The following is a 115,343-nucleotide window of genomic DNA, read 5'->3' as shown; positions in this document are numbered from 1 at the left end:
TAGCCAACAAAAATTACATCACAGCTGTACCAACAACATATTACATACTGACCATCAAAATAGACGATCACCATTATGTAGTTAGGATTGTCAGCAGTGGTGAGATTGTAGGTTCTTATGATGTCAGAGGAAAGCTAGCGGATGCTAAAAAAGAAGGCGTACTGAAATTCTTCGATCAATTTCCAGCCGCGGCGAACAGTGATGTTACTATGATGCATTATAAATGGGACAGGCGCAGCGGTAATCCGTGGGCAAAAGAATCGGACTATAAAGATCTTACTTTACTGCTCCCCTCTTCATACACTCAATATTCACTCCATCAAGGAGACCAAGCTATCATGAACACGAACACTCAGAATCTGATCTTATACGGTCCGCCAGGAACCGGTAAAACCTATCATTCCATTAATCATGCTTTATCCATTCTGGACCCGGATATTGATCCTGATCTGCTAGCCAACCCATCCCGGCGTTCAGAAGCCGTCACCTTATTCAATCGTTATGTCGAGAGTAACCATGTGATGTTCTGTACGTTTCATCAATCCTATGGATATGAAGAGTTCGTAGAGGGCATTCGTTTCAGCGAGACAGACCAGAAGTATGAAGTGCGTGATGGCGTATTCAAAAAGCTTTGCGACGCCGCGAGAGTATCCGTAAAACAGCGAAAAACAACCTATCAGTTTGATCCGCAGCAAACTCAGTTTTTCAAAATGTCTCTGGGAAATACGCGGGACAATGACGATGAAATTTACGATTATTGTATATCGAACAATGTGATTGCCTTGGGTTGGGGCGGAAGTGCGGATTACTCCTCTTGTGTGGAGAAACAGCAAATTCGAGATCTTTATTACCACCAGAACCCGGACGGTACCCCTTTTGGCGTTGAAGCTTTGGAGCGATTTAAGCATTGGATGAGAATCGGGGATGTAGTTGTTATTTCCAGTGGTAATCATAAAGCGCGGGCTATTGGTAAGATTACGGGAGAGTACACCTACAAGTCAGAAAGAGAGATAGAGTATCAACATTTCCGTTCGGTGGAATGGCTGTATGTCAGTGATTCCAATATGCTGCCGGTGCAGAGTATTCTGCGGGATAAAGTATTCTCTCAGCAGACGATATACATGTTCTATAGCAAAGACTTGAACATGGAGAGCCTTCAAGAGCTGCTTTCCGGACAACCTCAGCAAAGCAGCAGGGAGTCTCAGTATGTACTGATCATCGATGAGATCAATCGCGGTAACATATCCAAGATCTTCGGTGAGCTTATTACGTTAATGGAGCCTGACAAACGGGAAGGCCGGATGAATGAAATGTCCGTTACGCTTCCATACTCAGGGAAACGATTCAGTGTTCCGGCCAATGTTCATCTCCTGGGTACTATGAATACGGCGGACCGCTCAATTGCGCTGCTGGATACGGCATTGCGTAGACGCTTTGATTTTGTGGAGATGATGCCCGATTATGTTGTGCTGCCTACAGACGTAGGGGGAGTTAACATTCAATTGCTGCTGAAGACACTGAACGATCGAATCGAGTATCTCTATGACCGGGACCATGTGATCGGGCATGCTTATTTTATAACAGACAAGCCAGAGATCGACCGATACATCCGCGTGATGACAGACAAGGTTATTCCGCTTCTGCAGGAGTACTTCTACGATAGTTGGGAGTCGATCGAGTTAATCCTTGGCGGAACAAGCAGTTCCAGCAGCGATAGGTCTTACTTATTGCACAAGAAAACGATCAAAGCAGAGGGGCTCTTCGGTAAAGCGATGAGAGTGTCTGAGACGCAAAAAGTACGATACTTCGTTCAAGAGAGGCCGACGGCCGAAGCACTAATTCGTATTTACAAAAATATTGACATGACCGGCCAACAGGATGAACAAACATGAGACATTTCGTTGTGACGGAATGTTTGGATTGTCTGCCCATCACAAGCAATGAAGAGAAGGCGTTCACAGCTGCGGATGCTGATGAATTGGATCGTTATGTAGGAATCAACCAATTGGAGCAGGATCAGATTAGCATTACACGTCAAGGAGTTACATTTATCAACTACGTTGGATTTATCCAGCTGACCTCTTGTTCCATTGAAATCTTGCCGAAGGTGTCCGGAGATGATCCTGTTAAATCGCGGCGCGTCCTACTCCACATGTTGAACAAATCGCGGTTTCTTGATATTCATGAGAGCCAAACGAGCCAGCTGGTAACCGAGAATATGAACCTCATCGAGATTATAGGGTATCTGTTGGTGAATAAACTCTCCAAGGAACTAGCCAGAGGCAGCTTCAGAACATATCAGTCCGAGCAGGCTGTTGTGCAGAGGGTACGGGGCAAAATTGATATGGCAAGTCAACTCAAACGCTCAGCAGTGAAGCAGGCCGGAGTAAGCTGCATCTATGACGAATTCGAAGTGAATAATCCGTTGAACCAAGTATTCAAAGCGGCTATTCAATATTTAATGATGGCTACTGCTAATACAGAGATTCGTAAATTGGCCCGTCATTGCTTGGTGATCTTAGAGCAGGTTAGCTCGGTACCGGTTCATTCTACCATGCTCAATCGAATCGCTTTTGACCGTACCAACCGTCGATTTGAAAGCAGCTTTCAATTAGCAAGGCTTATTCTTTCCTGCTCTGCTCCAACAGCCGCATTAGGGCATACCCGAAGCAGCTCCATTTTATTCAAGATGAATGAATTATTTGAGGCCTATGTAGCCTATCTCGTGAGAAAGCTTGCTCCCCATGCGATTGAGAAGGATAGGCGTTATAAGCTGCTGATCAAAGAGGGGAACGGACGCGGCGTATTTCAGCTGGAGCCTGACATCTACGTTCCAATTTCCAATGGCCAAGCAATGCTTTTGGATACGAAGTGGAAGATCCTCCGAAGCGGGTATTCAAGACACGGGGTGAAGCGCGAGGATTTCTACCAGATGTACGCTTACCTGACGAGGTATAAGGAAGTGGGAACCGTAGTACTGCTCTATCCGTACCATTCCGGTATTGAGGGCGGGAGCGGAGAATATCTGGAATCATGGCATTTGGAAGATCAGCCCGACAAGAAGCTTAAGCTGTACGCCTTGCGGTACGATGACGAAGAGCAAGCAGAACGCGAACTGAGAGCCATTTTGAAGGATGAGGAATAGTGGACTAACAATGGGTTTTCCTTTGTCAGACCAGAAACCAGTAAGTGTTGAAAGCCGTCGATATTAAAGGAGAACCCATCACATGGACATACAACACGTATTAAGCGTATTAGCAAAGAAAAGGCCTATCTTCCATAATGAGGCCGATTTTCAGCATTCGTTAGCATGGGAGCTGCGGCAGCATTACGAGGGTGAGATCCGCTTGGAGAAGCGGCTGGATTTGGATCCCAAGCGCCGGACCTATCTGGACATTATGCTGGAGATAGAAGGCCGAAGAATTGCAATCGAGCTGAAATACAAAATGAGGGCGTTGGAACATACGGTACAAGGGGAAACGTTCTCCCTGCTGAATCAAGGCGCCCAAGACATCGGGCGGTATGATGTATTAAAAGATCTGCAGCGGCTTGAGCAGATGGTAAAGAAGAATCTGGCGGACGAAGGCTACTTAATTTTCCTTACGAACGATACTTCCTATTGCATAGACCCAGGCATGAACAAATCTACATTCGACCGCGATTTCCGGATTCATGAGGGCCGGGAGATATCCGGTGTGCTGTCATGGAGCGAGGGGACAGGCCATGGAACGATGAAGGGCCGCGAGGAGCCGATCCTGATCGAAGGAAGCTACCTTATCCGTTGGAAGCCTTATAGTCAGTTAGATGATTCAGTACAGGGCAGCATCCAATCTCTTCTCCTTAAAGCAGATCCTCAGGCTGTACCGAAAGTGGAGATTCCCGCAGCCCCGGAGTTACCCGAAATCCAACAACCAGCATTTCCTATGGTAGATGAACATCATGAAATTCCAGATGACCGGCATGGTATTAATCAATATATCCGTTCCATCAATGAGATACCGGTATCCCAAATGGACCTAAGGGACAAGCTTATCGAATGCTTGAAAACTGACGGTTTCCATACTCAGATCAACCGGGACTTTGGCAGGCATAAGGTTGATATCTGGGCAGAGAAGGACGATCAGAAGCTAGCCATCGAAGTTAGGTATAAGACCGCATTGCTCCAAACCATCCATCATGGTAAGGACGTAAATCTGAAGAATCAGGCTGCGCAGGACATATCGCGCTATGATTATTTGAAGGACGTTGAGAAGCTCGAGAGCGTAATCTCCAGCAGATCTGAAGCCAGAGGCTATGCCATCCTTATAACCAACGATCATACGTATTGGCAGAAATCCAACAGGTCCAGCTCGGTAGATGAGCAATTTCGTATTGATGAAGGCCGTACGATTCATGGACAGCTCCAATGGAGGAACGCCTCCGGTGGAACTACTCATAATAGAGAAGATCTTATCAATATTAGAGGAGTATATGACGCCGGATGGCAGCCATTTATTGCTACAGAATCAGGAAAAAACAATACGTTTAAACTGCTGGTTCTGGAAGTCAAGAGTGATTATTCGGGATAGTGGGGTTTCTACGAATATGCTGTCAACGATGATTGGATGGCATAGTTCACCGTAAAGGATTCTTGCGCATTTTGTCGAAATAATATAAGACCACTGTTACATAGCGAGCATATCCATATAAACGATAGGCTAGGTGAGATGGATGCCAACATACAATAAACTTGTACGTGACCGGATTCCCGAGATTATTACATCCCGTGGGCTGACTCCTAATAGCAGGAAGCTCGATACGGAGGAATATAGAAACGAACTGCGTAAGAAGCTTCAAGAAGAAGTGCAGGAATATCTGTCAGCCGCAAACGACAAAGAATCCGTAGAAGAGCTTGCTGACGTGTTAGAAGTGCTGCATGCGCTGGTCGAAATACACGGCAGCTCGGTGCAGGAGCTGGAGCAGGTTCGTGCCCACAAAGCTGCGGAGCGCGGAGGCTTTCGGGACCGCTGTTTCCTGATCGACGTGCCGGATGCCTAATATCACGTTAATCACCGAGAACTTGGCAGACCAGCTGATCCCCGCGATCGGCAGGGCAAGTGCCATTTACATCATGACCTCATTTGTAATGAACTCCGGAGTACGTATCCTGGCGCCCTATCTGAGGGAGGCGGCGGAGCGGGGAGCCGAGATCAAGGTGCTGGGGGGCGATTATCTCTTCGTTACCCAGCCGGAAGGACTGCGCAGTCTGATCGCCATTCATCCCCGCGTAGAGAGCCGGATGTGGCGCAGCCGCGGGACTTCCTTCCACCCCAAAGCTTACCTGCTGGATTACGATAACAGCGAAGGGCTGCTCATCGTGGGCTCCTCCAATCTGTCTCATTCAGCGTTCCGCATGGGGATGGAATGGAATCTGGCGATGAATGCGGCGGCGGAGCCGTTCACCTTCCAGGAAGCGTTCGATAAGTTCATGCGCAACTTTTATCATGAGTCCACCTTCCCTCTGAATGAACATACGATTGAAATCTACGCGAGGGAATATAACTCCCACCACCAGAAGTTCCCTGAGCTGGTCCGGACGATTGCCGAGATGGAAGAATCAGAGCTGCAGCTTCCCGAGACGGGTACGGAGGCTCGGGATAATACAGTGACGGAGGTACGTGAAGCCAATCGGCTGGAACCCCGGCCGGCACAGCAGGCAGCGCTTGAGGCTCTGCAGAAGACCATGGAAGAACAGTACGATAAAGCGATGGTCGTCATGGCAACGGGACTCGGCAAGACGTACCTGGCGGGCTTCTTCGCTCAGCGGTTCCGCAGAGTCCTCTTCATCGCTCATCGGGAAGAGATTCTTTATCAGGCTCAGAAATCGTTCCAGCACGTCATGCCTGAACGCAGCACCGGCATATTCAACGGTCAGGAGAAGACAACCGATGCCGATTGCATCTTCGCTTCGATCTACACGCTGGGCATACGCAAGCACAGGGAAACGTTCGACACCCGGGCTTTTGACTTGATTGTAGTGGACGAGTTCCACCATGCCGCGGCAAGGTCTTACCAGTCGGTGATCGAATACTTTGAACCTGCCTTCCTGCTCGGAATCACGGCAACGCCGGACCGGATGGACGGGCAAGACGTCTATGCTATCTGCGACGGGAATGTGGCATATCAGCTTCATTTTATCGAGGCGATCGAACGCGGCTGGCTCTCTCCCTTCCGGTATTACGGCGTTCATGACGAGACGGACTACAGCCAAATCACCTGGCTCGGAAGCCGGTACGATGAGGAAGAGCTGCTGCAGGCGCAGATGAAGGATAGCGCGGCGGTCAATATCTACCGGGCCTGGAAGGAGCATAAGCAGACCCGTACTCTAGTGTTCTGTTCTTCCATACGCCAGGCGGATTTTCTGTGCAATTACTTCCGCGATCAGGGAGTTGCCGCTCTTAGTCTGCACAGCCGGACCACAGAGATGACGAGAGAGCAGGCTATTCGAGCTTTGGATGAGGGCCGGTTGGAGATGATCTTCACGGTAGACCTCTTCAATGAGGGGGTGGACATTCCTTCGGTCGATACGCTTCTGTTCGTGCGGCCAACCGAGTCGTTGACGGTATTCACCCAGCAGGTAGGACGCGGGCTGCGTCTGCATAAGGGGAAGGAATACTGCAGCGTGATCGATCTTATCGGTAACTACCGCAATGCCGATATTAAGCTTAGCTTGTTCCGGGTTGACGAGGAGAAAAGTGCCAAGAGTAAAGCGGAGCCATTCCTCCCTGAAGTGCCTGCCGGTTGTTTCCTCCAGTTGGACACGAAGGTGATCGATCTGCTTAAGGAGCTGATACGTAAGCGTCAGCCTCGTAAGGAGAAGCTGCGTTCGGCTTACTTCCAGCTGAAGGCCGAGCTTGGGAGAAGGCCGACTTATCTGGAGCTTCACCTGCAAGGGCGGGAAAACATCCGGGAATACGCGCAGGAGTTCAAATCCTATGCAAGCTTTCTAAGCTGGGCTGACGAGCTTACCGAGAGGGAACAGGCACTCTTCGAGCGTTATGAGGATTGGCTGAGAGAAGTAGAGAGCACCGTTATGGCCAAGAGCTACAAGATGATCGTGCTGCTCTATATGCTGAGCCGCGGGCCTGATCAGTGGACGAAGCCAGTATCCCCAGTCGAGACAGCAGCATTTTTCCACTCATACCTAACGGAGAAGGAATACCGGAAAAGAATCGATTTTTCCGACAGCGAGACTTCAAAGCTGTGGGATTACAATGAGGAAAAGACGGCAAAGCTGATCGCCAAGATGCCGATGACGAAGTGGGCCGGCAGTTCAAAAGGGCTTGTACGTTTTGATGGGAACGAGTTCTCTTTGCAGTTTGAAGTTAGGGCAGATGATGCAGCTATGCTTCATATGTGGACAGAAGAGATTTGTTTGTATCGGCTTCATCAGCATTTTGAGCGGCGGATGAAATGAGCTCATAAAATCAGGCTTCTCATACCTCCCTGTATCATTCGGAACAACAGGTAGTGGAAAAGATTCTTATTTTTTCTGAGTCATTATTTTAATATAAATAAAGTAAGTGCTCGCATATAATAAATGTAAGAAATCAGTGGTGTAATGTTACAATATGAGAGATTATTTTTAGTATTTTGGGGGCTGATCAAATATGCAACTTAGAGGAGAAGACGAAATTAAGTCATCGGTTGATCTGGTTTCAGAGGAACAAAATAATCTGGAGAAAAATATAACAGTTATAAAAAATGTTATTGAAGAAATATTGGTGGATAGACCTGTACCTGATTATCAAATGGAACAAAAGAAAGTTAAAAAAATTGAACAATACAGAAAAGCAATATCTATACCTTATTTTGGTAGGATTGATATAGATGAAGAGGGGATTACAGAAACTCTTTATATTGGTGAGGTAGGCATTGCAAAATCAAACATGGAAATAGTAGTTGTTGATTGGCGTTCGGATATTTCAAAGGTTTTTTATTCATTTAATGGTGGCAGCAGCACAGTTGATTATTTAGCAAATAGTCAGAAAAGAACAGTGAATGTACAGAGAAAAAGACATATTCAAATTAGTGACAAAAGAGTTATTAATGTAACGGAAGTTAAAGCTGGTGGTAAAAAAAGTAGTGATTCTTCTAAAAATAATATCCATAAAGTGAAAAAAAACAATATTATCACAATAATTGATTCTATAGATGACTCTGACATTACTTTATCTGGAATACTTTCAGGTAAAAGTGATAGCCATCATTTTAAAGATATTATAGCCACTATTCAAATGGAACAAGATGAAATCATTCGTCTTTCAATGGATAAAAGTATACTAGTGCAGGGGGTGGCTGGAAGTGGCAAGTCAAGTATAGCCTTGCATAGGATTTCTTACTTACTTTATCAGTATAGAGATTGGTTAAGACCTGATCAAATTTTGGTTCTTGGTCCTAACAAGATGTTTTTATCCTATATTCAATCAGTTATCCCTAAACTAGATATAAGTGGTGTTCGTCAAAATACATTTATGTCTTGGGCAACGGAACAGTTAAAAGATTTGAACTTAAAAATAAATGATCCAACAGAAAAATTATCACAAATAATAGACGGTCAAATGTCGCTCAATGAAATAGATTTAATTTCTAAGTTTAAAGGTTCGATGAAACTAAAAGAAGCAATTGATAAATTATTACAAACTTTTGAGATAAATATCGGACCAAAAGGAAAGTTTTTTATAAATAATGAATATTTTCTTGAACAGAGTTATATTGATTCCTTTCTGGCGGGCAAGAAATACTTACCGATAAACAGAAGGTTTCAAATGCTTAAAGAACATTTAAAAGAATGGGCGAGAGAAGGGGAACTAAAACAAATCGAAAGCATAAGGAAACAATTTGATTCTATCCACGATAATTGGATAGCTTTGTTGCCTGCAGGCTCAGCGGAAAGGAAGGACGCATATAAAACCTTTGAGAAATTAAAGGAGCAGAAAGTAAATAAAATTAAAACAGAATACAAATTTGCTGTTGATCAATACGTAAAGAAAATAAAACCTTTAGATCCCTTGCAAATTTATAAGCAACTTTATGAGAAAGAGTTATTACTTTCAATGAATATAGGACTAAGTGATGAATTCTTAGATTCATTAAAAAATAATTTTACGACGAACATTGAATATGAAGACTTAGGTGCACTGCTTTATATAAAATCTAAAATTAATGGATGGGATGAAAAGTTAGAGTATATTGTGGTTGATGAAGCCCAAGATCATAGTCCTCTAGAACTCTGGCTACTCAAATCCCTCTGTAAATCTGTTATGTTCTTAGGTGACGTAACTCAAAATATCTATTCTTATAGAGGAATTAATGATTGGAAGGTACTTTTTCCAGAGGTACTTCAATACAATAACACATATGTTATGGATCTTAAGACAAGTTATAGATCCACTTATCAAATCATGTCAATTGCTAATGATATAATTTCTAACTCGGCATTAGATTTGCCGAAGATTGACCCTATATTAAGAAACGGAGAAGGCCCGAAGGTCGAAAGAATACTGCACGGAAAAGAATTATTTGAAAATATCAGGAGTTCTATTGCTGTTTTTAATAACAGAGGGTATAAAATTATCTCAATCATATGTAAAGATCTCACGCAATCAAAAAAATTATTCGAGTATCTACATAGGAGCGGTGTAGAGTCTATTCAACTAATAGATGATCCTGATGAAGAATTAAAGGAAAAAATTGTTGTTATCCCCAGTTACTTATCTAAGGGGCTGGAATTCGATGCAGTTATTATCCCAAATGCAAGCAAAGATCGTTATGATCCACAAAATATCACTGACGTAAAACTCTTATTTGTTTCTGTGACTCGTGCTCATCACGAGCTTCACATTTATTATCACGGCGAGCTGACACCGTTGTTAAGTAATAATTATACTGGAAAAGAAGAAGATTCATTAAGCGACATATTATGAAGGAAGCCGGATGATTACATCCGGCTTTTGTTGACTTTATTGGTATAGTTCAGAGTCCAATTCATGGATAAATGGAGATATCGGTGTAACAGCTGAAAGTGTTAATGTGAGCTTGGCACGAGTCATGGCAACGTATAGCTTTCTTCTTTCAGTTGCTTTAAATGATTCTGGGTCATCCCCCGGATCCATTATACCATATGGTAATTTGCCATCTTGAAGTCCAGTTACAATAACGTGATCGAATTCAAGACCTTTAGAGGAGTGAAAAGAAACTAATTTTACTCCAGGGGTTATAAAATCTGCATCATCTGACTTAATATAAATACTGCCAATATTATTTTCGGTTAGTGCTTCTTCAAAATCACTTAACCTATCCTGTGAATATGCAATAATGGCGATTGTATCTTCCGGAAAAATCCCTTGGATTTGTTTGATTTTACGAACCACTGTATTTATTTCGTCAGGTAATTTGTTTGAAACCATCAGTTCGGGCTTGGGGCCAATTGCATCGGGATCTTGAGATGGCATATACTCATCATCTGTTATAAGTTGTTTATCATGAGCCTGTAGACTTCTGGCTAATTGTATAATTTGTTTTGTAGAACGAAATGTTCTACTTAAAAACTTATTGCGCGTGCCTCGGATTTCAATACCAACACTTTTCCATGTAAAATTTCTTCGATATATTTGTTGACCCTTATCTGCAGCAATGGTTAAGCTCTTAGCCGCTAATAACTTGATAGCACGAAATTGTGCTGGGGTCAGATCTTGTGCTTCGTCTATTAGTATATGACTTGGCATTTTATTCTTTTGAATTTTGTCGACGTTTTGGATAATTAGTAAGGCTATATCATCAAAATCGATACAGCGGCGTCCTTTTAAAAGGGATTGATACTTCTCAAAAATATCATAGATAGATTCACGGTGACTTCTGGTTACATGTACCTGAGTTCCACGACCTGCCCTAGGAACATTAAGATATTCTGCACGGCTAGATATGTTATTGCTCTTAATCCATGTGATTTCCTCTGAAAGAAAGCGAATTAATGCCTTATCTTTACTTAATCTAGCAACTTGTACATTTGGTAAATCTGGATCGCTATATTTATTAATTATATTTTTAGCGTATTTCACAAGACCATCTTTTTCATCAGATATAGTGCGGCTGGTAGATATTCCAGATTCACGTAATAACTGTGAGCCCCATTGATGAAAGGTCATTGCTTGGATAGGTTCATCACTGGTTACACGTGCCATTTGTCTAATATACGTTGATAATGCACGATTATAAGTCAGAAGTAAAACCTTAGGCCCATTAGTAATCTGTTCTGCTTTTTGTTGTAAGTATAAAGCGCGTTCCATAACAACAGTAGTCTTTCCTGAACCTGGAATACCACGTATAAGTAGTTCCCCCTCAGGACGAAAGGTTACACAACTTTCTTGTTCGCTTGTCAACTTAATCATTCTTATTGCCATCTATGATTAACACTCCTCATCATCTTCTTCAAACATTTTCCAGAGTGAGTTTCTTTCCTCCCAAGCTTTTTCTCTTTGCATTTTTCTTGCATTATCAATTAAGGTTAACTTGGAGGGATCAAAATCAATCTTAGAGTCACTTTCTTTCCTACCACCAAATACATCGTATTTCTCGGTTACTGACATTGGTCCCTTACAAACATTAAAAAAATCCTCATGGTGAATTCCGGGTCTTCCGAGTATATATAGTCTTTCTTGAGCACGTGTGACGCCAACATAAAGAAGTCTTCTTTCTTCCTCAATATCAGGTTGACTCCCATGTGGGAAGGAACGATCTCCTAAATATAGCAGGAAGACAACCCGAAATTCTTCGCCTTTCGATGAATGGACTGTCCGCACCTGAATTCCCTTTGGAGATTGGCTAGTAGTAGATTCATCTGAATTGATATCGGAAAAGATAAGGTCAACTGCCTCATAACAATAAATAGCTCCAGAATTATGTGCCTCATTGAGGTAAGAGAAAAACTCTTCAAAAGATAAACCTTCTGGTAAAGAAGTTATATTTTTATCATTAATAACTTCAGCAATCTGACGTCCATAGTTACCAGGGTCTTGACAAAACTCATAAATGTAACGCAAATGTTCTGCTCTATTAGAAATAGAACCAGAGATGGAAACATCACTGGAGTCATCTACGTTAAGACATAGCTTTAAAAGTGCTTGTCGTACCGTATCACCTTGAGGTGCGTACTCTGAATTCTTGCGAATAAGTACAACAATCTCGTCTTCCTGAACCCCATCTTCCTGAATGAGGCGTTGTATCTCGTGAGCTACGAAATCAGCTGCCAATTCTAATCGTGGTGCATGGATTAGTCGATTAGGAAAGTTCTTTTCTCTATACGATAATAAAAATTCATTATTGATTTCATTCGCAGGTATTAGCTTTTTTTTTTGTTCAGAATTATTTCGTACTTTATTTGCTAGATCTAAAATATTAGCAGTTGATCTGTAATTCTCTACCATGTGTACTGGTTCGTTAATAGGTACTTTTGTTTTTTGTGCCAGTATTGAAAAGTTATTCATATTAGAAAGGCTGGAGCCGTTGAATGTATAGATGGTTTGATCCGTATCTCCTACAACATTTACTGGGATGTTCAGGCCTGCCAAGGTAAATAACAAAAGTTCTTGTGCGCTGGAAGTATCTTGATATTCGTCAACTAGTATGACCTTTAGACCCTCTTGAACTCGAGTAAGGGTTAACCCTTGGGAATGCTTAAGTACGTTTATGGCTTCCGTTATCAGACCTGTATAATCAATTTTATTGTATGATTTCATTAATTTTTCATATCTATTCCAAACCGTTTTAAGATCATCGCTACTAATTTTTATGAAAGTGTTTAAACCGATATCTACTTCAAAGACATAGCCTTTTTCTAATTGATTTGAGTTCAGAAATGGAGGCAGATCGATGCTCCCTTGTCTTAGTTCGTCTATTGCTTTGAAATATGCAACAAGAGCATCTTCTTCATCTAAGCCTGCACCGACACCCTTAAGTAATTGATCTCGATGTTCCGCTATAAGTTGATTTATATTATTACTAGATTCCAAAACGTTGAAACCAGGTTGAAGCCAAGTTTCACCTAAACTGGTTGCAATACGAATGATTCGGAAAGCAAGACCGTGAAAAGTATAAGTGGAAACTGGGCTTCCGAAAAGGTTTTCCTTACATAATTTTGTTACCTTCTCTACAAGTCTCGACTTAGCAGTTCTTGAAAATGAAATTGCAATAATTGAGCCGGGTGCAATATCGAATTCTTGTTGTAAGAATAGGATTCGAGCTGCCAATGTAGTTGTTTTACCTGTTCCGGCAGCAGCGTTAATTACCATATGGGCTAAGGGTGCTGTAATAGCTTTTTTCTGAGCAAGGTTGTAACTATCCCAAAACCAAGTCATAAGTAATGAATCCTCCATACCGGTAGTATTAAACATACAAAATTATTCGACATAAAGGACTTAAGTCCTGCTATGTCGAATTTCCATGTACGAACTTTTTATCACATTACCAATAAATTAGTGGAGTGATTTTTATGGGAATAATGGATAAAATTAGAATACGCGAGGAATTAATGAAACGGATGGAATCTGAGTTGGTTGGACCAAATATGATGAACGAGGAGCTTTATGAGTCTCCAACACAACGTTATTTGACAGGTATACTATGGCCCGTTGGAACTGAGATTGAAAAGGAGGATGATGAAGACAATTCAACTGAAGAGGATGGGGAAGAATCAGGTTTACCTGAGCGAACGGCACCATTGATGCAAGCTATGAAGCCCTCCTCAATAGGTTTGTCATTTGTAGTAAATCCAGAGACTAATTCTTTACTAGTAGATGTTCAATGGGGGCAGTATGAACAAAGAGGAGATAGGAAAAATCCCAAATGGATTAGAAGCCCAATTCATTTGACATATACAATAAGCCTTATTCCTGCGGAAGCAAAAAGAAATGCTATTCGAACGACTGACCCAGACGTTTTTATTGAGTGGGTATCAAGGCCTCTCAATGATGGTTTAGGTCGACATGCAGTTAGCTTATTTCTTGTGAATCGAAAGCCCAAACCTGAAAAAGGATCAAAGGATGCTCTCTGTTTATTTCAACCGGAGATTAAAGTTTACGGAGTAGCTGACTCCAAGCCCTTCTCTGTTAGAAAATTAAATATTAAGCAGAAAACCAAATATCCTGATATAGCAACTGATGAATTACTGTATAGAGATAAAACTGTATTTGCAGTTGGGCATGGAGTTTCAGTGGTATGGGAATCGGTTTCTGAAGATAACCAAAATGCAGCACTATTGAAAACTGTAGTTATGCCGATATATGAGATCCCTAGAGTAGTCCCTCCCGATTGGATTGGTGACGGTTCTCTGGATATGGCCAAGTTAGCAAAAGTTTCAAATGGAGTGGAGGCATACGATTATTTAAGTCCTCTAATCAATGCTTATGACGAATGGATTTGGGATCAAGAAGGTAAAGCTGAGTCATTAGAAGGTGAAATGAGAACAACAGCAAAAGAGCACATAACATTGTGCAAGGAATCCCTTAGCCGTATGAGAAAGGGTTTGGAATTAATACGTGCGTCAGGTGATAAAGGTAAAGTTATAGAAGCATTTCGATTTGCAAATCGAGCCATGGCCACCCAAAGATCTCATAGTATTTGGGCCAGAATCGCGAGTAAAAACAAAGATTGGTCCAGTGGTCCCCAAAATGTAAAGACAGAATGGCGACCTTTTCAGATAGCATTTATATTACAGAGTATTACTGGAATAGTTGAGCCTACACATGATGATAGAAATATAGCAGATTTAATTTGGTTTCCAACCGGTGGTGGTAAAACAGAAGCCTATTTAGGACTTGCCGCTTTTGTAATTGCCTTGAGAAGACTAATTAAAGAGCAAGACGGAATGAGGGCTGATGCAGGTGTAACAGTCTTAATGAGGTATACTCTAAGATTGCTCACCATACAACAATTTCAGCGTGCGGCTACATTGATCTGTGCATGTGAAGTTATTCGAAAAGAAGCACCTGAGTTATGGGGAACTGAGCCCTTCCGTATTGGACTTTGGGTTGGTAGTAAGAATACTCCTAATGATTTTGATAAATGTGAAGAGGTACTGCTTAGCAAAACGCACAACCCGGCCGCCACAACACCGGTTCAGCTTGTGTCATGTCCTTGGTGTGGTGCAGAGCTAAGAAAAAAGGATTATTTTGCGTTTCGAAAAAAACGGCGTGTTCTTGTAGGGTGCTCTAGAAGTGGATGTGATTTTCATCGTACCAAGAACCCAGAAGGAATACCAGCAGTCTTTTCCGATGAAGAAATTTATCGTTTGCTGCCGACATTGTTGATTGGTACTGTAGATAAGTTTGCGAGAATGCCGTGGGTTGCTGAAACTCAAACGTTGATGGGTAATGTAAAAGGACAAACAGAGCATTGGGGCTTTGTATCTCAAGGTGCTGATGATACAACGGAGGGCTGGACGAAACAAGTTCTCCAATCTAATTCTTCAACTGCCCATATCGTAGATAATAGAAAGCTATTACCACCTGAACTAATAATTCAAGACGAGCTTCATCTAATTTCTGGTCCTCTTGGAACCATGGTCGGATCTTATGAAACCGCTATAGACTATCTGGCGACCAGGGAGGTGGATGGTAAAAAGATAGGGCCTAAAGTTGTTGCCTCTACAGCGACAATTAGAAGAGCTAAAGAACAAATTCAGGCACTTTTCGCAAAGGGGTTGGCGATATTCCCCAGCCCTGGCATTACATCCGGAGATTCATATTTCTCAGTCGAGCAACCTCTAGAATCAATACCAGGAAGAACCTATGTTGGGATATTTGCACCCGGACGAAGTGTGAAAACAGCGTTAGTTCGCGTATATGCCACCCTTTTGGCAGCGACGGAAGCTATGGATAAGGATCTTGTTGATGTAGACCCGTATCAAACCTTGATTGGATATTTTAACAGTTTACGCGAGCTTGGTGGGGCTGTACGCCTTATTGAAGATGACGTAAAGGCAAGAATTCGAGTACTGGCCCAGAGAACAACAGGACAGAGATATGAATATAAAGCGAGAATACTTAGAGAAAGTGTGCCAGAATTAACAAGTCGAGTCGATTCCAGTGAAATACCGATGATTTTACAAAGATTGGAACAGCCTTTTTATGCAAAAGATGAGAAAATTGCTCCTGTTGATATTACTCTTGCAAGTAATATGATCTCAGTAGGAGTAGACGTAAGTCGATTAGGACTTATGGTTGTGACTGGACAACCCAAAACCACCGCTGAGTACATACAGGCGACTAGCAGAGTGGGACGGGAGCATCCTGGTATAGTATTTACTGTATACAATTGGGCTAGACCTCGAGATGTTTCTCACTATGAGCGGTTTGGTTCGTACCATGCTGCCTTATACAGGTATGTGGAAGCGATTAGTGTTACCCCTTTTTCCTCTCGTGCGCGGGATCGTGCTCTTTCTGCGGCTTTGGTGATGATGTCGAGATTACATATACCGGGTTTAGCAAAGAAAGAAGAAGCGAAAAAGTTCAAACCTAACCACGCTCTTGTTAGTCAGTTGAAAAACTATATTAATCAGAGGGTAATGTGTATTGATTCGGAAAGGGTCAATGAAGTTCTTAATGATTTACAAAGTTACATCGACATGTGGGAGCTTAAGACGATGGAAGGTGACCTTGTTTATGACAGGGCAATAAGGAAACCTAAATTAATGTTACCGCTGGGCGATAAATCCAGAACGAATGCTTTTCGAATACCAAATTCAATGCGAGACGTAGAAAAAACAGTTGGAATTTATTTAAAGGAGTAGATATCAGTGCATGGCAAAGTGGGCGAAGTAAGAAACAGTCAGTTAATATCTACGTTTGGACCAGGTGCGATCATGGACCTCCCTGATTTTTCAGTAATTGTAGCCAGTTTAGATCATTGGAATACAAAATTATGCGATGTAATTAGCGAACCAAGATTACAGAGAAAACTTAGAATAAATAAGATTTTATCACCACCTTCGTTAGAATGGGATAAGGATAATAATCAAGGTACATTACCGGCATATCGCTTCCCACGATATATGGTGTGTCCCAATTGCAGGAGATTGGCTCCATATAATAAGTTTTTTATAGATAAAGATTCACAGATTGCCTACTGTCATTGTGTTGATAACATAAAAGTTTTTCCCGCTCGTTTTATTGTTGCATGCTCTAAGGGACATATCGATGATTTCCCATGGGGTTTTTATGTCCACTCTAAGAAGGGCAATGTTGACTGTAAGGGAGATTTGAAGTTAAACGATAAAGGAGTCAGCGGCTCTATTGCTGACGTGGAAGTAGAATGTAAAGAATGCCAGGAAAAACGGTCGTTAGATGAGGCGTTTATGGGCGCAGGTCTTCCGTCATGCAGGGGACACAGACACTGGATGGGAGCATGGAACAAAGAAGAGTGCTCTGAAAAATCAAGGGCATTACTTCGAGGAGCGTCAAATTTGTATTTTCCGATAGTGGTAAGCGCACTGTCTATTCCGCCTTATACCAGCCCAATTCAACAGGTAGTCGCTGAGGAGATGGAGCGGTTGGGGAAAATGGACACCAAAGAAAAGCTCCAGGAGCGAATTGAAGAGGACATGTTCCCAACTTTTAAAGATTTTGATTTAGATGAATTATGGGAAGTTATATTGCATCAACGTGGACTTGCCGGAGAAGAGCAGGATTTGTTTTATCCTGAATGGGCTGCTCTTCAAGGAGGTACAGGAAATAATTCGGTGTTAGAGTTTGAGACTGAAGAGCAAGAGGTACCGGATCGCTATAAAGATAGGATAGGAAAGATTATTATGGTCAGAAGGTTAACAGAGGTAAGAGTGCTTGAAGGATTCAGTCGCATTGAACCTCTGCCTGACTTAACATCAGTTGGTGATGAGGATGAAACCCATAAAGAGTCATACAAAGCATCTTTAAGCGAACGAAAGTTATCGTGGCGTCCTGGCATTATTACAAGAGGAGAAGGCATTTTTATAACCTTGAATGAATTGGCATTGAAAGGTTGGGAAAATAAGGTCAAAGATGCTGTTATTTCGATGAGGGAAGCATTTTTAAAATACTGTAAGGATAGAAACATGGATGATTACGAGTTTCCGGATATGACGCGTTACGTTTTACTTCATACCTTATCTCATGCTTTGATGAGACAATTATGTATGGGCTCTGGATATTCTTCAACATCGTTGAGAGAAAGAATTTATTCGCGGAATAAGGAAGGGCAGAATATGGCAGGGATACTTATTTATACTGCCACGCCTGATTCTGAGGGAAGTCTTGGTGGACTGGTTGAGCTTGGAAAGACAGAAAGGTTCGAAGAGGTGTTATTTCATGCATTGGAAGAGGCAAAGTTTTGTTCAGGAGATCCCCTTTGCTCAGAACATAAACCTGATGCGGGTGGTGATCTGAATGGTGCGGCTTGTCATGCATGTCAATTAGCCGCGGAGACCTCATGTGAAAAGTCGAATAGATTCCTTGATAGAGCCTTTCTGGTACCCACTGTCTCTGAACAATCACTTGCTTTCTTTGATAAATGATGACAAGTAATCAACTGGAGAATATTATTTCCCGTATTATTATTGAATGCAATGAAATCGTCATTGTAAAGATGATCTCTTTATTAGAAGAGAGAATGGTGTCAGTACAAACGACGGCATACGAATGGGCACGTTTGCTGGAACCCCACAGAATACCAGCCCCATTGTTAGCTGATTTTACAATTGCATTCACTGTTAGTAATTATTCAATTGATACATTAATTTTTGGTCTTCGTACAGCTTTGCAAAGTAAGAATATAATTAGATCAAAGGCCCCTTCAATTGAGTTAGTATGGACGGGGCCGGTTCCTCCTTCAACTGGAAATGTAAGAAGTACTATATCAGTTATGCAAGAGATGTTATCAAAAGCGAAGAGCAATGTGTTACTTGTTGGGTACAGTTTCAATAATTCCTCTTTATTTCCCGCAGCCATAATACAACAACTTTCTCAATCGATGATAAGAGGATGCGAAGTAAGAATCGCTCTGCATGATGCTGGGTATAACTATTATAATTTAGTGGAAGCTTGGCCTACTAACTTGTCATTGCCGATTATCTTAAAGTGGGAAGGAAATGCTGAAGATAATAAGGCAAGTCTCCATGCTAAGTTGTTGCTGGTTGATCAAAGTGATCTTTTTGTTACTTCAGCGAATCTAACTCATCATGGATTAAACTCGAATATAGAAGTGGGTGTCAGAGTTAGTAAGAGTGAAATTATAAGACAGTTGGTTCAACATTTTAATTCATTAGAGAGATCTGGAATTCTTCGCCGCGTCTAAGATGATTTGTTTTAACATATACCGCCGAAAGATAACGAGAGATCCAGAAAAACACAGCATCTTCATCTTTATACTACTTGTGACATTTATTCGGAAAATGATGACATACGTCTCAAACAGAGATTTATATGATAAAATATTAAATATACATCTTCGGCAGATTTCGACATTCATTTTTTAAAATTGGGGTTTTTCAATATGGATAATAGTTTACAAGATTTCGCTCAGGGACTAAAACAGCATTTAGAGGGTTTAGCCGCGGCAAAAGATGAAGAATATAATGTAAAAACGTTTGTAGATGCAATGGCGGGATATTTGGAAGAAGCCGGTGAATTAGGTACAACTGAGATTTGTGATTTCAAAAGAACAGGAATACAGTTAAACGGATACGCTATAAACCATTTGGGTGTTGGTAAAGTGATTGACTTAATTGTATGTCTACATACAAAAATCGTACCACCCATTTCGATTCATAAAAATGAATGGGATGCCGTAATAAAAAGAGCAATTGGATTTATTAGGAAAAGTATAGCTGGTTTACATTTAGCATACGAGCAAGATTTCGATATTTATGATATTGCCAAGAGAATATACGATGACAAAGATCAAATTAGTCAAGTGAGAGTATTCTTCTTTACTGATGGTATAACCAAAACAATACAATTAGAAGACATAGAAGTAGACGGTATCCCAGTGACCTTCCAAGTGTGGGATATTGAACGGATTTACCGTATGAGAAGTTCTGGCAGGAAAAAGGAACCGATTTTAATAGATTTAGAAGGGAAGTATGGAAACCCATTGCCATGTCTTCCTATGCCAGTACCTAATGATTATTACGATTCATATATGCTTATTGTTCCGGGGGTTCTCTTATCACAGATTTATCATGATTTCGGTGAGCGGTTAATAGAGAGAAATGTAAGATCATTTCTTCAAATAAGAGGTGTTAACAGAGAAATAAAAAAAACCATCACTAAGGAACCTTTTATGTTCCTGGCTTACAATAATGGCATCTCGGCAACTGCCGAGCATATTGAATTCTTATCTTCAACGGATGGTGTAAAAATTATTATATCAATAAAAGATCTTCAGATTGTAAATGGGGGACAAACAACCGCGTCTATATATCACGCTGCTCAAAAAGATAGGAATGTTGATATTTCGCAGGTTTTTGTTCAAATGAAATTAACTGTTATTAAGGATCCTGAGAAGATGGAAGAGATGGTTCCTACAATATCCTTTTGTGCAAACAGCCAAAATAAAATACAGAGTGCTGACTTTTTTTCCAATAGCCCCTTCCATAGGAAATTGGAGCATCTATCCAGAACAGAATGGGCCCCTGCCAAAGAAGGAAGTCATAGACAGTCTAAGTGGTTTTATGAAAGAGCACGTGGCCAGTATCTGGATATGAAAAATAAACAGATTACTCCTGCAAAAAAAAGATTATTTGAAGATGATCACCCGAAGAATCAATTGTTTACAAAGACTGATCTGGCTAAGTTTATTATTTCATGGGAACAACATCCGCATATTGTTAGCAGAGGTAACCAGAAAAATTTTGACTATTTCTCTAAAACAATTCAGGACATTGATATTGAGCAAGTAGATAAGAATTACTATTATAAAACAATAGCAAAAGCAATAATCTTTAATACTATTAATGGTATGGTAAAAACCAAAAATAGAGCGAATATTGTAACATATAGCATGGCTTGGATCTCTTACAAAATGCAAGAACAAATTGACTTGGAAGATATTTGGCGAAATCAAACGATACCATCTATGTTATTGGATACTATAAAGTTAGTTATAAATGCTGCCCATAATCATATTACAAACTCCCCCAATGGAGAGATTTACTCTGAATGGAGTAAGAGAGAGGAATGCTGGACAAGCTTTAGAGATATGAGCATTGAAGAGTTTTTAAGATTATAGTTTACATCTTACGAGGGTATTATTTTATTAAACTTCCCTGATTGCTGGGGAAGTTTTTCCGTTTTATTTTCATGCTATATTCGGTTATAAGCAAACCTGGTATAATGATATGATAGAACAATTGTTCGAGGTGCCTTAATAAGGTTATACGATTATTGAATGAAGGTGCGGTTTACTATGTTTAAATATAAAGTGTTGGATCTCTTTGCAGGTGGGGGCGGGTTTTCCACTGGATTTGAGATGGTTGAATTAGACGGGGCGGGATTTGAGATTTTAAGAGCCGTCGAGATCGATGAGGATGCATGTAAGACGCTTGAATTGCATTTGGGGAAAGAAAAAGTAATAAAAGGGGATATAACTAAAACTGAAATTAAACAAAAAATTATAACTGACTGTAAGGGCAAAGTAGATGTCATTATTGGAGGTCCGCCGTGCCAAACATTTTCTCTTGCCGGCCCATCCCGTTCTGGGAAAGCAGAGATGAGGGAAGCCCTTAAAAATGACCCGAGGAACACATTATACAAACATTTCTTTGAACTGGTAAAGGCTATCGAGCCTAGGTTTGTAGTCTTTGAAAATGTTGAAGGTATTATTTCCAAAGAATTTGATCAAGCTGATGAATTGAATGCAAAACAACAAGTAGCAATTGAGGTAATTTGCGATGAGTTAGAGGGTCTCGGATATTATACGTATCTTAAAGATCGAATAGTGGATCGCTACCAAGTGCTGAATGCAGCAGATTTTGGTGTTCCACAACAGCGAAAGCGAGTAATAATAATAGCAAACAAACATGATAGACTTAATTCATTACCCCAAAAAATCACTGAGGATAAGCCTGTGAGTATCAAAGAGGTTATTTCTGGATTGCCAGTGGTTTTACCCCAATTGAGTACTGAAACAGATCTTCTTAGATTCAATTATATTTTTGGGGAATTTGATAAAAGTGTTGGGAAGTTTATTGATACGATAAATGGTCTTAAGGATTTTTACAGAGAACAAAACGAGATACAAAGTGAGGAATTCTCAGCTTTGATACAGTATGTAAACGAAGCGGGGAAGAAATTGAAGAAAAGAAAGTACACCAAAGAAAAGGCACTAAAAGAGTTTATCAAAGGATATAATGAGAAACTTAAACCTTTTGTCAACCTGTATAAACAGGATTACAAGACTTATCATACTTCAAGAGTCCATAATTTCCGTGATGTAATAATATTCAGTTATATGCGACAGGGAACCAATTCAGCGCAATTTATTAGAAAAGATTCTCCAGTTTATGATGGGTTTCTAGATAGTTTATATCCTTATGACAGAACAAAACATCTTGATACTTATGTTAAACACTCTCTGGAAAAACCGTCAAACACAATTTTATCACATATGCAAAAAGATGGGTTAAAGTTTATTCATCCAATCCAACCCAGAACATTCACACCATATGAAGCAGCAATGATTCAGTCATTTCCTCCTGGTCACGTATTTTGCGGTGAAAGGAATGCACAATATAGGCAGATAGGAAATGCAGTGCCACCGCTTCTAGCAAAAAGCATTGGAGAAGCAATCCTAAGTATGCTAGTAGATATTGATGCTAAAATAGCGAAAAAAAACCAAGGGCTAACCACCTCTGTTTAACTTTGCTGCCTCAATAAAATTACTGATTTTGTCTAATGCCGCGGCGAAGTCGCGGCTTATCTCATGTTCCCATATTCTTAGTATATTCCAGTTTCGTTGCTCATAATTGTACGTGACTTCTTTATCTCGTTGCACGTTTCTCTCCAATTTTTTTGCCCAAAAATCCCGATTATTTTTTGGGATGTTTCCATGTATTGGACACGCATGCCAAAAACAAGAGTCTATAAATATGACAATTCGGTATTTTTGGATAGCTATATCGGGTTTTCCATATAGACTAGTTACATTTTTTCGAAACCGAAAGCCTTTTTTCCACAAAGATTTTGTAACCTTATCCTCAAGCTTGGAATGTGTAGGACGGATAGCTGCCATGTTCTTTCTGCGTTTATCTGTTGTTTCTAGTTTTCGGTTCACCCTGTTACCTCACATATTAAAATCGGTTATAATATAGTTTAACCCAATAGGATAGTTTTTCACTCATGAATAAAGTCTAGAGTAAAAACATCGATTAATGGCAGTAACACGAAGAGGCCTCTTAAATGAGGCAAGCCCTCACAATAGTACTATGTTTTCCATGTGACAAATTTATAATCGATTCGATTATTTTAAACAGTGATAAAAATATAAAGGTTAAGGTGGAAGTTCTCAATTCTGGGGTAGAGAGTTTTGGAACAGGAAGTGGCTTTTTGAAACAAAAAATACCCAAAGAAAATAGTTTTTACCTTTTCAAGGGCATACGAGTGAAATATAGGCATGTGGAAGTTGAAATCTCTTTTAGAGGATGTTTATTGGCTGTGGTAGTGTACCACAGGAGGCGCGTGTTGATAAGGAGTAGAGTTACATTCTAGATCAATAACTGAATAACAAGTACAATTGGGGGTATAAAAATGAGGGAAACTAGCAGCTATAAAATTAGGCCTGCAGCTCGTCATATATTGACTATAGGAGAGGATTTAATACAAGACAAGGCCGCAGCTATTTTAGAGTTGGTCAAAAATGCTTATGACGCCGATTCACAGCACGTAACTATAACTTTTAGAGTTAGCGAGAACAGAGATCTTTTCAATATTATTATTGAGGACCACGGGCATGGGATGTCATTTGAGACAGTAACAACAAAGTGGATGGTGCCTTCAACCGATGATAAAGTAATAAGAAGAAAAAGTCCACTAGGACGAATTATGCAAGGTAGAAAAGGTATAGGCCGATACGCTGCAAACATACTGGGAAAAACTTTGTTGTTAGAAACTACACAAGAAAATACTAAAACTACGCTCTTTATTGAGTGGGATAAATTCTCACAAGCAAATTTTTTGGATGAAGTTGATATTCAGGTTGATAAACAAATAACCGATGAAAATAATGGCACAAGACTAACAGTAGAGGCTCCGAATGAAGATATAGAATATTGGTATAAAGAGATTGATAACTTAAGGTTTGAGCTTAAAAAGTTAATTCCCCCAAATATTTCTTTTATGGGAGAGGAATTTGATTTTAATATAATATTAATACTTGATAATTTTAAGCAAGGAGAACCAAAAATAAATTATGAGGAAATTCGGCCCTACCCTATTTTGGAGCTTTTTGATTATAAAATATCTGGAAGAGTAACGGAAGATGGAGTTGGTAAATTAACATATGTTAACCAGAAAGCTAGAAATACACTTACTGAAGAACTGACTTTGAATGTAGGACAAACAAATTGTGGAACTTTGTTAATTGATATTAGAGTATATGATAGAGATAAAGAGTCAATAGAACAATTAATTTCAAGAGGTCTTAAAGATGAAAAGAGTGGACAATACTTAAAAAATCTAGAGACAAGACAACTATTAAATCATCTTAATGGAATTGGTGTTTATAGAAACGGATTTAGAATTAGACCCCTAGGTGATGCTGATTTTGATTGGTTAAAACTAAATGAACAAAGAGTACAAAACCCATCTCAAAATATTGGTAGTAATCAGGTTATAGGGTATGTTCACATAGAATCAGAAGAAAAGTCAGGATTAGAAGAAACAAGTGCAAGAGATGGATTGAAAAAGAATGATGCTTATGAGAGATTGAGAGAGATTACTTTAAATGCTATATCGAAGTTAGAAGAAAGACGATTTATTTTTCGTAGAAACACAGGTCTTACAAGAGCCAAAAAGGTAATTGAAAAAGAACTGGAGAAGCTTTACGACTATACAAGTTTGCAAAAATCTATCTCCTTAATACTAAAAAATGTTGGGCTGAATGAATCGACATTAAATGAAGTTAGTAGAATTATAGAAAGTGACCAGAAGGATAAAAATCAAATAATTGATGATATTAAGTCAACCGTAGCAATATACCAAGGGCAAGCTACTTTGGGACGGATAATAAATGTGATTCTTCATGAAGGGCGAAGACCTCTAAATTATTTTACTAATCAAATGTCTAACCTTGAGTTCTATTCTCAGCAATTTAAAAAAGAAAAAAATGAGTCCTACTCAGATAAAATTCTTAGTTTATCGGCAGGATTTAATGAGAATGCTTCTATTTTTGTGAATCTTTTTAGCAGGTTGGATCCATTAGCTGCAAAAAAAAGGGCTAAGAAAACCGAATTTAAAATTATCGAATCCATTGAGACTGCTGTTAGAGTCTTCGACAACGAAATGAAGAGAAACACAATAAGTTTCTCTCTTACTGGGAGTGATATGGCAATCTGGACTGGATGGAAACAAGATATATATACCATTATAACTAATCTAATAGATAATAGCATTTTTTGGATGTCCCGTATTGAATCTGAGAGAAAGGCTATAAATATCTCTATAATAAGAGATGCTGAAGAGTGGGTTGTAGATTATCAAGATTCTGGACCGGGAATAGAACCAGCCCTGCTAGAGAGTGGAGTAATATTCGAGCCGGAATTCACAACAAAACCAAATGGAACAGGTACAGGACTGGGATTAGCGATAGCTGGTGAAGCAGCCCAGCGTAATGGTTTGGAACTAATAGCTATATCAAAGTCAGATGGTGCACATTTTAAACTATATCCTAACAGAGGAGACAGTAATGGAAACGCAAACTTATAATTATCTATTGGTTGAAGATAATGATGCAGACATAAATGTCTGTCATGATACAATAGATAGATTAAATATCGAACAAGCTACTAGATATAATGTTTCAATTACTGTTGCAAAAGATTTAAATACTGCGATCAGCCAGTTAAAAGAGTCAATTTTTGACGGAGTTATCATAGATATAAGACTAGGGGAAAAGGATGATGGAAATGAGGTAATTAGCTCTATAATAAATAACTATCGACTACCTCTAGCAATAATGACTGGGACACCAGATACTATTTTAGAAGAGGGTTCTCCTATTAGAATTTATAAAAAGGGAGAGGTTTCATATGATGTTATTATAAAAAGTCTAATCGGTATATCTCAAACTGGGATATTTAAGGTAATAGGAGGAAAAGGAATTATTGAGGAAACGATGACTCGTGTATTCTGGAATAATTTATATCCTAGAATTAACACTTGGGAAAATCTCAAAGAATCTGGTTCGGATACCGAAGCCATATTATTAAGATATGCAATTGCGCATATTCATGAATTATTAGAGGATAACATACCAGTATATAGTATTGAAGAGGTTTATATTGCTCCACCGTTGAGTGACAAAATTAGAACTGGTTGTATTTTGAAAAATAAAGACGATGAATTATACTATATAGTGCTTTCACCTCCTTGCGATTTAGTCGTACATAATGGACTCATGAAGACTGATCGCGTGATGTTATGTGAAATTGATGATCATAGGATAGTTAGTCGTAACGCTGTAGGGGATACAAAGGGAAATAAGCGTAGCAAGGTACTTATTCCTACAATAAAAAATAACAACAAGGAGTATTACCATTGGTTACCTCCAAATAGCGTATTTGAAGGAGGATATATCAATTTTAGAAAGGTAATTAATTTTTCGCAAGGCGAATTAGAAGAAAAATTTTATCCTACCACACTAAGAGTTCAAGATGCTATAGTAAAAGACATATTGAGTAGATTTTCTTCTTACTATGCTCGTCAAGGCCAACCTGACTTTGATTTTGTAAAGGAAGCCGAATCTATTATTAATATGTTATATTCGGACGAGTAATGAGCATTTTTAGTAACAGAATAAATTAGCAGTACTACGTATAATTAATTTTCTCCAAAATAATAAAGAGATGCTTGAAAACAGTAGGCGTAGTTTTCCATGCCATGCACATGAATCATCCCTGCCCGCTTGCTTTCTCGTTGCTCATCAGTGGTGCCACTGAAAGGAAATTTCGTTTGCCAGCATCACGCGGCCGTGTTAAAATCCCCTCGTGTCATACATAGCATACAGGGGGGATCTAACATGCATTTGCGTAAATCGGCACTTATCATTACACTGCTTAGCTTGACCTTCTCTTCCGTGGCCGCGGCTCATCCGGGTCGGACCGATTCGAGCGGCGGGCACACCTGTCGGACCAACTGTGAGAAATGGGGCTACGAGTACGGCGAGTACCATTATCACAATGGCGGCGGTTCTTCATCCAGTGGCAGCAGCAGCTCGAGCGGCAGCAGTTCTTCGTCCAGCAGCAAAGCAGCTACGCCTGCACCCGCACCGAGTACTCCCAAAGAGGTGATTCCTCCAGGAACGGTGAAGGTGACTCTGCCCGCATTCAGTGTCGTGGTGAACGGTCAGCAGGTTGCCAATGCTTCGACAGCGTACCCGGTGATCGTGTATAATGACATCACGTACTTCCCGATGACCTGGAACTACACGCAGGCCCTTGGACTGGATACGGCGTGGGATGCCAATACGGGCTTCTCGATCCGCAAAACCGACCGTGCCGGTGCGGCTCTGAGCCTGGACTACGGTACGCCGGCCTCCAAGCTGTATGCCAAGAAGCCGGAGTTCAACATCTACGTGAACGATGTCTGGCTCGATAACGCGAAGGAAGAGTACCCGGTGCTTGTCCTGAACGATGTCACCTACTTCCCGATGACCTGGAAGTTCGCCGTAGAAGAGCTGGGTCTTCAGATTTCTTTTGCCAACAACACCTTTACGATCTCGAAATAAATCGCGGAATAACGCCTGTAAATCTAAGCCTGTCTTCCCTCGGGAGATGGGCTTTTCAGCTTTCTTCCTTTTCCACTAAATTGTAATCTGTGACGGGTACCGTTCTCCGGCGGCTCGTATTATAATGAAATCAATTAGGTACTAAGCACTAGGGAGGCGCGTTGTATGGCACTGACGGTACCCGAGCACATCCCAAGAAGCGCGACGCCAGGGGAGCGGCTGGTGTTTGAGACATTGAAGCGGCATCTGCCGGATGATTATATTGTCTATTATGAACCGGAGTTTCAGGGGCGGCGGCCGGATCTGGTCATTATCGGCCCGGACTTGGGGCTGGTGGTTCTGGAAGTGAAGGATTACACGAAGAGCACCTTGTATCAGATCAATCAGGATGATTGGGTGCTGCGGGCATCGGGCAGCGGCGAGATGGTGACGGTGAAGAATCCCTACAAGCAGGCGAGGGACAACGTGCGACTGATCGCGAACCAGCTCAAGAAGGATAAGAACCTGATCGTGCAGGAGGGGCAGTACCAAGGGAACCTGAAGTTCGCTTACGGGTTCGGCACGGTGTTCACCCGCATGAAGCAGGAGGACTTCGTGAAGCTGGGCTTGTACCAGGTCATTGCGCCGGAGTTCGTGCTGTGCCGGGATGAGGTCGACACGGACGATGAGGGGTTCTCGGAGGAGATCCTGCAGGAGAAAATCCACGGCATGTTCACGGTATGGAGCCGGCGGCGGTATATGCTGACGCATGAGGATATTCAGGCGATCCGGTTCCACCTGTTCCCGGAGGTGCGCATCAGCGCGGAGTACAAGGAGCCGGTGTACTACCAGGATCAGCTGCTGCTGTCCATGCATAACATCAAGACGATGGACCTGCATCAGGAGAATATGGCGCGGCAGGTGGGCGACCGGCACCGGCTGATCCGCGGCGTGGCGGGCAGCGGCAAGACGCTCGTGCTGGCGAGCCGGGCGAAGATCCTGGCGAAGGAGCATCCGGATTGGCGCATCCTGGTGCTGTGCTACGGCATTCCGTTGTCCCGGAGCCTCAAGCAGCTTATCGAGCGGAAGTTCGAGGAGCCGGAGGATCTGTTCGACCTGATCGACCAGGCCTCGTCGGAGGGGCCGCGGCGCTGCCCGGTGGAGGTCTACAACTTCCACGAGTGGCTGCGGCATTCCTTCCGCATGAAGGAGGAGGACCTGCCGAACCTGCTCGACAAAATCGCCCGCCAAGAGGCCATCGTGCCCAAGTACGATGCAATCCTGATCGATGAGGGGCAGGACTTCGAGCCTGAATGGCTTCGGCTGCTCAGCGCCTGTCTGAATCCGGACACCCAGTCCCTTCTGCTGGTGGAGGACCGGGCACAGGCGATCTTCAAACGCCGGGTCAGTCTTGCGCAGGAGACGGGGCTGGATTTTCGCGGACGCTCGCGTATTCTCACGATCAACTACCGCAATACGGCGCAGATCGTGCGCTTCGCATGGGAGTTCTATCAGCGCCACTCGCAGCTGCAGACCAAGGTGCAGGCCGGTTCCGTGGACGGGGTGGAGATCATTCCGCCGCAGGCTACCAAGCGAAGGGGACCGGAGCCGGTGATCCGCCGCTGCCAAGGGTTCGCGCAGGAGATGGAGTTCGTGACGGAGGAGATCCACAAGCTCAGCCGCGAGAAAAGGGTGCCTCTGCACGACATCGCGATCCTGTACCGGGTGAAGAATACGCACCAGGCTTCCTATATCGATATGATCCGCCGGCAGCTCGACCGGCAGGGCATTGCCTTCGACTGGATCACGGAGAGCCCGGAGTCGAAGCGCCGGTTCGTGAGGCAGGATGACCAGGTGAAGGTCACGACGATCGACAGCGCCAAAGGCCTGGATTTTCGCGCCGTGTTCCTGGTGAACATTGAGAACATGCCGTTCCCGCTGGTGGATGTGGAGGAGCGGGAGGTGTCTCTGTTCTACATTGGGATGACGCGTGCCCTGGATGATCTCTATCTGTCTTACAGCGGGGAGTCGAAGTTCACGAAGTATCTGGATGAAGTGGCTGCGCGGCGGGCGGAGTCGGCGAAGGATGCGGCGGGGAAGCGGATGGGGTAGGAGGACGCGGGAGATAAAGAGGTACCGTCCGGGCCTATCTAATGGAAGTATGGCGATAAGAAAATAAAGGGAGGCCGCTGCCTCCCTCAAATCTTAGGCTACCGATGCTCATCGGCGGCCTTTTCGCTTTGGCGTGCCCTGAATGCGTGCACGAACAGATTCACGAGCGCCGCCGCCAGGAGGACATGCAGCAGCTCCACTTGAAATCCGCGCAGCCGATACCCGCTGTATATCACATATCCCAGCAGTCCCGCTGCCGCGGCGGCCGCCCAGAACAGCTGGGTGGAGCGGCGGAGCGACAGCTTGCGGGCGATCCACCTCAACAGAAGGAACAATCCAATGGCATAGGCGGCGTAGAGGGCAATAAGCAGTGCTGCGCTTAGGGCTAATTCCACAGGTACATCTCCTCCAATCCTTGGTCGATGCTTCGGGGGGGATGTCTTTTGAACAAATCCGCTGGCAGTCTATCCCTCTCTATCTATTAAAACAGATCCAATAAAAGGAAAACAAGGCGTCCATAAAGCTCCCATTGCTCTTCTTCAGCCTTTTGTAGTAAAGCGTTAACAACATGAATAGTATGTCATATAAAATAACACAAGTTAAAAATATCGTTGCCACTCTCCGGATTTGTTGGTAGAATCATGATAAATTTATTCTATTTTGCGAGGAGTTGGCCGGATGAGATTGAAAATCGTGTTAACATTAATGACGTTAACGACCTTCCTGTTCACGGCAGCTTGTGGGACCGAAAGTGCGGCACCGGGAAGCGGAACCAGCACCGGATCGGGGGCGGCCGGCGGGGAAGTGACGTACAAGATCGCGACGGATGCCAGCTACGCGCCGATGGAGTATATGGATAAAGACAAGATAACCGGCTTCGATATCGATTTCTTGGCAGAGGTAATGAAGGAAGCGGGCTTGAAATATGAGGTCACGAATGTGGGCTGGGATACGATGCTGGAGAGCGTGAAGCAGGGCAAAGAGTACCAGGCGGGCATCTCCTCGGTGTCGATCACGGATGAGCGGAAGCAAACCTACGATTACTCGATCCCTTACTTTGAGTCGACGAACATGATTCTCTTGAAGGAAGGCAGCACGGTGAAGAGTGCGGAGGACCTCAAGGGCAAGAAGGTGGCGGTGCAGGGCGCGACGACGGCGGATACGATCATGAGCGGGATCTTAGGCAAGGACAGCACGGATCTGAAGCGGTTCGAGAGCAATGCGCTGGCCTTGATGGAGCTGGAGTCGGGCGGCGTAGAGGCGGTGGTGGCCGATATCGCGATCGTGCGGGAGTATATCAAGAACAACCCGGGCAAGAAGTTCCAGAGCGTCCGCGACGAGAAGAACTTCGAGGCCGAATACTACGGCATCCTGTATCCGAAGGGCAGCGAGCTGAAGGCGAAGCTGGACCCGGCGGTGAAGAAGGTGCTCGAGAACGGCAAGTTCGCCGAGGTGTACAAGAAGTGGTTCGGCGAGGAGCCGAATGTGAAGAAGCTGCTGGAGGCGGCAGCGAAGTAAGGCCGTGGGGGAGCATGTGCAGCTTGGCCGCTGTGCATGCTTTTTCTTCTTAGGGGCAGGACGAACCTAGAGGATAGAAAAGGGAATGTTACCTACTTGCCATTGTGACGACCGGGGAGGCACCTTGCGATGGATTTTCGATTCGATATCATCTTGGGCTATGCGCCGCTGCTGGGCAAAGGAGTCCTCCTGACGATCGGGCTGTCCCTGCTCTCGATCCTGATCGGCTCGCTGTTCGGGCTCGTGATCGGCTTCGGCCGGATGTCGGGGCAGTGGCTCCTGCGTGTGCCGGCCAAGGCGTATATTCACTTCTTCCGCGGGACGCCGCTGTACGTGCAGATTCTCATCGTACACTTCGGCGCGGTGCCGCTGATGATCGGGAAGACGAACCCGATCGTGGCGGCGATCGCGGCGCTGTCATTGAACTGCGCGGCCTATACGGCCGAAATCTACCGGGCGGGCATCCAGTCCATCGACCGGGGCCAGTTCGAGGCGGCGTACTCGTCGGGGATGACGAAGGCGCAGACGATGCGGCATATCATTCTGCCGCAGGCGGTGAGGCGCATGCTGCCGGCCTTCGGGAACGAGTTCGTGGTGCTCATCAAGGACTCGTCGCTCGTGGCGATCATCGCGGCGCCGGAGCTCATGTACTGGAGCAACGCGATGCGCGGCCAGTATTACCGGGTGTGGGAGCCGTATCTTGCTGCGGCGTTCATCTATCTGATCCTGACGTATACGCTGAGTAAGATTTTGGCCCGGATGGAGGCTCGGATGGAGGCTCGGGTGAAGTAGGGACGCGGGGGAGAGGCAGTTCGCTGGGGCAGCGGGCTGTCTTTTTGCTATGAAGAGAGGATGTATAACCCATAGGCTGGCGGGCTGGGGAGCACACCCCATGATGGGCAGTTCAATGTAGGTCCGGCCCGTGCTAAGATAATAGCATAGGAATGATATTGAATAAGGAGCAGTGCCCCCATGAGAAAGCTTGAGCTTACCCTGCAGCAAATCGAACAGATCAGCATGTTTATGGAGACGGACCACCTCGGCGAAAGGTTCTATTACGATGTCGTAACAGGTGAGATCGACACCAAGAGTCCGGATGATTACGAATGGGACGAAGAGGAAGAGGGGGAATTCGACGACGAAGCAGGCGGAGAAGATGAGGTGGACGAAGATCTCCACCCGGAGGAGAGATACCTGGGTATTCCCGAACGCAGTTCACGTGATGGGTACGAGCGTATGGAGGATTTTGCCTATAAGGTAGGCGCCGGACCGGCGAGAGAAGCGCTGCTGCTGGCCCTGGAAGGACGTAAAGGGGTATTCCGGCGGTTCAAGGACAAGCTGGCCGAATATCCGGAAGTGCAGCAGAAGTGGTACGCCTACGAGGAGGAGAAGAACCGGGAAGCGGTCATCGACTGGCTGGAATCCGAGGGCTTCGAGGTGAGTGTAGTAGATAAAGTACGGAGGACGGGGGAGATGAGCGAATGAATCTTGCGAATTTTGAGCACTCCGTCGACGGGAGGATTGTAAGCCGAGGGCTAGAGTACTTTGAAGATGATTGTGTCATGTCGCTGCGCGAAACAAAAACGAACCGCTATACTGCCAGGGTGGAAGGCAGCGAGTACTACGAGGTGGAGATCGAGTTAAACGACGGGGGTACGGTGGTCGATTGGGACTGCACCTGCCCGTACGATCTGGGGCCGGTATGTAAGCATCAGGTGGCTGTGCTGTATGAGCTTCGGGACATGCTGGGGGCACAGGGAGGCGGTGTATCCAAAAGTTCATCAGGAACCGGGAAGCAGGCTGATTTGAAGACGCTGCTCTCGGGCTGCAGGCAGGAGGAACTGGTCGATCTCCTGATGATCCTGGCGCGCGATGCAGGCGTAGAGGAGCGGATCCGGCTGCATCTGGGCCGGGACGATGTCGACAGTGCGGTGGAACAGAGCAGGCGGCTGATTCGGTCGCATATTGATAATCAGAGGCAGCGGGACGGATTCGTGACCTACGGTCGGGTATCCAGCGCGGTACGCGGTGCGGAGATGGTGCTGGAGAAGGCGCAGCGGGAGCTTCAGAAGGGGGCTGCGATGCAGGCCGTCCGGCTGGCGCTGTGCATCATGGAGGAACTGATCGAGTTCATCCAGGAGTGTGATGACTCCGGCGGATACATAAGTCCCCTCCTGGACGAGAGTCTGGGAGTGATCGCGGAGGCCGTACTAGACGAGGATCTCGATGGAAGTGTTGAACGCGGTGCGCTGTTCGAGCTTCTGCTTGAGGAAGCGGCCAAGGAGCAGTACGACGACTGGTCGGATTGGCGCATTGAGATTCTGGATGTGTGTGCCAAGCTGGTGGATGGGCCGGAACGGTAGGAGGCTTTTGAAGAGCTGCTGGAAGTGCTGGGGGAGAACCAAGGAGTTACCGAATGGAGCCGCAAATATTGGAACGAGCACATCGACCTGATGCGGCTGGAGATCATGACCAGGCTGCAGGGAGAGGCGCAGGCAGAGACCTTCGTGCAGGGACGGCTGGAACATACCGGCTTCCGGGAGAGGGCTATCCAGCAGGCGATGGGCCGGGGCGATTACGAGGAGGCGATCCGGCTGGCGCTGGACGGGGAGCAGCTCGATACGGAGCGCAGCCGCCCAGGGATCGTTACGCACTGGAAGAAGCTTCGACACGAGGCTTACCATGCTGCAGGACAGCTGGAGGAGCAGCGGAAGCTCGCGGAGGAGCTGCTGCTGGACGGTGACTATGACTATTACCTGGAGCTGAAGTCGGCCTATACACCGGAGGAGTGGAAAAGGGTGTACCCGGAGCTGCTCCCGCGGCTCGCACATTCCGGGCGCTTCGCTTATTACGATCCGTATCCCCGAATCCTGATCGAGGAACAAGAAACGGCCAGGCTGCTGGACTATGTATCGCGCAAGCCGGCCTTAATAGAGCAATACTATCCGCAGCTGGTCTCTGAGTATCCGGAGGAAGTCTACAAGCTGTTTACGGGCAATATTATGAAAACGGCGGAGACCGCCAGCAATCGCAGCAACTACCGGAATGTGTGCCGGATGATCAGCATGCTGGCTAAAGCGGGGGGAGTAGAAGCGGCCAGACATTGCGTGGGCACGCTGAAAGCCCTCTATCCGCGCAGAAGTGCGATGCAGGATGAGCTGAGCAGCGTCAAAGTGGAGTTAAGATAAGCAAGTGTCCAAGGGGCTCTCCTGCTGAGGAGGGCCTTTTTGGCATGAACCATGGCGCACCGGAAAGGTAAGGATGCCGAAGCCCTTGGGATAGGGGGACGGTAGGGTAGAGCGTTGAAATCGTACCGAAAGCGGCTGGCAATAACCAAGCAAGGGGAACCGATCCTGCCATCGGGAGAAACTCACTCCACTGCACTCTATGATTTAATTATAACTTTACATAATGTGACAATATTAGATATTTATCCATAGTATTCAATATGATAGAATTCGAATTGTGCCCGATAGAATCGTCATTTGTAGATTCGCGTAAGGCACGTGTCCGCAGGGGACCAAAGCCATTCGACTAACATACTTACCCCACTCGCTGCACCAACCATTCCAGTATCGGAGGTAGATGAGGAGAATGAACAAGAAGTTTATGACAGCGTTTGCATTGACGGCTGCAATGTCTGTATCGATGGTGTCCGGTGCCTTCGCGGCAGCGGGGCACGCCAATGTGGCGGCTGTAGGGACGGCGTCTTCGAACAGTTTCTACGGTGTGAGCTACCAGTCTTCTTATTCCCTCGGACAGACGCATTCCCAGATTGCGGTGCTGAAGAACAACCTGCGGGCCTGGCGCGCGTACGGCAGCAATGAGAGCCTCTTCACCGGCGTAGCGCCGATTACGAGCACGAACAGCACCTTCGACCAGGCGACGAAGGACAACCTGATCGTGTTTCAGCGTAACAAGGGTCTGACGGCCGACGGAATCTACGGGGCAGCAAGCCGCAATGCGATGCACGGGGCCATCGGTTCTTCGCCGAAGGGGTACGTGCGGATCAAGAATACATCCCATTATACGAACTACAATGATACGGCGACCGGACTCTCGAATGACGGTACCTACAAGCTCGATCACAGCTTCGTGACGCCTTCGGCGAAGACGACGCTGGATCAGGTCGCGGCAAGCTTCTACGGCACTTACGCCAAAAAGCTCGAGATCAACGACGCCAGCCTGATCGACGGCGCCGATACGCCTGAGCACAGCAGCCATCAGGACGGGAAGTCGGTGGATGTCCGCAACTCCGGGATGACGGCAGACCAGGAGAAAAAGTTCCTGGAGATCGCAGTAGCGAACCCGAATGTATCGCAGGTGCTGTTCTATACGAAGCATGGCCTGACCAGCTCCAAAATCGTCGTGCGCGCCGATCACGCGGATCATTTCCATCTGAGTACCGTGAATTAATCGGCGTTAACCGCCATAGAGTGAATAAAAGAGCTGCCCGCGTTTCTTCGAGTCGCGGTGCGGCTTCTTTGCTGTGCAGGGTTATCGGGGGAAGGAGGGGGAGCGGGCGGGAAGCAGCGGAGTGATCGTAAAGGGGGGAAGTGTTTGGGCGAGCATCCACTGTACAAATAGCGGTTCGGGCCGAACGGGCAGTAGAAGGTAGAAAAGGATCACGAGAGGCCGGCCGGCTAATCACCATAAAAGGGATGCCCCCGCCATAACGGCTGGGGGCATCCCTGCGCTGCTGCTGTAAGCCGGACGCTAAGCGATCGACGTTGGAGCGTCAAACGGCGAGGCGTATCCAGTGATCCCGGAGAGGATACGCCGGGCCTCTTCGTCCGTCATGCTGCCGAAGCGCTGCGCCGCATCCACGATCTTCGGGAAGAGGTGCACATCGCCGGCTGTCGCGAAGCCGACCACCGAAGGGAGCGAGAGCACGAAGTGCACGCACGCGTCGAGGACCTCCTGCTGGTGGAAGGGCTCGTACCACGTGGCGAAGTCACGCTGCTGGTCCGGGGCCCACGGGCCCTTGGCGACCGCCTTGATGACGCGCACGGCGGTGTTCTGCCGATCGGCTTCCTGGGCCAGCCGATCGAAGCCTTCCTTGTACTCGGGCAGCGAGTACAAGTAGTAGTTCAGCGGCAGCAGCACGGTGTCGAACGGGAAGCGGCGAAGCGCTTCCAAATGCGTCGCCGGCGCGCCGTGGCCGTGGCCTGTGATGCCGATGGCGCCGACCAGGCCTTCGTCGCGGGCTTCGAGCAGCGCCTCGAGCGCGCCGCCGGAGCGCGTACAGGCATCAAGCTCGCCGAGATCGCCGACGGCGTGAAGCTGGATGAGGTCGAGGTAATCCGTCTGCAGCCGCTCCAGCGAGCGGTGAATCTCGGCCTTGGCCTTATCCTTCGTGCGCTCGCCGGTCTTCGTCGCGAGAAAGATCTGCTTCCGGATCTTCGGCATCCACGGGCCCATCCGCAGCTCGGCATCCCCGTAGCTGGCGGCGGTGTCGAAGTGGTTGACGCCGTTCTCCAGCGCATGTGCGATGGAAGCGTCCGCTTCCTCCTGCGAGACATTGCCCAGACTGGCCGCCCCGAACATGACGACGGAGCTCTCGTGGCCGAGCCGTCCTACTTTGCGTGTTAACATGTGCATCTCCTCCTTTCCTTAAGCTTACCGCAGTTTGTTCGGAAGATAAACAATCAGTTGTAAACGATTTAGATGTACTCGACCTGCTCCTCGTAGTTCTCCATGCGTTCATACCGCATCCAGCTGAAATCATCGAGGCCGGTCAGGGACTTGAAGGTGTCGACATCGGCGCCGCCCTCGAAGAACGAGTCCGCGGTCAGCAGCCCGCGCAGCGCTTCTACGGTTTCATCATCGAAGCCGAACAGCTTGAAGTCTTCGGCATTCACGGTCTCAAAATGCCTCCGCACGGCAGCAGCATAATTGTCAGCCTGGACAAGTTCGTCCTCGATCTGTTTTTGAACGGCCTCGCCTTCTTGGGTCATCAGAAAGGATAGACGTTTGTCCGGATACCAATGTTACGTTGCCCAGCCAGCCCAAAATGCGTATCACAAACGAAGAATGGCTAGTGTACCGGCGGGCAAATTTACTTCGGAGCTTGCAGCAGAGGTGCAAGAGAAATTAGAACAAACCTGGTCACCCGAGCAGATCGCCGAAAGACGCAGATGCGAAGGAAAGCCATTGGTTTGCTTTAAGACGATCTACAGATGGCTCTATGACCGCCGGCTGTCAGTTTCAGAGACAGATGTATTGCGTCATAAAGGAAAGCGGCGGCAACCCCGGGAAACAAGGGGAAGGTTTCTGGTCGGGACGTCGATCCACCAGCGCCCCAAAGAAGTGCGCAAACGTACAACCTTCGGACATTGGGAGATCGATACCGTGGTCTCCAGTCGAGGAAACAGTAAGGCCTGCGCAGCTACGTTCGTCGAGCGAAAGACATGTCGCTACCTCGCTATAAAAATGCCGGATTGTACGGCACATTCGATGGAGGTGGCCTTTGGGGTGGCTGTGAGCCAATATCCGCAGGGAACCTTTCAGACGGCAACAACCGATCGGGGAAAAGAGTTCGCCTGTTATGCTTGAGCACCATCATAACATTAAGGTTTATTTCGCAGATCCCTACTCTTCTTGGCAGCGAGGCTCTAATGAGAATGCAAATGGACTTCTACGGGAATTTTTCCCCAAAGGTTATGATCTGGCCACGGTTACGGATGAAGAGTTGGCAGAAGCCATCGATCTGATCAATCATCGCCCACGAAAATGTCTCGGGTGGCGCTCAGCTCACGAAGCCTTCATGGATGAGGTGTCGCACTTAGCTAGACAATCCATCAAAACAAAAAGTGCTCCAGGTCTGGCCAGTTCTCATCTTAATCGTACCAAATTGGAAAATCGACCCTGACTGACCTCTAAATTCGGTTGTCTAATTCTTAACAGTGAATTCTACAAAATTCTAGCATAAAATAATATGATAAAAACTGCTTTTTGAAATGGAGTATAAATATTACAAATAAGCCGATACTCCTATTTAAAATATTAAAATTATCTGTTACATTTCTCTAGCTAGCTAGGAACAAGAGACATATAGAGGAGTGTAATTCATGAAGAGAAAGATAGCAAAATCTTTGGCTTTAACACTTATGGGGGCTACATTATTAGCAACAGGGGCAGCTTACGCCGATTATGGTAAAATTCATATATTCACTGGAAGTAATACCAATGCGCCCTCATTTCAATATTGGGTTGATTCTTCCGTTAGTACTTATGGTTATACTGATCATGTTAGAAATGCAGCTGTCCAGTGGAGTGCGGTAAGTTCTTCCAATGCCAATCTCTGGCAAATAACTGATCCAGCAAGTGCTCAGATAAAATACTATGTTACGCAGAAAGAACTACCATCGGGTGTTGGTGGAGCAACAGACTATTGGATGAGGAATGGAAGTCAAGTAGCATGGACAAGTGTCCGTGACGGTTCTAACTTTAATTTAGCAAGAGTTCGTATTGATGATGGCAACATGGATGCCCAGAATGTTGCTAATGCTGTTCGTTATAAAACTACTGGCCATGAAACTGGTCATGCACTATGCTTGGATGAATTTAACCTCGTCGTTGGTTCTAGTGCTCATACTGGTTCTCATTGGATGATGCAGGGTCAAATTCCCCTTCAGTATCCAACAACTTTAGATGCTGACCATCTCAGCCAAAAATACTAATTAAAGGTGGGCGATCATACATGAAATCAAAAAAAATTGTTGTTATTGCTAGTATATGTGCAGTATGCTTCGGTGGAGCTTTCAGCGTAAATGCAGCGTTAGACAATAAAGTCACAGGTAAAGAACATAATGTATCATACGATATGATTACATATGATGATATTGATCAATTGTCTAAAGACACAAGCCTAATCGTTGAAGTAAATGTAACAAAAAATATAATTGAAAAACAGATTACTACAGCTGGTAACTACCAAGAAACATATATGCAACGTGAAGTAAAGATAAACAAGGTTTATAAAAACGAGGCCAATAAGACGTTAAATAAAGTTATTAATATAATTGAACCATTCCATTATGTTGATAATGGAGTAATACCCGGTAAAACGTTAGTTTCAGCTGAAAAATATGAGCCTTTAAAAGAGAATTCCAAATACGTACTATTTTTAAATTGGTCGGAAGAAAGACAAGCTTACTGGATTCATTCTGTCTACTACGGTAAGGTAAACCTAGATGATACAGATGAATTCCAAAAAACACTCTATGCGAATGATGAGAAGTATAAAAAAGTAGTTGAAGGTGTTAGATCTAAATTTAAGAACATAACTAATTAGAGAAAGCTTTCCTGAAGTTCAACGGATCTCCCAAAGTACCAGTGTAGCCCTTACAAAATAAGTAAATTAAGATTTTACGGGAGACTAAGCTGTAATCGGACTTCTTAGCTTTTTGTTTTAGAATTCGCCTCTAGGTTCCCTATAAAGAGGATTTAAACTGCAATCGCCGCTACTTTGCCTTCTTGGCTAAGTGGCGGCGATTTTCTTTATGTTCTATGCAGTTACGGTCATCAACGCCTGCCCCTCGACTTTTTCCATAATCCGAAACCGGCAGTAGCAAGGCCTATGGAACTCTTTGGTATCTGGGAATCTTCGCTCATCGTTTGCACCGATACAGATAATTTTCTGACCGGTAACCGGCTAAGCTCGTGTGTTTTGGATAGGGGCAGGTCTCAAGTGCGGACAAGTTATGCAATGGCTTTGGTTAGACTTATATTCACGATAGCCATCCCGGTTAGTGGTGTAATATCTAAACCCTTGCTTGCCAGGTCTGATCGAAGACTGCCAGACGGAGATTTACCGCGATTCTTGTTCTTTGGTTGGGTAGAAAACAGATGCGGAGATTTGTGCCTGAAACGTTTATCCGTGCGCTCCGGTCGGGTCGTTTAACTCATTGAATTACCATCAGTTTGTACTCAGATGTAAAGAATGGCACAGTGCGCGTGGGAGGAAAAGGCATCCACACAACGATAGAACGGAAAGCGAATTGACATAAAAAAGCCGAATTTCTTGGATATTGCCGCATAAACAGCAATCCGTACTTTGTAGGCACAGGGCTTCTGCTTTACCCAGCAGATCAAGTCATTCCTGAAAACCATATGCAATATGTCTTCCTCTCTTTTCCCGTTTATGGAAAGGACCACTCGCAAAGGTACTTAACAGTAAAAAACGTAGTTATAATTACTCGTTTTTTATTGAAACATGAAAAATATAATAATTAAAACCTTATAATTCAGGTCTAATTACCTGTATATATTATTTTTATTTTAAAATTCCAAGGGAATATTAGGAATTTGGTTATTAATCCTATATTAAATTCTATAAATCGACAGCGAATAACGACATGAGAAACATCTTATAGCATATATAATGTTAAAGGTTGTTGTCGAAAGATTGGAAGTAAGATTCTGCTTACACATTGAACGATGAGGTGATCTATGTTTTTCTGAGTGAGAATTGAATTTATTTATTAAACGTTACTGAATATGGAGGAAGATCGATGAGTTGTAGAAGAAAAAAATTTTATCAGTTTTTAATACTATCTTTAATTGTTTACATTGCTTCTGGATTTAGCAATCCCATTACTTTTGTTCATGCTACAGATTCTCAAGCACCCAGGCCTCCCCAAAATTTAGATTTCTCAGAAATTACGAATTCATCCGTTACATTAATATGGGAACAATCAAATGACAGCAATGTGAAAGGGTATAGTGTATTCCAAAACAATCAAAATATTGGAACTGTTACTGGTAATACGTATACTGTTGTAGGATTAAAAGAATCAACGGCATACTCTTTTTTCCTTAAAGCAATCAATGAGGTGGGTAATACTTCTGAGGGCAGCAATGTGATAAATATAGATACTGGTGTAAGTGGAACTAATGTGATACAACCGTCATTCACTATAGCCTCCACTACTTCTTTATTTTCCTTTGAGATCGAGGATTTAGTTCAACGCGATTCAGGTAAACTGACAACCACCTATACGACTGAAACGGCAAGCGGTGGAAAGTGGGAGTATTACAACTCTAATACAATAGGCGATTATGTTGAATATGAGGTAAACGTACCGCAAGCAGGCACCTATAAGCTGAAGACGGTCTATCGGACTGGGGATAACCGAGGAATAGTCAAATTAACAGTGGACGGAAAAGAGCAAGGGTCACCACTGGATCTATACAGTAGTGCAGCACAGTTCCAGGAAGCGGACTTTGGAAGTATAACCTTTGCAGCCCCAGGTATAAAGGTAATCCGATTTACAGTAACGGGGAAAAATACAAGCAGTACAGATTACAAGCTGGGATATGATGTCATCAAGCTTGAATCGGGTAGTACGGATACTACAGCACCAACGGTGCCAAGTAATATTATTGCAACAAACAAAACTAGTAACAGCATCACACTAGGCTGGAACGCTTCAACGGATAATGTAGGGGTAAGTGGCTATGAAGTATATCGGGGTACAACACTAGTAGGAGTGGCAACGGGAACCACATATACAGTGACAGGATTAGCAGCAAATACCACGTACAGCTTCACTGTGAAGGCGAAGGATGCCGCTGGAAATATATCACCGGCTAGCAGTGCTTTGAGTGTAACGACTGTAGGACAGAGCTATTCCTTTGAGATCGAGGATTTAGTTCAACGCGATTCAGGTAAACTGACAACCACCTATACGACTGAAACGGCAAGCGGTGGAAAGTGGGAGTATTACAACTCTAATACAATAGGCGATTATGTTGAATATGAGGTAAACGTACCGCAAGCAGGCACCTATAAGCTGAAGACGGTCTATCGGACTGGGGATAACCGAGGAATAGTCAAATTAACAGTGGACGGAAAAGAGCAAGGGTCACCACTGGATCTATACAGTAGTGCAGCACAGTTCCAGGAAGCGGACTTTGGAAGTATAACCTTTGCAACCCCAGGTATAAAGGTAATCCGATTTACAGTAACGGGGAAAAATACAAGCAGTACAGATTACAAGCTGGGATATGATGTCATCAAGCTTGAATCGGGTAGTACGGATACTACAGCACCAACGGTGCCAAGTAATATTATTGCAACAAACAAAACTAGTAACAGCATCACACTAGGCTGGAACGCTTCAACGGATAATGTAGGGGTAAGTGGTTATGAAGTATATCGGGGTACAACACTAGTAGGAGTGGCAACGGGAACCACATATACAGTGACAGGATTAGCAGCAAATACCACGTACAGCTTCACTGTGAAGGCGAAGGATGCCGCTGGAAATATATCACCGGCTAGCAGTGCTTTGAGTGTAACGACTGTAGGACAGAGCTATTCCTTTGAGATCGAGGATTTAGTTCAACGCGATTCAGGTAAACTGACAACCACCTATACGACTGAAACGGCAAGCGGTGGAAAGTGGGAGTATTACAACTCTAATACAATAGGCGATTATGTTGAATATGAGGTAAACGTACCGCAAGCAGGCACCTATAAGCTGAAGACGGTCTATCGGACTGGGGATAACCGAGGAATAGTCAAATTAACAGTGGACGGAAAAGAGCAAGGGTCACCACTGGATCTATACAGTAGTGCAGCACAGTTCCAGGAAGCGGACTTTGGAAGTATAACCTTTGCAACCCCAGGTATAAAGGTAATCCGATTTACAGTAACGGGGAAAAATACAAGCAGTACAGATTACAAGCTGGGATATGATGTCATCAAGCTTGAATCGGGTAGTACGGATACTACAGCACCAACGGTGCCAAGTAATATTATTGCAACAAACAAAACTAGTAACAGCATCACACTAGGCTGGAACGCTTCAACGGATAATGTAGGGGTAAGTGGTTATGAAGTATATCGGGGTACAACACTAGTAGGAGTGGCAACAGGAACCACATATACAGTGACAGGATTAGCAGCAAATACCACTTACAGCTTCACTGTGAAGGCGAAGGATGCCGCTGGAAATATATCACCGGCTAGCAGTGCTTTGAGTGTAGCGACATTATCTACCCCCGATACAGAAGCGCCTTCAACGCCTATCAATCTTGTTCTTTCAAGTAAGACAGCAAACTCTGTCACAATAAAATGGAGTTCTTCCACAGATAACGTAGGTGTTACCGGGTATGATATATATCGTGGAACTAACTTAATAGGATCAGCTACAAATACGTCTTATTTAATTACAGGATTGACTGAAAATACGAGTTATAATTTCTCAGTGGTTGCCAGAGATGCAGCAGGAAATCGTTCTATATCAAGCAATGTGTTGAATGTTAAGACTAATGAAACAACGCCTCCATCAGCTCCAGCCAATCTAGGATTAGATGGTAAAACGGGTACAACTGTTACATTAAAGTGGAGTAGTTCAACCGATAATGTAGGTGTCACAGGCTATAATATATACAATGATTCAAACTATATCGGGTCATCGTCTGGAACGTATTATAAAGTAACAGGGTTAAATGGATTGACGACATATAGTTTTAGTGTCAAAGCTAAGGATGCTTTCGGAAACTTATCAACATCGAGTAATATTCTAAAGGTAACAACAGATGAGTCTACTCCTCCAACATCACCGCAGAATTTAGTAGTTACTGATAAGACGGGAACTAGTGTTTCGCTGGCTTGGAAGCCTTCAACTGATAATATTGGTGTTATAAGTTACTATATTTATAATGGAACAACTTTTATTGGGAATACCTCTAATCTCAATTACACAGTCACAGGTTTATCTGGATTGACTGCGTATAACTTTTCTATAAGAGCTAGGGATGCGGCAGGAAATGAATCTGTTTCAAGTAATGTAGTTAACGTATCGACGCATGAAGCAGTCCCGCCTACTATTCCCGCTAATATATCTGTAAAGAGTAAAACTGGAACAAGTGTAACCTTAGCTTGGAATGGTTCCACAGATAATGTCGGAGTAACAGGATACTCTATATATAATGGAAATAGCCTTGTAGGTACAACAGCTAATACAACTTTTACCATTGAGGGATTAGTGTCATATACGAATTATACTTTTACTGTAAGGGCCAATGATGCTGCGGGCAATCTGTCTAATCCAAGTAATTCGGTTAATGTAACAACTAATGATATTTTAGCACCTACAGCAAATAAAATAAGTGGTCCAAGTGAGGTTCCGTTTACAGACGGCGGTTACTTTGAGTTGCTTGCAGAAGGGGTAAGTGATTTAGGTACAGGCGTTGATAGTGTAAAGTTTGCTACCTGGACGGAGTCAAGTGGGCAGGATGATCTAATATGGCATGATGGCTCTATTCTTAGTAATGGCGATTGGTCAACAAAGGTTTATTTAAATCAGCATAAGAATGAGCAAGGTAAATATATCATTCATGTTTATGCTTATGACAAGTCGGGGAACAGCCAGATGGTTGGATCATTTAATGTCATCGTTCTGACAAATTATTATGAGTACTTTTATGACCGTTCTGGACGTCTAGACTATATTAGGCTGCGTAGTGGAGAGATTCTGGATTTCTATTACGACAACAATGGAAACCTTCTGAAAAAAGAATTACGAAATCCGTAAATAATAACTTTGTGCTCAGTGGTTAATCCCTGACTGCATAATTTAAAGGAGAATATGTATCAATGAGAAAAAGAAATAAAATAATATGCATTATTTTATCCTGCAGTCTTATGGCGACCATGTTTACCAGTGTTGCTTCCGGAAACGGAAGAAAAATATTGGATTACTTAAATGAGAAAAAAGAAATGATACCTTCAGTACGGAATGAGATTAAGATTAAACAAGAACCATTAGTAGATATCAATGAATTAAAGAACGTAGAGTCAAATTCATCTGGAGAAAATCAATTAGTAAATTCTGAGAAACCGAAAGAAAGTAAAGATAATTTTAATTTCAACCAAGAAGATGTTAAATCTTTAATAGAAAGCGGCCATTCATTAGAGGATATTATCAAGGCAGATGCCCTAGGAAATAAAATTATGGCTGATCCAAAAGAATTGTTACATGAGAAAATGGAAAACAACAAAAATTGGGAAGATATTGAGAAAGAAAGTGTTGAATCAAGTACAAAAGAAAATCTGGAAAAACTAGTTAAGGCACATCCGGAGGTTGCAGAAAAGTTGGAGTTTGAAAAGAACTTCTCACCTAAAGAAAAATTAGGTTTGCTCTCCTATTACGATAACTTAATAAATTCGTCTTTAACAATAGAGGAAATTATTAAAGAGTATAAGAATTCTGGATATGAAGGACTATATAAACTTGATAAAAAGAAGAATGAAGAAATGAATGTTTCTGAAAATAAAAATATTTCGAAGAAAAAAGATGCTAATCCGATTGATGAAAAACTAAAACAAAAAATTGAAAAATTAGCTGAAGTCACTGGAAAGTCAAATGATGAATTATATCAAGGGTTTAAGGAAGCACAGAACAAGATCAAAGGAGATAAAAATAAAACAAATGAATAGTTTAATTAAAATGAGTTTTGTTCTTACAATTACACTATTAATGTCTTTAAGTTTAGTTAAGCCTTCATTTGCTGAAGTTAATATTAAAGATTTAGAAGGTGTGCTAAACAACTTTGTTGCTCCTCAAACAGTAAACCAATCAAATAAACCTTTTTTAGCTGATAATAATCAGGTGGTAGAGAATGTAGATCCTCAAACGGGTACATTAACAATAAAAGAGACAGATATTTTTCTGCCAGGTAAGGATGGTCTTGACTTGCCAATTACCAGAATATATCAGTCCAATCAGGCGGAATTAGGAACAAAAAAAGTACAAGTTAACGCAACTAGTTCATCATCAATTGAATACACTAATGATTGGTTTCTAATAATGATATTTTATAATGTTCCAGGCAATTATTGGTATTCAACTTCTAGCAAATTTAGCGATCCGATTTATGCTAGAGAGATAGGAGAAAGGTTTAAAAACTCCAATAACCCCAACGACATTCTATTTAATTATTATCTTGATCGTGAAACTCAGACGGTTACCCAATATACCACTTCAACGTTAAATGAATTAGGGAAACAAAACTACCTTAGAACTCGCTTTGATCTCGGTATTGGTTGGTCGTTTGCGTTTCCTTCGGTACAAATTGAACAAAATGAAAGTACTAAGTATTTGTTCTTTCATGATGGCGCTGGAGCAGCCTACAAAGTTAATTTTACAGATGATTTATCCGATAGTAATTTGGAAAAATATCAAGGTAAAAATGTTCAATTTATAGAAGATAACGGAAGTTATTCAAATGGTGAGGTTAACTCAAAATACACATTTAACAATATGAATGAGCATAAAAAGTACTACTTTTCTGAGGATGGAAGATTAATTGGTATAAAAGATAGGTTTGGAAACGAAATCAAGTTTAATCATGTTATGAGGCAGATTGGGGAAACATCTCATCCGGTTATATCAAAAATAGTGGATAGTATAGGGCGAACAATTGATTTTACTTATGAAAATTCAATAAATGACGCTACATTCGATGGAGAAGATATAGTAGTTAAAGTAAGTGATCCTACTGTATCTGAGAACTTATCCATTAAATATACTAAGGGAAGAGTCTCAGTTAACTATAAAGATCCAAACAATCTTACTCAAGAATCAAAAGAGCCAATACTAGCTGCTGTAACAGACGCCGAGGGAATAAATACCGAATATCAGTATAAATACGATACAGTTAAATTCCGGTATGATACTAAAGATTTAAGTAATTATGCTAATACTGCATTGGTTTCACTGGTCAGCATAATAAATCCCCATTCTAAAGATAATTATGAGTATGAGCCAGTAAATAGGAACCTCGGGCCTACTGGGGCATTTACAGCTTATCGTGTAAAACAAAGATATTCTCAAGAAAGAAGATATAATTATGAGAATAATTCAAATCAAAGTTACTTTACTGGTGATTTAAACCATGTAAACTACTACTACGAAGGAGATTATACTGGCTACCCTACCCATAATGTAGAGGAAACTGTGCCAGATAGTTATACATTCAGTTTTGAATCTCGTACCTCTAACGGAATTAGAAACAAAGTTATTTCGAATGGAAAAAAACAAATAGTAAGTTCAGAAATTTTTTCGCAGAACGGTGAAAGTATACTAACTAAAAATCTAGAATTTCATCCGAGCTTTAATTATTTACCAACCAAAATAGAGAAAATTGAAAAAAAAGATAATACTAATATTAGAAATTTATTTATTGGATACACGTATAATGATATAGGGAAAATCGAAACAGAAACTCAACCTTTGACTGCTGAGCAATTCAGCGATGATACAATAAAATCTCGACACACAACAACTTATAAATATGATGCAAATTTTAAATTTCCAGAGAAAAAAATATGGTATCAGAGTAACGAAGTTCAATTAAGTGAAAGTTATTTGTATGATAACCTCGGAAGAATAAAGGTTAGCACTAATGCCAATAGTGAAGTTACAGAATATAATTATTCACAGGCGCCTGAGGGTAATGTTGTAGAGGTAACTAGGAAACTTGAAAATGGAAAGATTGCAAAGAGTAAAATTATTTTTGGTGAAGAAACACGAAGAGCATACCCTACAAATATTCTGACAAGTTATACCGATAATGATGGCAATATAAAGAATGTCTCAGCAACGAAATCATATAATTTATTGCTAGGGCTAGTTTCTACGGAAACAGATAGTAAGGGTAATACATTCAAATATAAATATGATAAACTTGGGCGACTAATGTCAAAAGATCATCCGAATTTTGACATGGTCGGTGGTAATCCTTCATACGAAGCAAAGGAAATATATGAATATTCTACGGGTACTACAAATGACAAATTTAATGTTAACAACAAGTACCTACTAACAAACAAGATTTACTCTTATACATTGATTACTGATAAGAGTGATAATACCTCTCGAAAATATAATGAAAGAGAGCAGTATTTTAACTCAAGTGGAAACTTAATAATGTCTTCTCTTTGGGATTACTGGGAAGGATATTGGATTGATGAATATCAGTATAATTATGATTCTTTTATGAGACCAATCTTTCAAGTGGATGCTGAGGGAAATAGTCAGACATATAGTTACGATTCTTGGGGCAATCGTTCCGAATGGACAGACCCGCTAGGAAATATATACAAGATAGAATATGACATGACTTCACAAAAGACTACAAGTTTCTTTTTGTCCAAATCCAATATCGAACCTTACCAGCAGAGTAAGGATAATAACTTCAAGGAGAATGTCCTAGAAACATATATTGACAACTTGGGTAGAGTTTCAAGTCGGGAAGCATATCCTAATTGGCCTGATAGATCCGATGCAATTACGGAGTCTTATAAGTATGATATATCAGGTAATATGGTAATGTATATTGACCCTATGGGGAATAAGAAACAATACTCCTACGATTCATTAAATAGGATTGCACACATAACGGACCCCATTAACACAATTGATTACTCATACACAACACTAGGAAACCTTAAAACAATAACTCAAAAAGATGATAAAGATAGTTGGACAGTAACTAAAGATTACGATGAACTCGGTAGAACTACTAAGAGTATTGATGCTGCTTCTTTAACCGACTTTTACAAGATTGATTCAACTGGTTTAGTTGAAGAAAGTAGGGACCCTAATCAGGTAATATTAAAAAATACTTATGACCAATGGAGTAGGTTGACTTCTGTAAAAGGGAATTCAACTGAATTCAAGCATTATTTCACCAGTACTCCCTTCGGAGTAGAGGGTATTGAAATGTATGACAATTCATTGCCGGATGCTATTAGACTTGTACTATATGGATATAATGCTAACGGTCAAATTAATTCTATTGGTAACTACCATGAGGATTACGGCAACTATTTGCTTACGTTAAATTATAGTTATTATGATAAAATTGGTAGAATAACAGGCATTGAACCAGCACTTGGCTCATATACTAAATACAAGTATGAGGCAAGCATGTTAAAAAAGATACAAACGAATGGTAGCAATGTTGAAGATTCAAGTGAAAATTCTAATATTGTTTATGATTATTTTCCGGATGGGAAAATTAAGTCAGTTACTTTCCCTAAACTGAATGACGGTACATTTTTAAAATCAGAATATAGTTATGACAAAATTAATCGTCTAAGGAATGTAACAAACCTTAAAGGAACACAGAAAATATCTAATTACGCTTACCAGTACGATAAAAATGGAAATATAAAAGCAATAACTGATGATTTTGGAACTACGATATATAACTATGACCAATTAAATAGATTAAGTGAAGTAATTAAGCCTAATGGGGAAAAGGAGTACTATACTTATGATGTAAGAGGAAATAGAAAAACATTAAAAGATGATAATAACATTTTGAATAACAGTAAGGTAGAATACAGATACAACGAATATAACCAGCTCTTAGAGTCCATAGATCAATATGGTAATAAAACTATATTTCAATACGATCCTAGTGGATTGAGACTGCGAAAAAAACTTCATGATGGTCAGGTGACGAATTACAATTATAGCACAGAAGGAAAGTTGATCTTGGAGACGAATGTTTCCAATTCCCCAAAAGCCGAGTATGTTTGGGGACATAACAAGGTCCTTGTAAAAAAGGATAGGACAAATAACAACGATTACTATTATTTATATAATGGTCATGGTGATGTTGTCCAAATAGTTGATAAAAATGGAAATGTTGTCAACAACTATGCTTATGATGAATGGGGCAATATCTTAAATCAGAGTGAGGGGGTCTCAAATTCATTCAAATATGCTGGAGAAGTGTTTGACCCTGAAACTGGTCTTTATTACCTTAAATCGAGATATTATGATCCAAGTACTGGAAGATTTATAAATAAGGATACGTATGAAGGCGATATTACAAATCCACTCAGTTTGAACTTGTATACCTATGTGCATAACAATCCACTGAGTAACGTTGACCCAACTGGGCATTGGTGTACCTCTGTTGATGGATTATGGTCCCATGCTGGTGGGTGTGATGACGGAACAGATGGGAGTAAAGGATTAAGGTATTGGGGGGAAGGGTATTCAGACGATTCCTTACACAATGGTGAGAGGGAATTTAGAAATGGAAAACCTTATGGTGATGTTCTTTATTTTGATCATCTTTTAACCCAGGACAGTGTTAGAGAAGATGAGCAAACTGGTGCAATTATAGATTCACTTGGTGGTGCAGGTGGGATCGTTAAAGGTGCAGTAAAAGGTGCCTTTAAAGGCGTTATAAAGAATGCTGTAAAAGAATGTAATTGCTTTACAAGGGGTACAAAAGTATCCACAGACGAAGGGGAGAAGGATATCGAAGACATTGAAGTCGGAGATATGGTTCTCTCGAAGGATGAGACGACTGGTGAGCTGGCTTATAAAGAGGTTACTGCTACGTTTAACCATGAAACGGATGAGATTTATCAAATTCATGTGGGCGATCAAGTCATTGAATCGACCTATAACCATCCGTTTTGGGTAGAGGGCAAGGGATGGACGTATGTTAAAGACCTTAAGGTTGGAGACTTGCTTGTTCAGAGTAACGGGAATACACTCAAGATAGACAGCATCGAATTGTTGCACAAGCAAGTAACGGTGTACAATATGACCGTTGACGAGTTCCATACGTACTTTGTCTCCGACCTTGGGATTTGGGTTCATAATACAGGTCCTTGTATAAACATTACAGCAGGAAAAAACTTCAAGAGTCACTTTTTAGATCATAAAAAAATTCTTGAAAATGCCCTTGGTACAAAGTATTCAAAACTTAAAGAAGATGGCCCTAGATTTTTAGCTGACATTGGAAAAATGATTGATGATGGAACAGTTAAATTTGTAGGTCAGGGCACGTTAAATAAAAATTCAGAGGTATATAATATCTTTAGAGGAAATGGCATGACTGTGGTGACAAAACCTAACGGTGAGTGGGTTACATTACTAGATTCGGGTAAAGGAATGGACCTAAATATTTTATTTAAATAACATGTAAGTGAGGTTGGTATATGTCGTTGGGACAAATCAAAAACATTATACAAAATAACTATTTTGATAATATTTATTTAACAGGATTTGTAGATTCAGAAGAAAATGGGCTTGCTGAGTTCGTTGCAAGTATGAATTATCTCTTTCTCGAATTTGGAGATGAACTAATTAAGATTGAGGCAATTGAACAGTATTCGAAAATTTCACTTGCTGTGGTTAATGATATTCAAATAGCGGTTGACCTCGAAGATGTTACTCCTGCAAAATCAAAAGTTAGTAATGTTATATTTAATAATCCTTTGTTAGATAATAAAGTGTCAGAGATCGTGTTATTTAACATGAAGGAAGACACAGAGGGCATGGTATGCGATGCTTTTAAATTAGTATTACTAAACAAGCAAGAGATATTTTTTGACCCTTCGTTTTTAGGTATAAATGTTGGGGGTTCAGAGGTGGAAGAATTATGGAGGGATAACCAAAAAGAATACTACGAGTCAATTTCAACGATAATAAAATTTTAAAGTAACACTATGTTGAAATTCGACCACCTTGCGTTCTTTATACGTAAGGTGGTCTTTTTTGAGTCTGTCAAGAATTTTGTGTAACCTTTTAACGCCGATTCTAGTTAATGGTTGTTCCGCAGCTTGACTTGGAGCCTCTGTGGGCATGGAATATCGCGAGTGGCCGAGTTGGCTTGAAGCCTCCTCGCGCCGGCGATCAGCCTACCATGCCCACCTCTCCAAGTAAAGCTGCTTTTAGCGTACTTGGACGCGCTCGGGGTAGTATACGGTCAATTGCAGCAAAATCTGCCCCAATTCGTACACGGCCTGTCCACTTTTTCAGTACATCCATGGTCGAGAGATAAAGCACCTTCAGCAGCGATTCGTCGGTGGGAAAGATGCTTTTCCCTTTGGTCACTTTGCGCAGCTGCCGATGGTAGCTCTCAATCATGTTGGTGGTGTAAATCAGCCTGCGCAGTTCGGCCGGATATTTGAAGAATGTAGTAAGTTCATCCCAATTCTGCCGCCAGGACTTTACAATAAGTGGATATTTCTCGCCCCATGTTTGCTCAAATTTGTCCATCTCCAGCTGCGCGGCTTCCTCGGTTGGTGCTTTGTAGATCGGCTTGAGGTCTGCTGTAACCTTCTTTACGTCTTTGTAGGAAACGTAGCGAATGGAGTTACGGATCTGGTGAATGATACACTTTTGGATCTCTGTTTGTGGGAAGCTGGCAGCTATGGCTTGAGAAAAGCCCGTCAGGTTATCGACACAAGTGATAAGTATATCTTGAACCCCACGGTTTTTAAGCTCATTTAGCACACTCAGCCAGAACTTTGCCATTTCATTTTCGCCAATCCAGATGCCCAGCACATCTTTGTTCCCGTCCAAGTCAATACCAATGACCATATAGGCCGCTTTGTTCACAATATGCCCGTCCTGCTTGACTTTAAAATGAATGGCGTCCAGAAAGACAACCGTATAGACGCTTTGCAGCGGCCTGTTTTGCCACTCCTTGATTAGGGGAACAATTTTATTGGTGACGTTGGAGATGAGCGTCGGAGAGACTTCATCACCATACAAATGCTCCAGGTGATCCTGGATGTCCCTTGTACTCACTCCCTTGGCATACAGGGCAATGATTTGGTCTTCGATGCCGGTAACATTGGTTTGATGCTTTTTGACCACAACGGGGTTAAACTCTCCGAGCCGGTCACGAGGCACTTGAATCTCCACGTCGCCGTATTCAGAGGTCACCGTTTTCTTGGTATAGCCATTGCGGCTGTTCTTGGTCTGTTTGTTCTTCACGTCGTGCCTGTCATAGCCGAGCTGCGTATCCAGTTCAGCTTCCAATGCTCAGGGGAAGTGAAATAGTGTTCTTTTACAAAAGCACGTAGATCTTGCTTGGTCCAAAACTTACTTTGATGCAGTTCATCCCGTCCGGTTGGTTTATATGGAATTCAATATTTCCATTTTTTCTCCGGTTTAAGAGGTTACACATTTTATTTTACACACCCCCATCACATCAGCTTACCCTTCATCGCCTAAGCACACGCCGGGCTGAGCCCTTATGACGATGCCGCAGCCTCGGATCAGCACTCCCGCCAATTCTCCATCAGACTAAGCGCTTCACCTCATCCGGCACGCAAGAATCTTGATTTTCTCCACCTCACCTGAAGTTTTTCTACCTGAAAAAAGCAAACCTGACTCCTAAAGTTCCCGCATTGTTGGAAGCGCGATCTTACGAGATAATACGATTATAAAAGACGAGGGGGAACTTAAGTGAACACACGTAAAACCTTGAAGGCAGTACTCGCAGGAACGATGGCCATCTCACTGACAGCATGCGGCACGGGCGGCGAAAGCGCCAGCAGCACGGGAGCGGCAAACGGCGATGCGGGCAAGGATGCGAAAAAAGATAAAGTCACGATTACGTTCCAGAACATTTGGCCGGATGCAACCGATCCGAAGAATAAATTGATGAAGAAAGTCGTTGCCGACTATGAAGCGAAGAACCCGAACGTCAAGATCGAGCTCGACTCCCTGAACACGGACCAGCAGAAGATGAAGCTGAAGACGCAGGCTGCTTCCAAGGAAGTACCGGACATCACAGTGGTGAACCCGGCCGAGCAGATGAAGCCTTTCGTCGAGGCGGGCCTCCTCGCTCCGCTGAATGACATGCTCGACCAGAACGGCCTGAAGGGCACGTTCCAGCAGGGCATCCTGGACTACTACAGCTTCAATGGCAACACGTATGCGGTACCGGACGGCAACAACATCGGCGTCGTGTACTACAACAAGGAGCTGTTCGAGAAGGGCGGCGTGAAGGTTCCGACGACGTTCGAAGAGATGGTCGAGACCGTCAAGACGCTGAAGTCCAAGGGCATCCAGCCGATGGTCATCGGGGAGAAGGATACATGGACGGGCTCGTTCCTCTTCATGAACATCCTCCTGCGTACGAACGGCGGTCCTGGCTTCCTGAAGGACGTAGCGTCGAAGAAGAAGACGTTCGAAGATCCGGCGTTCACGGAAGCGGTAGCGAAGATGCAGGACCTGATCCAGGCCGGCGCATTCCAGGAAGGCGTAACGTCCTTCGACTACAATGCGGGCGAGAATCTGTTCAAGACGGGCAAAGCGGCGATGTACTACATGGGTTCCTGGGCGACGGGGGGGATCGAGACGTCTTCGGTCAACGGCAAGGTCGGCGTGTTCAAGTTCCCGACGGTCGGCGGCAAGGGCAACCCGGACGAGTACATGCTGGCACCGGGCAGCGGCTTCGCGGTATCCGCGAACTCCAAGCACCTCAAAGAAACGAAGGATTTCCTGAACTTCCTGATGATCAACTATCCGAAAGAGGCGTTTGCGAACAAAGGTGCCGTAGGTCTGGCCCAATCCGTAGAAGGCGACTTCAAGGCAGCCGGCTACTCCGATATGGCTGTTGAGATCACAAACCTGTTCAAGAGCGTCAAGGGCGGCGACCTCGCATTCGACAACTCGATGAACCCAGGCACCTCCCAGGCGCACCTGACGTCGATCCAGAACCTGTTCGTACAGAAGAAGGATCCGAAGGACGTGGCCAAGGAGCACCAGACGGCGTTCGAATCCAACAATAAGTAAAGTTCTGTTCTTGTAAGGAGAGGGACTGACGGATGCCAGTCCCTTTTTCCATAAGCATCGGGCCGTGTATGACCTGTCGGAGCGGCCGACCCAACAACCCAACAAGGAGGCGATCCTCATGAATGTATTAAAGGTACCCGGCCGTACGATCGCCGTATTCGTACTGCCCTGCCTGCTGATCTACGTCGGTCTCGTCTTCGTGCCGATTCTCGTGTCGTTCTACAGCTCCCTGCTGGATTGGAACGGGATCGGGGCTTCGAAGTTCATCGGGTTCGACAACTATGTGCAGATGTTCACAGCGGACCCGGTATTCTGGCCGGCCGTCAAGCGCACCCTGATGTTCGCGGTCTTCTCCATGGTGGAAATTCCGGTGGCCCTCTTCGTCGCCATTCTGCTGAACCGCTACGTCCGCAAGCCGAACTTCCTCGTATCGAGCTATTTTCTCCCCGTTATCCTCTCGGTTGTTATCGTAGGTCAGCTCTGGAAAACGATCTACAACCCTGCATCGCTGGGCGGGATGCTCAACCAGATTCTGATTGCTGCCGGCCTGGAGTCCTGGACGAAGGCGTGGCTGACCGACCCTAGCGTAGCGATGTATGCCTTGTATATCGTGGCCCTCTGGCAGTATCTGGGGTACCATGTGCTGATCCAGTTCACGGGCATTCAGAACATCCCTTCGGAAGTGTATGAAGCGGCCAAAATCGACGGCGCGGAGGGCTTCACCGCCGACCGGTACATCACGCTGCCGATGGTCGTGCCGATCTTCAAAATCTCCATTGTCCTCGCGTTCATCGGCTCCCTGCAGGCGTTCGACATGATCATGGTCATGACCGGCGGCGGCCCGGCTCACGCCACGGATGTGATCGCGACCCTGATGTACAACATGTCGTTCCTGTCCATGAAGTATGGCTACGGCAGTGCGCTGGCTTCATTCCTCGTGGTCCTGTGCCTCGTCGCCACCGTGATCATCAACTTCCTCTTCAAGAAGCTGGAAGCAAGATACACGTAATCCTGCCGCAGGCAGGTGGAACCGATAGAGAGAGGCTTCCGCTTACGATGAAGCCTCCTAGTAGAAAGGAGAATTCGGATATGAGTGCAGGGATGAATGCCATCATGGAAAAACCGAGGCCGGAGGTCCGCACACGCCGCAGCAGCTTCGGGATCGTCAAAAGCGGCGTGCTGATTTTTCTCTCCGTCTTGGTCGTCACCCAGCTGTACCCGCTGCTCTGGCTGTTCACTTACTCGCTGAAGACCAACGAGGAGATTCTCTCGGGAAGTTTTTTCTCCCTCCCGCAGGTCGCCCAGTGGAGCAACTATACGGATGCGCTGGAGGCGGGCAATTACTGGCGCTATCTGTTCAACAGCTTCTTCGTTACCTCGGTGACGATGGCGAGCGTCATTGTGCTCGCTGCGATGGCCGCTTATGCGATCACGCGCTTTCAGTGGAAATACGGGCAGATCCTTATGCTGATCTTCCTGCTCGGCATGATGATTCCACTGCAGTCGACGCTGCTGCCGTTGATGATTATTTTCAAGAACATGGGCATCCTGAACACGCACCTGGCCCTGATCCTGCCGTATGTTGCGTTCTCGACGCCGCTCGCGGTGTTCATCTTGAGCGGCTTCCTGAAGACGATCCCGCATGAGCTTGAAGAGTCGGCCGTGATGGACGGGGCGAATGTGTACCGCACCTTCTGGAGCATCATCCTCCCGATCTCGGTGCCGCCGATCATGACGGTCTGCATCCTGACGTTCATCAACATCTGGAATGAGTACATCCTGGCTTCGACGTTCATCTCGGCGGAGCGGCTGAAGACCCTGCCGTTCGGCGTGAACAGCTTCGTCAGCCAGTATTCGGTCAACTACGGGGCCATCGGCGCGTTCCTCGTGCTCGGTGCGCTGCCGGTCATCGTCATCTACTTCCTGCTCTCCGAGAAGATCACCAAAGGGATGGTCGCGGGAGCGGTGAAGGGGTAAGCAGCTGCATATCGGCTTCATGTTCATAGGGACGGAACCGTTACCGGAATTCGTACTGCCAAGGTTTGTGATGGCAGCGATTCTCCGGTGCCACGGGGCCGTCCTTGTGGTATGATTGGCGGTATACAGCCCAGAATTCGGAGAAAAGAGGGTGGGGGCATGGCGCGGGGCATCCACAGTATTCATAACCGGTTGTTCGTGCTTTTTCTGCTGAGCATGCTGTCGCTGCTGCTGATCGTAAGCGCTCTATTCTACCAGCGGACGACCGACCAGGTGCAGGACAAGGTCAGCGAGATTGCGCGCAAGAACGTGTCGCAGACCGTCGGCCTGTTCGATCTGCTGCTGCGGGGCTACGACAGCCTGTCGAAGTCGATCTCGGGGAACTTCGACCTGCAGCGGCTGGTGGCTGAGCCGGGACCGAAGGACCCTGCGCTGCGTTTCATCACCGAGCGGACGATTACGAACACGCTGGGGGCGATCTATTACTCCCGGGAGGACATGATCGGCATCCACGTCATCTCCTACTCGGGTCCGATCTACAGCTACGGCAACTCGATGAGCGTCATCGATCCGGACTATGCGGAGTCCGCGTGGTACAAGGAGCTGCAGGAGTCGACCGGGGAGATCCGCTGGTTCGGCGTGAGTCCGAACTCGGTCATCGACCAATTGGAGAAGAGACCGGTGTTCGCCTTCGGCCGCCAGCTCTATGATCTGTCCCAGCACAAGCCGATCGGGGTCATCCTGATCGAGACGGATGCGGACCAGGCGCTCGCGGCGCTCTCGAACCTGAAGCTCAGCCCGAATTCCGAGGCGTATATTGTCTCCCCGGGCGGGCGGGTGATGGCGTCGACGATTCCGGCCGGTGCGGAGAGCCGTGGGCCTGTGCTGGTGCCGGAGGAGATCCCAAGACCTGCCTACGAGGGCGACGTGGTGGTCGATCCGAAGGACGGGCGGCTTGCGGTAGCCGGGCGGCCGGAGATGGCCGACTGGACCGTGCTCAGCCTTACCCCGGACAGCGACATGAACGTAGAGCTGGATGAGACGCGGAATTTTATCCTCATCATGCTCTCGGTCCTGATCGTGGTGGCAACTGCGCTGGCTACCTTCGTATCCCGTACGATCTCCTATCCGCTGAAGCGCTTGATCCAGGAGATGAAGCAGGTCGAGATGGGTAACTTCCGCGGGCTGCTCCACGTCAAATCGTACGAGGAGATCAACATCCTGGTATCGTCTTTCAACCAGATGGTACACCGTATGGACGATCTGATTGAGCGTGTGAAGCTCTCGTCGATCTCGGAGAAGAACGCCCAGCTGCAGGCGCTGCAGAGTCAGGTCAACCCGCACTTCCTGTACAATACGCTCGATATGATCTACTGGATGCTCGATGAAAAAGAAAACGACCGGCTCGGGCGCGTCGTGCTGGCTCTCTCGCACATGTTCCGCTACAGCTCCCACTGGGAGGGCTCGTCGGAGGTGACGCTGCGTGAGGAGCGGGACCAGATGCGGCATTATCTCACGATCATCAAGAGCCGCCTGGAGGGCCGGCTGACGGTGTATGTGGATATCGAGGAGAGCTGGCTCGATTACCGTCTGCCCAAAATGACCCTGCAGCCAATCATCGAAAATGCGGTGAAGCACGGCCTCGAGCCGCTGAACTGCGAGGGCGTGCTGCGCGTGTACACGGAAGCGTCGGACGGCAGCCTGCATATTGTGGTCCAGGACAACGGACCGGGGATGGACTGGGATACGCTGCAGCGGCTGCAGGACGCGCTGACCGGCGAGACGCGCAGTGCCGCCAAGGAGCTTCTTGCTGACGCGAATGCAGCGGGGGATGTTCCTGCATCCGCATCTGCCAGCGGGGCGATGAGGCCCAAGGGACGGCGCGGCATCGGCCTGCAGAACGTGCACCGGCGGCTGGTGCTCATGTTCGGGGAGGCGTACGGCGTGCGGGTGAGCAGCCGGCCGGGCGAGGGCACCGTCGTAACGGTGGTCATGCCGCAGTCGCAGGCGTATATGCAGACACCACCGGTACAGCCCATTCGGGGGGCCGGCTAGAGAGGAGTACAACGTGATGAACATTCTCGTCGTAGACGACGAACCCATTATCCGCGACGGGATCAAGCGGACGATTCAGAGCCGTTTTCCGGACCATAAGGTCCACTTGGCGAGCTCGCCGGAGGAGGCGGCCGGTGTGCTGCGCTCGCAGCCGATCCAGCTCGTGCTGACGGATATTCTCATGCCCGGCATGACCGGGCTCGAGCTCATGAACGTGTCGCGCGGCATCCATCCGCATGTGAAGTGGGTTGTGATCTCCGCGCATTCGGAGTTCGCGTATGCCCAGGAGGCGGTGCGGCTCGGCGCCCGCGATTACCTGCTGAAGCCGGTCGGCAAGGACCAGCTCGCGGAGCTCATCGGCAAGATCAGCGGCGAGTTCGAGCAGGAGACGCAGGTGTCGGAGGAGGCGGAGCTCTTGAAGTGCTCGCTGAAGTACCTGCGCGAAGCGGTGTTCCAGCGCTGGGCCTCCGGTCTCGACATCGGGCGGATCGACATGCTGTCGGTGATCGACAGCCATCCGCATTTTCATCTCGTGATGGTGAAGATGGACAGCGACCGGAAGGTCAATCTCGAGCACTACATTATTGAAAATGTGCTCACCGAGCTCATCGAAGGCAGCGGGCACGGGTTCGTCGCCTCCTATGACAGCCAGAGCCTGATCGGCCTGGTGACGCTCGCCGAAGGAGGGCGAGTCGAATCGCTCATCGCCGACCTGAAGTCGCACCTGAAGACGTACCTGCGGGTGCCGTTCCAGGTGATGCATACCGGCCTGCTGAGCGACTTCGAAGCCGTGCCGGCAGAGGTGCAGCGGATGCGGCAGGCTTCGGCCACGCAGGTGTATGACCATGACACCCGCGGCGGGGACAAGGCGATCGAGGTGGCGCTGCAGTACATCAAGACCCACTACCAGGACGACCTGTCGCTCGAGAAGGTCGCCTCGGTGGTGTTCCTGAACCCGGTGTACTTCTCCCAGCTCTTCAAGCAAAAGACGGGGCAGGGGTTCAAGGAGTATGTGATCCACCTGCGGCTCGAGCAGGCCAAGCAGCTGCTGCAGAATCCGACGCTGAAGCTCGCCGACATCGCCGAGCGCATCGGCTACCAGGACATGCGGCACTTCACGCAGGTGTTCCGCAAGCGCTTCGGCGTCACGCCGACAGAGTACCGCCAGGGCGGCGGTGCGGAGTCGGTGCGGTAAAGGACCGGCATTCGGCGGAAGCGGGGCGGCGGGATCCGATGTGGGAGAGACCAGCAGTCTGCGCAGGCAGGGTTGCGGCGTGTGACGCTTCGGAAGAGACCGGCGCTGAGAGTAATGTAAGGCGGGGGAACGAAGGCTGGAAGACCGGAAGCACGGAAGCTCCGGAAACTCCGGATACCTGTAAGCGCTCCGAAGATTTCGTATGATTAGCGAGCCTTCCGCATATCGTGGTAGTAACCATTCGATAGGCGGGAGGTTTTTGTGTGCCGGTGCCTGAGGCTTTTGTTGCGCGTTCGCTGGATGAGATCCGGTTTTGGTCACGGATTATGAAGGAGCATTCCCTCTTTCTCAAGTTGGGCTTCCGGTGTGAGGATACGCAGCTGATCCAGGAAGCGAATCATTTCTACAGCGTGTTCGAACAGATTGAGCAGCAGGCTCATGCGTTCCCCGTAAACGTCGATCCGCAGACCATCCAGAGGTTCAATGTGCAGGTGCAGAGTGCGGCGGCTCATATATGGGCTTTCAAGCGCAAGGTGCTGGGGCTGATCCTGCGCTGCCAGCTTCCGGGAGGGAACAATTTTCCGCTGCTGGTCGATCATACGAGCCGGGAGGCCAACTACTTCTGCAACCGGCTGGCGGAGCTTAACGAAGGAAGGCTGGACCCTCTCCCGGATGCGATCATCCATGAGAATGTTTTCTTCCTCCGGATCATGGCGGACCATGCCAAGTTTATCAGCCACCTGCTCGATCCCTCCGAGCGGCAGCTGGTGGAGCAGGCGCGGGGGTTCAGTCATGATTTTGACCAGCTGCTGTTCCAGGCGAGAGATCTCGAATCCATGCGGCCCCAGTCGTATACGGCTCCCCTGCTGGACCAGTTTCTTGATCAGAACCGGGTCTCGGTGCAGTCGCTGCGCGACTTTAAGAAGACCGCCAGGGATCTCATCGAAGCCTGCCGGGTTAAGAGCATCATTCACCCGCTGCTGGCGGACCACGTATTCCGGGAGGCGGAGCGGTTTCTGGAGATCATCGACATGTTCGAGGGGCATCTTTCGGGTGTCCAGCCCGGTGCCCAAGGACATCAGGAGTCGTCTCTACATCAGGGACATTAGGATAGCAAAAGCAGAGGGCAGCAAGCTCGGCATGATAAGCCAGAGCAGCCAGAGCAGTACCCTAGACCATATGCTGTTGGCCGGCACACGAAGATCCGCTTGGTGCGGGTCTTTTTGTGTTGGGTTACGATGATCAACTCGAGATTTCCTTACATGGCAGCTGAGCCGTGACTTATCCGTTATCCGTATTGAAGATTTAACCAAGGGCGGGTTGGGAATACTCGGTGTAATGACCGGGAAGAGCTGTATGTTCTTTTGTACGGGGATGTAGTTTAGGTGGGATAGGGAGTGGAGTGGTTTGGTTAAAAAGCAGTGCATCGTGGCGGCGATCCTCCCCCTCCTGTGGGCAGGAAGCCCCGCGGCGTTGGAGGCAGAACGCCAAGTAGGCGACGTGGTCGGTACGGTGCTGTCGACCGATATCCGAGCCTTGGTGAACGGACAGCCGATCCCCTCCATGAATATCGGGGGGTATACGGCGGTGGCGGCGGAGGACCTGCGGCGCTATGGGTTTGAGGTGGCGTGGTCACCACGGTCACGGACCCTGACCCTCTATGAGACGCTGGACAAAACACTGTATCCTCTCCCGGTGGCGCAGAGAAATGGACAGCCGGTAGGCACAGTCATCGGCCAGGTGCTTCACACGGACATCCGGGCGCTGTATTCGACGGATGATGGCGATTCGGTCATTCCTTCCTACAATATCAACGGCCGGACGGCCGTGCTGCTTAATGACCTGCAGCCCTTCGGGGATGTGACCTGGGATGCGGGGGATCGGATCATCCGTTTTGAGGCGCAGGGCGGAGCGGGGAGCGGTAAGGTCCCGCGTCCGGTTGCGGACGGCACGGCGTTCTCCGTTACCGCCGTATCCGAGGAGCGGTTCACCATCCAGTTGCGGGGACTGGGGCTGTATGCGGCCGAAGAGCCGGCGGGATATCTGTCGCAGGAGAGCGTGCCGCTGATCGATGCCGGGCTGCTGGCCGAGAGGCTGGGCTATACAGTGACCCGGTCTGCGCAAGGATGGAGCGCCGCCAAGGGGCTGCATCGCTTCGAGCTGGCGCCGGACCTGGGTTCCGCGCGGATCTACTGGGGCGGTATGCCGGCGGGAACATACGCCATGACCCAGCCGGCACAGATGCTCGAAGACAGACCGCATGCCGGTCTGCATGACCTCGTGCAGCTCTTCGGTCTGGCATGCTGGTGGAGTGAAGAAGGCAGGCAGCTGGAGCTGCTGTGGGCTGATTATCTCGTGAGGGACTATGGGCTGCCTGCAGGAGTCAAGGGCGCTGCCCTCCCGGTGCGAGCGGCTGTGGCGGACTATGCCCCGCGGCGCTCCGATCTGCCCCCGGTCGTGCTGTCGCTGGAAGCGGACGCGAGTGCCGCGACACAGGGTATCGGCGTGCCGGCAGGCGATGCCGTGAACGGGCGGCAGAGTTCCATGGCCGAGGTGACGGTGCCGCTGGGCCCGCAGGAGCAGCGGCTTACCGGCACGCTGCGGATCGGCCTGCGCCCGCTGTATCGCGGCAGCTATGCCGTACCCCCTGCGGTGCGGTAGTACAGGCTGGCCAGGGGCACAGGAGCAGCGGCTTGGGGGCACGCTGTGGATCGGCCAGCGCCTGCTGTATGGCGGCAGCTATGCCGGACCCCCTGCAGGGAGGTAGTACAGGCTGGCTGGGGCATAGGAGCAGCGGCTTACCGGCACAGAGGAGCGGGGCGATGGGATGCCTGCACGCTGGGATGAACGGCAAGCAGCGCCCAACGTACCGTGGCAGCTATCTGGGGTACCCCCTGCGGTTCGGTAGTACAGGTGGAGCCGGGGGCCCAGGAGGGGCGAGACACGCTTCGTATTAGGCAGCATCCGCTCTACAATGGCAGCTGTATGATTCTGCCTGCTAGGCGGTGGACGGCAATTGACTGAGCGGTGAGGAGCAGGAGTTAAGAGACGGCGGCTCCCGTACGGAAGATTAGTGGTTACCTCTTGTCTGTAGGTGGGCGACAGTGGTAATAAACCTTCTATTGGCTGAAAGGCAGATAGCGAACCTCGTTATAGGCACTCTTCATCTGGGGGGGAGGTGTTTAGGGGCCGGATGGTACACGGAGAGTGTGTCAGGCCTGCTGCAAAATCACATTTTCAAAATAGAGGAACTCAGATTCGCTATCCAGCGATATCGGCAGGCCAATGTGGGAATAGAGGAACTAGGATGCCTTATTCTCCCCAATACCCCGTTTCCGGCAGGGTTTTGGAGAAATAAAGAACCTGAGTTCCGCTATCCGCAAAATGACGGCCTTAACAGCCCGAATAGCGAACTTCAGTTCCGCTATTCGAAAATTGACGGCCTCTACAGCCTGGATAGCGAACTTCAGTTCCGCTATCTGGCGACCGGGCGCAGATCTTTCAGCTGAGATACAGCTTTGCAAGCAGTAGTGCCGGCAGCCCAAAATTTATCCGAAGGTCAATTCGGTCGGCTGGGCTAGTATAGTATAAGCGCCTACGATCAGCGCCAATCAGCTTCCGCCCGCCTTCCCAAATAGAAAAAGACGAGAAGCCAGGGCTCCTCGTCTTCAAGTCATGGACACTTACACGCTTACCGCGAGGTCGGTGTCCATGAACTCCGTCAGCTGGTTCACGCGGGACGTGATCGTGCTGGTGGATACGCTATATCTTTCGGCCAGAGCCGCTTTGGTGACCTGCACGGAGCCGAGCTTCTGCGCGATGCAGAATTCGACGGCTGCGGCGAAGACGCCGGTTTTGCGGACGGCTGGAGTCGTACGGATCGTAAAATCATTCCACAGCGCCACAGCACTGCGGATCTCTTCGTCGCCGTAGCGCCCGGTCATGCCTTCGGTCAGTTCGAGTGCCACCTGCTCGTACAGCGGATCGTTCCACTGCAGCGCTTCGCCGGCAGTACAGGCTTCCTCCGCAGGAGCGGCGGGTGCGTCCTGGAGCTCGGCAGCCGGAGCAGCCACAACCGGAGCGGCTATTGCCGCAGCAGCCTGTGCCGGAGCGGCAACCGCTTGTACCAGAGCGGCCGACAGGGCTTCCTTCAGCGCCTCTGCCTGTAAGCGTTCCTGCGGTGATACGCTGCCGTCCTGGTGCTTGGGCAGACAGCACTTTTTGTACTTGGATCCACTACCGCAGGGACAAGGTTCGTTTCTACCGATTTTCTTGATGGGTAACCCCTCCCGAAATATGTAACATAATCAATGCGTACTATTATACCAATTTCGGGGGCCCCAGGCTACACCAATATTTGGACGGTTTATTTGCTCTCTACCGGAAGGACCCGGATCATCGCTTTGACCGTGCCGGCATGGTGGCTCTCGTGCATGATGGCGCCGGTCAGGAGCTCGTCAGCCGTCTGCATCGACAGAAAATTCTCATGGGCCGGTGCATCCATCCGGCCGGCGAATACGGTGCGCATCCGTGCCGTCTGCTCATTCAGCTGGGCGACCAGCGTCTCCCAGGCCGGCGGCTCCTGCGTCCATTCGGACGGACGGGTGCCGTTGCCGAACAAGGCGCCGTATGATTCCGGCAGCGTAGAAGGTTCCCCCGAGAGGCGGAACAGGATGGCTTCCCCTACAGTCAGGATATGCCCGAGCTGCCAGTGCAGATGGTTGTTGAAGCCCTGCGGCACTTCGCGGCGCTGACCGGCGGGACACGACTCGACGGCTTTCAGGAACTGGGTGCGGACACGCTCCACCAGGTCAAACAAAAAGGTCTCTCTCATATGTACAGCCTCCCACATTATGGAATAATTTCTCTTTTATCGTATCGGACCAAGGCCCCCGGTTCAACCCGTTCATCAGAAAAATAAATACTTTGTTTATTTAATAGACAAAGTCTGCAGGTGGTGATATGCTAAGGATAAGAACGCTTTCGCCGCTTCCGTCGGCAGGGGCCGCAGAGCTATGGAAGGGCTCGGACGGAGAGGGAAGGCGCCGTGAATCCACCATTATCCGAGGAGGACTTACCTGTGAGTATTTTCAAAAACGTACCGAAGATTGCCTATGAAGGCCGCAATTCCGATAACCCGTTTGCGTTCAAGCATTACAACCCGCAGGAGGTGGTGCTTGGCAAAACGATGGAAGAGCATCTGCGCTTTGCAGTCGCTTACTGGCATACTTATACCGCGAACGGCACCGACCCGTTCGGTGTGGGCACGATGGTCCGCGCCTGGGACAGCTACAGCGGTCTCGATCAGGCGAAGAAGCGCGTGGAAGCGAACTTCGAATTCCTGGATAAGATCGGCGTTCCGTTCTTCTGTTTCCACGACCGCGATATCGCTCCGGAAGGCGAGACGCTGCAGGAGACGAACAAGAACCTCGACATCATCGTCGCGATGACCAAGGAATATATGCAGTCCAGCGGCAAAAAGCTGCTGTGGAACACGGCAAATATGTTCTCGAACCCGCGTTTCGTACACGGCGCAGGCACGACGAACAATGCGGACGTGTTCGCCTACGCTGCAGCCCAAGTGAAGAAGGGGCTCGAAGTGGGGCTCGAGCTCGGCGCAGAGAACTATGTGTTCTGGGGCGGACGCGAAGGCTACGAGACGCTGCTCAACACGAACATGAAGCTCGAGCTGGATAACCTGGCCCGCCTGCTGCAGATGGCTGTAGATTATGCGAAGGAAATCGGCTTCGGCGCCCAGTTCCTCATCGAGCCGAAACCGAAGGAGCCGACGAAGCACCAGTACGACTTCGATGCTGCGACTACGATCGCGTTCCTGCAGAACTACGGCCTGAAGGAGCACTTCAAGCTGAACCTGGAAGCCAACCATGCAACGCTGGCCGGCCACACGTTCGAGCACGAGCTGCATGTGGCACGCATCAACGGCGTGCTCGGTTCCCTCGACGCGAACCAGGGCGACATGCTGCTCGGCTGGGATACCGACGAGTTCCCGACCGACCTGTACTCCGCTACGCTGACGCTGTATGAAGTGCTGAAGAACGGCGGTCTCGGCAAGGGCGGCGTGAACTTCGACGCCAAAGTACGCCGCGGCTCCTTCGAAGACGAGGACCTGTTCTACGCACACATCGCCGGTATGGACTCCTATGCCCGCGGCCTGAAAGCGGCAGCGAAGCTGGTCGAGGAGCGCATTCTCGACGATATCCTCGATCAACGCTACCGCAGCTTCAACGAAGGGATCGGCGCCGAGATCGTATCCGGCAAGGCGACGCTCGCTTCCCTGGAGCAGTACGCGCTGCAGAACAACCCGATCCGCAACGAGTCCGGCCGTCTGGAGCGCATCCGCGCCACGCTGAACGAAGTCATCTTCAGCGTATAATCCCCACGGTCATAAGCTGAGAATGGCCGGGGACCGGCGGCAGCTTGTACGACTCCACTTAAGCCATTGTCATCATACGATTATAGCCCGTCCGCATGCCCGTTCTCTGATCCAAGAGGGGCAGGGACGGGCTTTTTTCTGTGCCGATCGGGTGTGGATTCAGACTCACCGCACAGCGGGTGTAAACTTAGGGGCAATGGGGGCAAAAGTGGAGGACCTGCAGGTGCAGGAGGGGAAGAATGAGGGAGCCTTAGCGGGCGTCTTGGGATTGCGGAATATTCGCAGTCTGCTGTTGATATTCGCAGTCTGCTGTTGGCAGGAAGGTCATTTTACCTTCCCGGCCGAAGGACGGATCACGGGCACTTCTCTACCCTGCGTCCGTCCCTAAGCAGCCCGTGGAAGCATCTGGTATAATGAATACAGTCTTTTTAGCAGCCGGCGATGGATCTCATCTTGAAAAACAACCTGAAGTCGAAGCATAACGGAGCGCAAAAACGAAGCTGCGAGCAGGGAGGGAATGAGGCAATGGAGGAATACAAGGAACTTCGGAAGCTGGTGGAGGATAGCGCCAATATTGTTTTTTTCGGAGGGGCGGGCACGTCCACGGAGAGCGGGATTCCCGACTTCCGGTCGGCTCAGGGGCTGTTCGAGACCCAGCGTGGCAGCCGGCATGCACCGGAGGAGATGCTGAGCAGAGACTTCTTCCTGTCCGAACCGGAGGAGTTCTACCGCTTCTACCGCACCCATATGATTCACGCCAAGGCAGAGCCCAATGCGGCTCATAAGGCGCTCGCTCTGCTGGAGAAAGAAGGCCGGCTGAAGGCCGTGGTCACGCAGAATATTGACGGACTGCATCAAAAAGCCGGCAGCGAGCGGGTGCTGGAGCTGCACGGGTCCATTCACCGCAATTACTGTATGGACTGCCGCAAGTTTTTCTCCCTGGAGGCGGTGCTGCAGGCCGCAGGGACGGTACCGCACTGCGACGCCTGCGGCGGGATTATTAAGCCGGATGTCGTCCTGTACCAAGAGGGGCTCGACGAGGAGATCTTATCGGCGGCGGTGGAGGCGATCATGGCGGCGGATATGCTGATCGTGGCCGGTACGTCGCTGCGCGTGTACCCGGCGGCGGGACTGATTCGCTACTACTCGGGGAGCAGGCTGGTGCTTATCAACAAGTCGGAGACCCCTTATGACAGCGCGGCGAATTACCTCGTTCAGGACAGCATCGGGAAGGTGCTCAGCGCGATGGCGGGATATGTCGAGCCGGAAGCCTGATATAAGAATATGAAGATCCCTCTTGACAAGGGTTGGGGTGACCCGTTAAGCTTGGGAACAACAAATCCCTGGACAATACAGGAAAACGGAAAGGAGTGCGGCACGATGAAGACATGGATGGGAATATTGATGACAGCGTTGAAACCGGAGAATGGAGCACCCTCGTATGAGCGGAGTCTGGAATCCCAGCACCGCTGCTTTGACGTGGAATCCCATCCCATTCTTGTCCATCGGCCGCCGAACAGGAATCTTCGGGTTAGCCCAGCATATGGGTAACCTGTAAGGTTTGCTCCGTAAACGGCTGCTGATCGGCAATCTTTCTCTGGTTCGTTGGAACAGGGGAAGTGCTGGAGGCAGCCGTTTTTTTGTACCTGGGGGGCGTGTGTTTTTAGTAAAAAAATCTAAATTTATAAAAATATGGTTGACGTCTCACTCGGACTCATGCTACGATGAGCAGCAAGTTAGCAGGCAAGCAAGGGTGCACAGCAGCCGAGCGGCTAAGGAAGATGGGGTGTCATGCGGCTGGTCCGCTGGGCTCCATGAAGTTCATAAGCGCCATGAGGAACAAGATCGTATACACCCTAAAGCAAAGGAGGAGGAAGACTCATGAGAAAGTACCAAGGGCTCGAAACGCAAAATCCGTCCAATACCATACAGGAACGATCTCATGAGGAGAGCTTGATGCTCGATCCTCCGCGCAGCATCCATATACCCTGGCGATGTCCGGTTCATTCGGCGCACGTCTAAGCATAACCGGTATGTGTGAGGCTGCGGATCGCAGCCTTTTTCTTTTGCCCGTACGGGGGAGAAAAAGGAGCGGCGCAGTCTTTTTTGTTGGCTGTTAAAGGAATGCCGCAAAGCCGTAGAGGGGGAGAGAGCGCCCCTTCATCCCAAGGAAAGGAGAGGACCGCATGGAACGCATCGTATACCAGATTAGCGAACAGATTAGCTTGAATCCGCTGGGGACACAGCCGTCCCAGCACTGGAAACAGACGGTTCCCAGCCCGGAGTCTGCCTGCCCGTTTGGTGCAGACGAAAAGGCGGTTCATGGGAACCCGAGCGGCAGCAGCACCTTGGAAGCGCCTCTCCTGACGGGGGAGGCGCGGACCTGACCTACCCGCAGCAAGGCGGGTTATCTTAGGCGTACCAGGATGCAGGCTGCCGGATCACCGCGGCTTCCGATCCACCCCGGCCCTATGTCCGGGATGGGGGAGCTGGGGGATGATGGTGGCCTATTTGTGCGCTCGGGCGCTCGGGTCTATTCATTTGCGTTCGGGCGCTCGGATTTATTCATTTGCGTTCCGTTGTGCTCCGCACAAAGGTCACTACCAAATGAATAGATCCTCGCTGGCAGGGAAGGGCGAGGCTCGGGTCTATTCATTCTCGTTCCGTCGCGCTTCGCACAAAGGTCACTTTCGAATGAATAGATCCTCGCTATGCTAGATAACATGGGCAGCAAGTCACAGAAGCCGCTGCATTATCGGCGGCCAGCAGACGGTAACGGGTCCCTCCCGTTCCTGCCCGACCAATTTAAACAAGATCAACTCTTCTTTCGGCGCATTAGGCAAGAGGTTAAGCCACACGACTTTCAATCGTGCACCGGTGGGTTCGAATCCTCCATGCGTCACCATGGAGAACATAGCGCAAAGGCAGCGCAGCCGATTGTGGATCGGCAGGTGCGGGTTCGAGTCCCGTTGTTCTCCCCATATCATCATGGGCAGCAAGTCACAGAAGCCGCTGCATTATCGGCGGCCGGCAGACGGTAACGGGTCACTCCCGTTCCTGCCCGACCAATTTAAACAAGATCAACTCTTCTTTCGGCGCATTAGGCAAGAGGTTAAGCCACACGACTTTCAATCGTGCACCGGCGGGTTCGAATCCCCCATGCGTCACCATGGAGAACATAGCGCAAAGGCAGCGCAGCCGATTGTGGATCGGCAGGTGCGGGTTCGAGTCCCGCTGTTCTCCCCAAACCAAAGAACAGACTAACGCGAAAGGATGACATGTACGAGTGTACAGGTGAACATGATGAGAACAAGAATGACCCACATGCCCATGATGAACGAACTGCGCTTCCACAATCTGACGGAGCGGAGGCTTACCCCCGCCGATGTGCTGGACCGCATGCAGCGGTTCGTGATGCAGGACCCGCGCGCCGCCTACGATCTCGTGATCGGCAGCGACAGCCAGGTGCACCGCGGCCACACGAAGCTGGTGACCGGGATCATTCTCCACCGCCTCGGGCGGGGAGCCTGGGCCTGCATCCGGACGGTCGTGCTCCCGAGGGAGCTGACCTCGGTGAAGGAGAAGCTGAGCCTGGAGACGTCGCTCTCGCAGGAGGCGGCCTGGTGCCTGGAGGAGCTTCAGGCGATAGAGACATTGGAGGATCTGCTGCTGCCCTATGTGTATCAAGGGGCCGCGCTGCGCACATTCATCGATATCGATGCCGGAACGCATCCGTCGAAGAACAAGACCTCCCTCTATCTCCAGGAGATGGTGGAGTGGGTCAGGGCGATGGGGACGTACGCCGTTCGCGTCAAGCCGGACTCGTACGCGGCATCCGCGTATGCGAACCGATATACGAAATCACCGGCAAGGTCGGCTCTTGGCTGACCGGCCAGGCACCCCAAACCGCTGCAGGACAGCATGATAAGTAAAAGGAGCGAAAGACAGTGAACTGGAATCACAAGCTGCATGGCAGCAATCACCACGAGATCGGGCTGGAGCATGGCAGCCTGCATGTTTTTGCCAATGAAGAGGTGTTCGGCACCTTCGAGGACCGCGTGTATGAGATGGCGGACAACAACCTGCGCATCCCGCGCAGCGTCTACATGAGCTACACGCCCGACGCTCACATCGGGATTGGCACCTGTATCGGGACTACCGCCGTATGGGGGCTGAAGGACGGCTTTGTCTCCCCGTCGATCGTCGGGGTGGACATCGGCTGCGGGATGCGGGTGCATACGACCCCGCTGCATAAGCGGGACATTCAGGACAAAGGCGTCCGCCGGGCCCTGATCCGGGCCATCGAGAAGTATGTGCCGACGAGTGAGCGCAAGAACTCCAACTACGCCGATATCGACGTCATGGAGGTAGTCCAGCACGGCCTGAAGGGTCTGCCGGAGCGCTATGTGCCGGGAGAGCGTTGGCTGACGCATGTGGAGCAGGCGGCGTTTGCCTTCGACCCTTCGGCGCTGGAGCAGCTGCCGGCCAATATCCGCAAGAATGCACACGGACAGCTCGGCACACTGGGCAGCGGGAATCACTTCTGCGAGATCCAGTATCTGGAGATCGCAGAAGAGCACAAGGAGACAGCAGAGGCCTGGGGGCTGTTCGACGGCCAGGTTGTCGTCATGATCCACTCGGGCTCCCGCGCCTGGGGCGCGATGCTGGGCCGGGAATATACGAAGGTGATCCGGGACGCTATGCAGGCCTGGGGCGTAACGAATCCCGACCCGAACGTCATCTATGCGCCGATCGGCAGCACGGAAGGGCAGACGTACCTCAACCTGATGAACTCGGCGCTGAACTTTGCGGTAAGCAACCGGCATATGATCGCCTTCGGCGTGCAGGAAGCGTTCCGTGAGGTGTTCGGCCCGGAGATGGAGCTGCCCGTACTGTACGACCTTATGCACAACTATGCGCTGAAGGAGTTCCACCGGAACCAAGGGATGCTCGTACACCGCAAGGGGGCGACCCGGGCGCTGCCGCCGAAGCACTATATGAATACGCCGGCTTACATGGCGACCGGCCACCCGGCCCTGATTCCTGGATCGATGGGAACTTCTTCGTACATCATGGTCGGCCGGGATGAAGGCATCAAGAACTTCTATTCCATCTGCCACGGCGCGGGCCGTGTGCGTTCCCGCCGGGCTACGAAGCAGGCGGTGACCGTAGACCAGTTCGAACAGTCGCTGAAGGTCGGCACGGAGGATGAAATCCTCGTCAACCACCGGTCGCTGGCGGCGATTCTCGACGAATGCCCGCAGGCTTACAAGGATGTCGATCAGATCATCGACAGCGTCGTCGGCGCAGGGCTCGCGGATGTCGTAGCCAAGTGCAGGCCGATGGCTGCAGTAAAGGGTTTGTAATCCGAACGAATCAGCCGGAAAGGAACGGCTGTCGCATATCAGCCTATTTTGGGAAGGAGAGATATACATGAAATTGGCAGAAGCGCTGATGCTTCGGGCCGACTGCCTGAAGCGGATCGAGCAGCTCAAGGTACGGCTGGTCCGCAGCGCCAAGGTGCAGGAAGGCGAGCTTCCCGGCGAGAAGCCGGAGGACCTGTTCCGGGAGCTGTCGGAGGCACTGGACCGGCTGGAGTCGTTGATCATCGGCATCAACCGCACGAACTCGCAGACCGCATTCCGTGCGGACGCCTCGCTGGCGGCGGTGCTGGCCGAGCGGGACATCCTGGCGATGCGCCGAACAATCGTGCAGAGCGTCATCGAAGCAGCGGCGATCAAGCAGGACCGCTACAGCAAATCCGAGGTGAAGTTCGTGCCGACGGTTGGGGTAGCGGAGCTGCAAAAGCAGGCGGACGGCTACGCCAAGGCGTACCGGGAGCTCGATATGAAGATCCAGGAGCTGAACTGGCAGACGGAGCTGGTTTCGGTTTCGATCGACGGGTAGCCGGGCAGCCGCACACACAAATGACCGGCTGGCAGACGCCTGTCCCGAAGGACATGGTGCTGCCAGCCAGTGGGAGCCGTCCGGCATACAGAAGCGGGCGCAACCCCCAGCTGGGAAAGCTGGAACCTTGGTAGGGATGAGGGGCCATGCCCTGGCGGGTTCGATTCCTGCAGACAGACATAAGCCCATAACCCGGTACAAGCGTATGCATAAATGTGATGGTAACGACCATGTGCCGGTCTGCTGCCGGACGGCGGGGCGGGTGGGAGCAAGGGAAGGGAGGGGCTGAGGCCTCTCCCTTTTTGTTGGACAGGACGCGATGTATATCATCATGAAAAATATGGATTGAATTTTTTGTAACTCTTGATTATAATACAAGACATAACAATTAAAAGCGTTTTCACGAAAAGGAGGTGAGACAATGGCAATGAAGGCTGCAGGGATGAATATTACGTTCCGGCACTTTCCATTCCCGTATTTTTTGGAGGCCATGAGCGAGCTCGGGGTGGACCGGATCGAGCTGTGGGCCGGCGAGCCCCACCTGTACGTCTGCCGGAATGCCCTCGGCACGATTCGAAGCATGCGGAAGCAGCTCCGGGCACGGGACATGAAGGTCGTCTGCTATACGCCGGAACAGTGCATCTATCCGTATAATATCGCTGCTTCGGATGAACATTGGCGGCAGAAGAGCGTGGATTATTTTATCGAGAATCTGTACGCCGCCGTGGAGCTTGGGGCCGATACCATGCTGCTGACCTCGGGGATAGGCGACTTCTCGGTCGCTTTGGAGGAATCATGGAAGGCGGCGGCCGACTCCATCTTCCGGCTCTGTCAAGCGGCCGAGAGGGAAGGGGTGACCCTCGCTCTGGAACCGCTGACCCGGTTCGAGTCGAATCTCATCACCGATGCCCGCGGGGTCAAACGTATGCTCGAAGAGATTCGATCTCCTGCCCTCAAAGGGATGATCGACACCGTCGCCATGCAGCTGGCGGGGGAGACGCCTGAAGATTATTTTGCGCTGCTGGGTGAGGTCTCCCATGTACACCTGATCGATGGAGACGGACAGTCCGATGCCCATCTGGCCCTGGATGACGGAGTGCTGAATTGGAGGCAGTACCTGGCCGGTCTTCAAAGCTGCGGCTACCGGGGGGACTGCACACTGGAAATCATGGGATATGCGTACTACCGGAATCCGAAAGAAACCATGGAGTCATCGATTAGCAAGCTGCAGGAACTCGGTGTTTTATCATCTGGATAGGGAGGACTCTCTATGAGCAGCGGTACGCTTACGAGAAAATTGGGATTCTGGTCCGCCTTGGCGATCGCCGTGGGAACGACGGTCGGCTCGGGAATCTTCGTCTCCACGGGGGATGTGGCCAGGGCGGCGGGGACCCCTTCGATATCGATTCTGGCCTGGATCATCGGCGGACTGATCGCGATCCCGCAGGTGATGGTACTGGCTGAATTGTCAACGGCCTACCCCCAAAATGGAAGCGGTTACGTATACCTTAATAAAGCAGGCTGGAGACCCCTGGCCTTTTTGTACGGATGGGCGACGTTCTGGGCGCTGGACCCCCCATCGATTTCGATCATGGCGCTGGCCATCGTATCCTATATCGCAAGCTTCTTTCCGTTCTTCTCCGGCATAGCCGGCAAATTATTGGGTGTCGCGATCATCCTGACGATTACCTCCATTCATTACCGCAGCGTGAAAGAAGGGGGACGGTTCCAGGTCCTGATCACCGCGGTCAAAATCATTCCCTTCCTGATCGTCATCGTCCTCGGGCTCATGTATATGAACCCGGAGCATTTCACCTATATCCCGGCTCCGGAAGCACAGCCGGGCAGCTTGATCGGCGGCGTGTCCGCAACGACCTGGGCTTACACGGGGATGGCGGCGATCTGCTTCATGGCCGGCGAATTCAAGAATCCCGGCAGGATCCTTCCCCGGGCCTTGATCAGCTCGGTCCTGATCGTACTCGCCCTCTACACCCTGCTGGCGGTGTGTGTCACCGGGCTGATGCCGTTCGGTGAACTGATGGGCTCGAGCGCCGCCGTGTCCGACGCCGTGAAGCATATTCCGGGGCTGTCCGGAATCGCGTCCTCCTTCGTGGCGGTGACGGCGATCATCGTCATTCTGGGTTCCTTGAGCTCCTGCATCATGTTCCAGCCCCGTCTGGAGTATGCGATGGCGAGAGATGGGCTGTTCTTCCAGCGCTTTGCCAAGGTGCATCCGAAGTACGAGACGCCGAGTTTCTCCATTCTCGCCCAGGTGGCGTTCGCCTGCTTCCTTGTGTTCTTCAGCAATTTAACGGAGTTGCTCGGCTATTTTACCCTTATCCAATTGGTCATTAATATTCTGGACTTCGCTGCGGTATACAAGTGCCGCAAACGGGAGGACTACCAGCCGATCTACCGGATGCCGGTGTGGAGAGTGACGACGGTGCTGGCTATTCTCGGTGCAGCCTGGCTGGCTTGGGGGACGTTCACCTGGGCACCGGTGCAGGGCATGGTGGCCGCCCTGATCGTGATCGCAACAGGACTGCCGGTGTACTACTATTGGGAAAAGAAGTACGGAAGCGGACGTCACACCGGAGTTCCTGTCCGGATGCCCGATCCCCAAGATCCCGCTGCGCAGGAGCCGGTTTGATCCATGGCTTTCCAGAAAATGATTGCATTATTTGTATTATATGAATACAATACAAGACATAACAAATATAGACGGATGGAGAGCTTGCCGCTCCGTCCGGGGAGGGACGGCACTTATGTTAAAATTCGATGAAACGTTATTCTTGAAGCTGGTCGAGGAGGAAGGTCTTGCCTTTCGTACGGCGATCGAAGAGATCGTCGACGGCATCTGCCGGAGGGGCTACAGCAATCTGTTCCTGATCGGGGCAGGCGGTACGATCGCCATGATGTATCCCTACGAGTATATCCTCAAATCCAACTCCACGATCGATGTGCATGCGGTGATTGCGGCGGAGTTCATGGCCATGAACCACAAGCACTTCACCAAGGATTCGGTCTGCCTCTTCACCTCGGTATCCGGGACGACCCAGGAAACCGTGGCGGCGGCAGAATACTGCAAAGCAAGGGGGGCGACCACCATCGCTTTGGTTGCGGAGCCGGGGACGCCGCTGACGCAGATCGTGGACCACTGCATCACCACAGGCTCCGAGAAGCACTCCTTCGATACGTTCTTTATGCTGCTGTATATGGTGGTCTTCCGCTTCATGCATAACCATAAGGAGTTTCCGCAGTATGAGCAGTTCACCAGGGAGGTGGCGCTGCTTCCGCAGGCGATCCTCCAAGCGGTCAAGGCCTTCGACAGTCGGGCGGAAGCCTTTGCGATCCGTCACAAGGATACGGCGTATCATATGATGGTAGGCTCCGGGAACCTGTGGGGCAACACGTATTCGTACGCCATGTGCATTCTGGAGGAAATGCAGTGGATTCATGCAAAGTCGATTCATGCGGCGGAGTTCTTCCACGGTACGCTGGAGCTGGTGCTCGAAGATACGAGCGTGATTCTGCTCAAGGGCGAGGATGAGACGCGGCCGCTCACCGACCGGGTCGAGCGCTTCTGCGAGAAGATTACGAAGGAGCTTACGGTCATCGATACCCTGGACTTCGCGATGGAGGGAATCAGCGGGGAGTTCCGCAAGCATTTCGCGGTGAGCATCAACTGGGCCGTTCTCAGCCGGATCAGCGTCTACCTGGAGCGGGAAAGAAACCATCCGCTAACCCTTAGAAGGTACTACCGGCAGATGGAATATTAAGCGTTCAGGGGAGAAGGGCACTGCCGCGTCGCGGTGCCTTTTTTCTCTAAAACAGAGAGGGGAAGACAGGATGAGAATCGTTACGGTCGGCGACAACTGCATGGATGTCTACACATCGAGCGGGAAGGCGTATCCCGGCGGCAATCCGGTGAATGTGTCGGTCTACCTGAGCGGACTCGGGGCCGAGGCGGCCTATGTCGGCTGGGTCGGTTCGGATGCGTACGGAGAGATGATGATTGACGCCATACGGGAGAAGGGGGTCGATACCTCGCGAATCACGCGAGCGGAGGGACGAACGGCCGTCACCTGCGTGGAGATGGATGGAAGCGACCGGAGGCTCGGGGATTACGACGAGGGGGTGAACGCTCAGTTCAGTCTAACGGCGGAAGATGTGCATTTTATTCAAGCGCATGAGCTCGTCCATTCGGGAATCTGGGGGCATGCGGATCCGTACTTCGCTCTCTTCAAAGAAAAGGGGCTGCTGACTTCCTTCGACTTCTCCGACCGGCTCCAGCATGAACTGACAGAGAGCTTGCCGCCTTATGTGGATTACCCGTTCTTCTCCTATACCCTGGAGGATGAGTATATCCGGCAGCGGCTCAGGAAGGTGCAGGGACGGGGGGCCAAGATCGCTGTAGCCACCTTGGGGGAGAACGGTTCGCTGGCCTATGACGGCGTGCAGTTCTACCGGTGCGGTGTGGAGCAGGTCAATGTGGTGGATACCATGGGGGCGGGGGATTCGTTCATCGCCGGTTTTCTCCATGCGCGGCTTCAGGGACGCCCGGTGCAAGAATGCATGGAAGCAGGAGCCCGGACGGCGGCGAAGACGATAGGATACTTCGGCGCATGGTGACTGGAGCAGGCCATCAATGTATAATACATACTATACAATCATTGATGGATGAGGATGAAGATGCAATGGGCTTGAATCCTTCGACCCCCCAGCCGCTGTACATGCAGATCCGGCAGATGTTGAAGAAAGATATCCAGCACGGCAAATATAAGCCGGACGAGCAGATTCCCACCGAAGCGGAGCTCTGCGGCACCTACAATGTAAGCCGGATCACGATACGCAAAGCGATCGAGGAGCTCGTGAAGGAGGGTACGCTGACCCGGATTCCCCGCAGGGGCACCTTCGTCACCTCGAACAAGTTCCATAATGAACTGCTGTCTGTGAGCGGTTTCTCGGAGTTCAGCCATCAGCTCGGCATGATCCCGAATTCCCGGATTCTGCGCAGCGAAGTCATTCAGGCAGGGGAAGAGGTCGCGGAGCATCTCAAGATCGAACCCGGAAGCCCGGTGCTCGAGCTGGAGCGTCTCATGTATGTCAACGACCGTCCGCTCTTCTATGATATTGCCCATTACTCGCTGATCCGCTTCCCGGATCTGGAGAAGAAGATCGCGATGAAGGAATCGACCTACCAAATTCTCTCGGAAGAGTACCATACGGAGATCGTCAGCAACGATAAGGTCATCGGAGTGATCGGCGCCACGAAGGAGTATGCCCGACTGCTCGAATGCGATGTGGGCGCCAACCTGTTCCGTATTCTCAAGGTGGCCTTCGATGCGGAGGATGAGCCGGTGCATCTGTCCACCTTCATGTGTGAGACCAATAAGGTGAACCTGACCGTTCACCGGGCCAAATAGGACCATGCCGTAACGGCGTGGCCCTATTTTTTTGCGCTGCCCTGCGGTCGGGGCGCAAGCCCCCTACCTTGACAGCGCCGATGGAGCCTCTGCGGGCGCCTGCCGCCCGAAGGCGCTCCACGCCCAGTAGTTGCAGGCGAGCAGGATAGCGATGTACAGGTAGAGCCCGTCGGTGATCAGCGTCGAGAGCTTATGAGCACCGGCAAACCCGCCCAGGAGCAGCAGCAGCGGAATGGCCTTCCAACCCTCCCCCCGGGCTTCGCTGAATGGCCGGGAGAACGGAAGGCTGCCGCCCAGCAGCCGGAAACAGAGGACCGCGTACAGGCTGATGCCCAGCAGGGCAGCCGCGAGGTCGGGCAGAATCCGGAGACCGTAGATGGCGGCGAACAGCAGGCACTCCATCAGGAAGAGCGGGAGCAGCAGCTTGGTTAGGGCCGCCTTGAGGACACCCCTGTGGATGGCTCCAAGATCCCGCAGGGGAGCTGCCCCGTAGATCCAGGCTCCTTTGTACGAGCCCGAGTAGCCCGACACGAGGATCAGGGTCGGGACCAGCATCGCGCAGGAATAGATGGAATAATAAGCGGAGCCCGCTGCCATGAAGCTCCAGCCTTTGTTCAGCGCGGTCTGCAGCGGAAAGATGAACGGGAAAATCAGCGAGAAGCCGAGCGACGGGTAGACCTTCAGCTTGAACTCCCGTTCACTTCCCATCATGCGGGAAGCGAAGCGGTAGAAGGCCCGCTCCTCCGGCGTCCGACAGAGCAGTCTGGCTGCCCGGCCTGCAGGCCTTCTCCCGCGGAGGGACGGGGCGCTGTGGGCCGTCAGCTTCACCAGATACCGCTCGAACGAGGGCATGGAGCGGGAATAGATGGCTAGAGCGATCACCGGAACGAGCAGCGCCAGGGCAGAGAGGACAGGCAGGTAAGGATGCCGGTCTCCTTGCAGCAGCCATCCGAACGGTGCCCCGAACCACAGCGGCGGCAGCAGCAGATTCCACCAGGAAGGGGTGAAGGCGGCGTCCAGGCCGATGAATTCAAAGGCTCTGCCCGCGAGCTGATAGCCGATCATAATAGTTACCGAGAGCGCGATCTGTACCATGTTGATCAGGTCCTTGAGCCGCTCCCCGTCGAAGCGCTTCAGGATCAGGAGATACAGCAAGGCGGTGAGAACAAGAATGAGCAGATCGATCAGCGCCAGTTCAGCCGCAAAAAGGAGCGCGAAGAGAAGTCCGTGCCGGAAGACGGACACCAGGAGCGGTGCGGCGGCAGTGGCCAGCGTCATCAGCGTCATGTAGACCAGCACATGCACCGTCCGTGCCATCTGCAGGGTCTGCCGGCTCACGGGGCGGGTGTACAGGATTTGTTTGTCACGGGTATCCAGGAGCACGGAAGAGAAGTCCGTGATGAACGAGGAGGCGAGCAGGAACATGAGCAGGGAGAAGACAAGGCTCATCTGGAACATCCAGCTGTCTCCGATGAAGAGACAGGGAACCATAACGATCCCCATCAGGGCATACACCCCAAGTCCTTTCATAAAATGATTGCTCTGCCCATCGTCCGCGGATTCTTTATTGCCGGTGCCCGAGAGGACTGTCGGAACCCTCCTTCGGTCCATCGTCAGCTTGGCCTGAAGGATCAGCCGCATCGTGGGGTAGTCTACCCCCAGCCGCCCGAAGAGGCTCTGGAACCGGTCGAGCAGGCGTAACGTTAGGAAGTCGTCCATGGGCTTATCCCTCCTGCACCCACTGCGCGATCGTTTCGGCCGTCCTGCGGTGGTCGTGGAGGCCTGTCAGCTCGTTGAAGATCCCTTCGAGCGAGGTATCCTGTCCCCGTGCCCGCAGTTCTTCAAACGTGCCGTCCGCCGCAATCTGTCCGTCATAGAGCAGGACGATACGGGAGCTTACCTTCTCTACGACATCCATGATATGGGACGAGTAGAAGACCGTCTTGCCCTGCAGTGCCAGCTGGGCGAGCAGTTCCTTGACCACCATCACGCTGTTGGCATCGAGACCGCTCAGCGGCTCGTCGAGGAACAGGATGTCCGGGTTATGCAGGAGGGAGGAAATCAGCAGGACCTTCTGCTTCATGCCCTTGGAGTAGGAGGCGATCCGGCTGTCGTAGACGCCCCAAATTCCGAACAGGTCCATCAGCTTCTCTGCCTTAAGGTCGGCCCTCTCGGGATCGATCCCGTACAGCTCCGCGACGAAGGTCAGGTATTCCCTGGCCGTCAGAAAGTCGTAGAGATCCGCGAGCTCGGGGACATAGCCGATCCGGCGCTTGTACTCGACGCCGCCGTCTACAATGTCGGTGCCGAGTACCCGGACACTGCCGGAGTAGCCTTCCGCCAGGCCAAGGAGGATCTTGACCGTGGTGCTTTTGCCCGCTCCGTTCGGGCCGATGTACCCGATCACCTCTCCTTGGCTGACCTTCAGGGAGATGCCTTTGAGGACTTGATGGCCGCCGTAACTCATCCGCAGGTTCTCTATGACAATGACAGGCTCCTTGGTCATGAAAGGCCTCCTTTAGTAGGACGAAAGTGAAATATAATACATATTTTACCGCATAAATGAAGTGAATGGAAAAAAGGGCGGCGGCGCTGGAGGGACCCAGGATGAGGAGGGGGGATGAAAGAACGCTCAAGACAAAGCAAAAACCGCCCGGAGCCCCGGACGGTCCTGCCAACTGCACTATGGTTTCTGACGAATTACTTCATTAATAAATAATATAGTTTAGAACTTATCTGCGTACTTGGCGATGTCATCGAGCAGCAGGTTCGCCGCTTTGATATTGCCGGAGAGGTTCCAGATGATTTCATCCACTTTGAAGTACTTGCTGCTCTTGGCTACGTTCAGGTTTTTGAAGAGCGGATCGTTCAGCCATTCCTCGGCCTGTTTCGTGCCGCCTTTCTTCTCATCGTAGTCGGCGTTGAAGTAGAACATGACATCGCCGTCCATGTCCGCCATACGTTCCTTCGTGATGATTTCCATGAAGGCATCTTTGTCCTGTGCCGCCGGACGGGAGAAGCCGAGGTCCTTCAGGATGATCCCTGCAAAGGTGTCCTTCTGGTAGATGCGGGTAGCCCCCGGAAGGAAGCGGACGATCGAGACTTTGGAGGACGTCTTGGCGCCGAGCTTCGCTTTGACATCGGCTACATGCTTGTCATAAGCCGCCATGGCCTTCTCGCCTTCGGCTTTCTTGCCCAGCGCTTCGGCATAGAGCGTGAAGTTCTGCTTCCACTTGCCGGAGAGCTCGGTGGACAGTACGGTAGGGGCGATGGCTTTAAGCTGCGCGTAGATTTTCTCATGGCGCACTTTGTTGCCGATGATGAGGTCAGGCTTCAGGCCGGCAATCAGCTCCAGGTTCGGCTGGGTTTCGTCGCCAAGCTCCTGAACGCCCTGCATGGCGTCTTTGATATGCGGGAACCACGTGTCGCCGAGACCGGATTTGACGGCTCCGACCGGTTTCACGCCCAGCTCCAGTACGGCTTCGGTGCTCTCGTTCGTCAGCACGACGACGCGCTGCGGAGTGCCCTTCAGCTCGGTTTCCTCCATGGCATGCTTGACCTTGCGAACGGCATCGGCAGGAGCAGCAGCAGGGGCTGTCTTTGTCTCGCCCTTGTCGGTGCTGCTTGTCGGTGCGGCGGTGTTCCCCCCGCAGGCTGTTGTGATGAGGGCCAGCGTCAGGCAGAGTGCGGCTGCGATGGGTTTGCTCTTACGGAAAAACATGAATTGGATCCTCCCCGAATCGGTTGAATGCTGATCTTTGTCTCGCTTGGAATGATAATCATTCTCGTTAATATTAAAGAGGACGATCCAAGTTTTGTCAACCCAAATTTTTGTAAACGCTGTTCACATTGGAACGGTGCAAGGGGCCAAGCCGGCAGGAACAGCGGTAAGAGGCGGTTCGGGACGAGTAAACGCGTCCAGATGTGGAAAGTGGTGATGCGGGGAATGGGAGGAGCAGCTATAGGGAACAGGAGGCCGTAGGCCCAGGAATGCGAAGATGAGGAGGGTGCGTGGATGTGAGGGGAGTGAGGATGAAGGGCGCACGGGGATGAGGAGTGTACGTGGATGTGAGGGGAGCGAGGATGAGGGGCGTGCAGGGATGAGGAGGTGCAGCGGAAATGAGTGGGAGATGAGAGAGAGGATAAGGAGTATACGTGAAGCCGGAGCGTGCCGGCACCCGGAGATGGACGAATTGCGAACGCGGCAGTGAAAACGAGAGTGAGAATGAGCAGGAGAATGCGTGGAGGAGGATACCGGCGAATACTCAAAAAAAGGGGGAAAGACAAGGCGATCTGTAAGCTGTAAACGACGAAGCAGCGCGGCTTGCGGGCATTTGGCGCTCCCCGAAAAAAGCATTAGTGAAGCAAAAATAGTTCTTGAAATGAGAATGATAATCATTTACAATTTGGTCGAACGTGATGTATGTCACAATTTCCCAAAACATGCGGCAAAGGGGAGACATGATATGAACCTGGGGAATGCCCATTACCTCGAACTGCAGAAGCGCCGGGAATCCAGCGCGAGGACGTACCCGAGAAAACTTCCCCTGGCGCTGACGGAAGCGCACGGGCTGACGGTGAAGGACGCCGATGGCAAGACCTACTTTGACTGCCTGGCGGGAGCGGGAACGCTCGCGCTTGGACATAACCACCCGATCGTGGTGGAAGCGATGCAGGAGGTGCTGGCCAGCGGGCTGCCTCTGCATACACTCGATTTGACAACGCCGGTGAAGGAACAGTTCGTCGATGAGCTGTTCGCCTCCCTTCCGCCGGAGTTCGCTTCACGGGCCCGGATCCAGTTCTGCGGACCATCCGGAGCGGATGCGGTCGAAGCGGCCGTGAAGCTGGTGAAGACGGCCACGGGCCGCCGCACGATGATGTCGTTCCACGGCGGCTATCACGGCATGACGAGCGGGGCGCTCAGCCTGACGGGGAACCTGGGGCCGAAGCGCGAGGTGTCCGGGCTGATGCCGGACGTGCACTTCCTCCCGTACCCCTATGCGTACCGATGTCCATTCGGGGAAGGCGGCGAGGACAGCCACCGGCTGAGCTCCCGCTACATTGAGCGGCTGCTCGACGACCCGGAGAGCGGCATTCTGCCGCCGGCGGGGATCATCCTCGAAGCCGTGCAGGGCGAAGGCGGCGTCATCCCGGCACCGGAAGCCTGGCTGCAGGAGATCCGCCGGATCACCCGGGAGCGGGAGATTCCGATGATCGTCGACGAAGTGCAGGCGGGCGTCGGCAGGACGGGCCGGATGTGGGCCTTCGAGCACGCCGGCATCGTGCCGGATGTGCTCATCATCTCGAAGGCGGTCGGCGGGTCGCTCCCGCTGTCGGTCGTGGTCTACGACGAGTCGCTGGACACCTGGCAGCCGGGGGCGCATGCCGGCACCTTCCGCGGCAACCAGATGGCGATGGCAGCCGGAGCCGCCGCACTGAAATACATACGCGAAGAGGGTGTGGTCGAGCATGCCGCCAAGATGGGCGTGAAGCTCCTTGGCGCCCTGCGCGGGGTGCAGCAGAAGACCGGCTGCATCGGTGAAGTCAGAGGCAGAGGCCTGATGGTCGGTGCCGAGATCGTGAACAAGGCGGCGGAAGCGGATGCGCTCGGCAGCTATCCGGCGTATCCGGAGCTGGCGAAGGCCATCCAGCACCAGTGCTTCGACCGGGGCCTGATCCTGGAGCTCGGCGGCCGCCACGGCAGCGTGGTGCGTTTCCTGCCTCCGCTGATCATTACGGAAGAGCAGATCGAAGCGATCACAGGCATTTTCCTGGAGGCGGTGGCCGCAGCGGAGGCCCAGTGCGGGGTTCTGCAGGAGGTCTTCGGATGAGCTCGCCATATGACAGGCTGTTTCTGCACGGCAGCGAGGACAGCCAAGAGGAATACCGCCAGGCGATGAACCGCGCGATGGATGTGCTCATCCGCGACTTTGCCTCGGCACCCGGTCCGTACAGCGGGGCGGATCCGCAGAGCCTGCTGCGCGTGTACCGCGAGGTTCCGGTGTGTCCGGAGGACGGGGCGCCGATCGACGCTCTGATCGAGCGCATCGGCACTACGGTGGTGCGTCACTCCGCTGTGGTCACCGACCCGGCCTGCATCGCCCACCTGCACTGCCCGCCGCTCTCGGTGTCCCTTGCCGCTGAGGCCCTGGTCTCCGGCACGAACCAGTCGATGGACTCGTGGGACCAGAGCATGTCGGGCACGCTGCTCGAGGAGCGGATCACCGCCTGGCTGTGTGGGATCTTCGGCTATGACCCCGGCAGCGACGGGGTCTTCACGAGCGGCGGCACGCAGTCCAACTTCATGGGGCTGCTCCTGGCCCGCAACCATTTCGCCATGCGGCAGTGGGGCTGGGACATCCAGCGGAAGGGACTTCCTCCCGAGGCCTCCCGCATGCGCATTCTGTGCTCGGAGGCGGCGCACTTTACGGTGAAGCAGTCCGCCGCCCTGCTGGGCCTCGGCGAGCAGACGGTCGTGACCGTGCCGGTCGACAGCCGGCACCGGATGCGCGCCGATGCGGCCGCCGAGATCCTGGCGTCGCTGACGGCCGAAGGGCTGCTGCCGTTCGCGCTCGTCGCAACGGCGGGCACGACCGACTTCGGCAGCATCGACCCGCTGCGCGAGCTGGCGGGCCTGGCCCGGACCTACGGGCTGTGGCTGCATGCCGACGCCGCCTACGGCGGTGCGCTGGTGCTCAGCGATACGCATGCCGTGCGGCTGCGCGGGCTTGAGCTGGCGGATTCGATCACGGTCGATTTTCACAAAATGTTCTACCAGCCGATCTCCTGCGGGGCGTTCCTGCTGAAGGAGCGGCGGTATTTTGACTATATCCGGCTCAACGCCGACTATCTCAACCCGGAAGAGGACGAGGATCACGGCATTCCGAACCTCGTGACGAAGTCCGTGCAGACGACACGCCGCTTCGACGCGCTGAAGCTCTATATGTCCCTGCAGCATCTGGGTCGGCGGGCCTTCGGCGAGATGATCGACTTCACGGTCGAGACGGCACGCGCGACGGCCCGGTTCATCCGCCAGGATCCCCAGCTCGAGCTGATTGGGGAACCGGAGATGAACGCCGTGGTGTTCCGCTACGTGCCGCAGGTTCTGCCGGGAGAGACGGAAGAGGAAGCGGGCCTGAGGGCCGACCGCCTCCATACGGAGATCCGCGCACAACTGCTTGCCGAAGGGCGGGCGGTAGTGGCACGCACCCGGGTGAAGGGCAGGGTATGCCTGAAGTTTACGCTGCTCAATCCGAGAACGACGGCCGAGCATACGGCAGGGATTCTCCAGGAAGTGAAGCGGATCGGCGGCCTGCTCGACCGCACAGGCGCCCGAAGCCAAGCGGCCAAGAAGGGCGCGGAGAGCTTGACGATCGACACATCCAATGGAGCCAAAAAGAAAGCGAGGGCCATCTGATGAACGAGGCATACAAGGCCGATACCCAAACGACGGCAGACCCTATGGCACTGCAGAGCCTGCTCAACTGCTATCTGCGCGAAACGGAATCCGGCGTCTGGGAGACGGCGGAAGCGATCGCGCTGAGGGCGGAGGGTACGGAGGAGATGGAGAGCCCGACGGGCCTCTATCTCAGCGTTCCGCTCAACCGGCAGGGCATCACGCTGCGCTGCGGCGTGCGCTACATCTCCCCGACGGGGCGCCATCTGTTCCAGTTTCCGGTGTACTACCGCACGGGAACGGAAGCCGAATGGATTCAGGGCGATTACCTGACGGTCACCGTGCTGCTGATCAAGGAACTGGGCCTGACACAGGGCAGCGTATCCGAGCCCGATGAGCTCGTGCTGCGGGTTATCCAGAGCACGCGTCTCATCCAGGAATTCGTAGAGGGCCGCAAGGACGACGCGGAGGCCCTGTACGGCACCGACTTTACGTTCCTGGACGCGGAGCAGTCGCTCCTGTTCGGGCATCTCATTCACCCGACACCGAAGAGCCGCCAGGGCGTGCCTGACGGAGAACAAGCGCGGTATTCGCCGGAACTGCAGGGATCGTTCCCGCTGCATTATTTCCGCGCCCACCGCAGCATTGTGGCTCAGGATTCCGTGCTGGAAAGCCCGGCTGAAGAGCTGCTGCTCGACGAACTCCGCAGCGATCCGCTGGTAGACAAAACTTGGCTCGAAGAGCAGATTGCAGGCGGTGAGCATGTGCTGATTCCGGTGCATCCGCTGCAGGCGCAGGAGCTGCTCCGCCGTCCGGCAGTGCGTGCCTGGATGACTGCCGGGCTGCTGGAAGATCTCGGGGAGACCGGCAGCGAGTACTATGCGACGTCTTCTCTTCGCACGGTGTATCGTCCGGATTCCCGCTTCATGCTGAAGTTCTCGATTCCGGTGAAGGTCACGAACTCGCTTCGCGTCAACCTGTTCAAGGAGCTGGAGCGCGGTGTGGAAGTGCAGCGGCTGATGGCTACCGGCGTCGGACGGGTACGCGAGGAATACCCGCCGTTCGATATCGTGGGCGATCCGGCCTACCTTACGCTGCGCATGGAAGGCCAGGAAGAGTCCGGGTTTGAGCTCGTGCTGCGCGACAACCCGTTCCGCGGGGAAGCAGCGCAGGGGGCGACGCTGGTGGCCGGACTCGTGCAGGATCCGCTGCCGGGCCGGACCTCCCGCCTCTCGAACGTGATCCGCGAGCTGGCGGCGAAGGAAGGCCGGACGACCGAGGAGGTCAGCCGGGACTGGTTCCGCCTGTACCTTGGGATGTCGCTGAAGCCGATGGTCTGGCTGTATATGACTCACGGCATCGCGCTCGAAGCGCACCAGCAGAACAGCGTCGTGGTGCTGCAGGGCGGCTACCCGCACAAGTTCTACTACCGGGATAACCAGGGGTACTACTTCTGTTCCTCGACCAAAGAGCTGCTGGAGCGGGAGCTGCCGGGCATCGGAGCCAAGAGCCAGACGGTCTGCAGCGACGAAGTCGCGGACGAGCGGTTCCGGTACTATCTCATTTTCAACCACATGTTCGGTCTCATTAACGGATTCGGCACGGCCGGGCTGGCTAATGAGCGCATACTGCTTGCCGAGCTCCGCGAAGCGCTCGCCTCCTTCGTGCCGATGAACCGCGAACCGTCCGTGTTCCTCCATACCCTGCTGCATAACGAGAAGCTGCCGTGCAAGGCGAACCTGCTCACGCGCCTATTCGACATGGATGAACTCGTCGGCTCGCTTGAAGCGCAGTCGGTCTATGTGGAGATCGACAATCCGCTCGTGAAGGAGGTCGGCGAGCTTGACCGCCAAGGCGCCGCAGAGCAGCTCCTCGTACACGGCTGACCAGGCCGCAGTCTATGAGATCGTCCATCCGGCGATCGGCCGGCGGATATCGTTTCGTCCGGTATCGCTCGAAGAGGACTTCGAACGGCTGCTGGATTGGCAGCATCAGCCGCATGTGATTCCGTTCTGGAATCTGAACATCTCCCGCGAAGCGTACCGCGCACATCTCGAGGCGTTCCTCGCGGATACCCACCAGACGCTCTACATCGGAGAGCTGGACGGGGTGCCGATGAGCTATTGGGAAGCCTATTGGTGCGACCGGGACATCATCGGCAAGCATTACGACGCCCTGCCCGGGGACCAGGGGATACACCTGCTGATCGGGCCCCCGGAGTACCTCGGCAAGGGCTATGCGCTGCCGCTGCTGCAGGCGATGACCGCGTTTCAATTCCAGCTGGGCGAGACGGACAAAATCATCGCCGAGCCGGATGCACGCAACAGCAAGATGATTCATGTGTTTGCACAATGCGGATTCGTGTTCCAGAAGCATGTGGACCTGCCGGACAAGACGGGGGCCCTGATGTTCTGCGAACGGAGCCGCTTCGATCGGAGCTGGGAAGATGAGTAACACAGGGGAAACCGCACAGCGCGACAAAACATACAGGGGGCAGCCGGTGCACGATGTCGTCGGCGTAGGCATCGGGCCGTTCAATCTCGGCCTCGCCGCCCTGCTGCAGAAGGCCCCGGAGATCGATGCGGTGTTCTTCGAGCGCAAGGCGCAGTTCGGCTGGCATTCGGGCATGCTGATCGACGGCACGACGCTGCAGGTCCCGTTCTTCGCGGATCTGGTGACTATGGCCGACCCGACGCACCCGCTCTCCTTCCTGAACTACCTGCATGAGCAGGGAAGGCTGTACCACTTCTACTTCCTCGAGAAGTTCCATATCCCGCGCCGGGAATATGACCACTACTGCCGCTGGGCGTCGGAGCGTCTGCCGTCCTGCCGGTTCGGCTGCGAGGTGACGGACGTGCGGCGGGTAGTGCCTGCGGACGGGGAAGCGGAGGAGAGCCTGTTCGAGGTCGAGGTATTCGACGGGAAGGCGGGAGCTGCAAAGACGGTGTTCACCCGTCATCTGGTGCTCGGCGTAGGCAGCGTGCCTTCGGTGCCTGCCACCCTGCGTCCGATGCTCGGGGAGAACGTGTTCCACTCGGCGGATTTCCTGAGCCGCCGCCACCGCCTGCGGGAAGCCCGCTCGGTGACCGTCATCGGCTCGGGCCAAAGTGCGGCCGAGGTGTTCCTCGAGCTGCTGAAGGAGCAGGAGGCGTGCGGTTACCGGCTCGACTGGTTCACCCGTTCCGCCGGCTTCTTCCCGATGGAGTATTCGAAGCTGGGGCTGGAGCATTTTTCCCCGGACTACACCCGTTACTTCTACGGACTGCCGCAGGCGAAGCGCGATGAGATCCGTTCCCGCCAGTCGCTGCTCTACAAGGGTATCTCGGCGAAGGCGATCGCGGATATCTACGACACGCTCTACGATGCAAGCGTAGGCGGCGCGCAGCCTGATGTACGGCTGCTGGCGAACACCGAGGTCGAAGCGATGGAGCCTGCGGGCAGCGGTTACCGGCTGTCCTGCCGCCACCGCGAGCAGGGCACGGTCTTCAGCCACGAGAGCGACATGGTCGTGCTCGCGACAGGCTATGCGCACCCGGTTCCCCGCTTTCTGAAGTCCCTCAGCGATCTCATCGTCTGGGACGAAGAGGGACGCTTCGGGGTGGAGGCGGATTACCGCCTGTCGCTGAAGGAGGACCTGGACAGCCGCATCTACGTGCAGAACGGCGAGCTTCATACGCACGGCATTGGCGCGCCCGACCTGGGGCTCGGCGCCTACCGCAGCAGTGCGATCGTGAACGCGCTGGCCGGCCGGGAAGTGTACCGCCCGCAGGAGCGCACGGTGTTCCAGCAGTTCGGGGTGAGTGTGGAAGGAGATCGAACCACTGGCGCGGCTGCAGGAGGCGAGAAGACAGCCGGCGCTGCCGCACCAGCAGGCCAAGCGAATCAAACTGCAGCCGGTATCGGGACTAAAGCCCAAACGGTTGGAGGGGCGGAAGAAGAACGGGCGGCTGCGTTGCTCGCAGGAGCTGCGGCCGGAGGACCCGGGGCGTCATGACGCTGCCTGTCCTGAACACGCAGCCTTCCGAGGCGCGTGTGGCGCGGGCGCAGTATGCCCTGCTCGGCTGCGTGTTCCTCGGCTTGTTCACCGAGGTGCTCCTGTCGCCGTTCTACCCGCAGTTTTTCCGCAAGGTGTTCGGCATTGACGACTTCGCCTACACAGGTTGGTACATCTTCATCTGCCGGCTGACCGTGGTGCTCTGTTCCCCGCTGTGGGGGCTGCTCTCACGCCGGTTCGACCCGAAGCGGCTGCTGTTCTTCGGGCAGGCGGGCACGGCGGTGTTCACCGCTATGATGGCCACGGCCGATACGGCGGGGGCTTTCCTTGCCTTCACCGTGCTCCTGCTCCTGTTCAAAAGCAGCTACATGCTGATCTACCCGCTGATGGTTTCGCTGTCCGGTAACGGAAGCAATGCGGCGACCGCAGGCAAGTTCCATGCGGTCTACCACCTGGCGATCATTCTGTCGACGCTGGCCGGAGCACGCATGATGACAATGGAGAATCCCCTGAGCCTGTTCTACCTGGCGGCAGCGGTGGACGTCGTTCAGCTCGGACTGTGCGTCTGGGCGCTGCGGGGCTTCGGCAGCCGGGAGCGGGAGGGGCAGCCCGAAGGGGAGAAGCCATCCGGCGGACTGCGCCGGTGGAGCGGTTTTCTCCTCGTGCTCGGCAGTGTCTTCTTCACGCTGACGGTGGCGAACAACCTGATCCGGCCCTTTTTTACCCAGTATTCCCAGGAGACGTTCGCGCTCCGGGCGGGCGCGCTCAGCCTGCTCTTCCTCATCCCGAATGCGATGGCCGTGGCGGCGATGCCGCTGATCAAGCGGCTCTGCGTGCCGGAGAAGCTGACGAACGTCTATGTGCTCGGCGTGGCGGTGATGGCCGGAGGCCTGTACCTGCAGGGGGAGGCGAACTCTCTGGCCCTGCTCGTGCTCGGGCGCCTGATGTACGGCCTGTTCCTCGCCATCACGATGGCGTCGCTCGACGTGCTCCTGTTCCAGCACAGCAGCGGGCCGCACCTGTCGTTCCACTACAGCGTGATGGTCTCGTGCCAGAACATGGGCGAGCTGGCCTCGCCCCTCCTGGCCTCCACTCTGGTGGCCGGTGCGGGACTTGCCGTTCCGTTCGTGAGCAGCGCGGCAATCTGCATCTTGAACCTGGCGCTGTTCGTCCTCCTGCTGAGAGGGCGTGCGGCGGCCTTGAACCGATCTTAATCCCGGGCCTGCCCGGCAGGCTGCGGGTTATCTTAGAAGAGCCATTCAGGAGGAATCCATTCCATGATGGAAACAGAGCAAGGTCTTAGAACGCTCAGCGAAGCACTCCGCTCGCCCGTCTATGTCACGGTGCGCCGGAGAGTGTTCCGCCAGCTGGTCGAATCGCTCCTGTACGAGGGCGTGGTGACGGCGGATACCGCCGAAGAGGCGGGGCACACGCGCTTCACCCTGCACGGCCGGGACGCGGACGGAAGGCCCGTTGCGTATCAGTGCGGGGGCCGGCGGAGCCTGACGTTCGGCCGCATCCGGCTTACGGATGAGCCCGTGCGGCGCCTGGCCGGCGACCGGGAGGAAGAGGCGGCGAGTCTGGCGGGCTTCGTGGAAGAGGTGCTCGGTCCGCTTCAGGGCTTCAGCCCGGAGAAGCTCCGCTCGTTCGTGGGCGAGATGGAAGGCACGCTGCTCAACGATACGCTGGCGCAGTACCGGCGGACACAGAGCTGGAACCTGCTGCGGGGCAAAGCCTACGACGACCTCGAAGGCGACGCGATGGACGGTCATCCGTACCATCCGGCTTACAAGTCGCGCGTCGGCTTCGACTATGCGGACCAGCTGGCCTACGGCCCCGAGTTCAAGCCCTCGCTGCAGCTGCAGTGGGTGGCGGTGCGCCGGGATTGTACGCGGGTTGCGGTATCCCCCGGGGAGAACTACGACGACCTGATCGCCGCCGAGCTCGGGGCTCCCCAGCTGGAGAGCTTCCGTGCGGAGCTGCGGAAGCAGGGGTATGCACCGGAGGCTTACGTGTTCCTCCCGGTGCACCCGTGGCAGTGGCGCCGGCACACGGCCGGCCGCTTCTTCCGGGATATCCGCGACGGGCGGATCGTATCGCTCGGGACGGCAGGGGATCTGTACGTGCCCCAGCAGTCGATCCGCACGCTGTCGAACCGTACGAATCCGCGCAAAGCCTACGCGAAGCTGTCGATGGACCTTATCAACACGTCTTCGTCGCGTGAGCTGCTGCCGCACTTCGTCGTGACCGCGCCGCCGATTACCGGCTGGCTGAAGGGCATTGCCGCCTCCGACCCGTACCTGCGGGAGGAGACGAAGCTGATCCTGCTCGGCGAGTTCGCAGGCGTATCATACGATCCTCCGCATGAGGCAGGAGACGGCTCGCGCTCGGGCGGCTCGGCAGGCTCGCTCGGCTGCATCTGGCGCGAGAGCGTACACCGTTACCTGGAGCCGGGCGAGGAGGCCGTGCCGTTCCATGCCCTGTGCTCGCGGGAGCTGGACGGGTCACTGTTCATCGCCCCGTGGCTGGAGTCCATCGGTGTCGAGAGCTGGCTGCGCCGGCTGTTCAAGACGTGCGTACTGCCGGTCGTACATCTGGCGGTGGCCCACGGCATCGCGCTCGAATCGCATGCGCAGAACATGGTGCTGGTGCACCGGGGCGGCATGCCGGTCCGGGCGGCACTGAAGGATTTTCACGAGGATGTGCTCTATACCCGCGACTTCCTGCGGGAGCCGGAGCGCTGCCCGGACTTCCCGGCGGTCCACGAGATCTACCGCCATGGGGGGCCCGGCACCTCGTTCGAGGCGGGGAGCCTGTCCACCGTGCGGGGGCTGACGCTCGGCGCGCTGTTCTTCATTAATCTCGGGGAGCTGGCACTGACGCTGGCGGACCGGTACGGCTATGAGGAATCCCGCTTTTGGACGCTGGCGGCGGATCTGCTGGAGAGCTACCGCATCCGGTTCCCGCAGTACGAGGAGCGGTTCCGGACACTGGACCTGTTCGTGCCGGAGACCCGGGTCGAACAGCTGACGAAGCGCCGGCTTGTTCCTGCCGAAGAGCGGGGGGGCTGCAGCCATGACGTGCCGAATCCCCTGTACCATGTACGGGAGCGCGAGATAACCGGCGGGGAGCTGCAGACGGTGGGCGTCTGATCTGCAGTCCAGCCTTTTCGATACTTCCAACCTTTTCAACCTATCCATACAGTCCACATTGTCTAAAAGGAGGAACATGATGTTTACCGTGAACCGTGAACGCTTCTCCGCATCGGATGCCAGTGCGCGTCTGGATGCTTACGGGACGCTCGAACATTTTCGCAAGCCGGAGGGCCGGCTCTATGCGCTGTGCCTGAGCTCCCCGGCCGACGTGGTCACGCTCGTGCTCTTCCTGCGGGAGCGGGGCGGCTCGGTGCTGCTGCTGGCGGCCGATACGCCGCTGGAGACGGCCTTGGCCTCGGCACGCCAGGCGGGAGCTTATGCGCTCGTCTTCGGCACCCCGGAGCAGTGCCAAGTGCTGCCCGATGAGCCGGCGGCCCAGGAGGAGCCGTCGCTCTACAGCTTCAGCTCCGGCACGACAGGCGGCGCCAAGCTCATCCGCCGCTCCTGGAGCGCGGTGGCGGAGGAGATCGCCGCCTACAACGAAGCGATTCCCGCCGATACGGGAGAGACGCCCGTGGTGCTGGCGTCGGTGACGCACTCCTACGGGCTCCTGTGCGGCGTGCTGGCGACCCTCGAGCGTGGCGTGAGCCCGGTGATCGTGACCAACAAGAACCCGAAGTTCGCGCTGAGCGTCATCCGCGATACGCCGAAGCACATCGTGTACGGCGTGCCGACACTGTTTCACATGCTGACAGGCTTCAGCCAGGAAGGGCTGCGCTTCCACAAGCTGATGACCTCCGGCGCGCCGATGCCGGCACCGCTGTTCTCGAAGCTCGGCGGGCTTGCGGACACGCTGCTGCAGCAGTACGGCTGCTCGGAGGCGGGCTGCATCTCGATTTCTCCGCGGATGGAAGCCGCGACGGATATGGGGCTGCCGCTGCGGCACTGGAAGCTCGAGCTGGACAGCCGGGAGGAGGCGCAGCCGTCGGAGCTCGCCGTGACCGGCAAGGCCGGGCGCATTGCGACCGGTGACCTTGGCTATATTGCCCCTTCCGGGCATATTCACCTGCTGTCGCGGATCGATGACGTCATCAATGTGTCGGGGCTCAAAGTATTTCCGCTCGAGGTCGAAGAGGTGCTGCTCAGCATACCGGGAGTGGCTGAAGCGGTCGTGTACCGGGGCCGCCATCCGGTGATGGGCGAGATCGTCAAGGCCCGGATCGTGGCGTCCGGACGGGTCTCCGCCGACGATGTGCGGGATGTGTGCCTGGGGCGGCTGCCCGCTTACAAGGTGCCGGCGGATATCGAATTCGTAACGGCCATACCGAAAAACCCGACAGGCAAGATCAGCCGCAAACGGCTGGAAATGGAGGATGCGACCCGATGAACCGCGAGGAATTAAGACAAGGCCTGAAGCGCCTGCTGACCGAGAACCTGGAGCTGCCGGAAGCGGCGAAGCGGGAGACCCTGGACGATTCGCTGCGGCTGAACGCGGATCTTTATGTGGACTCGGTACGGCTGCTGCAGCTGATCGTGTACATAGAAGAAGAACTGAAGCTGGCGGTGCCCGAAGAGGAGCTGGACTTCCAGGGGCTCGATACGGTCGGCGCACTGCTGGACTTCATGGCGGAGCTGCGGCCGCTGGATGCGGCGGGGCAGGGCGTATGATCAAGGTTCACTGCCTGATCTCCTGCCTCTGCGAGATCGTCAAACGGCGCAGCAGCGTCGATTACCGGTCCTACTATTTCGGCATATGGGATTCCGACTTCGATATTACGGACGGAGGGGAGATCACCTATTTCTCCGACCGGATCGGGCATGATGCCTTCCTGAACACCTACGAACAGTTCTTCGGCCTGAAGGTGCACGAGTGGTACGATGCCGCCCGAAGCCGGGAGGAGAACCTGAAGGTGTTCCTGGAGCTGCTCGAGAACAAACCGGAGCACCGCTACCTCATCGTGCAGATCGACATGTCGCTGATGCCGGAGCGGGAGAACAAGTTCCAGCAGAAACCGTTTCCCCACTACCTCATGATCTCGAAGACGGAGAAGGAGGACGAATGGTTTATGTTCGACCCCGACTTCCGGTGGGAGGGGAATGTGAGCCGGGACCGCGTGATCGAAGCGATCCTCGGCAACGAGTTCGGCGGTGGCTTCTATGTGGATGCGGAGACCGTGCAGGAGCCGTCGTTCGAGACGGTCCGCGACCATTTTCTGACGACGTTTCACCCGGAGGACAATGAACTGGTCTCGCGTCTGCGCCGGCTGGTCATCGACATGGCGGAAGGGAACCACGGGTGGGATCTGCCTCTGCTGACCCGCGCGGTGAAGCAGCTCAATATCCTTGTGATCCGCAAGTACAGCTACGATTATGCCCTGATGTTCTTCGACGACACGCTGAAGCTGCCGAAGCAGAATTATGAAGACTGGTGCCAAGAGATACGCGACTTGGTAAGTGCGTTTAACAACGCCCAATATTTGGCGGTCAAGCTGTCCATGACCGGACGCAGGTCGATCCTGCCCCAGCTCTTCGAGACGATCGACAAAGCGGATGAGATCGAATTCCGCATCAAAGGCGAGCTGCAGCGCCAGTTCGGCTTGTGGTGCGAAGCGATGGAGGGCCGGGCGGCCGAGCCGGCCGGGGTGGGCCATGTCTAGCCCACTGCGCATCGGCTATATCGGCGGCCAGGCCGGTCGGGTCAACGAGCGGGCGATCGACAGCGAGTGGGTCGGCGCGCTGGGCGAGTACGCCGAGCTCGTGCCGATCCCTCCGCTGAAGCTCATGAAATGGGCCGGCGGCGATCCGTCCCGGGACCCGACGGGCTTCCTCGCGAAGGCGGAAGCCAAGGGGCAGGCCTTGGCGGAGCTCTGCGCGCATTACGGCGTGAGCACGCTGTATGCGAACCTGACGCCCCTGATCCCGTACCTGCTTCTGGCCCGCAATCGCGCGGAGGTGCCGCTCAATCTCTTCTTCCTCGCCCATTCGGTCGGCTCCGAATGGTGGATGAAGCAGTGGCTGGCCATCGCGCCGCTGCTGCGGGAAGGCGATACGCTGCTCTGCGCGACGGATACGGCGAGAGAGGCGCTCCTGGCGCTTTCGCCGGCTTACGCTGAGGCCTTCCGGGCTCCGCTGTGCATCCGCACGGAGCCTGCCAGGCCGCTGCGCACGGAGGCGAACCGCGTGAAGCAGCTGCTCTGCATGGGCCGGCTGGAGGACGTGAAGAACGTCCATGTGCTGCTGGACATGTTCCATGCGGTGAGGGCCTTTTACCCGGACGTACATCTGAGCGTCGCCGGGGAATACACGGGGCGCACGCCGGAGCAGATCACTGCCTACCGCTCTCTCCTCGAGGAGAGGGTGGAGGCGTACGGCCTGCAGGAGAGCGTAACCTTCACCGGCCCGGTGTCGGGCGAGGTCAAAGACGCACTGTTCCGCTCGGCCGACGTGCTCCTGAACTTCTCGACCGATCCAGGCGAGACGTTCGGCTACAATCTGATCGAGGCCAAGGCCTGGGGCCTGCCGGTGCTCTGCACCGCGTGGGACGGCTTCCGCGAGCTGGTGGAGGACGGCCGGGACGCCGTGCTGGTCGGCGTCGACTGGTCCGGGCCGTGCCCGCAGATCGACCCGGCGGAGGCGGCCGCCAAGCTGCTCGGCCTGCTGCGGGACGAACCGCGGCTAGCGGCGATGCGGGTCGAGGCCTTGGCCGGGCTCGGGCGCTATGCGCCGGAGCAGGTCATGCCGCAGCTGGCCGCACGGCTGGCGGAGCGGGAGGCCGTGCTGCGCGCTGGCCGTGCCGCAGGCCCCGGCCCGCAGGGCACGCTTGCGGGCGGACTGGCCGACGCGGCCGCCGTGTTCCAGCGGCCGCTGGCCCTCTTGCCGGCAGCCGGGACTGGAACCGTCACGCCAAGCCAGACCGGCGTGCTGACAGCCGCAGGGCCGGCTGAAGGCAGCGGCGCGGGCTTAGGCCCGGATTCGGCAGTGGAGGCAGGCGGCACCGCGGACAGCGGACCTGCTGCTGCTGCCGCAGGCGCCCGGGCTTCCGGCCACCCTGCCGACACCGCTGTGTTCCAGCAGCCGCTGGCAGGCTCGCCGGCGCTGTATACGCCGGCCGTGCGCTCCGGCGTTTTCGCCTCGCAGACGCCGCTGTCGCTCCTTGCCTCGGCGAGCCACACGCCTTACGAGGCCTGGATGCCGCTGTGCCGGCCGTATATCGCACATTTCGCCACCACAGCGGCCGGAGCGGAGCTTACTACAGGAAAGGTGTGACGTTATGAAAACCTCCCTCTGCACGATTTCGTTCCGCCACCAGCTCGTCTCCTTCGGCGACCTGGTCCGGCTGGCTTCCCGCCTGCAGTTCGACGGGATCGAGCTGTGGGGGACCCATGCCCAGCAGCTGTACGAGAACGAACGCGTCACGGCATGGGATCACCTGCAGCGGCTGCACGCCTCCGGCATGGGGATCTCTATGGTCAGCGATTACCTGGACATCTCGCCCCAGGCGGACCGCCAGGCGGTGCTGGATAAGTGCCAGCGCCTGATCTCGCTCGCCCGCTGGTTCGGCACCCCGCGCGTCCGCACGTTTGCCGGACAGCTCGGCAGCCGCGATGTTCCGGCGGCGGAGCGCCCGCTGTACGCGGAGAACCTGCACCGCTTATGCGAGCTGTGCGGGGAGCAGGGCGTGTACCTGCTGCTCGAAATGCACCCCGGCACTCTCACCGACACCGTGGAGTCCGCGCTCGATCTGCTGCGGATGGTGAACCACCCGGCGCTGAAGATCAACCTCGACTTTCTGCATGTCTGGGAAGGGGGAACCGATCCGGTCGAAGGCCTCCGGAAGCTGGAGCCTTGGGTGATGCACTACCATATGAAGAATATTACCGACCGGAGCCACCTCGGTGTCTTCGCCCCGCACAATGTGTATGCCCCCAGCGGCAGCCGGACCGGTATGGTTCCGCTCCGTGAGGGCGTGGTCGACTACCGGCCGATCCTGGAGGCGATCCGCGAGACGGATCACTATGCTTCTCTCGAATGGTTCGGCCCCGACCCGGCCCGTGTGCTCGCCGAAGAGATGCAGTGGCTTCGCGAGGAGCTTCCGGTCGCCATGGCCGGTGCATAGCATATGGCATGGATGGTACAAGCTTGCCTTTTCTCTGCACGTCCTTCCCCGCAATTCTATCCCCGCATGACCATCAATGAGGACCTTTCGGCTCACGAAGGGTCCTGTTGTAGTTTAGAAGCTTGGCAGCAATACCCTCAGGATCTGCCAGTACTAGGATCGGCGGCCCCCCCTCTTCACGGTAAGCTCTCTTCTTCGACATTTTCCACCCATTTACAACGAAAGCCGGGTTCCTCATAATGAAGAAGAACGTACTCCAGACTTTTCCATATCCAAGCTGAGGAGTGATCCCATGTCCAAGAAGATTCTGATTCTGACCGGCGACGCGTGTGAAGTGCTGGAAGTCTATTATCCGTACTTCCGGATTCAGGAGGAAGGGTATGAACCGGTGATTGCCTCGCCGACCAAAAAGGTGCTGCACACCGTTGTCCATGATTTCGTGGAAGGGTGGGAGACGTATACGGAGAAGCCGGGGCATCTGCTGCCGTCGAACATCGGGTTCGCGGATGTGAATCCGGAGGATTACGACGGGGTGATCATCCCGGGCGGCCGGGCGCCGGAGTACATCCGCTCGGATGAGAACCTGCCGCGCATCCTGCGCCACTTCTTCGAAGCGGACAAGCCGGTTGGCGCGATCTGTCATGCGGCGCAGGTGTTCTCTGCGCTGAAGGATACGAGCTTCTTCGAAGGCCGTACGCTGACGGCATATACGGCCTGCCGGCTGGATGTCGAGCAGCTTGGCGCGACGTACGCGAAGGACCCGCTGCATGTGGACGGCAAGCTGGTCACCGGCCATGCCTGGCCGGATCTGCCGGGCTTCATGCGGGAGTTCCTCAAGCTGTTGAAGTAGAAGGCGAGAAAGAGAGAGGCATCCGGCCCATTGAACCGGATGCCTCTCTCTTTTGCTTCGCCGAGCGGCGTTTGAATGAACCGAGAAGCAGCGCAGCGGGTGAGAAGGCGGTCAGGCTTTGTACAGTGACGCCTGCCCAGCGCAGCCATCGTCATCCCGATGAGGCACCTGCCCGTACCCTCATCGGCGGCCGCCAGCGTTACTGATACCGTACCTCACTGCAGACAGGATGATCTTCAGCAGGCCCCTGCTGCCGACATTGCCTTGGCAGCGGCACTGGCCCTCCCGCTGTTCCACCGCAAGTCCCACCGGAAGTCCCACCGCTCACCCGCTCATCCCACCGCCCCGACGGCCCTCCCAACGTCCCGCAGCTCCTCTGAGCCCTACTCCTGACCGCCATTCACTGCGCGCCAGGTCCGCACGAGCCCGTCCGCCATGCGGCCGATCACCTCGGGACTTCTCAGGTATTCGCTGTGACAGAGCGGATTCCACCCGCGCAGCCAGTCGCTGATCCGCACCTCGTAATCCTCACGCACGGCCTCTTCGTAAGCCGGATCGATGCTCCGCAGCGGATAGCCGAGAATATCGTCCTTGTCGTAGAAGTTGACCCATTCGCCGGCCACGGCGGGGTGGAGGCTGTGCAGTCTCCGCGACGGAACCGAGATAGGCCGGTTGAAATTCCGGTATCTCAGGCTCCACAAGGGCAGAGTCGTGCCTATGGAATAGAACAGGGCCAGCGTATCCCCCAGCTCCATCGGGGTGTCGGCTTCGGCTGCAGGCGGTCTCACTCCATACTGCAGATCATAAAAGTAGTTGCTGGCAATCACCGCCCCGAGACTGTGGGCGATGACGCAGAGCGGGGCGGCGGGACCGCAGCGCTCCGACAGCCGCTGGAGCGACCGGCTGATCGTATGGTGCACGGCGTCATAGTTATGCTCGGCGGTCTCCACCGGCTGGTAGGCGATGGCGTCCGCCAGGTAGTGGATAATGAACCGCCGCAGACCTTGGTACCGCAGGTCATGCCGGCTGACGAGCCGGTCGAAGAGCTCCTCTTCACCGGACTCGAAGACATGGGACCACTGAACCGCCTCCATGCATAAGTGGGTGGAAGCGGCCTCCGGATCTTCCGACCGCAGCCGGTAGGCATCTGCGAGCTGCTCCTTCAGCTCGTCGGCGTACGTTTCTTTTTGCTGTCCCATTCCATGGACAATCAGGACGGCGAGGGATTGGCTCATCGCGGCCTCCTCCGTATGTACGGATTTTCTGGTTCCGTTCCTTCCAGAAGACGCCCGGCGCCCCAGCGGTGCCGGGCCTTCCTCTGCTACTCTTCCATCTGCGCGATAAGCTGCCCGTCCCGCACCTCGACCGGATAGGACGCGAGCCGCTTCACCGGCACGTTCAGACAGGCGCCGTTGTGCTCATCGAAGGTCCAGCCGTGCAGCGGACACACCAGCTCGCCGTCTTCGGCTTCGACCCGGGCACCGGCATGCGGACAGGTCCGCGAGACGAGATGATAGGTATCCAGCTCCTTCAGCACGAAGTAAGCCTTCGACTCGACTTCCACCTCGGCGGGGAAGGTCGTGAACTCGTTCACAGCACCCAACGCAACCTCTTTCATGGAACAGCCTCCTTTTGGATGATTACCATTCATCCTTCCCCAAAGGGGACAGGTTCAGAACTTCACTACCATCTTACCCCGGACATGACGCTCTGACATCCGGGTGAGCGCGGCTGGCACATCTTCAAGAGCGAGCGTCTCGGTGACCATAGCCTGAATGCGGCGGGTACGCAGCAGCTCCATGAACTCGCCGGCCATCACGGCCAGGTCGCGCTCCGCCCGGAGATTGCCCGAACCGTGGGCCCCGCCGAGCATCAGCTTGTGGACGGAGAACGTCTTGGTCGACGGCTGGAAGTCCGCCACGTTCTCGGGCGCTCCCGCAATGACGGCCAGCTGTCCGCCGAAAGCCAGCATGGAGAGGTCGGCCTGCGCCGTCTTGCGGTTGACGGAGTTCAGGATGAGACCGACGCCGAGGCCGTCCGTCAGCTCCATGACCCGTGCATGCACATCCTCTGTGTTGTAGTCGATGACTTCGTCGGCCCCTAGGCCCCTTACATAGTCAAAATTGGCAGGTGACGCTGTGGCCAGAATCTTCGATGCCCCGAACACCTTGGCGAGTTGAATCGCATAGCCCCCGACGCCTCCGGCTCCCGCATGGATCAGGACAGACTGGCCTTCCTGCAGGTTCATTTTGCGACGCAGTGCCTGGTAAGCCGTCAGCCCTGCGCAGGGAAAGGCGGCTGCTTCTTCGAACGTGAGCTCCTCGGGAATCCGTGCGGCGGTGTGTGCGGTAGTGACCGCATACTCGGCGAACGTACCCGGCTTCGTAAAGCTGCCGTGATAGGCGGCCCGGTCGCCGGGCTTCCATTCCGTGACCCCGTCGCCTACGGCATCGACAATGCCCGCGCCGTCCACCCCCGGAACGAAGGGATAGACCCAGTCTGGATGGCCGTTCGCCGCCACCTTGTAGTCGACGGGGTTGAGGCCCGCGGCATGGATACGGACGCGGATTTCTCCCGGTCCGGGCTCAGGCAGCGGCAGCTCCGCGATTTGAAGGGTGTCAGGCTTGCCCGGCCCCAGCAGTACGAGTGCTTTCATCATAAGTAATCCCTCCTTGTCCTCATCGTACCATAACGCCGGGCGCGAGAGAAAACCGGTTGGCTTCATTCAACCGGTTATTCGGCATGGAATGTTCCTATATAAAGTTAATTTTAGAATATAACTCCAGTTTATGATAGGGTTTTCACCGCAGAAGACGAATCGTACTAGGAACAGCTGTGTGACGAGAAGAAGAAACCTGGATGACCATTCAACTTTTTGAAGGGATGATGAATTGGATGAAACCGTACCGCCGCCTGTTGTTCACACTCTGCTGCTTGTTCCTGATGATGCTGGTTCCCTTGTCTGCTTCGGCCGAAGAACATACCGTAACGGTGACCGGCTTGTCGGCCGAAATTCCCTCTGACGATAAACTGGTGGTGAGGGTCGGAAATATTTATCACAGTGTCGAATTAAAGGAAGTAACCATGGAGGTCGACGGTCGGACCGCTGTCGTGCATCAGTACTGCTCCGTCAAATGCTACTGGCAGGGTGAGATGTCTCTCTCGGGCTTGCCTAAGGGACAGAAGACGGTGAAGGTCACGGCTGTAGATCACTTCGGGAATAAGGGAGAAGCTGAGCTCGCGTTCCAGCACGATCATTTCCCGGTCCTGAAGACGCAGCTGCCTGCGAATCTCTCCGTAGTGAAAAGTCCGCTGCACATCAAGGCTTCCGCGAGCGATGATTTGGGTGCACCCCAGGTCCGCATATCCGTCTCCTCTCAAGGCAAAGGAATCTACAACAGCACGGGAGCCGGCAGCTTGGACAAATGGATTCTCCTCAGCGATTATGACGGGCAGCTGCTCGACATCACGGTGACCGCCGAAGACAGCTCGGGTAGGCAGGTTAAGGAATCGAGCCAATTTTATACCCATAACAGCGAGCACGCAGTAAAGGTGGGGCAGGTGGGGGGCGAACTGCTGGATTTTGATGCGGTGCATTACCTGTATCTGACCCCTCAGAAGGAGCTCAAGCTCAAGAGCCGGGCGGGCGGCGGAGAGACGCTGATCCATACCGCAGGTGCGAACCAGCTGTTCCGTTCCGCATCGCTGCAGTCCGGGCAGGTCATCTTCACGGTGAAAGACAAGGATTCTTCCTACGACGGGCCTACCTATCAATGGAAGGACGGAGAGGTGACCCAGATCGGAAGCGTGCAGTGGAGAGGGAGCTACATGATGTATTATGACTCAGGCAAGCTCCTGGTGAAGCATAGGGTTACAGGCGAAACTCGGGAGATCGTAAGCGGGTATCCGCACCTTCCCTCCGTCCTTAAGGCGGAGCTTACACCGGAAGGAGACGTCTGGTTCTCCACTTACTATGGGTTCGGAAGGTCGAAAGCGGACGGAAGCATTACACATATCCATACTGGACAAGGGTCCGTTATCGAAGCGTTCCAGGTGGACGGGGATATCGTATTGATTTATTCCTCCGGAGGGGTCTCGAAGTACGACGTGAAGTCCGGGCAGGAGACCTCGCTGTCCTATGGGTTATCTGAACCCGATTTCGAAAAGAGGGCCGTGACCCGTGGAGGGTGGACCGCTTATTTGAAGGCAACCCCCTTCTCTCATGCGCAGGTGGTGCTTCAATCTCCGCAGGGCGAGGACCGTCAGCTGACCTATACGCTCGGCGAAACCAAGCGAATCCAGGGGCTTGGGGCAAATGGAGCTTTATTCTATTCCGTGAACGGAAAAACCTTCTATTATACGCCTGACAGCGATAAACCGGTGCTGGACTTCGCCTCTATGAAAAAGCTGGTTCAAAGGGACGGCACATGGTACGGCCTGCTGGGGAACACGCTGTTCAAGATCCGAACTGGTGAACCCGCGGATACGCAGGCGCCCGTATGGCCGGCCGGCAGCGAACTCACCGTGACGGACGTGACCTATTCGGCAGCGAAGCTGGCTTGGCGGCCCGCATCGGATAACGTGGGGGTTGCGAAGTACATCCTACTGCAGGACGGAGTGAAAACGGCCGAGCTTCCCGTCACGGCAGTTACCTACGGGATCAGCGGCCTGAAGCCGGGGACAGCCTACACGTTCAGCTTGGCGGCGGAAGACGCTGCAGGCAACCGGAGTACAGCGAACCCTTCCGTTACCTTCACGACAGGACAGGAGCCTGAGCCGGAAGATACAGCGGCACCCGAGTGGCCGTCCGGGGAAGCCGTGACCGTCAGCGGCGTAACCTATGCGGAGGCCGAGCTGTACTGGGTTCCGGCCGCGGATCTCAACGGCGTAACCGCCTATGAGATTTACAGGAACGAGGAGTTGCTGGATACTGTCAGCGGAGCGGTGTACAGCTACCGGGCCTCGGGCCTCTCGCCGGAAACCGTCTATGTGTTCACCCTGAAAGCCCGCGATGCGGCGGGGAATGTGAGTCTGAACAACCCGAGCGTCACGGTCACGACTTCCGCTTATGGCCCGGAGCCGGGACCGGCGGGTCTGCTTGGCCTGCAGGCCAAGAAGGGCATGGTGGAAGCCGGATCGGTGCTGGAAGTGACGGTGAAGGCAGAAGGGGCTCAGGATCTCTACGGCTTCCTGGCCAAGCTGGAGTACGATCCGTCCCGACTGAAGCTGATGCAGACCGGGCTGCATCCGGACTTCGGCCGGGAGCGGGAGAATGCCGTGTTCGGCAGAGTGGCTTCGGCTGCAGGACGGGCCAAGCTCACCGCTTCCCTGCTGGGGGATGTGCAGGGGCGGAGCGGACGTGCGAATCTGATCACTCTGAAGTTTACGGCGCTCAAGGCGGGGGAGAGCGAGATCCGGCTGCTTGCTGACTCCGCTGTTTCGAACAGTCAGGGTACGGTCACCCCGCTGGGTACGGCGGTCGTGCTGAAGGTGAACGTGGGGGCCGGGGACTTTGACGGCGACGGCCGGGTCGGACTGAGCGATCTCGTCCGAATCTCGGGACATTATGGACAGAGGGCGGAGCAGGCGGGCTACGAACCGCAGTTTGACCTCAATCAGGACGGGCGGATCGACCGGACGGATATCCAGTACGTGGCGGATAAAACGGCTGCGGGAGGGTGACGCTTCCGCCATATGATGGTTTTATCAGGAGAGATTCCACCCCGCTCTAAGGTATGATAAAGCCAGGAAGATCATAGGAGAGATCCGGGACGGCTTGCTCTTCTACAGGGCAGACTCTGTCCCGGTCCTCAGGATAGAAGGATGAGCCGTGTGAGATACGTGAGGAATATCATTGGGGGACTGCTGCTGCTTTATGGGGTTTTTATTATGGCCTATTACGCATGGGTTTCGGTGAACATGTGGCAGGCTGGCAGGAATGCGGAGCGCTTCCTGGACCTCATGGTGGAGCAGAAGTGGGAGGAAGCGGAGGCGATTGCCACCGCGCACTCCTATGCGGATGATCCCGCGAAGCGGGAAGCGCACCGCAGGGCCTGGATCGAGCGGATGCGGGGCTTGAAGGAGCAGGGGTACTACCTTGCAGGATATGACAGCGTCAGAGCGTTCTATGATGATGCCTGCGTTTGCGGCGGCCATGCGAACCTGACGTTCCGCGACGGGGAGCGGACGGTAACGTACCGCAGCGTATTTACAGGGGGACTGCCGGACATCGGGCAGCTCTGTCCTCTGAGTGCCCAGGGCGAATCGATCGAAACCAACGGGTGGAAAGCGATGGCCTGCTCCGGCGGCTAAGGCAGCCAACGTCCGCAGGCAGGAAATCCCAATCAGGCGTGGAATACAACGTGGTGTATTCCATTCGAACGCTCTGCATAGGAGGTTTGTTGCGATGTCTTACTTGTCTGTCAGCACCTGGAGTCTGCACCGATTGCTCGGACCGCTGCGCTGGACGCAGTGGGATGCCGAGTCGGGCACGCACATCACGCGCGAGCAGGAACAGCCCGAGGTGCTGAGCCTGCTGGAGCTGCCGCGGGAGGCCGCGGGCCGGGGCTACGCAGCGCTCGAAGTGTGCCACTTCCACTTCCCCGCCACGGACCCGGCCTATCTCGGCCGGCTGAGGGAAACCTTCGCCGCCGCGGGGATCTCGTTCGATACGCTGCTGCTCGACTACGGCGATCTGACGAGCGAGGATGAGCGGCGCCGCACCGCGGACGTCGAGTTCATCCGGCGCTGGATCGGGTATGCTTCCCTGGCTGGTGCGAAGCAGATTCGCGTAGTGGCCGGAGAGGCGCAGCCGGACGACGAAGAAGCGCTCCGTCTCAGCGCCGAGACGCTGGCCGGCCTTGCGGCGTATGCTTCGGAGCACGGTGTGCGCGTCGTCACGGAGAACTTCAAGCCGCTTACCTCCACGGCGGACAGCTGCCTGAAGCTGCGCTCCCTGGCGGGAGAAGCGGTCGGCTTCATCACCGACTTCGGGAACTTCAAGTCGCCGGCGAAGTACGAAGAGCTGGCGGCAACGATCCCGGGGAGTGTCTCCGTGCATGCCAAGGCGCATTACGATGAGAACGGCTTCCCCGACGAAGAGGAATACCTCCGCTGCCTGGAGCAGGTGAGAGCCGCCGGTTATAACGGCGCGGTCGTGCTCATCTATGACGGACCGGGAGATATGTGGGAAGGCTTGGAGCGGATCCGGAAGATCGTCGAGCCCTATTTGTAGCCCCAGAACAGCAGCAGCTCGCAGAACGAAGGTGCCTAAGCCTTCAGCCTGCGGGCTGCTGCTGTTGTTATGGGTGAGACGCTGGGCGAGGAGTGCATACCTGGGCCGGCTTTTGTCACCTGCCGCTTCGCTGAAGCCGGCAAGCTTCTTCCTGGATCGCTCGGCTTAGCTCAAGGTGCAGCGGCTGACCATGCCGGCCGGCGGTGATCCTCGCTTGGGGCGGAGAGGGCCGTTCCAGCGGCAGAGGGTCAGCCGGCTGTCAGCGGGCGGTCCATATCCCACTGCGGTCCTGATGCTTCGCCGTAGCCCACAGGGATACGATGAGGAGCAGCTCGTAGATGTTGGTCAGCGCGGAGCTTTCGAAGGGCAGCGGAATCATGCGGCCGACGAACAGCGCGGCCGTCCCTGCGGCCATCCAGATCCAGCGCTGGCGAAAAGCCAGGATGAGACCGGCCGCGAGCAGCAGCGCGGAGGTGATGATCACCATCAGCGGTCCGCCGGTTTCCGCCAGCGGCACATAGCGGAGCACGCCGTACTCGCGGAGCGGGGCAAGGCTCGTCGTCTCGCGCAGCGCTGCGGTGAGGGTCTGGTAGACGACGAGCCCCAGGGTGACGAGCCAGGCGGCTCCTCGGCTCCACGGGCGGTGGGCCCAGCCGATGTCCGCCCGGCGCAGGGTATCCCAGGCGAAGAGGACGAGCGCCGGAGTGAACAAGGCATGCGTCCAGTAGCGGAACGTGCTCAGGAATCGCAGCGTACGACCTTCACCGAACCATTCGCCCGCTGCAATGATGCCATTGTCATAGAAAAGTCCCAGGGCGACGAGCAGCGGGATCGAGGAATAGGTGAAGCCGCCCTGCTCCCGGACCCGATTCCAGCCGAAGGCGATGAGAACCAGATAAGCACAGGCAAGGGCCATATAGATAGGCATATCCATGAAGGGAATCTCCTTTTCAAGTGATAAGTTTAATTGGACGGAAGGCTCTTCTCCGAATCATATGGCCGAGGCCAAAAAAAGAGACCCACAGCAACGGGCTGAGGGTCTAAAAGGGTTTATATATTAAAAAGGGGGTCGAGATTTATTATAGGACAGCGACATTAAGGAAGGATGAATAATAGATTTCAATTTCGTTACAAATAACGCTAAATTTGTCGTCTAATGTTCGGATTCCGGGTGTCGATCAGACAGCCGGCTCGGCTTCCATCAGTAGCGGCAGCATGGGGGAAAGGGCTTCGTCCCACTTCAGGATGCGGGCTTCCGGCTGCGCGTTCGGCGTGAAGTGCAGGAGATAGCGGAATTTCGGCGCTCCGGGCTCCGGAATCTCCAGAGGCACGGCCCGGAAGAGCAGCTCGTAGCTTCCCGCGGGGATCTCATAGTGGCAGGAGCGCGATAGGATGCTGCCGACCGTAATCCCGCCAGCCCCCTTCACAGGGAAAGGAACGGAGATCTCGCGTACAGCCTCCCCGTCCGGTACGGGCTTCCTGGCGCCAAACGATACTACGATCTCGCTGCGGACATCATCGAGCGCGGCGAACGAGACACTGCCCGGCCGCCAGGCAAAGCCCTGCCTGAGATGTCGGTCCGTCCACTCGGGGTACGGATTGGGCAGTCCCGAGGTATAGACGGCGAGCTGGGCATAAGAGATCAGCAGCTCCTGTTTTGGCCACGTTTGTATAGAATCGGGCATGGTTCGGACCTCCTCGGATAGCAGTGAAAGCCCTGCGTGTGCAGCCCACATTCGTTCAGTTAGTTATACGACATGATGAACTTGATCCGGGTGCCGTCGGGATAATCGGAGAGCTGGTTGCCTACCCATGAGCCCGATCCCCGGTTATCGGAGTAGGGGACATAGCGGACATCGGCGCCGGCTCCGCCTTCCTCGCACATGGCCATTGGCCACTCATCGCGGTCATAGCCTGTTTTGGTGGGGATGCCTTGGAGCGATTCGGCACGGTTCTCGTCGGCCCCGTCGCGGTCGATCGTGCATACGCTGGGATGTCCGGCTGCGATCGCATCGCGGATGTGGTCCCCCGTGTACGGGTACTTGTTGAACGGAAAATACAGGACGGCGTCGTACTCTCCCGCCGCTTCAGCCTGGCTCGTATGTAGGGTGAAGAGGCCTCCGGCGAGAGCGGCGGTCATGAGAGCCAGGGAGAGCCAGGCCGCGGTGCGGCGGAGTGCTTTGGTGAACATCGGTAACTTCCTCCGTTTCGTAAAGCAGATGGTGTGACAGCCGGCAATGGCCTGCCCAAGCAAAGACTTTACGGGAGGAAGGTATCCCTACTGTGAACGGAAAGTTAACGTTTTGTGGAGAGGTTTGCCTTACAGGAAGCGGGCATATGGCGAACCCGCCGGGATGGCTTCCGCCAGCCGCCGCAGCCCGTCCTGCATGGATTGAAGCCTAAGCCTGCCCTGCCAGTCGGCGGGCAGCAGCTCCGGGGGCAGCATCGGGTCCACGAGATACAAGCCGCTGATGACCTCGCCGAGCTCCAGGTAGAGCGTGAACAGGTCGAGCGGGTCGGCCGCTTCCCCCTGCGCGATAAGACTTTCAGCTGCCGGCCGGCAGTCACCGGTATACCAGGCCCACTGCTCCTCATACTCACGGCCTGCCGCCGGGAGCTCCCAGATCTCCGCGGTCTCCTCCGCCGTAAGGGTTCTTCCCTGCAGAGAGCCGTGGAACTGCATGGCTCTATCCATGATCCCGTGCTTGCCGAGCAGCTCCCGCACCTCTTCGCTGTAATCCCACGGGGCGATATAGACGCTGTGATAGAGCAGACCGAAGCCGGTCTGCCGGATATCCGCACGGAAGGCATCACGGCGGCGCCGCTCAGCTTCGGGGATCTCCACCATGACCAGGTGCCAGGAGCCGTCCCAAGCCCGGTCGTAGAACAGCGGCTTCCGGTTGATTGTACGGATGAAGGTTCGGCCGGCCTGCGTAATCTCATACAGCGAGCGGGCGGGCGAAACGGCGTATCCGTTCTTTTTGAGATGGGACAGGGCATTGCGGATCGTAGGGGCGGTATAGCCGCGCCGTTCATAGATGGTGATAAGCTCCTGCGTGTCCATAGGCGCGGATCGGGAGAGCAGGAACAGGATTTGTTTTTCGATCGACAGCAAAGAAGCCCAACTCCTTATTGACAAAGGTAAGATTTGGTTATAACATTATTTTAGACGAACGTTATGTATTTTATTATAAATTGGAATGCGGCATGCGGTATGCTTCCGGTGACTGCCCCTATTATACCGGAAGATGCGCAGGCTGAACATTCCGACGCGAAGGAGCGATGGGTATGCCAAGATTACGTGGAATTCACCGGTGGGCTGCCTCGGCGGCCGTATTATCCTTGATGATGGCTGCCGGAGCGGCGAATGCCGAAGCCCCCGTCAAGGAGCGGGATGTCATGAAGAACGTCGGCAGTTATCTGCAGTGGAACTCTCCGGTGACGGTGAAGCTGGACGGACAGGAGCTGCCCGTGAAGGCGGAGATGGAGGGCACGAAGATTCTGGTTCCGTTCCGGGCGGCGTTCGAAGCGCTCGGTGCTAAGGTGACCTGGGACGAGGCGGGAGGGAGCGCTTCGGCTGTGGTGGAGTCCGGCGGGGCGGCACACTCCGTCAAGGTACGGGCAGGAGAAGAGGAAGCCGTCGTGGACGGAAGCCCCTACACGTATGACCACGAAGCCGTGAACCGGGAGGGCAGCCTGTATGTACCCCTGCGGGTTCTGACTGCGGCATCGGGCGCCCGGTTCGAGTGGGACCTGGCGAGCCGCACGCTGCTGCTGGAAGCGGAGGCCGGTGACCCGGCTGCCGGATTCGAGGCCGGGTCGCCGGCCTATGAAGCCCATGGCGATATTCCGGCGCGGTATGCCCACGGGGCTTCGGCGGACGGGAAGGACGTGAATCCGCCGCTGCAGTGGGAAGGGGCTCCGCAAGGCACGAAGTCGTATGCCGTTGTGATGTACGACCTGCACCCGATCGCCGACAATTGGATTCACTGGAGCGTGCTGAATCTGCCGGCATCCTCTCAGGGAATACCCGAGGGTGTAACCGGCGCTCTCCCGGAAGGGACGGAGACCAACGCCTACTTCGGCATGGGGCCGCCGCCGCATTCGGGGGATCATCCTTACCGGGTCGTTGTGTATGCCCTGGATACGGAGAAGGTGGAGCTGAAGAGCGCTCCGGTGTTCTTCGAGGACGTGGAGCCGGTGCTGGAGGAGCATGCTCTGGCCAAGTCCGAATGGACAGCTTACTTCCGGGGAGCGGAATAAACAGGTGGTTGTATAGGTGAGCCTCAGCAAAAGAGCAGGCAGGCTGCCATGCACGACGAACCGAACGGCTGGGCAGGCTGTCTGCAGCGGCTGTGCCGCAAAATGATAGATTGAAAAGCGCGTCAAGCAGGCCCATTTTGAGCCATTAAAAAGACATCTGTCTCCAGAAGAATGGAAAAAGATGTCTTTTTTTTCGACTTATGCAAGGCCCCGAGGAAAAAGCGTGAGTTCTTCAGTGGCCTCGATGATCAAGGGTGCTTCTTTAGTCGTTCCAAGACATTCTCCCTTGAGGCCTGGTTTACCCCTTCTTTTTTCACAACTTTAGTAATAAAAAGTTAAAACAAAACCGATAAATCATCCATTGCATTCTGCAATTAATATATACGAAGGGATGGTTTCTTAAGGGTTACAAAGTTTCCATTAACAACTTAGATCTCAAATTAACGGAGGAATCATGCTGCTATGCGAATAACCATTGGTCGAAAACTACTCTTCGGCTTCTTAAGTATAATCATTCTTCTAGCCGTAATCAGTGGCATCTCTATCTATATGATAAAAAATATAGATGGCTCTTACTCGGACTTGCTTGACCGCAGAAATGTTATACTAATTAACGCAAAAACCATGCAGGTAAGTGCATCACAGGAGATTAGCGGTATTTTCGGGATACTTCTTGAACAACCTACAGCTGCGGATGTCGCGATAAAGGCTTCTACACAGCTAGACAGTTTGGCTGAAACTACTCTTCCCCTTGTGCAAGTGTCGGAAGTACATGAAATGCTGATCAAACTTCGATCATTGAATGAACAGTATGTAGGCCAATTGAATCAAGTGATAGATCTGATGAAGACCGATCCTGCCGCGGCCAAAGTTTTGGCTGTTGAGAAATCCGTACCCTTGGCTCAAGAGATTCGAACCACGGCCAATGCAATAGCGGAGAAGCAAGCTGAAGTCTTGGCAAACGCTAACATTCAGAACTCCCAACTCGTCTCTTCGGTTGTAGGAAATATTTTGGTAATAAGCTCGATCGCACTTCTCCTTGCTGTCATCATCAGTACTACTATCACTCGATTGATCGCCCGACCTGTCCGATTGCTTACTCAAGGTGCCACTGTCATTGCCGAAGGTGTGCTTACAGGAGATGAAGTCATCGTCAAGAATCGTGACGAACTGGGCGAGTTGTCCCAAGCCTTTAATCAGATGAAGCGAAACCTACAGCAGTTAATCATCCAGGTTGGAGACAATACTAATCAAGTCGCCGCGACCTCCCAACAATTATCTGCCAGTGCTGAACAAAGTGGCTATGCGTCGGAGCAAATCTCTGCGGCTATCCAAGATATCGCAGATGGTTCTGCCAAGCAACTCTTAAGCGGTCAAAAGGCAATGCAAGCAAGCACAGGATTATCGCAGGGCATAAGCCAGGTTTCCGCATCCATTCAAGAGGTCACCTTACTGACTCATAACGCGAGTGACAAAGCGACATCTGGAAGCATTGTCGTTGCCCAAACGGTCGAGCAAATGAATCACGCTCAGAAGTCAATCCTACACACTGCAAAGGTCGTAAACCTACTTGGGGAAAAGTCGAAAGAGATCGGACAAATAGTAGCTATGATTACTCAGATTGCCAATCAGACGAACCTTCTTTCATTAAATGCAGCTATTGAGGCGGCCCGTGCTGGAGAAGAGGGTAGGGGCTTCGCAGTGGTTGCCAGCGAAGTGAGAAAGCTCGCTGAACAGTCTGCGGAAGCAGGAGCTCAAATTCACCAACTGATCGATCAGATTCAATCGGAATCTTTCAAGGCTGTACAGTCCATGGATGAAGGGACACATGTGCTTGGGGAGGGGATCGAGCTCGTTCGTCTGAGCGGTCAATCCTTCAAGGACATTGTGGAATCAATTGAGCAAGTAGTGGTTCAAACTCGTGAGGTAGCTATTGTAATGGATGGGGTGAACAAAAACTCAGTTACCATGGTGGAGCTGATGGAGAATGTAGCTGGGTTGGCTGAGGAGTCCACTGGGAATTCTCAGAAAGTAGCTGCATCCGCTGAACAACAGCTCGCCTCCACGGAGGAAGTCTCTGCTTCTGCCCAATCCTTAAGTAGAATGGCTCAGGACCTTCAGGAAATAGTGGGTCAATTCAAGGTGTAGAGTCCTTTCCAGATATAAAGCAAACTCTTCAGCCCTTTCGCTTCCCAGTAGGAAGTCGGAAGGGCATTGTTTGTGTTTCGAGACATTTCCCATGTTCCCCGTCTATTCGCTGTAAATCTTAAGCGGATATTGAAACTGGTGGATTGAAAAACGCGTCAAGCAGGCCCATTTTGAGCCATTAAAAAAGACATCTGTCTCCAGAAAAATGGGGACAGATGTCTTTTTTGCGACTTATGCAAGGCCCCCGAGGAAAAACCGTGAGTTCTTCAGTGGCCTCCCGCGGGGGCAGTCTCTTTTTGCAATCTACTGTAAGCTTGACCACGTAAAGTTACGCGTTCAGCGTCTGGCTCCAGTCGTGCACCATGTGGCCTTCGAGGAACTTCTCGCACTCGAGTGCCGCCATGCAGCCGCTGCCCGCCGCGGTGATCGCCTGGCGGTACTTGCTGTCCTGCACGTCGCCGCAGGCGAATACGCCAGGGACGTTCGTCATCGTGGTGCCCGGTGTTACTTGGATGTAGCCGATCTCGTCGGTCTTGATCTGGCCGTTCAGGAAGCCGGTGTTCGGCGTGTGGCCGATGGCTACGAAGATGCCGTCCGTCTCGAGGATCTCTTCCGCACCGGTTTCGTTGTTCTTCACTTTGAGGCCCGTTACGCCTCTGTCGCCGGAGACCACTTCAAGCGGGGTCTTGTTGAGCGCCCAGGAGATCTTCGGGTTCTTGCGTGCACGGTCCTGCATGATCTTCGAAGCGCGGAGCTCCGTACGGCGGTTGACCAGCGTCACTTCGGAAGCGAAGCGGGTCAGGAAGTCCGCTTCTTCCATTGCGGAGTCGCCGCCGCCGACCACGAGGATCTTTTTGTTGCGGAAGAAGAAACCGTCACAGGTTGCGCAGGTGGATACGCCGCGTCCGATGCTTTCCTTCTCGTTGGTGATGCCGAGCAGCTTCGCGGAAGCGCCGGTGGAGATGATGATCGTTTCGGAGACGAGCTCGCCGATGCCCTCAACCTGCAGCTTGAACGGACGCTGGGACATGTCGACGGAATTCACCCAGCCGGTCTTGAACTCCGCGCCGAAACGCTCGGCCTGCTTGCGCATGTTGGCCATGAGCTCAGGACCCATGATGCCGTCCGGGAAGCCTGGGAAGTTCTCGACTTCGGTCGTCGTGGTGAGCTGGCCGCCCGGCTCAGGGCCTTCAATGACGAGCGGGCTCAGGTTGGCGCGTGCCAGGTAGATGGCGGCCGTCAGACCGGATGGGCCTGTGCCGATAACGATGGATTTATACATATGGGTTTCCTCCTAAAGATACTTTTTTGTATGTGGTTCTGCAGCTGCGTTTTTTGAAAAAACCGGAATATGTTTTCATTATACCGATGGGGCATTCCCGCGTCATGACCCGATCATGAACATTTCATGAAGAACGGATGAAGGTGAAGCCGCTGTGGATCAGGTGCCGGGATACAGCGTATTACAAGTCCGGTATGCGGGTCAAGCCCGCGGGGCAATGACAGTGAAAAGAGGCTGCCGGAAGAGGGCCGGACAGGCCGGGGGAGCGAATGGAGGGCCGCCGTTTGCGGATAGGGAGGTGCGTGCGACGGATGCCGGTGCTCAAGTCCGTACAGCGGGCGTACCGGTTTGGGTTCGCGGCGGACTTTCTGCTATGATGACAGGGGAGGGACGGCATATGGAACTGATAACCAAGGACGAATGGGACCCTCTGCTATGGGAGCGGCTGGAGCCTGTATACCACGAAGGCTTCCCCCCGCATGGCCGCAAGCCGGTAAAGGTCATCCGCAATGCCGTCGAACGGGGCGGAGGCTTCCTTCATGGCGGCGTGGAGCAGGGCGAAGTGGCTGCCATGGCGCTGACCGGCAGGCTGGGGGAGATCCGGGCGCTGCTGATCGATTACATCGCGGTGGCGCAGGCGGCGCGAAGCCAAGGGATGGGACGGCGGTTCCTGGACGCCATCAAGGCTTGGGCGAGAGCCCAGGGACTCGAGGGGATCGTGATTGAGATCGAATGCGAAGAGACTCCCGTGAACCGCAGACGCGCCTCCTTTTGGGAAAACAACGGATTTCAGCTGGTCGGGGACTATGTCCATCAATATATTTGGGTACCGGAGCCGTATCAGGCGATGGTGTTTGCCTTCGATGCTTCGGCGGAGCTGCTTCAGAGGGACGGGGCGACGCTGTTCCGCCTGATGGGCGGGTTTCATGCCAAGGCCTACCGGGGGACCTAAGGGGGAGAAAACGGCAATGAGCGCAAGCTACGAGGAGCTCTTGGAGCAGGCCTCCGCTTATGGGCAGGAGCATCTGCTCCGCTATTATCATGAACTGCGGCCGGAGGAGCAGGAGAGGCTGCTGGAGCAGGTCGGTGGGCTGGACTTCGGGCGGATGGCCAGGCTGTTCGGGAAGGCGGGGCAGCCTCCGGAGCTGACGGGTACGATCGAGCCCATCCGGGCCGTGCACTGGGTTGACTACAGCGACGCGGAACGCGAGCAGTTCGAGGAAGCCGGCTGGGAGCTGCTGCGCCAAGGGAAAGTCGGGGCGCTTGTGGTAGCCGGAGGCCAAGGCAGCCGGCTCGGTCATGAAGGGCCCAAGGGAACCTACGACATCGGGCTGCCGTCCGGCAAATCGCTGTTCCAGCTGCAGGCGGAGCGTCTGCTCAGGCTGTCGGCTCTCGCGGGGCGGACCGTGCCGTGGTACATCATGACGAGCCCGGAGAATCACGGGGCGACGACCGGCTTCTTCGAGGAGCACGGCCATTTCGGCTACCCGAAGGAAGATATCTTTTTCTTCGAGCAGGGGGTGCTGCCTGCGCTCGATGAGCACGGCCGGGTGCTCCTGGCGGCCAAGGGGGAAGTGTCTCTGGCGCCGAGCGGCAACGGGGAAGTGTTCGCCTCCATGAAGCATCGGGGGGCACTGGACGACCTGAAGCGCCGCGGGGTGGAGTGGCTCTTTTACTACAACGTGGACAATGCGCTGATCGCGATTGCGGACCCGGCGTTCGTCGGCGTGGCCGCGCACTTCAACCATCCTGTGGCGACCAAGGTCGTGGAGAAGGCGTACCCGGAGGAAAAGGTGGGCATTCTGTGCCGCAGGA

Annotated in this window: 85 protein-coding genes, 4 tRNA genes and 3 pseudogenes (2 of these 92 cut by a window edge); 71 read left to right on the top strand and 21 right to left on the bottom strand. The window is 52.0% G+C overall.

The genetic code is table 11. From position 1 onward, the window contains the following. The 6 genes from ACP26L_RS32015 to ACP26L_RS31990 all read left to right on the top strand — a co-directional run. Positions 1–1,892 carry the 3' portion of an AAA family ATPase gene (locus ACP26L_RS32015; protein WP_426449649.1) on the top strand. 40 nt of this gene lie to the left of the window's left edge, so 1,892 of the gene's 1,932 nt are visible here — the last part of the coding sequence; its start codon lies beyond the left edge, outside the window; it ends in the stop codon at positions 1,890–1,892. Further along, a complete protein-coding gene (locus ACP26L_RS32010; protein WP_426449648.1) occupies positions 1,889–3,145 on the top strand; it encodes an McrC family protein in 1,257 nt (418 codons plus the stop codon). Before ACP26L_RS32015 ends, ACP26L_RS32010 begins: the two co-directional genes overlap by 4 nt. Positions 3,146–3,227: 82 nt before the next feature. Then, positions 3,228–4,568 (top strand): hypothetical protein, encoded by a 1,341-nt coding sequence (locus ACP26L_RS32005; protein ID WP_426449647.1) that lies wholly within the window; start codon positions 3,228–3,230, stop codon positions 4,566–4,568. Between the two features lie 142 nt (positions 4,569–4,710). Continuing rightward, entirely contained in the window at positions 4,711–5,037 is a 327-nt protein-coding gene (locus tag ACP26L_RS32000) for a nucleoside triphosphate pyrophosphohydrolase (protein WP_426449646.1), read from the top strand. Further along, positions 5,030–7,456: a DEAD/DEAH box helicase family protein gene (locus ACP26L_RS31995; protein WP_426449645.1), complete on the top strand. Its 2,427-nt coding sequence runs from the start codon at positions 5,030–5,032 to the stop codon at positions 7,454–7,456. The genes ACP26L_RS32000 and ACP26L_RS31995 overlap by 8 nt, the downstream gene beginning before the upstream one ends. A 193-nt stretch (positions 7,457–7,649) precedes the next feature. After that, on the top strand, positions 7,650–9,965 hold the full coding sequence (locus tag ACP26L_RS31990; RefSeq protein ID WP_426449644.1) for a HelD family protein: 2,316 nt from the start codon (positions 7,650–7,652) through the stop codon (positions 9,963–9,965). Between the two features lie 36 nt (positions 9,966–10,001). Here ACP26L_RS31990 and ACP26L_RS31985 read toward each other — a convergent pair whose 3' ends face one another. Both ACP26L_RS31985 and ACP26L_RS31980 read right to left on the bottom strand, forming a co-directional pair. Next, positions 10,002–11,441 (bottom strand): UvrD-helicase domain-containing protein, encoded by a 1,440-nt coding sequence (locus tag ACP26L_RS31985; protein WP_426449643.1) that lies wholly within the window; start codon positions 11,439–11,441, stop codon positions 10,002–10,004. Positions 11,442–11,447: 6 nt separating this feature from the next. Next, positions 11,448–13,394 carry an ATP-dependent helicase gene (locus ACP26L_RS31980; RefSeq protein ID WP_426449642.1) on the bottom strand — a complete coding sequence of 649 codons (1,947 nt, stop codon included), beginning with the start codon at positions 13,392–13,394 and terminating at the stop codon, positions 11,448–11,450. 134 nt (positions 13,395–13,528) lie between these two features. On the opposite strand from ACP26L_RS31980, the gene drmA reads away from it, so the two are divergent. From drmA to ACP26L_RS31955, 5 genes are all read left to right on the top strand, one after another. After that, a complete protein-coding gene (drmA, locus tag ACP26L_RS31975; RefSeq protein WP_426449641.1) occupies positions 13,529–16,825 on the top strand; it encodes a DISARM system helicase DrmA in 3,297 nt (1,098 codons plus the stop codon). 6 nt (positions 16,826–16,831) lie between these two features. After that, positions 16,832–18,583, top strand: coding sequence for a DrmB family protein (gene drmB, locus ACP26L_RS31970; protein WP_426449640.1), 1,752 nt, complete (start codon positions 16,832–16,834; stop codon positions 18,581–18,583). Then, positions 18,580–19,362, top strand: coding sequence for a phospholipase D-like domain-containing protein (locus tag ACP26L_RS31965; protein WP_426449639.1), 783 nt, complete (start codon positions 18,580–18,582; stop codon positions 19,360–19,362). Before drmB ends, ACP26L_RS31965 begins: the two co-directional genes overlap by 4 nt. Before the next feature lie 198 nt (positions 19,363–19,560). After that, positions 19,561–21,297 (top strand): AIPR family protein, encoded by a 1,737-nt coding sequence (locus ACP26L_RS31960; RefSeq protein WP_426449638.1) that lies wholly within the window; start codon positions 19,561–19,563, stop codon positions 21,295–21,297. Between the two features lie 177 nt (positions 21,298–21,474). Continuing rightward, on the top strand, positions 21,475–22,926 hold the full coding sequence (locus tag ACP26L_RS31955) for a DNA cytosine methyltransferase (protein WP_426449637.1): 1,452 nt from the start codon (positions 21,475–21,477) through the stop codon (positions 22,924–22,926). Here ACP26L_RS31955 and ACP26L_RS31950 read toward each other — a convergent pair. Continuing rightward, positions 22,909–23,340 (bottom strand): very short patch repair endonuclease, encoded by a 432-nt coding sequence (locus ACP26L_RS31950; protein ID WP_426449636.1) that lies wholly within the window; start codon positions 23,338–23,340, stop codon positions 22,909–22,911. The genes ACP26L_RS31955 and ACP26L_RS31950 overlap by 18 nt on opposite strands. 473 nt (positions 23,341–23,813) lie before the next feature. Here ACP26L_RS31950 and ACP26L_RS31945 point away from each other — a divergent pair, with 473 nt between their 5' ends. The 4 genes from ACP26L_RS31945 to ACP26L_RS31930 all read left to right on the top strand — a co-directional run bounded on the left by ACP26L_RS31945 (position 23,814) and on the right by ACP26L_RS31930 (position 30,099). After that, entirely contained in the window at positions 23,814–25,988 is a 2,175-nt protein-coding gene (locus tag ACP26L_RS31945) for an ATP-binding protein (protein ID WP_426449635.1), read from the top strand. Next, entirely contained in the window at positions 25,969–27,057 is a 1,089-nt protein-coding gene (locus tag ACP26L_RS31940) for a hypothetical protein (protein WP_426449634.1), read from the top strand. The genes ACP26L_RS31945 and ACP26L_RS31940 overlap by 20 nt, the downstream gene beginning before the upstream one ends. 243 nt (positions 27,058–27,300) lie before the next feature. Then, positions 27,301–28,008, top strand: a complete 708-nt coding sequence (locus ACP26L_RS31935; protein ID WP_426449633.1) for a YHYH domain-containing protein — start codon at positions 27,301–27,303, stop codon at positions 28,006–28,008. A 165-nt stretch (positions 28,009–28,173) separates the two neighbouring features. Beyond that, on the top strand, positions 28,174–30,099 hold the full coding sequence (locus ACP26L_RS31930; RefSeq protein ID WP_426449632.1) for a 3'-5' exonuclease: 1,926 nt from the start codon (positions 28,174–28,176) through the stop codon (positions 30,097–30,099). 98 nt (positions 30,100–30,197) lie between these two features. On the opposite strand, the gene ACP26L_RS31925 is transcribed toward ACP26L_RS31930, so the two are convergent. After that, a complete protein-coding gene (locus tag ACP26L_RS31925) occupies positions 30,198–30,494 on the bottom strand; it encodes a hypothetical protein (protein WP_426449631.1) in 297 nt (98 codons plus the stop codon). A gap of 283 nt (positions 30,495–30,777) precedes the next feature. Between ACP26L_RS31925 and ACP26L_RS31920 the strand changes: the two genes are divergently transcribed. The 6 genes from ACP26L_RS31920 to ACP26L_RS31895 all read left to right on the top strand — a co-directional run bounded on the left by ACP26L_RS31920 (position 30,778) and on the right by ACP26L_RS31895 (position 36,033). After that, positions 30,778–31,617: a basic amino acid ABC transporter substrate-binding protein gene (locus tag ACP26L_RS31920; protein ID WP_426449630.1), complete on the top strand. Its 840-nt coding sequence runs from the start codon at positions 30,778–30,780 to the stop codon at positions 31,615–31,617. 129 nt (positions 31,618–31,746) lie between these two features. Next, complete coding sequence (locus tag ACP26L_RS31915) at positions 31,747–32,409, top strand: amino acid ABC transporter permease (RefSeq protein WP_426449629.1); 663 nt, start codon at positions 31,747–31,749, stop codon at positions 32,407–32,409. 180 nt (positions 32,410–32,589) lie between these two features. After that, a complete protein-coding gene (locus ACP26L_RS31910; protein WP_426449628.1) occupies positions 32,590–33,102 on the top strand; it encodes a UPF0158 family protein in 513 nt (170 codons plus the stop codon). Between the two features lie 77 nt (positions 33,103–33,179). Next, positions 33,180–33,980, top strand: a complete 801-nt coding sequence (locus ACP26L_RS31905) for an SWIM zinc finger family protein (RefSeq protein ID WP_426449627.1) — start codon at positions 33,180–33,182, stop codon at positions 33,978–33,980. A gap of 24 nt (positions 33,981–34,004) precedes the next feature. Next, complete coding sequence (locus ACP26L_RS31900) at positions 34,005–34,805, top strand: hypothetical protein (protein WP_426449626.1); 801 nt, start codon at positions 34,005–34,007, stop codon at positions 34,803–34,805. 406 nt (positions 34,806–35,211) lie between these two features. After that, positions 35,212–36,033 carry a peptidoglycan-binding protein gene (locus tag ACP26L_RS31895; protein WP_426449625.1) on the top strand — a complete coding sequence of 274 codons (822 nt, stop codon included), beginning with the start codon at positions 35,212–35,214 and terminating at the stop codon, positions 36,031–36,033. A gap of 300 nt (positions 36,034–36,333) precedes the next feature. On the opposite strand, the gene ACP26L_RS31890 is transcribed toward ACP26L_RS31895, so the two are convergent. Then, positions 36,334–37,212, bottom strand: a complete 879-nt coding sequence (locus tag ACP26L_RS31890) for an aldo/keto reductase (protein WP_426449624.1) — start codon at positions 37,210–37,212, stop codon at positions 36,334–36,336. Positions 37,213–37,280: 68 nt separating this feature from the next. After that, positions 37,281–37,574, bottom strand: a complete 294-nt coding sequence (locus ACP26L_RS31885; RefSeq protein WP_426449623.1) for a hypothetical protein — start codon at positions 37,572–37,574, stop codon at positions 37,281–37,283. 34 nt (positions 37,575–37,608) lie between these two features. On the opposite strand from ACP26L_RS31885, the pseudogene ACP26L_RS31880 reads away from it, so the two are divergent. From ACP26L_RS31880 to ACP26L_RS31850, 7 genes and pseudogenes are all read left to right on the top strand, one after another. Continuing rightward, positions 37,609–38,407 (top strand): annotated as a pseudogene (locus ACP26L_RS31880) (IS30 family transposase); the annotation flags it as partial. A gap of 280 nt (positions 38,408–38,687) precedes the next feature. Then, positions 38,688–39,299 carry a hypothetical protein gene (locus ACP26L_RS31875; RefSeq protein ID WP_426449622.1) on the top strand — a complete coding sequence of 204 codons (612 nt, stop codon included), beginning with the start codon at positions 38,688–38,690 and terminating at the stop codon, positions 39,297–39,299. A 20-nt stretch (positions 39,300–39,319) separates the two neighbouring features. Beyond that, the gene (locus ACP26L_RS31870; RefSeq protein ID WP_426449621.1) at positions 39,320–39,913 is read left to right on the top strand and encodes a hypothetical protein; all 594 of its coding nucleotides are present in this window, start codon (positions 39,320–39,322) and stop codon (positions 39,911–39,913) included. A gap of 1,219 nt (positions 39,914–41,132) precedes the next feature. Continuing rightward, on the top strand, positions 41,133–45,164 hold the full coding sequence (locus tag ACP26L_RS31865) for a fibronectin type III domain-containing protein (protein WP_426449620.1): 4,032 nt from the start codon (positions 41,133–41,135) through the stop codon (positions 45,162–45,164). Positions 45,165–45,226: 62 nt separating this feature from the next. After that, positions 45,227–46,069 carry a hypothetical protein gene (locus tag ACP26L_RS31860; protein ID WP_426449619.1) on the top strand — a complete coding sequence of 281 codons (843 nt, stop codon included), beginning with the start codon at positions 45,227–45,229 and terminating at the stop codon, positions 46,067–46,069. Beyond that, positions 45,996–51,581 carry a polymorphic toxin-type HINT domain-containing protein gene (locus ACP26L_RS31855; protein ID WP_426449618.1) on the top strand — a complete coding sequence of 1,862 codons (5,586 nt, stop codon included), beginning with the start codon at positions 45,996–45,998 and terminating at the stop codon, positions 51,579–51,581. The genes ACP26L_RS31860 and ACP26L_RS31855 overlap by 74 nt, the downstream gene beginning before the upstream one ends. A 20-nt stretch (positions 51,582–51,601) precedes the next feature. After that, the gene (locus ACP26L_RS31850; protein ID WP_426449617.1) at positions 51,602–52,102 is read left to right on the top strand and encodes a hypothetical protein; all 501 of its coding nucleotides are present in this window, start codon (positions 51,602–51,604) and stop codon (positions 52,100–52,102) included. A 234-nt stretch (positions 52,103–52,336) separates the two neighbouring features. Here ACP26L_RS31850 and ACP26L_RS31845 read toward each other — a convergent pair. Continuing rightward, a pseudogene (locus ACP26L_RS31845) lies at positions 52,337–53,509 on the bottom strand (IS256 family transposase). 394 nt (positions 53,510–53,903) lie between these two features. Here ACP26L_RS31845 and ACP26L_RS31840 point away from each other — a divergent pair. The 8 genes from ACP26L_RS31840 (at position 53,904) to ACP26L_RS31805 (ending at position 63,932) form a co-directional block, all read left to right on the top strand. Beyond that, positions 53,904–55,196, top strand: coding sequence for an extracellular solute-binding protein (locus tag ACP26L_RS31840; RefSeq protein WP_426455178.1), 1,293 nt, complete (start codon positions 53,904–53,906; stop codon positions 55,194–55,196). 118 nt (positions 55,197–55,314) lie between these two features. Further along, a complete protein-coding gene (locus ACP26L_RS31835) occupies positions 55,315–56,205 on the top strand; it encodes a carbohydrate ABC transporter permease (RefSeq protein WP_013920740.1) in 891 nt (296 codons plus the stop codon). 104 nt (positions 56,206–56,309) lie between these two features. Next, positions 56,310–57,173, top strand: coding sequence for a carbohydrate ABC transporter permease (locus tag ACP26L_RS31830; RefSeq protein WP_426449615.1), 864 nt, complete (start codon positions 56,310–56,312; stop codon positions 57,171–57,173). A gap of 159 nt (positions 57,174–57,332) precedes the next feature. Continuing rightward, positions 57,333–59,228: a cache domain-containing sensor histidine kinase gene (locus ACP26L_RS31825; protein WP_426449613.1), complete on the top strand. Its 1,896-nt coding sequence runs from the start codon at positions 57,333–57,335 to the stop codon at positions 59,226–59,228. Positions 59,229–59,244: 16 nt separating this feature from the next. Then, positions 59,245–60,423: a response regulator transcription factor gene (locus tag ACP26L_RS31820; protein ID WP_426449611.1), complete on the top strand. Its 1,179-nt coding sequence runs from the start codon at positions 59,245–59,247 to the stop codon at positions 60,421–60,423. Between the two features lie 263 nt (positions 60,424–60,686). Further along, positions 60,687–61,532, top strand: a complete 846-nt coding sequence (locus tag ACP26L_RS31815; protein WP_426449609.1) for a DUF2935 domain-containing protein — start codon at positions 60,687–60,689, stop codon at positions 61,530–61,532. 298 nt (positions 61,533–61,830) lie between these two features. Then, a complete protein-coding gene (locus ACP26L_RS31810) occupies positions 61,831–63,084 on the top strand; it encodes a hypothetical protein (RefSeq protein ID WP_426449607.1) in 1,254 nt (417 codons plus the stop codon). A 548-nt stretch (positions 63,085–63,632) separates the two neighbouring features. Then, positions 63,633–63,932, top strand: a complete 300-nt coding sequence (locus ACP26L_RS31805) for a hypothetical protein (RefSeq protein ID WP_426449606.1) — start codon at positions 63,633–63,635, stop codon at positions 63,930–63,932. Positions 63,933–64,106: 174 nt separating this feature from the next. Here the strand turns inward: ACP26L_RS31805 and ACP26L_RS31800 are convergent, their stop codons facing one another. The 3 genes and pseudogenes from ACP26L_RS31800 to ACP26L_RS31790 form a co-directional block, all read right to left on the bottom strand. After that, a complete protein-coding gene (locus ACP26L_RS31800) occupies positions 64,107–64,496 on the bottom strand; it encodes a zinc chelation protein SecC (protein ID WP_426449604.1) in 390 nt (129 codons plus the stop codon). 132 nt (positions 64,497–64,628) lie between these two features. Continuing rightward, positions 64,629–64,691 (bottom strand): annotated as a pseudogene (locus ACP26L_RS31795) (SEC-C metal-binding domain-containing protein); the annotation flags it as partial. A gap of 98 nt (positions 64,692–64,789) precedes the next feature. Continuing rightward, the gene (locus ACP26L_RS31790) at positions 64,790–65,257 is read right to left on the bottom strand and encodes a DinB family protein (protein ID WP_426449602.1); all 468 of its coding nucleotides are present in this window, start codon (positions 65,255–65,257) and stop codon (positions 64,790–64,792) included. A gap of 246 nt (positions 65,258–65,503) precedes the next feature. Here ACP26L_RS31790 and xylA point away from each other — a divergent pair, with 246 nt between their 5' ends. From xylA to ACP26L_RS31715, 15 genes are all read left to right on the top strand, one after another. Beyond that, entirely contained in the window at positions 65,504–66,817 is a 1,314-nt protein-coding gene (gene xylA / locus ACP26L_RS31785; protein WP_426449600.1) for a xylose isomerase, read from the top strand. Between the two features lie 525 nt (positions 66,818–67,342). Further along, positions 67,343–68,092, top strand: coding sequence for an NAD-dependent protein deacylase (locus ACP26L_RS31780; protein ID WP_426455177.1), 750 nt, complete (start codon positions 67,343–67,345; stop codon positions 68,090–68,092). A 911-nt stretch (positions 68,093–69,003) separates the two neighbouring features. Further along, complete coding sequence (locus tag ACP26L_RS31775; protein ID WP_426449598.1) at positions 69,004–69,204, top strand: hypothetical protein; 201 nt, start codon at positions 69,004–69,006, stop codon at positions 69,202–69,204. Positions 69,205–69,646: 442 nt separating this feature from the next. Next, positions 69,647–69,722: transfer RNA gene (locus ACP26L_RS31770), tRNA-Glu, on the top strand. A gap of 2 nt (positions 69,723–69,724) precedes the next feature. After that, positions 69,725–69,798, top strand: a tRNA-His gene (locus ACP26L_RS31765). A 113-nt stretch (positions 69,799–69,911) separates the two neighbouring features. Beyond that, positions 69,912–69,987 (top strand) — tRNA-Glu (locus ACP26L_RS31760). Between the two features lie 2 nt (positions 69,988–69,989). Beyond that, positions 69,990–70,063 (top strand) — tRNA-His (locus tag ACP26L_RS31755). A 57-nt stretch (positions 70,064–70,120) separates the two neighbouring features. Then, positions 70,121–70,705: a ribonuclease H-like YkuK family protein gene (locus ACP26L_RS31750; RefSeq protein ID WP_426455176.1), complete on the top strand. Its 585-nt coding sequence runs from the start codon at positions 70,121–70,123 to the stop codon at positions 70,703–70,705. A 59-nt stretch (positions 70,706–70,764) separates the two neighbouring features. Continuing rightward, a complete protein-coding gene (locus ACP26L_RS31745) occupies positions 70,765–72,183 on the top strand; it encodes an RtcB family protein (RefSeq protein WP_426449596.1) in 1,419 nt (472 codons plus the stop codon). A gap of 67 nt (positions 72,184–72,250) precedes the next feature. Further along, complete coding sequence (locus tag ACP26L_RS31740; protein WP_426449594.1) at positions 72,251–72,724, top strand: DIP1984 family protein; 474 nt, start codon at positions 72,251–72,253, stop codon at positions 72,722–72,724. 427 nt (positions 72,725–73,151) lie between these two features. After that, the gene (locus ACP26L_RS31735) at positions 73,152–73,982 is read left to right on the top strand and encodes a TIM barrel protein (protein WP_426455174.1); all 831 of its coding nucleotides are present in this window, start codon (positions 73,152–73,154) and stop codon (positions 73,980–73,982) included. A gap of 12 nt (positions 73,983–73,994) precedes the next feature. Next, positions 73,995–75,374 (top strand): amino acid permease, encoded by a 1,380-nt coding sequence (locus ACP26L_RS31730; RefSeq protein ID WP_426449592.1) that lies wholly within the window; start codon positions 73,995–73,997, stop codon positions 75,372–75,374. 115 nt (positions 75,375–75,489) lie between these two features. Next, a complete protein-coding gene (locus ACP26L_RS31725) occupies positions 75,490–76,503 on the top strand; it encodes an SIS domain-containing protein (RefSeq protein WP_426449590.1) in 1,014 nt (337 codons plus the stop codon). Positions 76,504–76,573: 70 nt separating this feature from the next. Continuing rightward, positions 76,574–77,356: a fructoselysine 6-kinase gene (gene frlD / locus ACP26L_RS31720; RefSeq protein ID WP_426449588.1), complete on the top strand. Its 783-nt coding sequence runs from the start codon at positions 76,574–76,576 to the stop codon at positions 77,354–77,356. Between the two features lie 65 nt (positions 77,357–77,421). Beyond that, the gene (locus ACP26L_RS31715; protein ID WP_426449587.1) at positions 77,422–78,150 is read left to right on the top strand and encodes a GntR family transcriptional regulator; all 729 of its coding nucleotides are present in this window, start codon (positions 77,422–77,424) and stop codon (positions 78,148–78,150) included. Positions 78,151–78,213: 63 nt separating this feature from the next. Here the strand turns inward: ACP26L_RS31715 and ACP26L_RS31710 are convergent, their stop codons facing one another. From ACP26L_RS31710 to ACP26L_RS31700, 3 genes are all read right to left on the bottom strand, one after another. Further along, a complete protein-coding gene (locus ACP26L_RS31710; protein ID WP_426449585.1) occupies positions 78,214–79,869 on the bottom strand; it encodes a hypothetical protein in 1,656 nt (551 codons plus the stop codon). 4 nt (positions 79,870–79,873) lie between these two features. Continuing rightward, positions 79,874–80,656, bottom strand: coding sequence for an ABC transporter ATP-binding protein (locus ACP26L_RS31705; protein WP_426449583.1), 783 nt, complete (start codon positions 80,654–80,656; stop codon positions 79,874–79,876). 219 nt (positions 80,657–80,875) lie between these two features. Then, complete coding sequence (locus ACP26L_RS31700; RefSeq protein ID WP_426449581.1) at positions 80,876–81,871, bottom strand: ABC transporter substrate-binding protein; 996 nt, start codon at positions 81,869–81,871, stop codon at positions 80,876–80,878. Between the two features lie 661 nt (positions 81,872–82,532). Here ACP26L_RS31700 and ACP26L_RS31695 point away from each other — a divergent pair. The 13 genes from ACP26L_RS31695 (at position 82,533) to ACP26L_RS31635 (ending at position 98,601) form a co-directional block, all read left to right on the top strand. Beyond that, positions 82,533–83,981, top strand: coding sequence for a diaminobutyrate--2-oxoglutarate transaminase (locus ACP26L_RS31695; RefSeq protein ID WP_426449579.1), 1,449 nt, complete (start codon positions 82,533–82,535; stop codon positions 83,979–83,981). Beyond that, complete coding sequence (locus ACP26L_RS31690) at positions 83,978–85,567, top strand: pyridoxal phosphate-dependent decarboxylase family protein (RefSeq protein WP_426449578.1); 1,590 nt, start codon at positions 83,978–83,980, stop codon at positions 85,565–85,567. Before ACP26L_RS31695 ends, ACP26L_RS31690 begins: the two co-directional genes overlap by 4 nt. Beyond that, on the top strand, positions 85,567–87,432 hold the full coding sequence (locus tag ACP26L_RS31685; RefSeq protein ID WP_426449576.1) for an IucA/IucC family protein: 1,866 nt from the start codon (positions 85,567–85,569) through the stop codon (positions 87,430–87,432). Before ACP26L_RS31690 ends, ACP26L_RS31685 begins: the two co-directional genes overlap by 1 nt. Further along, a complete protein-coding gene (locus tag ACP26L_RS31680; RefSeq protein WP_426449575.1) occupies positions 87,389–88,000 on the top strand; it encodes a GNAT family N-acetyltransferase in 612 nt (203 codons plus the stop codon). The genes ACP26L_RS31685 and ACP26L_RS31680 overlap by 44 nt, the downstream gene beginning before the upstream one ends. Then, positions 87,993–89,540 (top strand): lysine N(6)-hydroxylase/L-ornithine N(5)-oxygenase family protein, encoded by a 1,548-nt coding sequence (locus tag ACP26L_RS31675; protein WP_426449573.1) that lies wholly within the window; start codon positions 87,993–87,995, stop codon positions 89,538–89,540. Before ACP26L_RS31680 ends, ACP26L_RS31675 begins: the two co-directional genes overlap by 8 nt. Further along, complete coding sequence (locus tag ACP26L_RS31670) at positions 89,537–90,754, top strand: MFS transporter (protein WP_426449571.1); 1,218 nt, start codon at positions 89,537–89,539, stop codon at positions 90,752–90,754. Before ACP26L_RS31675 ends, ACP26L_RS31670 begins: the two co-directional genes overlap by 4 nt. A 63-nt stretch (positions 90,755–90,817) precedes the next feature. Beyond that, entirely contained in the window at positions 90,818–92,692 is a 1,875-nt protein-coding gene (locus tag ACP26L_RS31665; protein ID WP_426449569.1) for an IucA/IucC family protein, read from the top strand. A 79-nt stretch (positions 92,693–92,771) separates the two neighbouring features. Continuing rightward, entirely contained in the window at positions 92,772–94,022 is a 1,251-nt protein-coding gene (locus ACP26L_RS31660; protein WP_426449567.1) for an AMP-binding protein, read from the top strand. Next, positions 94,019–94,303, top strand: coding sequence for a phosphopantetheine-binding protein (locus ACP26L_RS31655; protein ID WP_426449565.1), 285 nt, complete (start codon positions 94,019–94,021; stop codon positions 94,301–94,303). Before ACP26L_RS31660 ends, ACP26L_RS31655 begins: the two co-directional genes overlap by 4 nt. After that, on the top strand, positions 94,300–95,292 hold the full coding sequence (locus ACP26L_RS31650; RefSeq protein ID WP_426449563.1) for a DUF6005 family protein: 993 nt from the start codon (positions 94,300–94,302) through the stop codon (positions 95,290–95,292). Before ACP26L_RS31655 ends, ACP26L_RS31650 begins: the two co-directional genes overlap by 4 nt. Further along, entirely contained in the window at positions 95,285–96,901 is a 1,617-nt protein-coding gene (locus ACP26L_RS31645; protein ID WP_426449561.1) for a glycosyltransferase family 4 protein, read from the top strand. The genes ACP26L_RS31650 and ACP26L_RS31645 overlap by 8 nt, the downstream gene beginning before the upstream one ends. Before the next feature lie 4 nt (positions 96,902–96,905). Further along, the gene (locus ACP26L_RS31640) at positions 96,906–97,751 is read left to right on the top strand and encodes a sugar phosphate isomerase/epimerase family protein (protein WP_426449559.1); all 846 of its coding nucleotides are present in this window, start codon (positions 96,906–96,908) and stop codon (positions 97,749–97,751) included. A gap of 292 nt (positions 97,752–98,043) precedes the next feature. Further along, on the top strand, positions 98,044–98,601 hold the full coding sequence (locus ACP26L_RS31635; RefSeq protein ID WP_013920702.1) for a DJ-1/PfpI family protein: 558 nt from the start codon (positions 98,044–98,046) through the stop codon (positions 98,599–98,601). Between the two features lie 383 nt (positions 98,602–98,984). Here ACP26L_RS31635 and ACP26L_RS31630 read toward each other — a convergent pair whose 3' ends face one another. From ACP26L_RS31630 to ACP26L_RS31620, 3 genes are all read right to left on the bottom strand, one after another. Continuing rightward, positions 98,985–99,836: a chemotaxis protein gene (locus tag ACP26L_RS31630; RefSeq protein WP_426449557.1), complete on the bottom strand. Its 852-nt coding sequence runs from the start codon at positions 99,834–99,836 to the stop codon at positions 98,985–98,987. A gap of 86 nt (positions 99,837–99,922) precedes the next feature. Next, complete coding sequence (locus tag ACP26L_RS31625; RefSeq protein WP_426449555.1) at positions 99,923–100,219, bottom strand: Rieske (2Fe-2S) protein; 297 nt, start codon at positions 100,217–100,219, stop codon at positions 99,923–99,925. 54 nt (positions 100,220–100,273) lie between these two features. Beyond that, complete coding sequence (locus ACP26L_RS31620; RefSeq protein WP_426449553.1) at positions 100,274–101,260, bottom strand: zinc-binding dehydrogenase; 987 nt, start codon at positions 101,258–101,260, stop codon at positions 100,274–100,276. A gap of 200 nt (positions 101,261–101,460) precedes the next feature. Between ACP26L_RS31620 and ACP26L_RS31615 the strand changes: the two genes are divergently transcribed. The 3 genes from ACP26L_RS31615 to ACP26L_RS31605 all read left to right on the top strand — a co-directional run bounded on the left by ACP26L_RS31615 (position 101,461) and on the right by ACP26L_RS31605 (position 105,835). Then, positions 101,461–104,283 carry a fibronectin type III domain-containing protein gene (locus tag ACP26L_RS31615; protein ID WP_426449551.1) on the top strand — a complete coding sequence of 941 codons (2,823 nt, stop codon included), beginning with the start codon at positions 101,461–101,463 and terminating at the stop codon, positions 104,281–104,283. A gap of 141 nt (positions 104,284–104,424) precedes the next feature. Next, positions 104,425–104,913, top strand: coding sequence for a hypothetical protein (locus tag ACP26L_RS31610; protein WP_426449549.1), 489 nt, complete (start codon positions 104,425–104,427; stop codon positions 104,911–104,913). A gap of 94 nt (positions 104,914–105,007) precedes the next feature. Further along, entirely contained in the window at positions 105,008–105,835 is an 828-nt protein-coding gene (locus ACP26L_RS31605; RefSeq protein ID WP_426449547.1) for a sugar phosphate isomerase/epimerase family protein, read from the top strand. Between the two features lie 259 nt (positions 105,836–106,094). Here the strand turns inward: ACP26L_RS31605 and ACP26L_RS31600 are convergent, their stop codons facing one another. The 4 genes from ACP26L_RS31600 to ACP26L_RS31585 all read right to left on the bottom strand — a co-directional run bounded on the left by ACP26L_RS31600 (position 106,095) and on the right by ACP26L_RS31585 (position 108,950). Then, positions 106,095–106,769, bottom strand: coding sequence for a hypothetical protein (locus ACP26L_RS31600; RefSeq protein WP_426449545.1), 675 nt, complete (start codon positions 106,767–106,769; stop codon positions 106,095–106,097). A 244-nt stretch (positions 106,770–107,013) separates the two neighbouring features. Beyond that, positions 107,014–107,520 (bottom strand): competence protein ComJ, encoded by a 507-nt coding sequence (gene comJ, locus ACP26L_RS31595; protein WP_426449543.1) that lies wholly within the window; start codon positions 107,518–107,520, stop codon positions 107,014–107,016. Positions 107,521–107,579: 59 nt separating this feature from the next. Further along, positions 107,580–107,975 carry a NucA/NucB deoxyribonuclease domain-containing protein gene (locus tag ACP26L_RS31590; RefSeq protein WP_426455172.1) on the bottom strand — a complete coding sequence of 132 codons (396 nt, stop codon included), beginning with the start codon at positions 107,973–107,975 and terminating at the stop codon, positions 107,580–107,582. Between the two features lie 180 nt (positions 107,976–108,155). Further along, positions 108,156–108,950, bottom strand: coding sequence for a PaaX family transcriptional regulator C-terminal domain-containing protein (locus tag ACP26L_RS31585; RefSeq protein WP_426449541.1), 795 nt, complete (start codon positions 108,948–108,950; stop codon positions 108,156–108,158). Between the two features lie 173 nt (positions 108,951–109,123). Here ACP26L_RS31585 and ACP26L_RS31580 point away from each other — a divergent pair, with 173 nt between their 5' ends. Further along, a complete protein-coding gene (locus ACP26L_RS31580) occupies positions 109,124–110,098 on the top strand; it encodes a YbhB/YbcL family Raf kinase inhibitor-like protein (protein WP_426449539.1) in 975 nt (324 codons plus the stop codon). Between the two features lie 462 nt (positions 110,099–110,560). Beyond that, complete coding sequence (locus tag ACP26L_RS31575; protein WP_426449537.1) at positions 110,561–112,246, top strand: methyl-accepting chemotaxis protein; 1,686 nt, start codon at positions 110,561–110,563, stop codon at positions 112,244–112,246. 328 nt (positions 112,247–112,574) lie between these two features. Here ACP26L_RS31575 and trxB read toward each other — a convergent pair whose 3' ends face one another. Next, positions 112,575–113,528 (bottom strand): thioredoxin-disulfide reductase, encoded by a 954-nt coding sequence (trxB, locus tag ACP26L_RS31570; RefSeq protein WP_426449535.1) that lies wholly within the window; start codon positions 113,526–113,528, stop codon positions 112,575–112,577. A 397-nt stretch (positions 113,529–113,925) separates the two neighbouring features. On the opposite strand from trxB, the gene ACP26L_RS31565 reads away from it, so the two are divergent. Then, positions 113,926–114,480 carry a GNAT family N-acetyltransferase gene (locus tag ACP26L_RS31565; RefSeq protein WP_426449533.1) on the top strand — a complete coding sequence of 185 codons (555 nt, stop codon included), beginning with the start codon at positions 113,926–113,928 and terminating at the stop codon, positions 114,478–114,480. A gap of 16 nt (positions 114,481–114,496) precedes the next feature. Further along, positions 114,497–115,343: the 5' portion of a UTP--glucose-1-phosphate uridylyltransferase gene (locus ACP26L_RS31560; protein WP_426449531.1), read on the top strand. It continues 512 nt past the right edge of the window; the window shows 847 of its 1,359 coding nt (coding positions 1–847); the start codon lies at positions 114,497–114,499; the stop codon falls past the right edge of the window.

Source organism: Paenibacillus sp. S-38, from assembly GCF_049942825.1.
Classification (GTDB): Bacteria; Bacillota; Bacilli; order Paenibacillales; family NBRC-103111; genus Paenibacillus_G.
Note: the sequence above shows the minus strand (reverse complement) of the source record. Positions and strands in the feature narration are given on the sequence as shown.

Bases quoted from the DNA above. Each gene is read 5' to 3' on its own strand.
- ACP26L_RS31835 (WP_013920740.1), top strand. From the start codon at position 55,315: ATGAATGTATTAAAGGTACCCGGCCGTACGATCGCCGTATTCGTACTG.
- ACP26L_RS31840 (WP_426455178.1), top strand. From the start codon at position 53,904: ATGGCCATCTCACTGACAGCATGCGGCACGGGCGGCGAAAGCGCCAGC.
- ACP26L_RS31905 (WP_426449627.1), top strand. From the start codon at position 33,180: ATGTCGCTGCGCGAAACAAAAACGAACCGCTATACTGCCAGGGTGGAA.
- ACP26L_RS31965 (WP_426449639.1), top strand. From the start codon at position 18,580: ATGATGACAAGTAATCAACTGGAGAATATTATTTCCCGTATTATTATT.
- ACP26L_RS31730 (WP_426449592.1), top strand. From the start codon at position 73,995: ATGAGCAGCGGTACGCTTACGAGAAAATTGGGATTCTGGTCCGCCTTG.
- ACP26L_RS31955 (WP_426449637.1), top strand. From the start codon at position 21,475: ATGTTTAAATATAAAGTGTTGGATCTCTTTGCAGGTGGGGGCGGGTTT.
- ACP26L_RS32000 (WP_426449646.1), top strand. From the start codon at position 4,711: ATGCCAACATACAATAAACTTGTACGTGACCGGATTCCCGAGATTATT.
- ACP26L_RS31640 (WP_426449559.1), top strand. From the start codon at position 96,906: ATGAAAACCTCCCTCTGCACGATTTCGTTCCGCCACCAGCTCGTCTCC.
- ACP26L_RS31670 (WP_426449571.1), top strand. From the start codon at position 89,537: ATGACGCTGCCTGTCCTGAACACGCAGCCTTCCGAGGCGCGTGTGGCG.
- trxB (WP_426449535.1), bottom strand. From the start codon at position 113,528: ATGTATAAATCCATCGTTATCGGCACAGGCCCATCCGGTCTGACGGCC.
- frlD (WP_426449588.1), top strand. From the start codon at position 76,574: ATGAGAATCGTTACGGTCGGCGACAACTGCATGGATGTCTACACATCG.
- ACP26L_RS31960 (WP_426449638.1), top strand. From the start codon at position 19,561: ATGGATAATAGTTTACAAGATTTCGCTCAGGGACTAAAACAGCATTTA.
- ACP26L_RS31865 (WP_426449620.1), top strand. From the start codon at position 41,133: ATGAGTTGTAGAAGAAAAAAATTTTATCAGTTTTTAATACTATCTTTA.
- ACP26L_RS31915 (WP_426449629.1), top strand. From the start codon at position 31,747: ATGGATTTTCGATTCGATATCATCTTGGGCTATGCGCCGCTGCTGGGC.
- ACP26L_RS31630 (WP_426449557.1), bottom strand. From the start codon at position 99,836: ATGAGCCAATCCCTCGCCGTCCTGATTGTCCATGGAATGGGACAGCAA.
- ACP26L_RS31615 (WP_426449551.1), top strand. From the start codon at position 101,461: ATGACCATTCAACTTTTTGAAGGGATGATGAATTGGATGAAACCGTAC.
- ACP26L_RS31830 (WP_426449615.1), top strand. From the start codon at position 56,310: ATGGAAAAACCGAGGCCGGAGGTCCGCACACGCCGCAGCAGCTTCGGG.
- ACP26L_RS31790 (WP_426449602.1), bottom strand. From the start codon at position 65,257: ATGAGAGAGACCTTTTTGTTTGACCTGGTGGAGCGTGTCCGCACCCAG.
- ACP26L_RS31985 (WP_426449643.1), bottom strand. From the start codon at position 11,441: ATGGCAATAAGAATGATTAAGTTGACAAGCGAACAAGAAAGTTGTGTA.
- ACP26L_RS31620 (WP_426449553.1), bottom strand. From the start codon at position 101,260: ATGATGAAAGCACTCGTACTGCTGGGGCCGGGCAAGCCTGACACCCTT.
- ACP26L_RS31645 (WP_426449561.1), top strand. From the start codon at position 95,285: ATGTCTAGCCCACTGCGCATCGGCTATATCGGCGGCCAGGCCGGTCGG.
- ACP26L_RS31895 (WP_426449625.1), top strand. From the start codon at position 35,212: ATGAACAAGAAGTTTATGACAGCGTTTGCATTGACGGCTGCAATGTCT.
- ACP26L_RS31650 (WP_426449563.1), top strand. From the start codon at position 94,300: ATGATCAAGGTTCACTGCCTGATCTCCTGCCTCTGCGAGATCGTCAAA.
- ACP26L_RS31740 (WP_426449594.1), top strand. From the start codon at position 72,251: ATGAAATTGGCAGAAGCGCTGATGCTTCGGGCCGACTGCCTGAAGCGG.
- ACP26L_RS31820 (WP_426449611.1), top strand. From the start codon at position 59,245: ATGAACATTCTCGTCGTAGACGACGAACCCATTATCCGCGACGGGATC.
- ACP26L_RS31605 (WP_426449547.1), top strand. From the start codon at position 105,008: ATGTCTTACTTGTCTGTCAGCACCTGGAGTCTGCACCGATTGCTCGGA.
- ACP26L_RS31940 (WP_426449634.1), top strand. From the start codon at position 25,969: ATGGAAACGCAAACTTATAATTATCTATTGGTTGAAGATAATGATGCA.
- ACP26L_RS31625 (WP_426449555.1), bottom strand. From the start codon at position 100,219: ATGAAAGAGGTTGCGTTGGGTGCTGTGAACGAGTTCACGACCTTCCCC.
- ACP26L_RS31780 (WP_426455177.1), top strand. From the start codon at position 67,343: ATGGAGGAATACAAGGAACTTCGGAAGCTGGTGGAGGATAGCGCCAAT.
- ACP26L_RS31590 (WP_426455172.1), bottom strand. From the start codon at position 107,975: ATGACCGCCGCTCTCGCCGGAGGCCTCTTCACCCTACATACGAGCCAG.
- ACP26L_RS31750 (WP_426455176.1), top strand. From the start codon at position 70,121: ATGAGAACAAGAATGACCCACATGCCCATGATGAACGAACTGCGCTTC.
- ACP26L_RS31885 (WP_426449623.1), bottom strand. From the start codon at position 37,574: ATGACCCAAGAAGGCGAGGCCGTTCAAAAACAGATCGAGGACGAACTT.
- ACP26L_RS31890 (WP_426449624.1), bottom strand. From the start codon at position 37,212: ATGTTAACACGCAAAGTAGGACGGCTCGGCCACGAGAGCTCCGTCGTC.
- ACP26L_RS31920 (WP_426449630.1), top strand. From the start codon at position 30,778: ATGAGATTGAAAATCGTGTTAACATTAATGACGTTAACGACCTTCCTG.
- ACP26L_RS31600 (WP_426449545.1), bottom strand. From the start codon at position 106,769: ATGGATATGCCTATCTATATGGCCCTTGCCTGTGCTTATCTGGTTCTC.
- ACP26L_RS31700 (WP_426449581.1), bottom strand. From the start codon at position 81,871: ATGTTTTTCCGTAAGAGCAAACCCATCGCAGCCGCACTCTGCCTGACG.
- ACP26L_RS31875 (WP_426449622.1), top strand. From the start codon at position 38,688: ATGAAGAGAAAGATAGCAAAATCTTTGGCTTTAACACTTATGGGGGCT.
- ACP26L_RS31850 (WP_426449617.1), top strand. From the start codon at position 51,602: ATGTCGTTGGGACAAATCAAAAACATTATACAAAATAACTATTTTGAT.
- drmA (WP_426449641.1), top strand. From the start codon at position 13,529: ATGGGAATAATGGATAAAATTAGAATACGCGAGGAATTAATGAAACGG.
- ACP26L_RS31860 (WP_426449619.1), top strand. From the start codon at position 45,227: ATGAGAAAAAGAAATAAAATAATATGCATTATTTTATCCTGCAGTCTT.
- ACP26L_RS31665 (WP_426449569.1), top strand. From the start codon at position 90,818: ATGATGGAAACAGAGCAAGGTCTTAGAACGCTCAGCGAAGCACTCCGC.
- ACP26L_RS31660 (WP_426449567.1), top strand. From the start codon at position 92,772: ATGTTTACCGTGAACCGTGAACGCTTCTCCGCATCGGATGCCAGTGCG.
- ACP26L_RS31635 (WP_013920702.1), top strand. From the start codon at position 98,044: ATGTCCAAGAAGATTCTGATTCTGACCGGCGACGCGTGTGAAGTGCTG.
- ACP26L_RS31990 (WP_426449644.1), top strand. From the start codon at position 7,650: ATGCAACTTAGAGGAGAAGACGAAATTAAGTCATCGGTTGATCTGGTT.
- ACP26L_RS31980 (WP_426449642.1), bottom strand. From the start codon at position 13,394: ATGACTTGGTTTTGGGATAGTTACAACCTTGCTCAGAAAAAAGCTATT.
- ACP26L_RS31580 (WP_426449539.1), top strand. From the start codon at position 109,124: ATGCCAAGATTACGTGGAATTCACCGGTGGGCTGCCTCGGCGGCCGTA.
- ACP26L_RS31775 (WP_426449598.1), top strand. From the start codon at position 69,004: ATGGAACGCATCGTATACCAGATTAGCGAACAGATTAGCTTGAATCCG.
- comJ (WP_426449543.1), bottom strand. From the start codon at position 107,520: ATGCCCGATTCTATACAAACGTGGCCAAAACAGGAGCTGCTGATCTCT.
- ACP26L_RS32010 (WP_426449648.1), top strand. From the start codon at position 1,889: ATGAGACATTTCGTTGTGACGGAATGTTTGGATTGTCTGCCCATCACA.
- ACP26L_RS31695 (WP_426449579.1), top strand. From the start codon at position 82,533: ATGAGAATGATAATCATTTACAATTTGGTCGAACGTGATGTATGTCAC.
- ACP26L_RS31825 (WP_426449613.1), top strand. From the start codon at position 57,333: ATGGCGCGGGGCATCCACAGTATTCATAACCGGTTGTTCGTGCTTTTT.
- ACP26L_RS31705 (WP_426449583.1), bottom strand. From the start codon at position 80,656: ATGACCAAGGAGCCTGTCATTGTCATAGAGAACCTGCGGATGAGTTAC.
- ACP26L_RS31725 (WP_426449590.1), top strand. From the start codon at position 75,490: ATGTTAAAATTCGATGAAACGTTATTCTTGAAGCTGGTCGAGGAGGAA.
- ACP26L_RS31995 (WP_426449645.1), top strand. From the start codon at position 5,030: ATGCCTAATATCACGTTAATCACCGAGAACTTGGCAGACCAGCTGATC.
- ACP26L_RS31675 (WP_426449573.1), top strand. From the start codon at position 87,993: ATGAGTAACACAGGGGAAACCGCACAGCGCGACAAAACATACAGGGGG.
- ACP26L_RS31945 (WP_426449635.1), top strand. From the start codon at position 23,814: ATGAGGGAAACTAGCAGCTATAAAATTAGGCCTGCAGCTCGTCATATA.
- ACP26L_RS31610 (WP_426449549.1), top strand. From the start codon at position 104,425: ATGAGCCGTGTGAGATACGTGAGGAATATCATTGGGGGACTGCTGCTG.
- ACP26L_RS31710 (WP_426449585.1), bottom strand. From the start codon at position 79,869: ATGGACGACTTCCTAACGTTACGCCTGCTCGACCGGTTCCAGAGCCTC.
- ACP26L_RS31930 (WP_426449632.1), top strand. From the start codon at position 28,174: ATGGCACTGACGGTACCCGAGCACATCCCAAGAAGCGCGACGCCAGGG.
- ACP26L_RS31735 (WP_426455174.1), top strand. From the start codon at position 73,152: ATGAAGGCTGCAGGGATGAATATTACGTTCCGGCACTTTCCATTCCCG.
- ACP26L_RS32005 (WP_426449647.1), top strand. From the start codon at position 3,228: ATGGACATACAACACGTATTAAGCGTATTAGCAAAGAAAAGGCCTATC.
- ACP26L_RS31855 (WP_426449618.1), top strand. From the start codon at position 45,996: ATGATGAATTATATCAAGGGTTTAAGGAAGCACAGAACAAGATCAAAG.
- ACP26L_RS31715 (WP_426449587.1), top strand. From the start codon at position 77,422: ATGGGCTTGAATCCTTCGACCCCCCAGCCGCTGTACATGCAGATCCGG.
- ACP26L_RS31685 (WP_426449576.1), top strand. From the start codon at position 85,567: ATGAACGAGGCATACAAGGCCGATACCCAAACGACGGCAGACCCTATG.
- ACP26L_RS31910 (WP_426449628.1), top strand. From the start codon at position 32,590: ATGAGAAAGCTTGAGCTTACCCTGCAGCAAATCGAACAGATCAGCATG.
- ACP26L_RS31655 (WP_426449565.1), top strand. From the start codon at position 94,019: ATGAACCGCGAGGAATTAAGACAAGGCCTGAAGCGCCTGCTGACCGAG.
- ACP26L_RS31870 (WP_426449621.1), top strand. From the start codon at position 39,320: ATGAAATCAAAAAAAATTGTTGTTATTGCTAGTATATGTGCAGTATGC.
- ACP26L_RS31935 (WP_426449633.1), top strand. From the start codon at position 27,301: ATGCATTTGCGTAAATCGGCACTTATCATTACACTGCTTAGCTTGACC.
- ACP26L_RS31565 (WP_426449533.1), top strand. From the start codon at position 113,926: ATGGAACTGATAACCAAGGACGAATGGGACCCTCTGCTATGGGAGCGG.
- ACP26L_RS31575 (WP_426449537.1), top strand. From the start codon at position 110,561: ATGCGAATAACCATTGGTCGAAAACTACTCTTCGGCTTCTTAAGTATA.
- ACP26L_RS31690 (WP_426449578.1), top strand. From the start codon at position 83,978: ATGAGCTCGCCATATGACAGGCTGTTTCTGCACGGCAGCGAGGACAGC.